General features: G+C 45.2%; 83 protein-coding genes and 1 tRNA gene (2 of these 84 only partly in view). 42 read left to right on the forward strand and 42 right to left on the reverse strand.

The genetic code is table 11. From position 1 onward, the window contains the following. From ABDV94_RS00975 to ABDV94_RS00990, 4 genes are all read right to left on the reverse strand, one after another. Window positions 1–1,057, reverse strand: partial view of a PKD domain-containing protein gene (locus ABDV94_RS00975; protein ID WP_343603992.1) — the start only. It extends 5,891 nt beyond the left edge of the window; the window shows 1,057 of its 6,948 coding nt (coding positions 1–1,057); its start codon is at window positions 1,055–1,057; the stop codon falls past the left edge of the window. A gap of 192 nt (window positions 1,058–1,249) precedes the next feature. Beyond that, complete coding sequence (locus ABDV94_RS00980) at window positions 1,250–2,263, reverse strand: T9SS type A sorting domain-containing protein (RefSeq protein WP_343603993.1); 1,014 nt, start codon at window positions 2,261–2,263, stop codon at window positions 1,250–1,252. A 140-nt stretch (window positions 2,264–2,403) separates the two neighbouring features. Further along, a complete protein-coding gene (locus ABDV94_RS00985) occupies window positions 2,404–3,273 on the reverse strand; it encodes a hypothetical protein (protein ID WP_343603994.1) in 870 nt (289 codons plus the stop codon). 6 nt (window positions 3,274–3,279) lie between these two features. Beyond that, window positions 3,280–5,490, reverse strand: a complete 2,211-nt coding sequence (locus ABDV94_RS00990; RefSeq protein ID WP_343603995.1) for a M48 family metalloprotease — start codon at window positions 5,488–5,490, stop codon at window positions 3,280–3,282. Between the two features lie 126 nt (window positions 5,491–5,616). On the opposite strand from ABDV94_RS00990, the gene ABDV94_RS00995 reads away from it, so the two are divergent. Next, entirely contained in the window at window positions 5,617–7,713 is a 2,097-nt protein-coding gene (locus ABDV94_RS00995; RefSeq protein ID WP_343603996.1) for an amino acid permease, read from the forward strand. A gap of 263 nt (window positions 7,714–7,976) precedes the next feature. Continuing rightward, window positions 7,977–9,074, forward strand: coding sequence for a hypothetical protein (locus tag ABDV94_RS01000; RefSeq protein ID WP_343603998.1), 1,098 nt, complete (start codon window positions 7,977–7,979; stop codon window positions 9,072–9,074). Window positions 9,075–9,137: 63 nt separating this feature from the next. Here ABDV94_RS01000 and ABDV94_RS01005 read toward each other — a convergent pair whose 3' ends face one another. Then, entirely contained in the window at window positions 9,138–11,351 is a 2,214-nt protein-coding gene (locus tag ABDV94_RS01005; RefSeq protein WP_343603999.1) for a DUF4838 domain-containing protein, read from the reverse strand. A gap of 177 nt (window positions 11,352–11,528) precedes the next feature. Between ABDV94_RS01005 and ffh the strand changes: the two genes are divergently transcribed. Both ffh and ABDV94_RS01015 read left to right on the forward strand, forming a co-directional pair. After that, window positions 11,529–12,878 (forward strand): signal recognition particle protein, encoded by a 1,350-nt coding sequence (gene ffh / locus ABDV94_RS01010; RefSeq protein ID WP_343604001.1) that lies wholly within the window; start codon window positions 11,529–11,531, stop codon window positions 12,876–12,878. 70 nt (window positions 12,879–12,948) lie between these two features. Beyond that, window positions 12,949–13,512: a hypothetical protein gene (locus ABDV94_RS01015; protein ID WP_343604003.1), complete on the forward strand. Its 564-nt coding sequence runs from the start codon at window positions 12,949–12,951 to the stop codon at window positions 13,510–13,512. A gap of 117 nt (window positions 13,513–13,629) precedes the next feature. On the opposite strand, the gene ABDV94_RS01020 is transcribed toward ABDV94_RS01015, so the two are convergent. Then, window positions 13,630–14,319 (reverse strand): rhodanese-like domain-containing protein, encoded by a 690-nt coding sequence (locus ABDV94_RS01020; RefSeq protein ID WP_343604004.1) that lies wholly within the window; start codon window positions 14,317–14,319, stop codon window positions 13,630–13,632. A gap of 201 nt (window positions 14,320–14,520) precedes the next feature. Here ABDV94_RS01020 and ABDV94_RS01025 point away from each other — a divergent pair, with 201 nt between their 5' ends. The 3 genes from ABDV94_RS01025 to ABDV94_RS01035 all read left to right on the forward strand — a co-directional run bounded on the left by ABDV94_RS01025 (window position 14,521) and on the right by ABDV94_RS01035 (window position 24,438). Continuing rightward, the gene (locus ABDV94_RS01025) at window positions 14,521–16,737 is read left to right on the forward strand and encodes a gliding motility-associated C-terminal domain-containing protein (protein WP_343604005.1); all 2,217 of its coding nucleotides are present in this window, start codon (window positions 14,521–14,523) and stop codon (window positions 16,735–16,737) included. After that, window positions 16,730–18,145, forward strand: coding sequence for a type IX secretion system membrane protein PorP/SprF (locus ABDV94_RS01030; protein WP_343604006.1), 1,416 nt, complete (start codon window positions 16,730–16,732; stop codon window positions 18,143–18,145). The genes ABDV94_RS01025 and ABDV94_RS01030 overlap by 8 nt, the downstream gene beginning before the upstream one ends. Window positions 18,146–18,207: 62 nt before the next feature. Beyond that, window positions 18,208–24,438 carry a PKD domain-containing protein gene (locus ABDV94_RS01035; RefSeq protein ID WP_343604007.1) on the forward strand — a complete coding sequence of 2,077 codons (6,231 nt, stop codon included), beginning with the start codon at window positions 18,208–18,210 and terminating at the stop codon, window positions 24,436–24,438. A 74-nt stretch (window positions 24,439–24,512) separates the two neighbouring features. Here the strand turns inward: ABDV94_RS01035 and ABDV94_RS01040 are convergent, their stop codons facing one another. The 3 genes from ABDV94_RS01040 to ABDV94_RS01050 all read right to left on the reverse strand — a co-directional run bounded on the left by ABDV94_RS01040 (window position 24,513) and on the right by ABDV94_RS01050 (window position 27,227). Further along, window positions 24,513–25,010 (reverse strand): DinB family protein, encoded by a 498-nt coding sequence (locus ABDV94_RS01040; protein WP_343604008.1) that lies wholly within the window; start codon window positions 25,008–25,010, stop codon window positions 24,513–24,515. Between the two features lie 127 nt (window positions 25,011–25,137). Then, window positions 25,138–25,821, reverse strand: a complete 684-nt coding sequence (locus ABDV94_RS01045) for a YafY family protein (protein ID WP_343604010.1) — start codon at window positions 25,819–25,821, stop codon at window positions 25,138–25,140. Continuing rightward, a complete protein-coding gene (locus ABDV94_RS01050; RefSeq protein WP_343604012.1) occupies window positions 25,818–27,227 on the reverse strand; it encodes an FAD-linked oxidase C-terminal domain-containing protein in 1,410 nt (469 codons plus the stop codon). Before ABDV94_RS01050 ends, ABDV94_RS01045 begins: the two co-directional genes overlap by 4 nt. Before the next feature lie 331 nt (window positions 27,228–27,558). On the opposite strand from ABDV94_RS01050, the gene ABDV94_RS01055 reads away from it, so the two are divergent. Then, complete coding sequence (locus ABDV94_RS01055; RefSeq protein WP_343604013.1) at window positions 27,559–27,798, forward strand: hypothetical protein; 240 nt, start codon at window positions 27,559–27,561, stop codon at window positions 27,796–27,798. Between the two features lie 367 nt (window positions 27,799–28,165). Here ABDV94_RS01055 and ABDV94_RS01060 read toward each other — a convergent pair whose 3' ends face one another. Then, a complete protein-coding gene (locus ABDV94_RS01060) occupies window positions 28,166–29,545 on the reverse strand; it encodes an MBL fold metallo-hydrolase (RefSeq protein WP_343604015.1) in 1,380 nt (459 codons plus the stop codon). Window positions 29,546–29,668: 123 nt separating this feature from the next. Here ABDV94_RS01060 and ABDV94_RS01065 point away from each other — a divergent pair, with 123 nt between their 5' ends. The 4 genes from ABDV94_RS01065 to ABDV94_RS01080 all read left to right on the forward strand — a co-directional run bounded on the left by ABDV94_RS01065 (window position 29,669) and on the right by ABDV94_RS01080 (window position 33,403). Next, window positions 29,669–30,934, forward strand: coding sequence for a DUF2130 domain-containing protein (locus ABDV94_RS01065; protein ID WP_343604016.1), 1,266 nt, complete (start codon window positions 29,669–29,671; stop codon window positions 30,932–30,934). A 165-nt stretch (window positions 30,935–31,099) separates the two neighbouring features. Beyond that, a complete protein-coding gene (locus ABDV94_RS01070) occupies window positions 31,100–31,492 on the forward strand; it encodes a VOC family protein (RefSeq protein ID WP_343604017.1) in 393 nt (130 codons plus the stop codon). 4 nt (window positions 31,493–31,496) lie between these two features. After that, window positions 31,497–31,946 (forward strand): GNAT family N-acetyltransferase, encoded by a 450-nt coding sequence (locus tag ABDV94_RS01075; protein ID WP_343604018.1) that lies wholly within the window; start codon window positions 31,497–31,499, stop codon window positions 31,944–31,946. Further along, window positions 31,943–33,403: a DUF2079 domain-containing protein gene (locus ABDV94_RS01080; protein WP_343604019.1), complete on the forward strand. Its 1,461-nt coding sequence runs from the start codon at window positions 31,943–31,945 to the stop codon at window positions 33,401–33,403. The genes ABDV94_RS01075 and ABDV94_RS01080 overlap by 4 nt, the downstream gene beginning before the upstream one ends. A 123-nt stretch (window positions 33,404–33,526) precedes the next feature. On the opposite strand, the gene ABDV94_RS01085 is transcribed toward ABDV94_RS01080, so the two are convergent. Beyond that, on the reverse strand, window positions 33,527–35,593 hold the full coding sequence (locus tag ABDV94_RS01085) for an OmpA family protein (protein WP_343604020.1): 2,067 nt from the start codon (window positions 35,591–35,593) through the stop codon (window positions 33,527–33,529). 11 nt (window positions 35,594–35,604) lie between these two features. Next, the gene (locus tag ABDV94_RS01090; RefSeq protein ID WP_343604021.1) at window positions 35,605–36,702 is read right to left on the reverse strand and encodes a tetratricopeptide repeat protein; all 1,098 of its coding nucleotides are present in this window, start codon (window positions 36,700–36,702) and stop codon (window positions 35,605–35,607) included. Window positions 36,703–36,865: 163 nt separating this feature from the next. Here ABDV94_RS01090 and pcaF point away from each other — a divergent pair, with 163 nt between their 5' ends. From pcaF to ABDV94_RS01115, 5 genes are read left to right on the forward strand one after another with little or no spacing between them, the layout of a single operon-like run. Continuing rightward, on the forward strand, window positions 36,866–38,077 hold the full coding sequence (gene pcaF / locus ABDV94_RS01095) for a 3-oxoadipyl-CoA thiolase (RefSeq protein WP_343604022.1): 1,212 nt from the start codon (window positions 36,866–36,868) through the stop codon (window positions 38,075–38,077). Window positions 38,078–38,115: 38 nt separating this feature from the next. Further along, window positions 38,116–39,690 (forward strand): hypothetical protein, encoded by a 1,575-nt coding sequence (locus ABDV94_RS01100; RefSeq protein ID WP_343604023.1) that lies wholly within the window; start codon window positions 38,116–38,118, stop codon window positions 39,688–39,690. Beyond that, entirely contained in the window at window positions 39,690–40,922 is a 1,233-nt protein-coding gene (locus ABDV94_RS01105; protein WP_343604024.1) for a hypothetical protein, read from the forward strand. Before ABDV94_RS01100 ends, ABDV94_RS01105 begins: the two co-directional genes overlap by 1 nt. Continuing rightward, window positions 40,910–42,376, forward strand: a complete 1,467-nt coding sequence (locus tag ABDV94_RS01110; RefSeq protein WP_343604025.1) for a T9SS type A sorting domain-containing protein — start codon at window positions 40,910–40,912, stop codon at window positions 42,374–42,376. Before ABDV94_RS01105 ends, ABDV94_RS01110 begins: the two co-directional genes overlap by 13 nt. A 19-nt stretch (window positions 42,377–42,395) precedes the next feature. Then, complete coding sequence (locus tag ABDV94_RS01115; protein WP_343604027.1) at window positions 42,396–42,923, forward strand: hypothetical protein; 528 nt, start codon at window positions 42,396–42,398, stop codon at window positions 42,921–42,923. Between the two features lie 26 nt (window positions 42,924–42,949). Here ABDV94_RS01115 and ABDV94_RS01120 read toward each other — a convergent pair whose 3' ends face one another. Further along, window positions 42,950–43,468, reverse strand: coding sequence for an HAD hydrolase family protein (locus ABDV94_RS01120; RefSeq protein ID WP_343604029.1), 519 nt, complete (start codon window positions 43,466–43,468; stop codon window positions 42,950–42,952). Between the two features lies 1 nt (window position 43,469). Next, entirely contained in the window at window positions 43,470–44,231 is a 762-nt protein-coding gene (locus tag ABDV94_RS01125; RefSeq protein WP_343604030.1) for a DUF2520 domain-containing protein, read from the reverse strand. A gap of 215 nt (window positions 44,232–44,446) precedes the next feature. On the opposite strand from ABDV94_RS01125, the gene ABDV94_RS01130 reads away from it, so the two are divergent. After that, the gene (locus tag ABDV94_RS01130) at window positions 44,447–45,994 is read left to right on the forward strand and encodes a T9SS type A sorting domain-containing protein (RefSeq protein WP_343604032.1); all 1,548 of its coding nucleotides are present in this window, start codon (window positions 44,447–44,449) and stop codon (window positions 45,992–45,994) included. Between the two features lie 73 nt (window positions 45,995–46,067). Here the strand turns inward: ABDV94_RS01130 and secA are convergent, their stop codons facing one another. Beyond that, complete coding sequence (secA, locus tag ABDV94_RS01135) at window positions 46,068–49,421, reverse strand: preprotein translocase subunit SecA (RefSeq protein ID WP_343604034.1); 3,354 nt, start codon at window positions 49,419–49,421, stop codon at window positions 46,068–46,070. Window positions 49,422–49,623: 202 nt separating this feature from the next. On the opposite strand from secA, the gene guaA reads away from it, so the two are divergent. The 4 genes from guaA (at window position 49,624) to ABDV94_RS01155 (ending at window position 57,042) form a co-directional block, all read left to right on the forward strand. Continuing rightward, window positions 49,624–51,156 (forward strand): glutamine-hydrolyzing GMP synthase, encoded by a 1,533-nt coding sequence (gene guaA, locus ABDV94_RS01140; protein ID WP_343604035.1) that lies wholly within the window; start codon window positions 49,624–49,626, stop codon window positions 51,154–51,156. 172 nt (window positions 51,157–51,328) lie between these two features. Next, window positions 51,329–53,101 (forward strand): LysM peptidoglycan-binding domain-containing protein, encoded by a 1,773-nt coding sequence (locus ABDV94_RS01145; protein ID WP_343604037.1) that lies wholly within the window; start codon window positions 51,329–51,331, stop codon window positions 53,099–53,101. Next, on the forward strand, window positions 53,098–53,988 hold the full coding sequence (hemF, locus tag ABDV94_RS01150; RefSeq protein WP_343604039.1) for an oxygen-dependent coproporphyrinogen oxidase: 891 nt from the start codon (window positions 53,098–53,100) through the stop codon (window positions 53,986–53,988). Before ABDV94_RS01145 ends, hemF begins: the two co-directional genes overlap by 4 nt. A 252-nt stretch (window positions 53,989–54,240) precedes the next feature. Next, complete coding sequence (locus ABDV94_RS01155) at window positions 54,241–57,042, forward strand: PKD domain-containing protein (protein WP_343604040.1); 2,802 nt, start codon at window positions 54,241–54,243, stop codon at window positions 57,040–57,042. A 74-nt stretch (window positions 57,043–57,116) separates the two neighbouring features. Here the strand turns inward: ABDV94_RS01155 and ABDV94_RS01160 are convergent, their stop codons facing one another. After that, window positions 57,117–58,292 carry a proline dehydrogenase family protein gene (locus ABDV94_RS01160; protein WP_343604042.1) on the reverse strand — a complete coding sequence of 392 codons (1,176 nt, stop codon included), beginning with the start codon at window positions 58,290–58,292 and terminating at the stop codon, window positions 57,117–57,119. 78 nt (window positions 58,293–58,370) lie between these two features. Here ABDV94_RS01160 and aroB point away from each other — a divergent pair, with 78 nt between their 5' ends. Continuing rightward, the gene (aroB, locus tag ABDV94_RS01165) at window positions 58,371–59,456 is read left to right on the forward strand and encodes a 3-dehydroquinate synthase (RefSeq protein WP_343604043.1); all 1,086 of its coding nucleotides are present in this window, start codon (window positions 58,371–58,373) and stop codon (window positions 59,454–59,456) included. 58 nt (window positions 59,457–59,514) lie between these two features. Here the strand turns inward: aroB and ABDV94_RS01170 are convergent, their stop codons facing one another. After that, window positions 59,515–59,856: a MerR family transcriptional regulator gene (locus ABDV94_RS01170; protein ID WP_343604045.1), complete on the reverse strand. Its 342-nt coding sequence runs from the start codon at window positions 59,854–59,856 to the stop codon at window positions 59,515–59,517. A gap of 57 nt (window positions 59,857–59,913) precedes the next feature. On the opposite strand from ABDV94_RS01170, the gene ABDV94_RS01175 reads away from it, so the two are divergent. Next, window positions 59,914–60,489 (forward strand): C40 family peptidase, encoded by a 576-nt coding sequence (locus ABDV94_RS01175; RefSeq protein WP_343604047.1) that lies wholly within the window; start codon window positions 59,914–59,916, stop codon window positions 60,487–60,489. On the opposite strand, the gene ABDV94_RS01180 is transcribed toward ABDV94_RS01175, so the two are convergent. Continuing rightward, complete coding sequence (locus ABDV94_RS01180; RefSeq protein ID WP_343604048.1) at window positions 60,490–61,650, reverse strand: MFS transporter; 1,161 nt, start codon at window positions 61,648–61,650, stop codon at window positions 60,490–60,492. Window positions 61,651–61,800: 150 nt separating this feature from the next. On the opposite strand from ABDV94_RS01180, the gene msrA reads away from it, so the two are divergent. Continuing rightward, the gene (msrA, locus tag ABDV94_RS01185; RefSeq protein WP_343604049.1) at window positions 61,801–62,331 is read left to right on the forward strand and encodes a peptide-methionine (S)-S-oxide reductase MsrA; all 531 of its coding nucleotides are present in this window, start codon (window positions 61,801–61,803) and stop codon (window positions 62,329–62,331) included. Between the two features lie 52 nt (window positions 62,332–62,383). Here msrA and ABDV94_RS01190 read toward each other — a convergent pair whose 3' ends face one another. Further along, window positions 62,384–62,851 (reverse strand): hypothetical protein, encoded by a 468-nt coding sequence (locus ABDV94_RS01190; RefSeq protein ID WP_343604051.1) that lies wholly within the window; start codon window positions 62,849–62,851, stop codon window positions 62,384–62,386. Window positions 62,852–63,064: 213 nt separating this feature from the next. On the opposite strand from ABDV94_RS01190, the gene ABDV94_RS01195 reads away from it, so the two are divergent. Further along, window positions 63,065–63,793 carry a leucine-rich repeat domain-containing protein gene (locus tag ABDV94_RS01195; RefSeq protein WP_343604053.1) on the forward strand — a complete coding sequence of 243 codons (729 nt, stop codon included), beginning with the start codon at window positions 63,065–63,067 and terminating at the stop codon, window positions 63,791–63,793. Here ABDV94_RS01195 and ABDV94_RS01200 read toward each other — a convergent pair. The 8 genes from ABDV94_RS01200 to ABDV94_RS01235 form a co-directional block, all read right to left on the reverse strand. Beyond that, complete coding sequence (locus tag ABDV94_RS01200; RefSeq protein ID WP_343604055.1) at window positions 63,790–64,326, reverse strand: CPBP family intramembrane glutamic endopeptidase; 537 nt, start codon at window positions 64,324–64,326, stop codon at window positions 63,790–63,792. The genes ABDV94_RS01195 and ABDV94_RS01200 overlap by 4 nt on opposite strands. A gap of 1 nt (window position 64,327) precedes the next feature. Continuing rightward, on the reverse strand, window positions 64,328–64,810 hold the full coding sequence (locus tag ABDV94_RS01205) for a cupin domain-containing protein (RefSeq protein WP_343604057.1): 483 nt from the start codon (window positions 64,808–64,810) through the stop codon (window positions 64,328–64,330). Window positions 64,811–64,873: 63 nt separating this feature from the next. Next, window positions 64,874–65,644 carry a hypothetical protein gene (locus tag ABDV94_RS01210; RefSeq protein ID WP_343604059.1) on the reverse strand — a complete coding sequence of 257 codons (771 nt, stop codon included), beginning with the start codon at window positions 65,642–65,644 and terminating at the stop codon, window positions 64,874–64,876. Between the two features lie 78 nt (window positions 65,645–65,722). Further along, window positions 65,723–66,307, reverse strand: a complete 585-nt coding sequence (locus tag ABDV94_RS01215; RefSeq protein WP_343604061.1) for a nitroreductase — start codon at window positions 66,305–66,307, stop codon at window positions 65,723–65,725. 53 nt (window positions 66,308–66,360) lie between these two features. Beyond that, window positions 66,361–67,797, reverse strand: a complete 1,437-nt coding sequence (locus ABDV94_RS01220) for a thioredoxin-like domain-containing protein (RefSeq protein ID WP_343604063.1) — start codon at window positions 67,795–67,797, stop codon at window positions 66,361–66,363. Between the two features lie 2 nt (window positions 67,798–67,799). Next, window positions 67,800–68,261, reverse strand: a complete 462-nt coding sequence (coaD, locus tag ABDV94_RS01225; protein WP_343604064.1) for a pantetheine-phosphate adenylyltransferase — start codon at window positions 68,259–68,261, stop codon at window positions 67,800–67,802. A 2-nt stretch (window positions 68,262–68,263) separates the two neighbouring features. Then, the gene (locus ABDV94_RS01230) at window positions 68,264–68,803 is read right to left on the reverse strand and encodes an RsmD family RNA methyltransferase (protein ID WP_343604066.1); all 540 of its coding nucleotides are present in this window, start codon (window positions 68,801–68,803) and stop codon (window positions 68,264–68,266) included. Next, window positions 68,794–69,543 (reverse strand): DUF3822 family protein, encoded by a 750-nt coding sequence (locus ABDV94_RS01235; protein WP_343604068.1) that lies wholly within the window; start codon window positions 69,541–69,543, stop codon window positions 68,794–68,796. Before ABDV94_RS01235 ends, ABDV94_RS01230 begins: the two co-directional genes overlap by 10 nt. A 219-nt stretch (window positions 69,544–69,762) precedes the next feature. Here ABDV94_RS01235 and ABDV94_RS01240 point away from each other — a divergent pair, with 219 nt between their 5' ends. Next, the gene (locus tag ABDV94_RS01240; protein ID WP_343604069.1) at window positions 69,763–71,196 is read left to right on the forward strand and encodes an AAA family ATPase; all 1,434 of its coding nucleotides are present in this window, start codon (window positions 69,763–69,765) and stop codon (window positions 71,194–71,196) included. A gap of 82 nt (window positions 71,197–71,278) precedes the next feature. On the opposite strand, the gene ABDV94_RS01245 is transcribed toward ABDV94_RS01240, so the two are convergent. From ABDV94_RS01245 to ABDV94_RS01255, 3 genes are all read right to left on the reverse strand, one after another. Then, window positions 71,279–72,613, reverse strand: coding sequence for a PrsW family glutamic-type intramembrane protease (locus ABDV94_RS01245; RefSeq protein ID WP_343604070.1), 1,335 nt, complete (start codon window positions 72,611–72,613; stop codon window positions 71,279–71,281). A 1-nt stretch (window position 72,614) separates the two neighbouring features. Then, window positions 72,615–74,915 (reverse strand): hypothetical protein, encoded by a 2,301-nt coding sequence (locus ABDV94_RS01250; RefSeq protein WP_343604072.1) that lies wholly within the window; start codon window positions 74,913–74,915, stop codon window positions 72,615–72,617. 175 nt (window positions 74,916–75,090) lie between these two features. Continuing rightward, window positions 75,091–88,356, reverse strand: a complete 13,266-nt coding sequence (locus ABDV94_RS01255; protein ID WP_343604073.1) for an FG-GAP-like repeat-containing protein — start codon at window positions 88,354–88,356, stop codon at window positions 75,091–75,093. A 253-nt stretch (window positions 88,357–88,609) separates the two neighbouring features. On the opposite strand from ABDV94_RS01255, the gene ABDV94_RS01260 reads away from it, so the two are divergent. After that, window positions 88,610–89,086 (forward strand): acyl-CoA thioesterase, encoded by a 477-nt coding sequence (locus ABDV94_RS01260; protein WP_343604075.1) that lies wholly within the window; start codon window positions 88,610–88,612, stop codon window positions 89,084–89,086. Window positions 89,087–89,181: 95 nt separating this feature from the next. Here ABDV94_RS01260 and ABDV94_RS01265 read toward each other — a convergent pair whose 3' ends face one another. Further along, the gene (locus tag ABDV94_RS01265; protein ID WP_343604077.1) at window positions 89,182–89,688 is read right to left on the reverse strand and encodes a hypothetical protein; all 507 of its coding nucleotides are present in this window, start codon (window positions 89,686–89,688) and stop codon (window positions 89,182–89,184) included. A 104-nt stretch (window positions 89,689–89,792) separates the two neighbouring features. Then, entirely contained in the window at window positions 89,793–90,245 is a 453-nt protein-coding gene (locus ABDV94_RS01270; protein ID WP_343604079.1) for a response regulator, read from the reverse strand. Window positions 90,246–90,795: 550 nt separating this feature from the next. Here ABDV94_RS01270 and ABDV94_RS01275 point away from each other — a divergent pair. The 7 genes from ABDV94_RS01275 to ABDV94_RS01305 all read left to right on the forward strand — a co-directional run bounded on the left by ABDV94_RS01275 (window position 90,796) and on the right by ABDV94_RS01305 (window position 97,333). After that, window positions 90,796–90,871, forward strand: a tRNA-Lys gene (locus ABDV94_RS01275). 446 nt (window positions 90,872–91,317) lie between these two features. After that, entirely contained in the window at window positions 91,318–92,457 is a 1,140-nt protein-coding gene (locus ABDV94_RS01280) for a hypothetical protein (protein ID WP_343604080.1), read from the forward strand. A 585-nt stretch (window positions 92,458–93,042) separates the two neighbouring features. Beyond that, entirely contained in the window at window positions 93,043–93,801 is a 759-nt protein-coding gene (locus tag ABDV94_RS01285; RefSeq protein ID WP_343604082.1) for an SDR family oxidoreductase, read from the forward strand. A gap of 27 nt (window positions 93,802–93,828) precedes the next feature. Further along, window positions 93,829–94,746, forward strand: a complete 918-nt coding sequence (locus tag ABDV94_RS01290) for a helix-turn-helix domain-containing protein (RefSeq protein ID WP_343604084.1) — start codon at window positions 93,829–93,831, stop codon at window positions 94,744–94,746. A 247-nt stretch (window positions 94,747–94,993) separates the two neighbouring features. Next, entirely contained in the window at window positions 94,994–95,887 is an 894-nt protein-coding gene (locus tag ABDV94_RS01295) for a WG repeat-containing protein (protein WP_343604086.1), read from the forward strand. 115 nt (window positions 95,888–96,002) lie between these two features. Beyond that, on the forward strand, window positions 96,003–96,767 hold the full coding sequence (locus ABDV94_RS01300; protein WP_343604088.1) for a helix-turn-helix domain-containing protein: 765 nt from the start codon (window positions 96,003–96,005) through the stop codon (window positions 96,765–96,767). A 71-nt stretch (window positions 96,768–96,838) separates the two neighbouring features. After that, window positions 96,839–97,333, forward strand: coding sequence for a DUF1398 family protein (locus ABDV94_RS01305; protein WP_343604089.1), 495 nt, complete (start codon window positions 96,839–96,841; stop codon window positions 97,331–97,333). Window positions 97,334–97,345: 12 nt separating this feature from the next. On the opposite strand, the gene ABDV94_RS01310 is transcribed toward ABDV94_RS01305, so the two are convergent. Beyond that, on the reverse strand, window positions 97,346–98,251 hold the full coding sequence (locus tag ABDV94_RS01310) for a hypothetical protein (protein ID WP_343604090.1): 906 nt from the start codon (window positions 98,249–98,251) through the stop codon (window positions 97,346–97,348). Window positions 98,252–98,463: 212 nt separating this feature from the next. On the opposite strand from ABDV94_RS01310, the gene ABDV94_RS01315 reads away from it, so the two are divergent. From ABDV94_RS01315 to ABDV94_RS01340, 6 genes are all read left to right on the forward strand, one after another. Beyond that, window positions 98,464–98,892, forward strand: a complete 429-nt coding sequence (locus ABDV94_RS01315) for a DUF1801 domain-containing protein (RefSeq protein WP_343604091.1) — start codon at window positions 98,464–98,466, stop codon at window positions 98,890–98,892. A gap of 83 nt (window positions 98,893–98,975) precedes the next feature. Next, the gene (locus ABDV94_RS01320; protein WP_343604093.1) at window positions 98,976–99,566 is read left to right on the forward strand and encodes a hypothetical protein; all 591 of its coding nucleotides are present in this window, start codon (window positions 98,976–98,978) and stop codon (window positions 99,564–99,566) included. 88 nt (window positions 99,567–99,654) lie between these two features. Continuing rightward, the gene (locus ABDV94_RS01325) at window positions 99,655–101,070 is read left to right on the forward strand and encodes an aldehyde dehydrogenase family protein (protein ID WP_343604095.1); all 1,416 of its coding nucleotides are present in this window, start codon (window positions 99,655–99,657) and stop codon (window positions 101,068–101,070) included. Window positions 101,071–101,266: 196 nt separating this feature from the next. Further along, window positions 101,267–102,073, forward strand: coding sequence for an AraC family transcriptional regulator (locus ABDV94_RS01330; RefSeq protein ID WP_343604097.1), 807 nt, complete (start codon window positions 101,267–101,269; stop codon window positions 102,071–102,073). Window positions 102,074–102,141: 68 nt separating this feature from the next. Further along, window positions 102,142–103,032, forward strand: coding sequence for a LysR substrate-binding domain-containing protein (locus tag ABDV94_RS01335; protein ID WP_343604099.1), 891 nt, complete (start codon window positions 102,142–102,144; stop codon window positions 103,030–103,032). Window positions 103,033–103,112: 80 nt separating this feature from the next. Further along, the gene (locus ABDV94_RS01340; RefSeq protein ID WP_343604101.1) at window positions 103,113–104,087 is read left to right on the forward strand and encodes a putative sulfate exporter family transporter; all 975 of its coding nucleotides are present in this window, start codon (window positions 103,113–103,115) and stop codon (window positions 104,085–104,087) included. Here ABDV94_RS01340 and ABDV94_RS01345 read toward each other — a convergent pair. The 9 genes from ABDV94_RS01345 to ABDV94_RS01385 form a co-directional block, all read right to left on the reverse strand. Further along, window positions 104,073–104,246: a hypothetical protein gene (locus tag ABDV94_RS01345; RefSeq protein ID WP_343604103.1), complete on the reverse strand. Its 174-nt coding sequence runs from the start codon at window positions 104,244–104,246 to the stop codon at window positions 104,073–104,075. The genes ABDV94_RS01340 and ABDV94_RS01345 overlap by 15 nt on opposite strands. 95 nt (window positions 104,247–104,341) lie before the next feature. Then, on the reverse strand, window positions 104,342–107,482 hold the full coding sequence (locus tag ABDV94_RS01350) for a CusA/CzcA family heavy metal efflux RND transporter (RefSeq protein ID WP_343604105.1): 3,141 nt from the start codon (window positions 107,480–107,482) through the stop codon (window positions 104,342–104,344). 3 nt (window positions 107,483–107,485) lie between these two features. Continuing rightward, the gene (locus ABDV94_RS01355) at window positions 107,486–107,785 is read right to left on the reverse strand and encodes a DUF190 domain-containing protein (protein ID WP_343604107.1); all 300 of its coding nucleotides are present in this window, start codon (window positions 107,783–107,785) and stop codon (window positions 107,486–107,488) included. A 97-nt stretch (window positions 107,786–107,882) separates the two neighbouring features. Beyond that, a complete protein-coding gene (locus tag ABDV94_RS01360) occupies window positions 107,883–108,857 on the reverse strand; it encodes an efflux RND transporter periplasmic adaptor subunit (protein WP_343604108.1) in 975 nt (324 codons plus the stop codon). Window positions 108,858–108,880: 23 nt separating this feature from the next. Then, window positions 108,881–110,140 carry a TolC family protein gene (locus tag ABDV94_RS01365; RefSeq protein WP_343604109.1) on the reverse strand — a complete coding sequence of 420 codons (1,260 nt, stop codon included), beginning with the start codon at window positions 110,138–110,140 and terminating at the stop codon, window positions 108,881–108,883. 330 nt (window positions 110,141–110,470) lie between these two features. Beyond that, entirely contained in the window at window positions 110,471–111,856 is a 1,386-nt protein-coding gene (locus ABDV94_RS01370; protein ID WP_343604111.1) for a HAMP domain-containing sensor histidine kinase, read from the reverse strand. Next, entirely contained in the window at window positions 111,853–112,536 is a 684-nt protein-coding gene (locus ABDV94_RS01375) for a response regulator transcription factor (protein WP_343604112.1), read from the reverse strand. Before ABDV94_RS01375 ends, ABDV94_RS01370 begins: the two co-directional genes overlap by 4 nt. 82 nt (window positions 112,537–112,618) lie before the next feature. Continuing rightward, window positions 112,619–113,794: a DUF2235 domain-containing protein gene (locus ABDV94_RS01380; protein WP_343604114.1), complete on the reverse strand. Its 1,176-nt coding sequence runs from the start codon at window positions 113,792–113,794 to the stop codon at window positions 112,619–112,621. Window positions 113,795–113,822: 28 nt separating this feature from the next. After that, on the reverse strand, window positions 113,823–114,623 hold the full coding sequence (locus ABDV94_RS01385; RefSeq protein ID WP_343604115.1) for a M15 family metallopeptidase: 801 nt from the start codon (window positions 114,621–114,623) through the stop codon (window positions 113,823–113,825). A gap of 415 nt (window positions 114,624–115,038) precedes the next feature. On the opposite strand from ABDV94_RS01385, the gene ABDV94_RS01390 reads away from it, so the two are divergent. Then, window positions 115,039–115,343, forward strand: the 5' end (the start) of a protein-coding gene (locus ABDV94_RS01390) for a hypothetical protein (RefSeq protein WP_343604116.1). The gene runs 1,441 nt beyond the window's last position; 305 of the gene's 1,746 nt are visible here — the first part of the coding sequence; it begins with the start codon at window positions 115,039–115,041; its stop codon lies off the right edge, out of view.

Genomic DNA, 115,343 nt, shown 5'->3' on the forward strand with positions numbered 1-115,343 from the left:
TTTGTCCGCAGGAAGAAGTATTATAGGTGTGACAGATCGTTGCCGGTGGCGGATGTTGCAAAGTGTCTTTCGGAGAACCGTCGCCATAATCCACAACATAAAAAGTGGTGCTGTGATTGGAAGCGTAGTTACTGAGAGGAAAACAAAGCGTAATCGGGCCACATCCGGTAGTAGCACCCGGGTTTGCCGCGCCGATTGCCGGGTTGGTAATATTGGCGATGTTGTATGAAGTAGTGTCGACGCAGCCATTGAGCCCGGTAAGAATGTAATTCAGCGTGAAAATCTCCGAAGTGGTATAAGTATGCGAAACCCCACCTCCCGGAAAGGTTGCCGAGTTGAAATCGGGCGAACCATCTCCCCATTGAATGACATAGGAAGAAACCTGGTTGGTGGAGGAAGCATCATAAACCGTCATGGCGAAATCAGACCCATCGCAATTGCGCATTTCAGCAACCGGATCCATTAAAGCCGGGTTGGGTAGTGCACTGATGGTAACCGTTTGGCTGAAGCTCGAAGTACAGCCTGAAGCATTGGTCACTGTGAGCGTTACGGTATAGTTTTGAGTTCCTGCTCCGCTGGCATGAAATAGATGCGAAGGGTTGGCCTGACTGCTGGTGTTTTGAGAACCGGAAGAAGCATCCCCGAAGTTCCAGGAGTAACTCAAACCACTTCCGGATGAGGTATTCGTGAACTGAATCGGGAGGTTGGAACAGCTGTTGTTCCCGGAAAAGCTGAAAGATGCAGTTGGAACGGGTGAAAGACCTACCGAAACAGTACTCACATCGGTGCATCCGGAGGAGGAACTGACAGTCAGTGTATAGACCTGGTTTGCCGACACCGTTGCGATGGGATTCGGGCAAGTGGTACAGGAAAGTCCGCTTGCAGGTGACCAGGAGTAACTGAGCGTTCCGGGGCCGCTTCCCGCAGGACTGCCACCCAGCTGAACGGTTGCTCCCGGACATACGAACGTGTCGGTACCTGCATCAGCAGTGCATTGAGCGAATGAAACAACGTTAGCTAAAAGGTTAGTAGTAATAAAAAGGATAAAATACCTCATGGTAGTGTGCGTGTGGGAGGTACCTGGCTCCGGATCAGATCCGGGTGTGGAAATACCTTATTTGTAGTAATTTGTTAATTGCAGATAGTGAGGCAATTTAAAGAAAAAAAACGAAAAAGAGAAGAGCGGTTCGTAGAAATGAAAAAGCCCTGACGAAATCGCCAGGGCTTTCAAAGTATGTGACTAACCTGATTAGTTGACAGTCAATTTTTTAGTTGTCTTCACACCGTTGGAAACAACTACTACGTTGTAGATTCCAGCCTGAAGATCAGCGATGTTCAAAGTTTGTGTAGCGTTTGAAGCTGTTGCAGTGTATACTGTTTTTCCAGCCAAATCAACGATAGAAATGTTTTCGTTTCCAGCCAATCCTGTCAATACTACAGCCTCATTTGCCGGGTTCGGGTACATTCCGAAAGTTGCTTTGTTGTTTTCAGAAATGCTCAGGTACTCGTCCGGAGCAACGCTGCTCATTACCAGGTGCTGTACCATTTGAGTTCCTGCCAGGTCAATGGTCAGTTCGCAGTGAACGAATACTGGCAATGATCCTGAGTTTGACAAATCGTAGTATTCGTATTGCACGCGAGTCATCACGATGTTTCCGAAAATGGTAGTTGCATTTGCCTGATCAGACAATTTGTAACGTGTGATGTTGTTCAAAGTAGTACCGGAATTCAGTTTCAATGTTCCTGTTCCGTCCACAGATGCAGTAATGCTTCCCGTTGTATTGAATGTTCCAACACTTGTTTCAGCTGTTCCGGAGAACGCATCTGTCAATGAACCTCCGTAAGCAAAAGGATAGTTCATCAACGTTTCAGGATCAGAACTCAAAATCACTTTCACAGTTCCTGCAGCAGCACCACCGTCAAAAGCAAACCCCTGAGAAGTACGTGCAGAAGCAGATGAAGTGAAGTAAGTTGTCATGAACCCAGGCATGTCAATTGCCTTCGTAGAGGTTGTATAACTTGAACCGTTCGCTGTGCTGGAAGGAGTAACTACCGCAACTGTTTTTGTTGAACCGTAGTATCCCGGAGTTGTGCTGTAATCCCAGGTAGCGCTTGCACCTGTCGCAGAAGCGTAATTTGTAGCGTTAGAATCAAGTACATACATTGTTGCAGTGGTTCCGATTGCAGGCTCATTCGCTTGCGTGAACTGGCCGAATGCCGCCCCTGTAATTAAGCTTGTAGCTAAGAGTAAATTTAATTTCATAGTTTATTTTTTTATCAAAGTTATTGATTTGGACGTAAAAATTGCTTGTTTTTTATACAAACGGTAAACTTTGTTTAGCCTTTAAATGAGATTATTCCCAAAAGGTTGGAAAATAATACCGTTTTATAACAAAATCGATTTTAAAGCATGATGACGATACCGGTTCTGACACTGAACAAGTTTTGGAAACGGTATTTGCCCAATTGATTTTTATGCTGCTGGTCGTAGGTTTGCTGGGATGAAGAATAGCTCGATGTACCAAACGGACCTTCATCAATCAGGAACTGAACCGGGATGTTCAAATGGGCATACCCACCGAAATTCCAGGCAATGTTTTTCGAAATCGGCAAACGGTATTCCAAACCGTAGAGAAACGTCAGGTTAAACACCTTTTCGTCGACCATCTGGATGTCCCTGTCTGAAATGGTTGATCCTAAACCACTGTCATATGCCGTGATAGCAGTGTAATTCCCGGATTTCAATTTCGACATTTCAACCCCGATTCCCAGGATATTTACCAATCCTACGGGCGCATTGGCTCCATTTGCAGCCAGCTCAATGCGCGGCATGATCCGGAAAGTGTTGTACTTAACCCGAGCATCATATCCATTGGTGTAATAGTAATACCCGTATGAATCGTAATACCCGACTCCGCCTACATTTTTCAGGAAAATATTCCCGAAATAGTAGTTAAAATCGAGGGATAATGTTGTTCTGGCTTTCAAAACAACTCCCAGGTTTCCGTAAACGCTGTAGTTGAACTGGTCGTTTGGAATACGTGATTTATAGCTGAGGTAAAACGAGTTGTTTCTCAACTGGCGTTCCGGGTAGCTCGCAAGCTTGAGCACGGAATTGTGGTGAAAACCGGCACCAAACTGCATCACAAAACGCTTTCCGTAGAAACCGACGTCCGAATTTTTTTTCTTAGCGGTCGTTGAACCTGTTTGTCCGAATGCAGTGGAAGAAGCAATCAGCGACAGGGCGAATACAAATGATATTGACTTGAACATGAGGTCTTAATTAGTTGATTTGAAAATTTCATAATACTTGGAGCCCAGCATTACTTTGGAAGGTCTTCCGTTAATCTGGTAAATTTTGGAGAAATCCGCATGACCGTTTTTCAGATCCACTCCGATAAAGTTGATCAGTGTTTTTTGAGCATCCAGTAATTTTCCGGTCATCAGGATCAACGCCATCGGCGGAACGTACCAGGTAGCCAGAACCGGTCTTGCAATTTCCATCGGGTCGCTCTTGCGGTTGTCTACATAGAAAATGTTCGGGATCATGATTACATCCGAATCGTATTTTTTCGCCAGATCCTGTAAAACAGCATAATCTACCGGGAAGAAATTCACCTTGGAGTACGCGTCGTTTTGTCTCAGTGCCGATTTGATATACATAAAGGTGTTGATTCCTTCGATACTCAGTTCCGACGGCGCGTTGTCCACACTCACGTTATACCCGTTTGCTTTGGCTTCGTCCAGAATGAGTTCGGTAGATTCCGCCTTGATCATGTCCGACATCCTGATGGTTTTCTTGGACGATTCCAGGATTTCGACATCCGGCTCTACCAATGCGATGCTTTTTGATTTCAGGTCGGGAATAGCCGGAATCAGGTTCATACTTTTCTCTTTTTCTGATTCGCTTTTGGTGCTGGCGGATTTGCTCTGATCTTCTTTGAACAGCTTCACGAAACTGCTGTCCGAAATAATATCTGACATTCCATACAGGTAAAAAGCGGTTGAGTCGAATACCTGCGCATTGATATTTCCGTCTGCCGAACGCTTTTTCTTGATCTTGTCGTATTTCGATCCGGTGTTTTTCTCCGGCTCAGGCTTGTTCAGACTGTCTGCAGGAATTTTTGCAATCGAATCATTGTACGCTTTGTTCAGGGCAAATGCCTGGTTGTAATTGTATTTGGAGAAAGCATCCAGCGAAAACTGCTTCGTGTTGGCAGCCGTTTCAACCATGCGGTCGTAGATGGCACGAATCTCCAAATCATTCGGGTTTTCTGCCCGGATATCATAAACATGTCTTAAGGCAATGGTGGAAACCTCCAGTTTGTCCATTTTCTTCAAAATAGCGTGCAAGGTTGCAATTTCACCTTCCTTGTGTGATTTGGATTCGAAGGGTTTTGACATGGATGCAGACTTTGTTTGAGCCAGCGCCAGCCACGTTTTTGCTTCCATTACTTTCAGGTAGTGAGAGTTCGGGAATTCTTTTTTCAGGACGAAAATCGAATACAGTGCATTCGTCAGATCTAGAGCAAGAATGGCATTTCGAACGGTCTCGAAGCGCGCAATATTGCGGATTTCATTGAAACGATCCGTTCCAAGCAAATCTGCTTTTCCATTCCAGCCATTTCCTTTTGCCAATACATCGATCACTTGTTTTTTCCGCTTGGAAATATTCGGGTGAGAACTCTTGCTGTCGTTGTAATTCTCTTCGGCTGTAATCGGGAATCCTTCTTTCGGGAATTTAAACGTCGGTACGTAAAACTCTTTGGAATTGAAGAAGGTTTCCGGAATTTTCACCTCGTCGAACGGCAGGTAAGAGTACATCAACACGTCGAAAGTAGGTTCGATCAATGATTCATCGTAACCCGCATTCTTGTAAATTTCGATGGCATCCGAATCTGCTTCCAGCTCACGATCCTTACTGTAGGTACTCAATTCATAGTAATTGGCATTTTTCAGAACCGTTTTCTGCTTGAAGCGCTCCAATACGTGTTTTCTTTTAAAATGGGCAATTTCGTGCGCCAGTACATAGGCAATCTGAGCCTCGGAACTTACCTGTGAAACCAATCCGGTTGTAACGAAAATAATTCCCTGGTCGGTAGAAAAAGCATTCGTTTCATTGGATTTCAAGGTGTAAAAACGCAGCATTTTGAACGTTTCCTTGTCATCTTTCAACAGGTTTTTGGCAATGTCGCGGACATAATCTGAAATCGGATCTCCGAACACGCACACTTCCGAATGAATGATTTCATCAATCGATGTGTGGATTCCGGTATAAAATTTTCTTCTGAGCGAAGCAGCCAATTCCGGACGGTCTGCCTTGATGTCGCGTTCAATTTTTTGATAAGTTGATAAGCTAAAATCTTCGGGTATACTTCCTCGTGAACTGAGTGTGGTATAGTGGTCGAAGTCGATTTTGGTTTGCGCAAATGCAGTGAAAAAACCTGAAATTGCTAGGGAGTAGGCTAGAATGAATGATTTCTTTAACATAACCAGTTTTTTAGGTAAGTGGGGGTAAAAGTAGTGAATCTGCCAAAATATTGCGAAAAATGAAGAATTATTATCGACTTGACATCCTTGTGATTATTGTTACATTTGCTTCCCTTGCAACATACTATGAAACAAAACTCGCTTTTTAGAAAGAAAACGGTTCAGGATATTTTGACAGCTGCCCAACAAGGTGGGGCTGACGGACATGAGGCTTTAGGGAAGCACTTGCGGGTGAGGGATTTAGCAGCATTCGGAATTGCAGCGATTATCGGGGCGGGAATCTTTTCCACGATTGGTGAAGCCAGTTCGAATGGAGGTCCGGCGGTGATTTTCCTATTTATTTTCACCGCAATTGCTTGTGGTTTTGCCGCTTTTGCCTATGCAGAGTTTGCTTCGATGGTTCCGGTTGCGGGTTCTGCTTATACTTATTCCTATGTTGCTTTCGGGGAAATCATTGCCTGGATTATCGGGTGGGCGCTCATCATGGAATACGCCATCGGGAATATCACCGTTGCGATCAGTTGGAGCGATTATTTCACCGGGATGCTCGACGGCCTGGGGGTTCACCTCCCACAATGGATTCAAACAGATTACCTCACTGCTCATAACGGTTACAACGAAGCGACTGCTTTGATGCAGGGTGGAAAACTCTTTGAGAATCTGGATCAAAGTCTGCAAGCGGCCCATACAGCCTGGGATACTGCCCCGAATTTATTTGGTCTGCACATCATTTTTGACCTTCCGGCGCTGTTTATCATTGTATTGATTACCTGGTTGGTTTACCGCGGAATGAAGGAAAGCCGGAATGCGAGCAACGCCATGGTGATCGTCAAACTGGCGATTATTTTGCTGGTCATTGCGGTCGGAATTTTCTATGTCGATACCTCCAACTGGAGTCCGTTTGCCCCAAATGGTGTTTCCGGAATCCTGAAGGGAGTTTCTGCCGTTTTCTTCGCCTACATTGGGTTTGATGCCATTTCCACAACTGCTGAAGAATGTGAAAATCCGCAGCGCGATCTTCCCCGTGGAATGATGTGGGCAATTATCATTTGTACCGTTTTATATGTCATTATTTCGTTAATCCTCACGGGATTGGTGAATTATAAAGTACTCGCTGTAGGAGACCCGCTCGCATTTGTTTTCCGCGAAATCGACCTGAAATGGATGTCGGGGATTATCGCCGTTTCTGCCGTGATTGCGATGGCTTCCGTATTGCTGGTGTTTCAGATGGGACAGCCACGTATCTGGATGTCGATGAGCCGCGACGGTCTTTTGCCGAAGAAATTCTCCAAAGTGCACCCGAGATACAAAACACCTTCGTTTGCAACCGTTGTGGTGGGATTTGTAGTAGCGGTTCCTGCTTTGTTCATGAACCTCACGATGGTGACGGACTTGTGTAGTATCGGAACGCTGTTTGCCTTTGTATTGGTGTGTGGAGGTGTGCTCATCCTTCAAAACAGAACAGATATTCCAAGAGGAAAATTCAGGACACCTTATGTGAATGGAAAATATGTATTGCCTGTTTTAGTAGCCGGGGGATTGGTGCTTGGCTTTACGCAATACAAAGAAGAATTGGTCGGATTCCTGACTAACCGTTCGGAATTGAAAGAAGCGAAAGACCTGATTGTGGATCTCAACGAACAGGAAACAGCACAATTGCGCGAAGCAGTTTCCAAACTGGATGAAACCGGTTTTGCCCGCGTGGGATCCGATTTGCTGGCTTATTTTGAGCAGGCTCCGAAGATCGATTTACCGTCTTCCCTGAAAGGAATCAAGAGTCACTCGAAAGATTCGCTGGTATCGCAGCTGGATTCGGCAACTACCAAAAAACTGGTTCATTTCCTGGAAGGCTACGATGAAAAAGGATTCAAACTGATGGACTCGAACCTGGAGAGCTACTACAATCAGGGGCCGAAAATGGCCATTGAAGATGCCTTGAAACCGATTGGGGTTTCGGGAAAACGCTTGTATAATTCCGGATTCACACATTTTGCACACAAGATCCCAACCTGGATTTTCATCCTCTTTACCTTCTTTATTACCATTGTAACGATCCGCAGAAACCTGTCGCTGATCCCGCTGCTTGGTCTGCTTTCCTGTTTGTACATGATGAGCCAGATTGAACTGAAAAACTGGATTGCATTCATGATCTGGCTGGTGGTCGGTTTGGTGATCTATTTCCTGTATAGCCGGAAAAACTCGAAGCTGGGGCTGAAAGGATAATTCCGAATTACGAGTTCCGAATCCGGAGTTCCGGGTCGTTGACTGTCTGTCTCGATACTTCCGCCGTGTCAGTTTGAGTATTCCTGACAGCAACGAAGTGAATCGTCAGGGATGTATCGAAAACACATGGCGGAAACTCGACAAGACATCCCGGTAATTTTCAATTCTCACTTTTAACTTCTCCATTTTCAATTCGTAATTAGGCATTCGTAATTCATAATTTATAATTTTTGAATATATTCGATTGGTTATAAAATCATTGTATGAAGATTCCAGTTTCAGTGATAGGATGTTTACTCTTATTTTGCAGTTCCTGTAAGAAAACTGAAGTAGATCCGGAGAATGACGGGAGCTCTTACGCTTCGATGGAAGTCTACAAAGAAAACGCGATGGGAGTGATCTATAACGAAACGACGAACAGTGTTGCCTATAACAAACCCGATGCAAACGGAACTTATAAAATCTACATTTCCAATTACGACGGAACGGGAGAAGTGCAGCTGACTTACTCCGGCTGGGCATCCGACCGCCACCAGTGGGCGGAAGAATGGGATCCGAGCGGACAGTACCTGTATTGCTATGTCGAGAAAACGGATTACGTTTCGGAAAGCGGGCATACCCGAACTCCGGAAGACGCAATTCCCGGTTATGGAGCTTACACCGATCTGTGGATCATCAAGCGGGATGGAAGCCAGGCCTGGAAGATGACCAATTTCCCGAATGATTACGACCACGGGATTATCCATGGAGCCATTTCGCACGACGGAACGCTGTTTGCCTGGACGGAGCGCATTCAGGCACCGGTATTGTTCGATTTGAATCTCGCTGCCGGAGCTTATGTGTTCAAAGTCGCAGATGTTTCCTGGAATCCGGGGCCGGTTTTTTCCAATATCCGTACCTACCAGCCGGGTGGACAACCTGCGGGTGGAGAAGTCGAAAGTATCAGTCCCGACAAAACGGATATCCTGGTCTACAGCACGTTTGAATCCCATAACCTCATTGCAACGCCGATTTACCGCATCAATCTTGCAAGCGGAAATACCACCAAACTCACAACCGAAAGTTTTGCCCAGTCGCCGACATACACGCCAAACGGACAACGGATTGTGTACATGACCGGGAAAGACTGCACGATTTTCCCCGGACAGCTCCAGGGCGCCGACTGGTGGATGATGAATGCAGACGGAAGCAGTAAAAAACGATTGACCTACATGAATTTCAAAAACCATCCGCAGAGCGTGAATAGTTACCGTTTGGCTGGATCGCTGTCATTCGTGAACGATTCTACGTTTATCGGCGGAGTGATGACACAGTCTTTGGGACTCACCGGCTACAGCGCGTTAGTCCGGTTTTCTAATTGAATGTAGATTTGACAATGTACAATTGATCATTGAAAAGGCTTTTCAATGCTACATTTTCAATTCTCAATTAGTAATCGTTATTTCATCGAGGAAAAACCAAGAATCTCCTCCGGCCGAAGGATGCCAGTTGAACAAGGTTTTGGTTCCCTGAACCGTTAATTTTACGTAGCGGAACGGTTGCTTACCTGTTTCAAAAGTGTAGGAGCGGATTGGTTCTTCTTGCTGCTGTTCCCCTTCATTCCGGAGTGTTCCGATTGAAACATAATGTTTCCCGTCGGCAGAAACACTGCAGGAAACCGATGCCGGGTGGAGAATCCAGCTTTTGGCATTCCAGAGGGAATGAATGGAAATCGTTTGTGCGGTAGTCGTGCTGTCGAGATCCAGGATCAGTTCCGTATCTGTTCCCGACCAGCCGAGCCAGTGGATGTTGTAATCGCTCGCACCGTTTACGCCGTTCGTCAGGTAGGAGAGGTCGCCGTTCAGGTACTTTTTATCCGGTGGAACCGAAGCACTCACTTTTTTACCGAAAGCCTTGTTTCCTTCAATGTTCACATCCATCATGCTGCGCATGGAGCGAATGTAATCCGAAGGAGCCAACTCTGCTTCGTTGACGGTTGGAACGGCATTCCGGAGACACGTTTGCTCAAACGCATCCAACGTTTCCCGGAGCTGCAGGTTCGGAATCGCTTTTCCTTCTTTCAGTTCGTACCAGCCCCGTTTTGAAAACATGTTGTTTGCCGCAATTTCCATCTCTGCATATTGGATCGGCAGACGAGCCAGTTGCACGTGGTTCAACGACACCGGATCATCTTTTACCGCTTGTTCAGCTTCGTCAAATAAATGTTTGTAGTGATTCATGCGTTCTTCGGAAAACAATCCGTTTTGGTGTACCACCGGGTGTTCGTAAATCCAGAGTTTGCTTCCGGTTTCTTTTAAAGCAGTTTCCAGCGAGAGGATGTATTCATTCATCTTCGGGCCTGCAGCTCCGTAGTAACTGTTCAGGAAAACCTGTTTTTCGCTTTCGATGTCGGCGTTTGGGTTCCACATCAGTCTGGAAAGCAAATAGGCCTTCAGCTCCGAAAATTCATAACCCGTGGTACTGTTTGATTGCTCAAACAAAGCATTGACGTGGTTTTTGGTGAAAAACTGGATATTCGGCTGGAGAATGTGAAGATTCGGGAAAGGGGAGATGCTATGGTTGAAATTGATCGTATAATCCCACAGGAAAATGTTGGAACAGATTTTACCCCAGTCCTCTACGTCCTTTTTGAAACTGACACATTCCGGATCGTTTTCAATCGGCAAGTGCCGGTGGAGTTCGATGGAACAGAGCATCACTTCCACATTTTGACGTGGTTTGATCTTTACCGGCGCTTTCCGGCTGTATTGGTAGGCCAATGTAGAAATAACCTTATCCGGAAACTGAGCGGCAACCTCGTTTACCAGGTGGATGATCGGCCCGGCTGGACTTTCTTCCGCTTCAATGAGGTCTCTGCAGGCGTCGCACTTGCAATACGAGAAATTGTCGTTCTGACTCACAGACCATTTTTGTTTCTGCGGCTGTTTAGCCATTTCTTCGCGCAGTTTCTCTATGATGAGCTTTCTGACTTCCGGGTTACTCGGGCACAGCTGATCAAAACTCCGTTTTCCGTTTACCAGCGCAAAATATTCGGGATGTGACTGAAAATACATTTCGCGGGGAACCAGCCGGTGGAAAGTGTGCACAAAATACCCGTCGGGATAAATCTCTTCGATGGTATTGAGACGAAGCCAGTCACGGTATTCGGGATTTTCAGGGAAATACAGGTTGATAATCCGGACATCGTTTGCAGGGGTGTCTTTGATAACCTGGCACGGAATACTGACGTGACTTTGATAGGGAACAATCTGGAAGTCCGGACTCAGGTACCGGCATCCAAGGTATTTTTCCAGTAAGTGAATCACGCCGTAAGTTACGCCTTTGTGTATTCCGCCTTCAATTGCCAGCCTGTTCTTTTGAACCGAAATCACGAATCCATCCGGATGGAGCTGTTTGTTTTCTTTCAGGTAAATGCGGGTATTTGATGTCAGTTTATCCGTTTTTTGCAGTTTAGATAAGACGATTTCATAGACATACTTTTCCAGGAGCTTCAACGCGTTGTTTACGTCTTCAGAATGAGTGCTTTCGGCATACGTGTGTACGATTTCTTTGGTGTGAATCACAAATGTTCCCTTTCCTGCAAAGGAATAGTTCAGGGAAAAGAAGCCGGAGAGGATGAAAAGCGCAAGAAACCGCATCGTTTGAATTTTAAACACCGAAAATAATTTTTTTCAAGCTGTTTTCCTTCAATCCGCACAGGATGAAAACGGGACAAACACATTTTCCGGGAAATCTTCTTGTAATTCCTTGTCCATTTTACCTTTTAGATGTTCAATTACTCTTATCTTTGTACTCCAAAAAAATCGCTCAATAGCATGTTTGATAATCTTACCGATAAGTTTGAACGCGCCTTTAAAGTTTTAAAAGGACAAGGACAAATTACTGAAATTAACGTAGCAGAGACATTGAAAGAGGTTCGCAGAGCCTTGCTGGATGCCGATGTGAATTTTAAAACAGCCAAGGATTTCACCGTTCGTGTGAAAGACAAGGCAATGGGACAGAATGTATTGACAGCGATTTCTCCAAGCCAGTTGATGGTGAAGATCTGCCACGAAGAGTTGGTAGAACTGATGGGAGGAAACGAAAGCGAAATCCAGATCCAGGGAAATCCGGGAATCGTATTGATGTCGGGTCTTCAGGGATCGGGAAAAACGACATTCTCCGGGAAACTGGCGAATTACCTGAAAACAAAGAAAAACAAGAAGCCTCTATTGGTTGCCTGTGACGTGTATCGTCCGGCGGCGATCGACCAGCTCCACGTGTTGGGAGAGCAACTGGGAATCGAGGTTTTCTCCAATAAAGAAGAAAAAGATCCGGTGAAGATCGCTACCGAAGCAGTAAACTATGCGAAAAGCAAAGGTTTCAATGTAGTGATTGTCGATACGGCTGGTCGTTTGGCGGTAGATGAGGCGATGATGGACGAGATTGAGCGTGTGAAAAAAGCGCTGAATCCGACTGAGACCTTGTTTGTGGTTGACTCCATGACCGGACAAGATGCTGTAAATACCGCAAAAGCCTTCAATGACCGCATCAATTTTGATGGAGTTGTATTGACCAAATTGGATGGTGATACACGCGGTGGAGCTGCTTTGTCGATCAAAACAGTGGTAGACAAGCCGATCAAATTCGTCGGAACGGGTGAGAAGATGGACGCATTGGATGTGTTCTATCCGAAGCGTATGGCTGACCGTATTTTGGGAATGGGTGACGTGGTTTCCCTCGTGGAGCGCGCCCAGGAGCAATTCAACGAAGAAGAAGCCCGCAAATTACAGCGCAAAATCCAGAAAGACCAGTTCGATTTCAACGACTTCTTAGGACAAATCCAGCAGATTAAAAAGATGGGTAACGTCAAAGATTTGATGGGAATGATCCCGGGAATGGGGAAAGCGGTGAAAGACGTCGATATCCAGGATGATGCCTTCAAGCACATCGAAGCAATTATCTTCTCCATGACTCCGAAAGAACGTTCAAATCCATCCCTGATCAACGGGCAGCGTAAAAACCGCATTGCACAAGGTTCCGGAACAAACATCCAGGAAGTGAACAAATTGCTCAAGCAGTTTGAGGATACGAAGAAAATGATGAAAATGATGAGTAATCCGAAAAACATGATGAGCATGATGAAGCAAATGAAGGGAATGCGCGGCGGAATGCCGGGTATGTAATGACGAATTTACGAATGCCGAATTACGAGTAAAAGTCATTCGGAACTCGTCATTAAGAATTCGGAATTATATGATAGATTTTCAACTCTCGTCCGATCAAGTTTATTCTACACGTTTTCGTGAAGCTGGCATAAATTCATTTCAAGATGCCTGCCATTTCATTGCACAACTTCCATATGGTCGCAATGCAAACCGGGAAGACTTCAGCTTGGTGTTTTCAGAAGGAAAGGGGACGTGTTCTTCCAAGCATGCACTTCTGGCTGAATTGGCACTGGAAAACGCCCATCCTGAAGTGGAACTGATTGCCGGTATTTTCCTGATGAGCGGCGAAACGCATGCAAAACTCACCGGTTTTTTCGAGGGGAAATCGTACGCTTCCTTACCGGAATGCCACTGCTACCTCCGTATAAAAGGCGAACGCTTTGATTTTTCCGATACGTCGAACACCCTGGAGCTGATTGCTCCCAAATTGGTGCGCGAACAGCGCATCGACCCGAACCAGGTGAGCGACTGGAAAATCATGATCCACAAAGATTATCTTCAGCGCTGGCTGAACCGCAATCCGGCAATCGGAATGACGCTTGATGAGGTGTGGAAAGAGCGGGAAGAAGCCATTGTACTTTTGAGCCAATAACTACAATCTGTTTGTGCTTCGAATGGTTTGTGAGAGCCGTTTTTGAACAGTTATTTCTCCTTTTTAGCAGATAAAATTCAGTACTTCTTAATGATTTCGAAAACTGGAATAAAAACGTTATTCCAGTGCTTTTTTTAAGTCTTCTTTGGTGCATAAACCGGTAATCCGCTTGCTTTCCACCCCATTTTTGAAGACAATAAATGTCGGTAGCTTTTCAACCTTCAACTCCTTTGTTAGTTGAGTCTGTGAACCGGCATCAATCTTTAAAATGGCATAACCTTCCGTTTCTAATTCGTTCATAATTGGAGTCATTTTCCTGCACGGCGGACACCATTCTGCACCGAAATCGACCAATACCGTTTCCCGATCCTTCGGAATCGAATTCAGAAAATCGGTCAAACTGATCTGGGGAACTTTTTGAGCACTTTCAACCGGTAGATCTTCGAGGTTCCACGCATTGATTCCGCCGCGTAAGTTAACAACCTTTTTGAAGCCTTCCTGGAGCATCCATTTTTGAGCAGCTGCACTCCTGGAACCCGCTAAACAATAGATGTATACGGGTTTTTGCTTGTCGAGAGAAGCGACCCGTTCGCGAAACTGATCCGGGTTGTTCCAGTCTGCCTGAAGCGCTCCCGTCAGATGCCCCTGTTCGTATTCACCGGAGGTACGCACATCCAGCAGCTGAATTCCCGTTTGCCGGATCGAGTCGGAAAATGCTTGCGGATCCAGTTCCCGTTTTTGAGAATAAGCAAAACTGAAAATTGTTGAAAAAAAGATTAATGCAAATTGCTTTGTGAAATATTTCATACATCTATTTGATTTTGAAAGTCATCTTAGACGTCCGGAACAACGATTTAGTGCGCTATTTCGGCGTTTAGGAATCCAAAACACACTCTTAACCGTAAATGTAGAAAATGTTCATTTGGAATAATTGTAAAAAACTGTTAATTTCGATTTAGATAATGTTTAAAATCTCAAAATACAAAAGCTTATCAACACTTATACTCTATGTTTAGCCGATACTTGTTTTTGTTGATCATCTTTACCACATGCATATTCACAACAAGGGCACAGGACGTATGGTTGCAAAACCATTTCTCTCCGGTTTCCGGTTGTAGTCTATCCAATGCGGAAACGGTTACTGTTTTGGTAAACAATAACTCGGCAGTTGTGATGCCGTCCAATACCATTCAGGTAAGTTATACCGTTGATGGAGGAAGTTTGACAAACCAGCTTTTGTCTTCCAACCTTACCCCGGGTGCTTCCTGGAATTTCAGTTTCTCCGTAAAAGCAAACGTGTCTGCCTGTGGTGCACATATTCTAAAAGTGTGGGTAACCCGCGCCGGAGATTCGAACCATTTGAACGATACGGTTCAGTGGACGGTTCAGAATGACTGTCCGGTTGTGCCGGGAACGGTGACATCCGATATCACAGTCTGCCAGGGAGCCAATGCAGGAACACTGTCTTTGTCCGGATGGTCATACGGAGCGATTACTTCGTGGGAATCTTCCACGGACAACGGAGCAACCTGGACACCGATTGCCAATACTGCACCGTCTTATGCGTACAACAACGTTTCTCAGAATACACGTTACCATGTTCAGATCGACGGCGGATTTTGTCCGGATGCCACCTCAGGTTATGCGACCATTACCGCCCAGGCTCCACCGGTAGCCGGAACACTTTCGGGAGCAGATTCCCTGTGTGCCAATGCCGCTTCGGGAGCCCTTAATCTCACCGGAAACACGCAGCCACCTGTTCAATGGGAATATTCAGTGAACAACGGCGTAAGCTGGACAACGGTTGCCAATACCACTACGACGTATAACTATACATCTCTGACAACATCTACGTTATACCGTGTTTTGGTCGACGGGGGGGCTTGTGCGGATGTGTATACGGACACAGCGCTGATCTATGTTGATCCGGTTTATCCGCAAACGGTTCTGAACGGAAGTGATTCCTTGTGTATTTCCAACGCATCCGGAATGGTGAATGCAACCGGAACTTTCGGAAGTGTTTTGGGATGGGAATCTTCCATCGACAATGGTGCAAGCTGGACGGCGATTTCAAATACGGCTGCTACACAGAATTATGTCAATCTCACTCAGACAACCTTCTACCGGATGATTACCGAAGGAGGCCAGTGTCCTGATGTGATTTCAGATACGGCAATTATTTATGTTCAGACACTTCCGGTTTCACCGTCTTTAGGTGCTTCAGACACGCTGTGTATCAATGCAGTGAACGGTGTGTTGAATTTGACCGGTGCCACTACGCCGATTATGGATTGGGAATCATCTACGGATAATGGTGCTTCCTGGACACCGATTTCGAATACGACTACTTCGTATACGTATAACGGTCAGCAGCAGACGACAATTTACCGTGTGATGCTTAACGGACTCTTCTGTCCGGATTATTATTCCGACACGGCAATGATCCAGGTAGATACCATTCCGGTAGCCGGTTTATTGGGACAGAGCGGCACTATTTGTGAAGGAGCTTCAAAAGTACTAAACCTCACAGGTTCGATTGCAGATTCGTTATACTGGGAGTTCTCAATTGATAACGGAGTGACCTGGCAGACCATTGTAAACTCAGATACAACAGATTATACAACCCCTCCGGTAACAACCAATGTGATGTTCCAGGTGGTAGCGTCAAGTGGTGTTTGTCCTCCGGATATCTCCAATTCAGTCGTTTTGGTGATGCTGCCTGCGCCAACAGCCAATGCAGGGACTGATACCTCGATTTATCTTGGAGAATCTGTGATGCTGAACGGATCGGGCGGAGTAACCGGAATCTGGATGCCGGGAGCAACACTTTCCGATTCGACAATCACGAACCCGGTTGCAACGCCGGTTGTTTCCATCGAATATGTTTATTATGTGATCGATGCACAGGGATGCATCGGAAGTGATTCTGTACTGATCAAAGTCCTGGATCCGATCGAATTCAATATCCGCAATGTCATTACTGCAAACAATGACAACATCAACGATACCTGGAACATTACCGGGGTCGAGTTCTTCCCGATGACTGAAGTGAAAGTATTCAACCAGTACGGAAAATTGCTTTATGAAAACGGCGATTATAAGAACGAATGGAAAGGAGACTATAAAGGAACGCGGTTACCGAACGGAACATACTATTACGTCGTCTTGAAAGGAGGAACCGAAGAAGAGTATAAAGGAACACTTACACTATTAGGGAATGAGTAAACGATTACTACTTTTTATTATTGTTTGTTTGTGCGGAGGGAGTCTATTTGGACAACAAGTTCCTTTTTACAATCACTATCTGATCAACCCGTTTGTTTACAATCCGGCTGCTACGGGAGCAAGCGATTATGTGAACGCGAGTTTTGTTCGGAATCAGCGTTATTCTTCCTTCGGATCGACGGCGGTCAATAATTACCTCACGGTTGAAGGCCCGATTTCGAAAGGAAATATGGGCCTGGGATTGATTGTAGCGCACCAAACCCAGGGAATTCAGCAGCAGCTGATGTCGAGTCTGAGCTACAGCTACCGCCTGAAAATCAACGACGATCACAACATCCGTTTCGGGCTTTCTGCGGGTGTGCTCGACAACCGGATTGACTACAACCAGATCAATGCTCAGGAAGCCAATGACCCATACCTGACCGGATTGCGCCCGACTGCACCTGTTTTCGATATGAACGTGGGATTGCTGTACAACTGGAAAGACCTGAAAATTGGAATTTCGGTGCCGCAGCTCATCGGGAGTAAAGTTAAATATGCCAAAGAGCGGAGCAGGGGATATTACCAGTTGGAAAGACACTACATGATGTCGCTGGAATACGATTTCCATGCAGGAGAAAAGGTCATTATCCGCCCGAATGCCGTGATGCGATATATGCCCGATGTGCCGTTTCAATACGACGTGACTTTGATGGGTATCTACAACAACATGTTGTGGGCGTCTGCAACATATAAATCCGATTATGCCGTTCAATTCAACGCGGGAGTACGTGTATTGGACTTCCTGCGGGTGGGGTATAGCTACGAACTGCTGACCGGTTCCATGAAGGCATACAATACAGGAACGAATCATGAAATTTTCTTAGGGTTCTCCTTCAAAGGAAAACGGGAAAAAGAAATCGAAATTCAAAAAATAGAGGTAAAAGTTCCGGATGACTTAGCTTTGAAACAACGCGATTCTATTCAGAAACTGAAAGACGAGTTGGAGAATAAGTTGAAGAAAATGCTGGAAGACCAGGCGCAGCGGGATCGTCTGCAGCGGGAAAAAGATTCGCTTGCCAACCTGGCGAAAGTGACTCCTGCCGACACCGTCAAACCGAAAAAAGAGGCTCCTGAAGAAATTCCGGTTGCCAAAGGGTATCACTTTGTAAACCTTGATAAAAGTGAATCACCTGACGGCTTCTATGTGATTACGGGAGTATTCTCCAACAGGCAGAATGCAGATCATGTATTGGCAAAAAGTTTGGGTGAATACCCGGATACATACCTGGTCATCAATGAAGCCAATAGTTATTTTTATGTTGTAATCCTGTATACATTGGATCAGGAACTTGCCACTACAACATTCAAAGACTATAAAACAAAGAAAAAACAGAAGGTCTGGATTTTAAATTATAAGAAAAGTTAAATTTTCAAGGCAACCATTTAAAAAAAAACAAGTCAATAAAATTGAACTAGAACTCTATGACTATGAAAAAAACTACTGCTTTCAGATTATTCTGCAACATTGTCTTGCCGTTTGTCTCTGTTTTGGGTTTTTCAACGATCTCGTTGGCTCAGTTTCCCGGTTGTCCCAATATCGACGCAGGTCCGGATCAGGTCTTACCCTGTTCTACACCCTGTACGAATTTGACGGCAACTCCTTTTGCTACCGGGGCAACGAATACATATACGGTTAGTTCTATTCCACATACACCTCCGATTGCGTATACTGCTGCAGGAGGTACTGCGGTTTCGGTTGGAACGGATGACGTTTGGAGTCCGATTATCAACTTGCCGTTTAACTTTTGTTTTTACGGAGTCAATTACAATACCTGTAAGGTAGGATCAAACGGTGCGATTCAATTCGGGCCTGCAAGTGGTGCAGGCACGCATCCATGGTCTTTCAGTGCAAGTTGTCCTTCCACGGCATTAACTGCTGCAGGACATATTTTTGGAGTGTATCACGATATGGATCCGACGATCGGTTCCCCTACCGGAACGGTAAAATGGTACCTCACAGGAACAGCACCCTGCCGCATCTTTGTGGTCATCTACAATGACATGCGCCAATACAACAATACGTACTGTCCGACGGTGAGATCAACCAGCATGATGGTCTTGTATGAAACGACCAACGTAATTGACGTTTATGTTCAGTCTAAACCGTTATGTACGGGGTGGAACAGCGGGAATGCCATTATTGGAATTCAAAACCCGGCTGGTACAGTGGGACTTGCTGCTCCCGGAAGAAATACCTCTCCTACGTGGTCCGTTTCGACTCCTGAAGCATGGCGTTTTACACCAACCGGTACGGCAAATTATTCAGTAGCGTGGTTTCAGGGGGCAACCCAAATCGGAACAGGAAATACGATCAACGTTTGTCCTTCGGGCACTACCACTTATACTTCAGTCATTACCTATAACAGATGTGACGGGACAACGGTAACGGCGAATGACCAGGTTCAGGTGAGTTTTTCCAATCTTGCCGCACCAACAGTGACACCAACAGCCGAATCCTGTGCGAATTACAATAACGGATCAGTCATTATTGATAACCCGGCAGGAGCAGGGCCTTATACCGTCAATATCTCAGGGCCTGCGTCCGGATCTGTCGTCGAGGCCAACACGGCCGGAGCCACGGCCAGTTTCACGAATTTACCGGATGGTAACTATACTTATACCGTCACCGGGGCTAATGGCTGTACCACGAGCGGAACCTTCACGATTGCTGCGGGGCCCGTGTGTTGTAGTGTAACTGCTACCGGAACAAACGTACTTTGTAACAGTGCAACAACTGGAACAGCTACGGCAACACCGGTTGGTTTAGCGCCATATACGTATTCCTGGACGGGTGGACAGACCTCTCAAACTGCTTCCGGACTGGGAGCAGGATCCTATACCGTAACATTGACAGACAACTCAGGTTGTGTGGCTACAGCTAACGTAACGATTACACAACCAACCGCATTAACGGGAACACTTACACCGGTTAACGTGAGTTGTAACGGAGCATGTAACGGAACAATTACCGTTGCTGCTTCCGGAGGAACACCGCCTTATCAATACAGTATCAACGGAGGTGCATTCCAGGCATCCAACTCTTTCACAGCGTTGTGTAACGGAACGTATGCCGTAACAATCAGAGATGCGAACAACTGTACGGTTGTATTGAACCAGAACATCACACAGCCTGCAATTCTGAACTTAACCCAGGCATCCAATACACCGGCAACCTGTGGTTCAAACAATGGTTCGGTAACGGTTACACCTTCAGGAGGAACGGCTGCTTACACCTATACCATTGACGGTGGAGCGAGCCAGGCAAGCGCTACTTTCAACGGATTGGCTGCCGGGACACATACGGTTGTCGTAACAGATTCCAAAGGGTGTACGAAATCACTTACCATTACGATTACAGCTACCAATGCTCCGATCGCATCGATCCAGAGCCAGACAAACGTAAGCTGTTTCGGTGGGGTGAACGGATCTGTGATCATCGGAGTAGCAGGAGGATCTTCTCCTTTTACCTACTCTCTTGGCGGACCTACACAAGCTTCAAATACATTTACGAACCTGACAGCAGGTTCTTATACAGCAACAGTAACGGATGTGAACGGATGTACAGCTACTGTTCCGGTGGTCATCACAACTCCTCCGCAGCTGACGTTCACTTCTACGCCTACAGCGGCTTCTTGTAATGCTGTTTGTGACGGACAAATTCAGGTGAATGCTTCAGGAGGTACTTCACCATACCAGTATTCTTCGAACAACGGAGTTACTTACGGATTGGCAAACCCACTGACCGGGTTGTGTGCGGGAGTTGTCCATGTGGTTGTGAAAGATGCGAACGGATGTTTGACAAACGCTGACGTAACGATTACACAGCCAACACCTGTTAGTGCAACATTTGTAAAAACAAACCCGATCTGTAACGGATCTTGTGACGGAACTATTTCTGTAACAGCTTCCGGAGGAACACCAACATACCAGTATTCATTGAACGGCGGAGCTTTGCAATCCGGAACAACGATTACCGGTGCATGTGGCGGTAACAACACGATTTTGGTTCAGGATGCACACGGATGTCAGTTCTCATCGGTTCAGACACTGGTTGATCCTCCGGGATTCGGTATCGACACAACAACCGTTATTTCTTCCAACTGTGGATTCAACAACGGATCGATTACAGTAGCTGCGAACGGAACAAACGGACCGTTCCAGTATTCAATGAATGGCGGACCGCTGCAAACTTCCGGAACCTGGACAAACTTGTTTGCGGGAGCATACGAAATTACTGCGGTAGACCAATTGGGTTGTTCCGAGTCTGTATTCTTCGGGATCAATGACGTTGAAATGGAAGGGATCACGCTTTACCAGACAGATGCAAACTGTTACGGTGTTGCGGACGGAACCATTGAGGTTCAAAACGTGAGTGGTGCTGCGCCGATTACATACGAGTTAGATAACTCCGGAGTAACGCAATCAAGCGGTTTCTTCCCAAGCTTGCCTTTCGGATCGCATATCGTAACGATTTACGATGGTGGATTCTGTGTCTTCACAATCCCGTTCACGGTAGAAGAACCTACAGAAATCCAGTTTGACACCGATGTAACCAATATCAGCTGTAATGCAGGAAATACGGGAGAAATTGACTTCATCAACGTTTCAGGAGGTACGGGATCACACCAGTTCAGTATTGACGGTGGGAATACGTTCCAAACGGGAACAAACTTTACAGGCCTTGCAGCAGGAACGTATGATCTGGCTGTCATGGATGACAACGGATGTATGGTGACCGGTTCGGTTACTTTGACACAGGCTCCGCCGCTGGTTATGAGTGCAACTATTTTTGACCTGACTTGTTTCAACAACAGTACCGGAGCAATCCAGATCGGAACAACCGGAGGAACAGGAGCATACCAGTACAGTATTGATAACGGAGCAACATTCTCTCCGGTTGAATCATTCTTCAGCTTGCCTGCAGGAACGTACAATATCGTGACTCAGGATGCGATGGGATGTGAAGTAACGGGTACAGCAGTTGTAAATCAGCCAACGCAGCTTGCTGCAACATATACGCCTACAAATGCACTTTGTAACGGTGCCTGCAACGGACAGATTGCGGTAACTGCAAGTGGAGGAACAGCTCCATACCTGTACAGCCCGGATAACGGATTGAACTATTATGTTGCTTCTACTTTAACCGGATTGTGTGCCGGAAACGTAGACATCCAGGTGAAAGATGACAAAGGTTGTTTCATTACTGCGGTTCAGACAATCGGACAGCCAACCGCTGTTACAATTACTGCAACTCCTACCGATGAAACGTGTGCTGCAGCCAACGGACAGATTGCTGTTTCGGGTTCCGGAGGAACGGGAGCTTACCAATACAGTATTGATAACGGAACAACCTACGCTCCGGTAACCGCTTACACCGGATTGAGTGCAGGAAACTATACGATCTACATTCAAGATGCAAATAACTGTTCTGCAAATACCACTGTTTCCGTTTCGAACCAGGCTTCTCCGATCATTATCGGTGCGGCAGTTCAGAATGTGAGCTGTAATGCAGCTTGTGACGGACAATTACAGGTAACGGTTTCAGGTGGAACAGGAGCGATCTCTTATTCTATCGGAACACCACAGGCTGCTTCGTTAATCACGAACATTTGTGCAGGAAACTATACGCTGACGATTACGGATCAGAACGGATGTACGGACACTGAGCCGGTAGTGGTTACAGAGCCAACACCATTGACAGCAACGGTTACGCCAACTGCGCTGACTTGTTTTAACAACAATACCGGTCAGATTACCTTCAGTGCTTCAGGCGGAACAACACCGTATCAATACAGTATCAACAACGGAACATCGTTCTCCAACCAGACTACGGTACAATTCCTGAGTGCGGGATCATACAACACCATTGTGCGTGATGCTCATGGATGTGAGGTAAACACGACTGTGGTCATAACGGAGCCGGCTTTGCTGACAATTCAGAACATTGCGGTGAACAATGCAAGCTGCCACGGTGTGTGTGATGGTGATGCGACTGCCACTGTAACAGGAGGAACGGTTGCTTACAGCTACACCTGGTCGAACGGAGCTACAGGATCGAATACAACGAATGCGCTTTGTGCAGCTTCCTATACCCTGATGGTACAGGATGCCAACGGTTGTTCAACGACCCAGGGATTCAACATCACAGAACCGCCATTATTGGTAATCACGAGTACAAGTGCTACGGATGCGTTGTGTAATGGCGACTGTAATGGTGAAATTTCAATCAACTCTGCGTTGGCAACAGGATACAGTATCGATAACGGTGCAACGTTCCAGCCGTCGAATGTCTTCACAGGACTTTGTGCGAATACGTACCCGATCGTTGTTCAGGACGCTGCAGGATGTACGCAGTCAGGAAGTATTGTGGTAGGACAGCCGCAGGTGTTGGTTCAGGGAGCAATTCCTGAAAATGGTTTGCTGATCTGTTATGATGGTTACGGAACATTGTCCGGTAATGCAACGGGTGGAACTGCTCCATACTTGTTTGTATGGAACACGGGAGATACAACACAGTATCTGAATGTGAACCTGACAGCGCCAGCAACATTTACCTGTACGGTATATGATCAGAACGGATGTGTTTCAAACGTTCAATCGGCCAATGTAACGGTAAGACCTCCGTTTGTTGCTTCGGTAACAACGCCGGTAATGGCTTGTCCGGGATTCCCTGTTACGATGACAGGATCAGGTACGGACGGATTGCCTGGATATTCGTACCAATGGTTGACTCCGACAAACCACGATACTTTGTCTACGGGTGTATCTTATAGCTATACTCCGGGAATGTCTGAAACGGTATTGATGGTTGCAAACGACCAGTGTTACCGATACGATACAATTCCTGTAACGGTGCAAATTTACAATTTGCCAAGTCCTCAGTTTACGGTAGATCCTGCATCCGGGTGTTCTCCTTTGTCGGTGAACTTTGATTTCCCTCAAGGTGTTCCCGGAACACTTGCAAGTGCAAGCTGGAACTTCGGAGACGGTTCAACAGGAACAGGAGTTTCAACTACCCATGTGTTTACAGAAGTTGGATGTTACGATGTGTATGTGGAGATTACAACGAATGAAGGATGTATCACCGATACAACATTACAGAACGTGGTATGCGTGGTTCCGGATCCGATTGCAAACTTCACGTGGAGTCCGGTACCACCGTCAACAGTGAACTCTACGGTTACCTTCAATGACAATTCTGTAAATGCGATTGCTTATAGTTGGGATTTTGGAGCATTCGGAACTTCTACCCTGGAAAACCCGATGGTGAATTACGGAGATATTGAGCCGGGAAGCTACCAGGTTTGTTTGACGGTAACTTCTCCGGAAGGCTGTCAGAACCAAATCTGTAAACCGATTACGTTTATCGAAGAATTCCTGATTTGGATTCCGAATACCTTTACACCGGACGGGGATGAGTTCAACAATATCTTCAGACCGGTTATCCCTGTAGGAATGGCACTGGATGATTATACCTTTATGATCTATGACCGCTGGGGAGAAGTTTTGTTCGAATCTCACGACGTAGCTGTAGGTTGGGATGGAACCTACCACGGTGAAACAGTAAAAGAAGGGGTGTATACCTGGACAATTGTTGCCCGCGGAGGTGGAGATAAGAAACCTCGCAAGCTTGAAGGGCACGTGAATATGTTAAAATAATAAGCTAAATAATCAAACAAAACGGGGCGTTTACTGTGAAGTAAACGCCCCGTTTTAATTCCTGACAGGACCGGTTAAAAATCCGTATAGTCTGCTGTTGGTCCGTAGCTCGGCGGAACCGGAATTCCCAGTAAGCGGTAGTTTACCCCCAATTGCGCGCGGTGATGTACCGTTTGGTTGTGAGCCATTCTGATGATTTCTTCTTTGGTGCGTTGGGAATGAATTTTATCTCCGGATCGCAAGGTCCAGATTTCATCCAGGGTAGCATCATTTACCTGGTTCAAAGCCGACATCCCTTTGGCAAGACATTCCTCAAAGTACGTTGTAGCCTCTTCCAGTGAGTTTAGCTGTTTGGGGGTGTAAGGCGTTTTTTCAAAATCCAGCTCATCTGTCATAACAGCCATTTCAGCCCAAACCGGAAGTTCGAGTACGTGCTGAAAGATATCGCTGAGTTTCATACTTTTCTCGTGCACCTTGTAATCCATTTTGTCGAATGGAAACGCCTCGATGAATCTTCTGGTGGTTGCCGCTTCTTCGGCCAATTGTGCCTGTAATTGCTCTTTTCTTGTCATGATTTCTAATTTTTATACAAAGAAAAAGCGGGACACTGACAACCCTATGGCAGTCTGATTTTTTTACAAATAGAAAAGTTAACTGAGCGGAGTCGAAGTAACTTTTCAATTCTCCATTCTAAATTGGTTAGTAGTTCACCGGAAGTTTGTATTCACTGAGAGAAAGGTGTTTTTCTACTTGAAAGGGATTCATGGTTTTTCGAAGCTGTTGAATCCGGTCAATCTTAAAATCGCGGTAATCTTTCCGGAGCTGGCAATACCCGATCAGGTGCCACGAAAAAGCGTAAAATACCAGCCCTATTGGTTCTACCACTCGTTCCAGTTGTTCGTCTTTCAAACTACAATACGTGATTTTTACTTGTTTTTGTTCGGTAATGGCCTGCTGGATTTCTGCTAAGTAGTCGAATTCATTGTTCAGGCGCAGGGGGAGTTGCAATTTGATGCTTTGATCCAGCAAGTCGATTTTTTCCTTGTCGACCTGTTTCAAGACGGCTTTGATTTTGGTCAGAGCACTGTTGAAGTTATTCTGAACCGAACGGTCTCCAAAACCACCGACCAATGATTGCGATAAGAGCAATGCATTTGCTTCATCAAGTGTGAAAGAAACCGGAGGAGTAAAATATCCCGGAACAATGAAGTAGCCCCGGTTCGGTTCGAAACTGACCGGAATTCCGGCTTCTCCGATTGCTTTGATGTCGCGGTAAACCGTTCGGACGCTGATTTCGAATTTTTCCGAAATGTGCTCGGCGCTCACATATTTGCGCGATTGCAGCAGGGTAACGATCCCGAATAAACGATCTACGCGGTTCATGATTGCTGTTGAGGTAAAACTTTTCCCGGATTCAACAGGTTCTTCGGATCAAAGACCTGTTTGATGGAACGCATAAGATCCAATCCTGTTTCGCTGAAGGCCAAATCTATGTACGGAGTTTGAACCAGCCCGATTCCGTGTTCTCCTGAAATAGTTCCTCCCAGGCGCACCACTTCGGTAAATAATTCCCGGATGGCTTCCGGAAGTTGGTTGTTCCAGGCATCTTCGCTCAGTTGATCCCGGATAATGTTGACATGCAGGTTTCCATCGCCGGCATGACCATAGCATACTGATTTAAACCCGTATTTCCGTTCCAGCTCTTTGACCTTCTTCAGCAATTGAGGGAGTTCGTAACGCGGAACAACGGTATCTTCTTCTTTATAAGTGGAGTGTGTTTTAACACATTCCCCGATTTTTCGCCGCAAACGCCACAAGCTTTCCTTTTGTGCTTCCGTTTCGGCAAACAAAATCTCATCAATATCGAATTGTTCTGCCAATTCCATGATTTTTTCGCTTTCCTGCATCAGGATGTCCATATTGAACCCATCGAGTTCGATCAGCAAATGCGCATCGTGGTCGTCTTTGAGTAAATCCGGAGCATCGTCGACATAAGGAGTGGTAAAAATGATCGCATCCCGGTCCATGTATTCCAGTCCGCTGGGAATAATTCCCGCCATGAAAATCTTTCCGACCGCTTCACACGCTTCCACGCCATTTCTGAATGGAATCAGGAGCAACACGGTGTGTACCGGGTGAGGAATCAGGCGAAGTACAATTTTCGTAACTACGGCCAGCGTTCCTTCACTTCCGATGATTAACTGCGTCAGGTTATAGCCCGTAGCATTTTTGATGACGTTAGCGCCTGTCCATAGCACTTCTCCGTTTGGTAGTACCACTTCCAGGTTGAGTACCCAATCTTTGGTTACACCGTATTTTACGGCTTTCGGACCGCCGGAGTTTTCAGCAATATTTCCACCGATGAAACAGGAACCTTTGGAAGCCGGATCAGGAGGGTAGAACAATCCGACAGCTTTTACGGCATTCTGAAGTTCTTCCGTGACTACTCCCGGTTCGGTAATTACCTGGTGGTTCAGTTCGTCAATCCGGATGATTTTATTCATGCGTTCCAAACTCAGAAGCACGCCCCCATGATTGGCCAAAGCCCCGCCGCTTAACCCGGTTCTCGCTCCTGATGGAGTTACTATCAGGTCGTTTTCATAGCAATAACGCATGATGGAGGAAACCTCAGCAGTTGTTTCAGGTTTTACGACCACAGCAGGGTAAAACACAAAGTCTTCGGTGTGATCGGAAGCATAATGTGCGTCAATTGCTGTTCCTGCCTGTACGCGATCATTCAGTAAATGCTTGAAAAAATGAAGATGTTTCTCTTCAATAATGGCTGTCATTGTGCGGATTTTCAGTAAAAATAACGAATTTGAATCGAGTGTAAACGAATACCAACTTTTTATGGGCAGATTTCAGGATGAATAAATTGGCATATACACTTTGTTTATTTTTGAATAAAAACAAAGCATGTTACTACGCGACAAGGATTACGTATTTTACTTGGATTCAGGGGTAATGAATTCAAAACAACCAATGAAAATTGTGAATGCAGTTGTTGTTGGGACTAAGAATTATGTGTTCTTAATTCCTACCAAAACAGTGGGGTTGTTTCTAATTTTGGACACCATTAAAAATCACGCTTATTTTCAAGGGGTAGGTATTCCAGAGGGTGTGAAAAAGTTGATTGATCATTCGAATTCCGTGGAAGAACTGGAAGAATCATTGAAAGCTTTGCTGGAGGAAGACGAGAAGTACGTTCATTTTATTCCTGAATGGCCTTCGTTTAAGTTTAAGGGATTTCTCGGGAAACATACGCTCCGTCTTGGAAAAGGAGGAACCGGTGCCTGGAGTTCTGTGACTGTCAATGGAAAAGGAAATAGCAAGCAATTCAGAACTTATTATGGACAATAATGTGGTCTGTTAAATACAAAATGGTTTCTGTCATTACAGAAACCTTGACGACGGAATGCAAGGTTTGTAAGGATCAAAATAAAAAAGCGATAGTATCTGAGAAAAGGCTTTTAACCTTTTTGCGCGTGATTCCGATTCGACTTGCAACCGAACGTGTAGAGATTTGCCCAACGTGTAATGCGCGTATGAAAGTAAAAGAATCGAGCCGGTTGGTTGATTCTAAAATCTGAATGAATACCTTATCCGGAACTTCCCACACATTTTTATAATTTGATAAAATTGTGTGGGAAGTCCATTTTCAGCGGCTTCGGGACAGTCGCAGCTTTGAAAGATGACTGCTGTTCCAACTGTACGACAACTACCGGTTCTATTCAAGTAAAACGGATTCCATCATTTTCGGAACGAACACTTCCAGTTTTAACTCATGCTGGATACGAACTCTCAACGCATCAGTTTGATGGGGTTCCCCGTGATTCAGAATGATTTGTTGGGGTTTGTTTTTGAAACCTTTCAGCCATTGAATCATTTCAGAATAATCAGCATGTGCAGAAAGTGAGTCGATGTGCCGGATTTCGCATTTCACTTTGCGGTACTCGCCAAAGAATTTAATTTCCGTTGAACCGCTCAAGATAGCACGTCCGCGGGTTCCTTCTCCCTGGTATCCAACAAAAAGCAGGGTATTGTCCGGATTGTCGATATGTGCATTCAGGTAATGCAGAATTCTCCCTCCTTCAATCATACCGCTTCCGGCAAGAACGACCTTGGGTTTCTGATCTGCAACCTGCAGCCTGGATTGTTCCGCGTCCTGGATCAGGTAAATATCTTCGAACATGCGATCAAGTTCATAATTGGAAATTTTTTGCCAGTCCGGGTAGCGTTTATAGGTGTTGGAAGCATCGATTCCCATCGGAGAATCGAGAAAAATCTTGCATTTCGGCAAAAGTTCTTCTTCCCGCAATTGATAAATCAGGTAGAGTATTTCCTGCGTTCGTTCCACAGCAAAACTCGGAATCATTAAAATACCGCCCCGGTGAATGGTTTGCTCAATAACTTCCCGGAGTTTTGATTTGACGTTTTCCTGCAGGTGTAAACGATCTCCGTAGGTTGATTCCAGGATCACATAATCGGCCTCTCTGACATGTTTTGGAGGATAGAGCAGCATGGGATCCAAACGGCCTATATCGCCTGAAAAGAGCACTTTTTTTCCGTTAGCCAAGGCGTTTACAAATGCTCCACCAAGGATATGGCCACTATTCAGAAATTCAAATTTGAAGTATTCATGAATGATGACCCATTCATGGAGATTGTGTCCTACAAACAAGGGGAGGCTGTTCATAACATCTTTTAAGGTGTACAGAGGTTCTGCATGCTCGTGCCTGGTGTACTGGTGTTTATTGGCGCGTTCGGCGTCTTCTTCCTGGATTTTGGCACTGTCTTTCAATATAATTTCAGTTAGTTCCAGCGTAGGGTACGTACAATGAATGGGACCTTTAAATCCTTTTTTTACCAATAATGGAATATACCCGCAGTGATCCAGGTGAGCATGTGTTAATACGATTGCGTCAATGGTTTTGGGATCTACCGGAAAGTCATCCCAGTTCAGTAAACGAAGTTCCTTTAATCCCTGAAATAATCCGCAATCGATTAATATCCGTTTTCCGTTGATTTCAACCAGGGTTTTTGATCCTGTGACTGTCCCGGCTCCACCAAGGAAAGTAAGTTTAACAGCTTTGTCTGCATCTATCATATAACAAATGAATTGTGGGTTGAATGATAAAAGTAAGTGATTGAAGTCTGGAAAAAAATGATTTAGATGGGTGAAAATGAAGTTTTGCGCTTATTTTGTAATTTAGAATCAAATAACGCACTCATGAATCAAATTTCTTGTCCTAATTGCGGTACTCCGATTGATGTGAATGATATTCTTGCACATCAGCTGGAAGAGCAGATTCAGCGCAAATACCAGCTTCAGTTAAACGAAGCCCGTGATGAATTTGCCCAGAAACAGGACATCCTGCAACGTGAGAAAGAAGCCTTTGAAGAGAAAAAACGCCGGGAAAATGAGCTTTTCCAGGAACGCTTCGAGCAAAAACTGAAAGAAGAGCGAAAATCCCTGGAAGAAAAATTGAAAATCAAACTGTCGCAGGAACAGGATGAGCAATTTGCGCTTTTGCAGAAGGAACTAAATGAGAAATCAGAGCAAATCAAAGAATTGAACCGGAGCAAGGCCGAAATTGAAAAACTCAAGCGCGAAAAAGACGAACTCAGGGAACAGGTTGAAGCAGAAGCCCAGAAAAAACTGAATCTCCAGTTACAGGAAGAAAAAGAAAAAATCAGGAGATCAGAGGAAGAACGCAATGAACTCCGGATGAAAGAGCTGCTCAAACAACTGGAAGATCAGAAAAAGCTCACCGAGGAAATGAAGCGCAAGCAGGAGCAGGGCTCCATGCAGTTGCAGGGAGAAGTGCAGGAGTTGGCGATCGAAGAGTGGCTGATGGCCCAATTCCCCTTAGATACGATTGAAGAAATCAAGAAAGGAGCGAGGGGAGGAGACTGCATTCAGACCGTGCACACACGTACGCAGCAGAACTGCGGAACGATTTATTACGAATCGAAACGCACCAAGGAATTCCAGCCTTCCTGGATTGAAAAATTCAAGGCCGATATTCGTGACAAAGGAAGTGATATCGGCGTGTTGGTAACGGAAGTGATGCCTTCGGATATGGAACGGATGGGGCTGAAAGACGGCATCTGGATTTGTACCTATGAAGAATTCAAAGGACTCTGTTCTGTGTTGCGGGAAACCATTATCCGGATCAGCAGTACGCTGGTTTCGCAAGAAAATAAGGGTGACAAAATGCACTTGCTCTACGATTTCCTCACCAGTTCTACCTTCCGCATGCAGGTCGAAGCCATTGTGGAAGGATTCACGCAAATGAAAGCAGATTTGGAAAGTGAGAAACGCTCCATGCAGCGAATCTGGAAACAACGCGAAAAACAAATTGAAAAAGTCATCGTTAACACCATCGATATGTATGGTTCGGTGAAAGGAATTGCCGGAAATGCCGTACAGGAAGTGAAATCACTTGAACTTCCGGGAAGTAGTGACACCGATGATGACGATGAAGAAGACTAACAAATAGAAGCCGGTCATGAAAACAGGGGATGATGACTGTTGTTTGCCACGACTGAAGAATAAACCCGTCGCAATTCTTCAAAAAGTTGAACAGATTCGGTTTCTTTACAAACAAGAAAAATTCAAACCCCGGAATTCTCTATACAATACATAAAGTAACATACTATGATTCAATTCGCTTACACGATTTTGTACGTTTCCGATGTCAGAAAATCGGTTGAGTTTTATTCCAGGGCCTTTGGTTTTGACGTGAAGTTTATTGCTCCCGGAGACGATTACGCGGAGTTACTGACAGGAAATACCACCTTGTCATTCGCGTCTCACTCACTTGCAAATTCAAATCTGAAAGACGGTTTCCAGGAAAGCACTCCCGGAGCAAAACCATTCGGAATTGAATTGGGATTTGCCACCCGGGACGTAGAAGCAGCCGTAAACAAAGCATTTGCAGAAGGAGCGTCACTGGTTGAAAAACCGAAAGAAAAACCCTGGGGACAAGTGGTTGCATACGTACGTGACCCGGAAGGTTTTCTGATTGAACTATGTACCCCGATGAATTAATCGCATGAATCACATACGTCCATACCACCAACAGGATCAAGAATCCGTACTGCATTTGTTCGATGCCAATTGTCCTGCATACTTTGCTCCCGAAGAAAGAGTCGATTTGGAAAACTACCTGGATTCCGAACTGGAAGACTATTTCGTGATCGAGTCTGACGGGAAAATCGTTGCCAGCGGAGGAATTAACCTGCGTAAAGAGGAAAACAAGGGGGTGCTGAGCTGGGGAATCATTCACCCGGACTATCACGGAAAAGGAATCGGAAGAGTATTGGTGTCTCACCGGGTGAATCACCTGAAAACGGTTCATCAGGTAGAACGTATCGGAGTACGAACTACTCAGTTGGTGCATGGATTTTATGCCAAATGTGGATTTGAGCTGAAAAAAGTAGTGAAAGACTACTGGGCTCCGGGATATGATTTATACGACATGGATTACAAGGAAAAAGCATGAACAGCATCCGAAATTTTTACGCGGCAGTGAAACAGGTTCCCGAAAAGTACCTCATCGTTTTGATCTTTGCCATCATCTACATCCTGATTTCATGGGTGAATCATTATTTATTCCGAACCTATGCACTGGATCTCGGTTTGTATTCCAATGCATTGTACGATTATTCGCATTTTCAGTGGAATGACAGCACAACTTTTAAAGCAAACCCGGAAAACCTGATGGGGGATCATTTTGATTTTTACCTGATGCTGTATTCACCGTTTGTTTGGATTTTCGGATCGTATACCTTGCTGGTTGTACAGGTTACAGCACTGCTTTTCGGGGGATTGGGAGTTTACAGGTATTTCCGTACAAACCGCTTCCTGGCAGCGTCAGCCATGATTTTCTTCTATTCCTTTTTCGGTGTTTTCTCTGCCTTATCGTATGATTTTCACGACAGTGTCGTTGTTGCAAGTTTGGTTCCGTGGTTATTTGTCTTTACAAAAGAGCGGAAACTCAAATCCTGTATCTTGATGATTGTCATTTTGTGGATGGGAAAAGAAAACAGTCCGTTGTGGATCGCATTCATTTGTTTCGGTCTTTCACTTCAATTGTGGAAAGAATCCAACTGGCGTAATTTCTACCTGCTCGCTGGTTTTTGTTCGATGGTATACTTCCTGATCGTCCTGAAACTGATTATGCCGAACCTGGCCGGAGACGGTGTTTATCCGCATTTTGATTACAGCATTTTGGGAGGATCAATGGCAGGGGCAGTCAAACACCTGATTCTGCATCCAATCGATTCATTCCAACTGATGATTTCGAACTTTAACGGCGATCCGATGGCCGACAATACCAAAACCGTGTTGTTCCGCTATTTGTTCTATTCCGGTATTATTTTGCTTCTCTTCCGCCCGTCGTATCTCGTAATGCTGATCCCGGTTTTCTTCCAGAAACTCTTTCACGACTCGCCGGTTATCTGGGGTGTAGGATTTCACTACTGCATTGAATTCACACCGATCCTGGCCATCGGAGTATTTGAAGTTGTTGATAAACTCAAAAAGAATTCATTCAAAAGGATCGGCGCATCAATGGTCCTTGTTTCTGCAATGGTCATCACGCACAAACGAATGGTTGAGCCGTATTTTTACACTCCGGAAACCACTATCAACTTCCTGGCGAAAGTGCATTATCAAAAAGAGTACAACGTGAAGCCGGTATACGAAGCGTTCAAACTGATTCCTGACAATGCGGTTGTTTCGAGCCAGTCAAACTTGCTGCCTCATTTGGCAAACCGTAATTACTGCTACATGTACCCGACGGTTAAAAACGCCGAATACATTATCCTGGCTAAGAAAGACACGCCGTATCCGCTAAATGACTCGATCTTTCAGGTGGAGATCAAAAAGTATCAGGATTCCCCGGAATGGATCAAACTCGTGGATCGGGAAGAAGTGTTATTGCTGAAAAAACGCTAATGGTATTCATTTCGTTGAAATGATCTCCTGACTGAAATCTGTACTCGCTAAAGGCACGTCTGCGGATCACTAAAACAAAAAAGGAGGACCTGAATCCTCCTTTCGTTTGATCGCATATTCCGATCAGTTTCCTTTGATCTCGAATTCCGTTCGGCGGTTTTGCTGCTTCCCGTCTTCCGAGTTATTGGATGCAATCGGTTTGGAAGAACCATATCCTTTTGCGGTCATACGGCTTGCAGAAACCCCTTTTTGAGTCAGGTAGCTGACTACTGCTTCAGCGCGTTGTTGCGACAAGGTTTCATTCAAAGTTGCAGAACCGGTATTATCCGTGTGCCCTGAAATCTCGATTTTCAGACTTGGGACATCTTTCATCAACTGAACCAAACGCTCCAATTCGGCATTGGATTCCGGGCGCAGTGTTGCTTTGTTCACATCAAAGAAGATGTTTCGCAGCGCAATTTTCGACCCGATAGCAATGTTCTTCAGCTCGATGACCTTGTTTACCAGGTTGTCATCCGCTCCGGCAGGAATGTCGAAGTTCTCAGAATGGAACAGGTAGCCCGAAGCTTTCACTGCAATCCCGTAATTCTTTCCGGAGTTCAGCGTAATGATGAATTTTCCGGTTGCGGAGTTGGTCGTGAATGTTTCGATTACTTTCCCGGTTGCGTTGTCCGTGATTTCAATTTGTGCTTCCACCGGCTTTCTGGAGATCGCATCGATGGTAATTCCTTTGAAAACGGTCAAACTCTTTTTCTTCACTTCCACGGATTTCTCAATGGTGTGGTCTTTAACGGGCATCACCACACTTGCAAGCAGGTAATCTTCCGTTTCAGAAATCGGTTTTTTCTCCTGCCCCCAGAAAGTGACTTTGTAGATATCAAAACCACCCTTTCCTCCGGCTCTGTTGGAAGAAATATAGGCGAATTTACCGTTTGCGGTAGAAGCAAAGAAGAAATCGTCATACGGCGTATTGATCGGGTAGCCCATGTTTACCGGAGTGGTCCACTGACCCTGTACTTTTTTGGAAATGAAAATATCGTATCCTCCCATTGATTCATGTCCCTGGGAAGCAATGTACATGCTTTCACCATCAATGTGGATATAGATCGGTCCGTCGTTGAATTTGGAGTTAACTCCCGTCAGCATGGTTGCAATCATGAAATCCTGTTTCATTTTATTCTGCATCCCGGAGAACATGATCTCGGAACCAGTTTCGCGGATTCCGTTGTCGCGGCTGAAATAAATCTTCCAGCCGTCTTCGCTGTAGGAAGCATAACGCTCGTTGTTTTTGTCCGAACTGATGAAAATGCTTAGCCTGGTAGGATCAGACCATTCGTTTCCTTTTAGTTTTGATTCGAAGATATCGGTCTGACCTCCCGTTTCGCGGTGCAACAGCATCTTGGTTCCGTCGTAGGAAAGACAGTTCGAAATATCGTCGTTTTTGGAGTTGATCGGACCTGCAAGGCGGGTTGGAGTAGACCATCCGTTGTCCAGCAGGGTCGATGAATAGATCTCGTAATCGTAAATTCCCAGAGCATCCGGTTCGTGGCTGTTGGCTCTGTTGGAACTCAGGATCATTTCAGAACCATCGGTCGAAATAGACGGAGCAATATCGTCTTCTTTGGAATTCAGTGACGGCACGTTATCGACCCAGCAACGCACCGGTGAAGCTTCAAACTTTTTGGAAGTCACACACTGTTTTTTGCGCAGGTTCACGAATTTCATGAAATCATCTGCCTTTTTATATTCTGTTTCAAAAGCAGTATAATACTTGGATGCCTCGTCGTATTTTCCCTGAATCTGGTTCACATATCCCAGGTAGTAATTCAGGAAAGGATCGCAGGCAGGATCCAGTTTTTGTGCTTTTTTGATGTAGTCAACGCATAGGATCGGATCGGTGGAATTGGCGTAGCAAACCCCGATCTTGTAATTCAGCAGCGCATTGTTCGAATTGAACTTCTGTGCTGTTTCGAAGTGTTTCAAGGCACTTTTGAAATTGGTACCGAAATCCTGAACCGCAAAAACGGCAGTCATTCCGACTTTGTAGAACTCATCACCCTTTTCAATTTCTGCCAGTGCACTTTTCAGGCCTTCTTTATCGTCTTTGAAATTCGCCGATTTGAAATCGACATTTTGTGCAAAGCTATTCGCCGTTAAACCAATAACGACTAGTGTTAGTAATTTTTTCATCGTGTTTGGTATTAATTGCTGCAGTTTCCTGAATGACATGTTTTTCCTTCCGTTGAGCCGAGGTCACTGGCTTTTTTCCAGTCAGCACAGGCATCGTCCATGTTGCGGAGCATTTCACGTGCCATTCCTCTGTTCACATATGCTGAAGCATAATTCGGATCGGCATTGATGGCTTTGGTAGCCAGTTCTTCCGCCTTTTTGAAATCTTTCCGTTTGAAGTAAATCCCGGAAAGGTTGGAAGCTGCGGGAGCGTATTTGGGATTGATCGACAATGCCTTTTCAAAATCTTTGATCGCATCGTCGAGGTTTCCTTTTTCGAGGAGTGTTACCCCGCGGTTATTGTAAGCCAGGAAGAAATTGGCATCTACCGAAATAGCGCGGTTAAACGCTGCCAGTGCGCCGGTATAATCCTTCATTTTCTTTTTGGTTGTTCCCACATTGTTCAATACAAAAGCCAGGTTCGGATTTTTACGCAGTGCCGCCTCGTAATCCTCAATCGCTTTCGGGTAGTTTTCCAGCATGCGGTAACAGCTTCCGCGGTCGTTGTAAGCCATTGGACTTGCCGGATCCAATTCGATGCTTTTGCTGAAGTATTTGATTGCAGTGTTGTAATCCTGTTGCAAGAATTTCAAGGTTCCGTAGTTGTAGTATGCTTTCGGATTGTTTGGGTCTAGCTTGATGGATTCTTCGTAATCTTTCTCTGATTTCAGGTAATCAGCCAGGCCCTGGTATGCTCTTCCGCGCTGGAAATACGCTTTCGAGTAAGCAGCCTGTTTCTTGATCAGGGTGTTGAAAGTCGAAATGGCATCATCATACAATTCCGCTTCGTTTTCTGCTACTCCCTTGTTGTAATACGCAGCCGTGAAATTCGGGTCGGAAGCAATCGATTTGTTGAAAGAAGCAATGGCCTCTTTGAAGTTTTTTTGGTTGAAAAGTTCGATTCCTTTGTTGTAGGCCTCCTGGCTGGCTGCGATTGCTGCGTTACTTTGATTCAATTTTGTAATGGAATCGCGATACCTGACTTCTGCTGCGGTCATATTCTCGGCCTGAGAATACGATAACGCAGTGAAAAATAGCATTCCAGCCATCAATGGGACGGATTTTTTCATAGCTTGTAATTTGGTTTAGGGTGTTGAATTTAATAAAATATATGCCGGGAGACGGTCAATACTTATCAACAGGATGGGGAAGCTTTTAACAGAATCCGAATCACACGGAATATTCCTTATTTTCGTAAAAATTAAACAAACGAACGGTTAAACGAAAGATTTAATGGCAGCAAAGGACGCATACATAGTGGCTGGTGTAAGAACCGCAATTGGAAATTTTGGAGGAACGCTTTCCCCGGTAAGAGCAGATGATTTGGCAGCACATGTTTTGGATGCGTTGTTGAAAAAAGTTCCGGAACTCGATCCGGCGGCGATTGAAGATGTCATCCTCGGATGTGCCAACCAGGCAGGGGAAGACAACCGCAATATTGCCCGGATGGCTTTGCTGCTTGCTGGATATCCGATCACTGTGGGAGGAGAAACGGTGAACCGTTTGTGCGCATCCGGAATGTCGGCAGCTGTGAATGCTGCGCGTGCACTCCAGGCTGGAGCAGGAGACCTCTATGTTGCCGGTGGAGTGGAACACATGACACGCGGACCGTGGGTGTTGTCTAAGTCATCAGCACCTTTCGGAAGAGATCAGCAATTGTTCGATTCTTCTTTCGGATGGCGCTTCATCAACCCGAAAATGGAAGCATTATACGGAACGGATGCCATGGGAATGACTGCTGAAAACCTGGCTGAACTGCACCACATTTCCCGGGAAGACCAGGATCGTTTTGCAGCCTGGTCGCAGGAAAAAGCCGTAAAAGCGCAGGAAAACGGCATTCTTGCACAGGAAATAGCCGGCATTTCCATTCCGCGTAAAAAACAAGACCCTTTGTTCTTTGACCAGGATGAATTTATGAGACCGGGAACAACCCTGGAAAGCCTGGGCGGATTGAAGCCTGCTTTCAAAAAAGACGGTTCCGTAACAGCTGGAAATGCTTCGGGACTGAATGACGGAGCCGCTGCGCTGTTACTAGCGTCAGATCAGGGATTGAAAGACCACCACCTGAAGCCTCTGGCTCGTGTGGTATCTGCCGCAGTTTCCGGAGTGGAGCCACGTATTATGGGAATCGGGCCGGTTGAGGCTTCCCGTAAAGCACTGGAAAGAGCCGGTCTCACATTGGATCAAATGGATGTATTGGAATTGAACGAAGCATTTGCAGCCCAGGTGTTGGCTTGTACCAGAACCATGGGATTGGATGACCGGGATTCCCGGATCAACCCGAACGGAGGTGCAATCGCATTGGGACACCCGCTTGGAATGTCCGGATCACGGATTCTGCTCGCGGCGGCAAACCACTTGCAGCGCACCGGAGGAAAGTATGCATTGGTAACGATGTGTATCGGTGTGGGACAGGGATATGCGACCGTCATCGAACGCGTTTGATTCCAACCTATTTCAAAAAAATGTATCACTAACGTACCATGAAGAAACTCGTTTATTTGCTCTGTATCGGCCTGGTTTTCGCTTCCTGTAAGAAGCGGGAAAAAGCCATTTGGGACACGGATTGGAAAGCTCCGCTGGTTCAGGACAGCCTGACCTTGTCGGACCTGGTTGCAGACTCACTGCTGACGGTGGTTTCCGGGAATTATGTACTGGATGTCAATGCTTCCCTGTTCGAATTCAAATTGAGCGACTTCGTGAACCTGCCGGATACCAGTGTTGAAAGTACTTTTCACGTATCCATTAACATTCCGGCAAGCCCCGGAGTGTCATTCGTTAACAAGGTCGAAGACCACGTGATTGAAATGGGGGATGCGCAGCTGAAGAAAGTGCGCGTAAAACAGGGGGGAGTTCACCTGAAAGTGTTCAACCCGATCGGAACAAAGACCTTCTTTACCATTTCACTTCCCGGTGTCACTAGAAACGGGACTGTTTTGGCCCAGGAATTCGTAGCGCCGGCAGGAACTCAAAGCAATCCGGGAATTGCCAGCGGATTTGTGGATCTGAGCGGCTACGAACTGGATTTGACCGGAGCAGACGGAACGTCCTACAACCGCATCCAATCCAGCATGCAGGTGAAATCCGATCCGAACGGGCCTTCAGTGATTGTGCAAACAACGGATATCATCAAATTCCAGTTTTCCATGACCGATGTACAGCTCGACTACGCAAGAGGTTATTTCGGGAGCGAACTGGTTTCCGATACCGTTTATGCGTATATCGATGCCCTGAATAATATTGCAGATGGAATCCTGGATGTGGATCCGATGACCTTTGACCTGACGATTGAAAACGGACTGAAAGTGAATGGGAAATTCAAGATCAATTCCCTGAAAAATATCAATGCGGCCGGAAATTCCGTTGCTTTGGTACACCCGAATATCGGAACCTGGAACACGATCAATGCCGCAACAGGCTCGAACGGAAATATTACTGCAAGCAACACAACACTGAGCTTTACGCCTGGAAACAGCAACTTTGAACAATACGTTGAAAATCACGGGGCGAAAAACGAGTTGAGTTTTCAGCTTCAGATGAATCCGTGGGGAAATGTCTCCGGAGGATGGGACGAAATTTACGATGCGCATCCGCTGCGGGTAAAACTGAACGGCATGTTCCCGCTGCATGTGGGAATGAGCGATTTGATTTTCCAGGACACCTTCGATCTGAGTTTGGTGAACGATGCCAGTAAAACACACGTGAAATCCGGGCAGTTGTGGGTAAATGCCATGAATGCATTCCCGTTTGAAGGAACACTCGAATTGTATCTGCTGGATGAAAACTTCCAGACCGTTGGAATTGTTTCCGGGAGCAGCGCGGTTGAATCCAGTGTGTTCGGATCGGTTGTAAACGGAATCATGCAGAAGAAAAGCGTGGTGTATTTCCCGGTTTCGGAAACTATCTGTAATGAAATCGGTTCGGTGAAACACTGCATGATCAAGCTGAAATTGAACACCTACAATGCAAACGGACAAAACGTACAGGTTTCGATTCCGGCAGGAGCCTTTTTCAAATTCAAACTCGGTGCCGACCTAACTCTTGAAAATCACTTGTAATGAATAAGTTCATTCTCACGATAAGCTCACTTTTCCTGGTTGTTTCGTCTGTATTTGGGCAATCAACCTTTCCTCTTTTCAGAGACAGTTCATTACAGGCAAACCGGCTCACCGTTTCGGGAAACATGGATTTGACCGGAACTTCGATGCGGAAAGAGTTTGTCAATACCTTGTTGTTCGGCGGAACAATCGATTCTGAAATGAAAGACCGCACGCTGAAATCGCATCGTGCAAACAACCGGCTGGGAATTTTCGCCAGCGGAGACATCAGTTATGTAGCCGGAGCATCGAGCCTGTTCAAATCGGGAAAATATTCCTGGTTGGTCAAAGGCGGTTACTATGTAACCGGGAACATCAATTACACGAAAGATGCGTTCAAACTGACATTCTACGGAAACAGCTACCTGGGAGCGGCAGATACGGCGAATCTCACAGGAACCCGGATTTCCGGGATGCAATTTCAAAAAGTAGGTTTCGGATTCTATCATAAAAAAACGGGAAGCTCGCTCACGTTGAACCTGGTGAATGTCCAGAATCAGTACGGAGGCTATATTCGAAACGGGAAATGGTACCAGGGAGCGGATGCCGATACCATTAACCTGCGACTCAACGGCGATATGACGTATTCGACCGGGAATAATTTCAGCAAAGGAATTGGTTTTGCAGTCGATTTTGACTTTTACCTGAAAGTTCCGTGGTTGAAAGATTCGGCTACTTTCCAGTTCACGGTTCAAAACCTGGGAGCAGCTTACATGTTCAAATCCCAGACCAGCTATTTTGCCGATTCAACCTATCGCTACAGCGGGTTCACCCTGGATCAGATCAAAAACAGCGGAAACCTGTTCGGAGACAATTTCTCCCTGCTGGATTCCCTGAATGTGGAGAAAAAAGAGGTAAAACGCTGGGTCATGGTTCCGGCGTTCATCCAGATTTCGAAACTGGTGGACATCCAATCGGCTAAAAAACTGCAAAGTTTCTTCGGAATCCGCTTTTACCCGACAATCGGGATTGTTCCAACCGGTTTTGCCGGGTTGTTTTACCGGTTTGTTCCGCGCGTTTCTGCTTCGGCAAACATCGCATTCGGTGGTTCTTCCATCGTGCGCGGAGGTTTGATGTTCGGTTATCACGGAAAACAACTGGGGATTCAACTGGGAACAGATGATATTTATGGTTTGATCTCTAAAAGAGGATTCGGCCAGTCAGCATTAATTCGTTTATCATGGCTACTCTAAGAACTATTCTCGCCATTTTGCTGTTGTTTTGCGCTTTTGAAGGCAAGGCACAGATTTCATTTTACCGGGTGTTCGGAGGAAAAGGCTATGATCGCGGGGAAGGAATTGTTCAGTTGCCCGACAGCTCCTACATGATCACGGGTTCGTCTTCGAGTTTTGAAGATGCGCCTTCCCAGGCATTTTTGCTGAAACTGGATAAATACGGATTCCACACATGGTCGAAAGAATACGGCGGTTCGGAATTTGAAGAGGGAAGAAGAGTCATCTTTGTTCCGAATTACGGCTATTACATCGTCGGGACATCCTCCAGCGGCGTCAGCGGAAGTTTTGATGGTTATGTGGTTTTTACGGATTTGTCCGGGAACCAGCAGTGGGAAAAATGGTACGACAAAGGTGGCTGGGAACGCTTCCACGATGCCATCCTGATGCCGGATACCAGTCTCGTTCTCTTCGGAGAAACCAACGCAAACCCGGAAGAAACGGAAGATCAATATGCCGTCCGGATTGATAAAGACGGTGAAATCATCTGGCAGCAGCAGCAGGGTGGAGTCGGAGTAGACTACTTCAATAAAGGAGTGAAGATCACAGACACCACATACGCTGTAGTGGGAACCGCTTATTCTGTAGATTCCTTAAAGTCGAAGGCATCTGTTGCTTATTACCACATCGACGGATCGCTTTTGTGGGACACCCTTACGGGAAGCAACGGCGAATACCTGCTCAATGACGTTCAGTTTGTTTCTAACCGGATTATGTGTGTAGGAGAAAAGATCCGCACCGGGAAAACCGATAAGGATAACTACCAGATTTTCCTCACGGTCGACGGGGATTTCATTTCGGACGAAGACTCATACAATTCCAATGAAAACCGGTATGTGGGCTTTGTGAACTATACGGCTTCTCTGGGCGACAAATATTTCCTGGTTACTCAGGGGTATGATCCGCAGTATTCCTACCCCGGTGGCGAAGATTGCGTGATTAACCGCTTCAGTTCTTCCTTTTACTGGGATGGCTATGGTTTGGGATATAACGGTTTGGGCCAGGATCAGATCAACCAGATTATTCAAACGAATGACGGGTATGCCGTTACGATCGGGTATCACAGCGATCCGGGGTATACCACCGGAGGAACTTCTCTGTTTATCGTGAAACTGGCAAATGACAACAATTTTCCTTCAAACGCAGCCCCAACGGTTTACAGTATTTTAAGTGTAGACCAGCTCGAAAGCGCTCCGGATTTTGCTTTTTATCCGAACCCGGTAAACGGATTGCTCTACCTGGATGCTCAAAGTTCCTTTGACCGGATCGAAGTCACTGATCTGACCGGAAAACAAGTCTTTTCGGGAGCATACCCGCTTGCTTCAATCGAAACGTCTTCGTGGAATTCCGGAACTTATTTGCTGCGTTTTTCCGTGAATGGAAACTGGTATTCAAGGAAAGTGGTGAAGTGGTAAGCTGGTGTAAACTTGTGATATGTATTGGAAAAAATATCTTTTAATAACACTGTTTTTCTTGAACGCCTCAAATTTTGTGTTTTCTCAAAATTGTGATGTTTTTGCCAGTAATGGGATGGATGGCCAGATTACGGATTACAATACAGATAGTATATTTAGTCAAAATCCGAATGTTAAAGCTCAATTCTTGTTTTATAAAAGATCTCAAGGTAAAACAATCGTGTTGTTCCATTATTTTGAAAAAGATGGAATAGCGTATTATAGAAATGTTTTGGGGTCTAAACATCTCGAATTAAGTAATCATGTTCGTTTTAATTCGGGATCGGATTCTGTGGAAACCGGCAATTTTTATGTTAACTGTCCAGGCAGTTATTCTTGTGAAGGAAACAATGGGATTGTTGCTTGTTTTAACAATAATACAATTGTGAAACTTACGTCCTTTGATTGTAATCTCAAAGAGTTATTAATGTCTAATCAACAGTTTGTTTTAAGTAACAAAAAGTTTTGGGAGTTGTTTTTCGAAAATATTCGAAAAATGCTCGGTTAAAATATGTTAGTGCCTTTATTTCCATCCTACCACACAAACGCTTCTTCATGAAACCAGTTGTCCTGAACGCGTAATACTTGTTCAATCACATCCCGTGCACAGCCTTTGCCACCATAGTAAGGCGATTGGTAATGTGAAACATGCTTGATTTCAATCACAGCATCTTGCGGACAAGCAGCCATGCCCACCATGCGCATCACCTGGTAATCCGGGAGATCGTCGCCCATGTAGAGCACTTCGTTGTCCTGAAGCTGGTAATTTTCTTTGATCTGTTTGTAAACCGCTACTTTGTCAGATGAGCGCAGGTGAACTTCCGAAACTCCCAGGTGCAGCAAACTGCTTTTTACAGGCTCTGAGTTCCCTCCGGTGATAATAAACACCTTGTAGCCCTTCTTTACGGCATATTGAATGGCGTAGCCGTCTTTGGAATTCAATCCGCGGAGTAAATCTCCTTCATACGGGAAAACAGTTCCATCGGTTAAAACGCCGTCGATATCGAAAATGAAAGTGGAAATGTCGTTCAAACGCTCTTTGTAGCTGATCATCTTATTTGTGGTGTTTGATAATACTGTTCGTCAATGTCTGGTAAATGTTCTTCTGGTCTGGATCGAGCAATTGTAAGTGCTTTTGAATGGTGCTTTGATCGTTGCGTACCGCAGGTCCTGTCAGAATCTCGTGCGGATCGTTGGTCTGAATCTTTTCAATCGTTTGATTGATCAACGGTTTCAGCCAGTCAAATTCGATGTCATGTTCCTTGCAATAATGCGATGCCAGGTCGATGATGTGATTGGTGAAATTGTTTGCAAACACCGCTGCAACGTGCAGGTACTGGCGTTTTTCTTCCGAAAGCTCAATGGCATTTCCACTGAATTCAGTGGCAAGAGAAACCAGGAAAGACTTGAATGCAGTGTCTTCTGCTTCAATGAAAATCGGGAGTTTTTCCCAGTGGATCACCTGGTCTGCCTTGAAACTTTGAAGCGGGTAGAAGGTTCCAACCGCGTGTTTCGTCTTCAAATGATTGAGATTCACCGTTCCGGAAACGGAAACCACCGGAGCGTAATTCGACACCAGGCGCACCATTTCAACCATGTTGTTGTCATTCACAGCGCAAAAAACCAGGTCAAAATCAATAAACTCCTTGAAATCGTTGGTGAATTGAACCTCTTTGGGAGCGGTCAGATTCGGAATGGTGTTTCCCGACCGGGAATACACGGTTAATTGGTTATGTCCTAATTCAATCAATCGCTGCAGGAAGTGGATTCCCACATTTCCCATTCCAACGATCCCGATTTTCAATTGTTGATTCATGATTCAAAGTTAAAATTTAATTGTAAATGCCCGATCCCGGAGCCCGTCATTTCGATAAGATATAGGCTGAGACTCGTTCAATTGGACACTAACCGGGAGCGGAAATAGTTTTCTAAAAAATTGATTAGCAAGCTATTTTGTTTTATATATGCAAAACACAACATCAACTGCGTGTTGTGTAACACACGATTTTCTAACAACTAATAACTGAATTTATGAAACGAATGAAACTTCGGCATGCTTTATTATTAAGCATTTTTTTTCTCTTTGGCTTTCAGCAGAGCCTGGCTCAGGTGAGCGCGAGTTGTTTTGCTCCTTCCGGAACCGCTTGTCAATACGATAAGGCTTCCGGTACGGTCACATTAAGTTGGAGTCCGGTGATCGGAGCAACGGGATACACGGTGTATTTATATGTGGGAGATCCGAAATGCTGCCCGAACTATGGCGGTCTGTCTTCCAGCGTGTTGCTTTCGACAACGTCTACTTTTATGACCATTTCGTTGTCGGCCTATCCGTGTTTTTCCTGGAGTGTCCGGACCGAATGCAGCAAAAACAATTACAGTGAGTATACCAAACAGCAATGTATGTGTGCGAGTGGAGCGCCATGTACCACGTTCGATGGCAGTTCCCCGGCTGGAAACTGGGTGGCTTATGGTGTAACGACCGATTATACTGCTACTAATCCCCTGGATGGTACCAATTGTCTGACGATCGGAGACCTTTCCGGTAGTTCAGGGTATACCAACACGACTGACTATACCAACCTCGGACAAAGTTACCTCGGTCAGTGCCTTTGTTTTGATTTTGCTTTGCTTGAGGCGGAAGCTGCAGGTGGCGGCCTTCCATTTAATCCGAGAATCTATCTTTCAGATGGTACGAATACCATTATGTTTGTAGCTAATGCCAGTTTGAACCCAGGTTCAGGATGGGTAACCGTTTGTGCGCCGATTGCGCATTGTGCAGGAGGTGTTCCTCCGGGGAATGCAGATGGTAACTGGGTATTTGCAACCCCGGGGATGACCTGTGCTGATTTTGATAATGTGATCGATAACACCACTGCGATTAGCATAACGCCGGAAGTGAACAGCTATCCTTCGGAAGTGGAACAGTATGACAATATTTGTGTCAGAGATTGCCGCACCACCGGATGTAACAGTAACTTTACGTTGAATACGTCAATCAGTTCTTCTTCCGGAGCAATCAATGCTTCTGTTGTATTAGACGTTACGAATCCGACTTCGACTTATATCGTTGATTGGGGAGATGGTACTCTTCCGGGTGCTATCGGTTTTGGTGTACATAATTACAGTTCTTCCGGCTATTACAACGTATGTGTTACGGAGATTACAGCACAGAAAGAAGAATGCCGTACTTGTATCCGATTCTGCGTGGAGATGGATCGTGTGAGTACCGACCCGAACCCGCAAACGAAATCTGCAAAACCTTCAGGCGGCACAATGGGTGACATTCACCGGATCGCGGAAGAAGAGTTGAAAAGGACTTCCATGAAAGAGGGATACTCCGTTTTGCCGAATCCTGCGAAAGATTATGTGATCGTGCAGACAGAATTGGCTAAAGAGGAAACCATTTCGCTGGAGTTGATCGATATGGGAGGTAAAGTGGTTGCTAACAAATCAGGCATTTATGAGCGCGGAGGACAAAAAATCGAATTGGATACAAAACGCGTATCGAACGGAATGTATATCCTCAAAGTAAGAATCGGGGATGTAGAAAGATCTTCCCAGGTATCTATTGTGAAATAACAGATCATTGTATCAATCAATCATCCATTAACGGATAAAAAAAGGCGGTTCATTTGAACCGCCTTTCTCGTTATTATTTTCCGTGACATTGTTTGTATTTCTTACCACTTCCGCAAGGACAAGGATCGTTACGTCCGATCTTTGGCTCCGAAGAAACAATCGGTTGTTGTTTCTGTTGTGGCATCGAGTTGCGCATAGCTTCATCATATCCTTCGCTTCCGTTGAAACGAGGTGCATCTGCTTCAGCAGAAGCTGCTGATTCAACCTGTGCTTTCTCGTAATTATTCTGAGTGGTGTCTCTGTTGGTTGTTTTGATATCATCCAGCTGGTCGCGCGGAACATCTGCTTTTACCAGGAATTCAACCGTTTCATTACTCAAACGGGCATTCATAGCTTTGAACAACTCGAAAGACTCCAGTTTGTAGATCAGCAAAGGATCTTTCTGCTCGTAAACAGCTTGCTGAACCGAAGAACGCAGGTCGTCCATTTCACGCAGGTGTTCTTTCCATTCGTTGTCGATCATTCCCAGCACGATGTTACGCTCCAAAGCATTCGGAACAGAAGCCCCGTTGGATTCGTATGCTTCTTTCAGGCTTACTACCAACGGCATGGTTTTCACACCGTCTGTAATCAGGAACTGAATGTTTTGGTATTGGTGAGATAAATTCTCATATACATGCTTGATTTGAGGCATTGCAATCTCTGCCAAACGCTGGTTTTTCGCATTGTAATACTCCATAACCCCATCGTACAGGTCATTCACCAGGTCATCGTATTTAGCTGTTTTGAACTGCTCTTCCGAAATCGGAGAATCCATTCCGATGATGCGGATCATATCCACGTTAAACTCGTTGAAAGAACCACCCTGGTGTCTGCTTACCAATCCTTCGATCACATCGTAGAACATATTGGATACATCCACTCCCAAACGGTCACCGAACAAGGCATTGTGGCGTTTTTTGTAGATTGCCTTACGCTGCGCGTTCATCACGTCATCGTATTCCAGCAAACGCTTACGGATTCCGAAGTTGTTTTCTTCTACTTTTTTCTGAGCACGTTCAATGGATTTGGAAACCATACTGTGCTGGATCACTTCACCTTCTTTCAATCCGAGGCGGTCCATGATTCGCGCAATACGCTCCGAACCGAATTTACGCATCAAATCATCTTCCAGTGAAACGAAGAAGGTAGAAGACCCCGGATCTCCCTGACGACCGGAACGACCACGCAGCTGGCGGTCAACGCGTCGGGAATCGTGTCTTTCCGTACCGATAATTGCTAAACCTCCGGCTTCTTTCACACCTTCACCCAGTTTGATATCCGTACCACGACCAGCCATGTTGGTTGCAATCGTCACAGCTCCGGCTTTACCAGCCAATGCAACGATCTCCGCTTCCTTCTGGTGGTATTTCGCGTTCAATACCTGGTGAGGAATGTTGCGCATTTTCAACATACGGCTCAGCAATTCCGAAATCTCAACGGTTGTAGTACCAACCAATACCGGACGTCCTGCTTCAACCAGTTTATTTACTTCTTCGATCACCGCAGCGTATTTTTCACGTGCTGTTTTGAATACCAGGTCGTTATCATCTTTACGGGAAATCGGACGGTTCGTTGGAATCACCACGACATCCAATTTGTAAATATCCCAGAATTCTTTCGCTTCTGTTTCCGCCGTACCGGTCATACCTGCCAGTTTGTGGTACATACGGAAGTAGTTTTGAAGTGTAACCGTTGCGTAAGTCTGAGTAGCAGCTTCAACAGTTACATTCTCTTTTGCTTCGATCGCCTGGTGGAGTCCGTCGGAATAACGGCGGCCTTCCATGATACGACCTGTAGATTCGTCAACGATCTTGATTTTTCCATCCATGATCACATATTCCACTTCTTTTTCGAAAAGTGCATAAGCTTTCAACAATTGGGAAACGGAGTGAATACGCTCTGATTTCACCGTATAGTCGCGGATCAGGACCTCTTTTTTATCGTTAAATTCTTCTTTCGGAAGACTTTGTTTCTGCAGTTGTGCAATTTCCGAAGAAATATCCGGCATCACAAAGAAGTTGCGGTCTTCGTTTCCGGAGATCAGGTCGATCCCTTTTTCGGTCAATTCAACCGTGTTTTGCTTTTCGTCGATTACGAAGAACAGCTCCACATCAATCTTCTTCATTTGTTTTCCCTGCTCAGCCATGTACTGGTTCTCTACCTTTTGCAGGTGAGACTTGATTCCCGGCTCGGAAAGGAATTTGTGTAATGCTTTGTTTTTAGGCAAACCTCTGTGGGCACGAAGCAAGGCAATTCCTCCTTGTTCCAAAGCCGTTTTCTGATCCATTCCATCAACAGTACCACCGTTGATAACCGTCAGCATGCGTTTTGCATCAGCCAAAGCCTGGTTGACATATTTGCGTTGTGCTTCCACGATCAGTTCCACACGTGGTTTCAATTCATAGAACTCGTGCTGGTCACCTCTCGGAGTTGGTCCGGAAATGATCAACGGCGTACGTGCATCATCAATCAACACGGAGTCAACCTCATCGACAATAGCAAAGTGGTGCTTGCGCTGTACCAAATCTTCCGGTGCACTTGCCATGTTATCGCGCAGGTAGTCGAAACCGAATTCGTTGTTCGTTCCGAATGTAATATCTGCCAGGTATGCTTCTCTGCGTGATTCGGAGTTCGGTTGGTGCTTGTCGATACAATCTACCGTCAAACCGTGGAATTGGTACAAAGGTCCCATCCACTCGGAGTCACGTTTTGCCAGGTAGTCGTTCACCGTTACTACGTGAACACCTTTTCCTGATAATGCATTCAAATAAACCGGAAGGGTTGCAACCAATGTTTTCCCTTCCCCGGTCTGCATCTCAGCGATGTTTCCGCGGTGCAATACAGCTCCACCCATCAACTGAACGTCGTAATGAACCATTACCCATTCAACAGCAGCACCCGCAGCAGTCCATTTGTTGCTCCAGATCGCTTTGTCACCGTCGATGGTAATTCCGTCTTTTCGTGTAGCCAATGTTTTATCCAGTTCTGTTGCAGTTACCGTCAACTGTCCGTTGGTTGCCCAGCGTCTTGCGGTTTCTTTCACAACAGCAAAAGCTTCCGGAAGAATTTCTTCCAGTACTTTTTCAATAATGGTATTAACCTCTTTTGCTTTTACATCGATGGTTTCGTAGATTGCCTCTTTCTGGTGCAGAGGCATATTCGGTGTATTTGCTTTTTCAGTCAGTTCAGCAATCTCAGTTTCCAGTCCGGCAATCGCATCCTGAACCTGTTTTCTGAATTTGGTAGTTCTACCACGTAGAGCGTCGTCAGACTCGTTTTGTAGTGTGTTAAATATGTCATTCACCTGTTGAATGACCGGTTGATATTTTTTTTGATCAGTAGCTGACTTATCGCCTAAGATTTTTTTTAAAATTCCTCCTAACATGGTGTTTATTATAAATCGAAGCCAAAAATAATGAAATTCCCGATGCTTCTTTGATTAATTGACAGCTCCCTGTCATAAATTATTCCAAAAGCTGTTAAACTGACAGATTGTCGGATTTAGGTTCTAATTGTCAGTTGGTTTGTTCGAAACAAAATCAAAGTGTCGGTATTTCATGTCGTGAATATGCCTTATCTTTGCACGCATGCAAGAAATGATCCTTATCCTTGATTTCGGTTCGCAATACACCCAGCTGATTGCGCGCCGCGTACGCGAATTGAATGTTTACTGTGAGATCCACCCGTGGAATAAAGTACCGGAACTGGGAGCACATATTAAAGGTGTAATCCTGTCGGGAAGTCCTTTTTCCACCAGAGACCCGGAGTCTCCGAAACCGGATTTGAGTGCGGTCAAAGGAAAATTCCCCCTGCTGGGAGTGTGCTTCGGAGCACAGTACCTTGCGCAGAACTTCGGTGGGGAAGTGCTTCCGTCAACCATTCGTGAGTATGGACGCGCAAACTTGTCTTTTGTGGATAATGCAAACGAACTCGTGACAGGAATGTCTATGGGATCGCAGGTTTGGATGAGCCACGGAGATACGATCAAGCAAGTTCCGGATTCATACAAAATCATCGCTTCTACGAAAGACGTAAAAGTGGCAGGATATGCAATCGCAGGAGAAGCAACCTACGGAATTCAGTTTCACCCGGAAGTTTACCACTCCCTGGAAGGAGCAATTTTGCTGAAAAACTTCGTCGTAGGAATCTGTGACTGTTCTCAGAACTGGACGCCGGATTCTTTCGTGGAAAGTACGGTTGCCGAGCTTCGCGCTAAATTGGGGGACGATAAAGTAATCCTGGGCTTGTCAGGAGGAGTAGACTCTTCCGTGGCGGCTATGTTATTGCACAAAGCCATCGGAGACCGTCTGCACTGTATTTTCGTAGATAACGGACTCTTGCGCAAAAATGAATACACTTCCGTATTGGAAAGTTATAAAGGACTTGGACTGAATGTGAAGGGAGTAGATGCTTCTGCTGATTTCTACGCTGCCCTGGCAGGAGTTACAGATCCGGAATTGAAACGAAAAGCAATCGGTAAAATCTTCGTGGATGTATTTGATGCGGAATCGAAACTGGTAACCGATGCGCGCTGGTTGGGTCAGGGTACAATCTACCCGGATGTGATCGAGTCGGTTTCCGTAAACGGAGGACCTTCTCAAACAATCAAGTCGCACCATAACGTAGGTGGTTTACCGGATTACATGAAATTGCAGGTAGTAGAACCGCTGAGATTGTTGTTTAAGGACGAAGTAAGAAGAGTCGGGAGATCATTGGATTTACCTGAAAACATCCTGAACAGACACCCGTTCCCGGGACCAGGTTTGGGAATCCGCATTTTGGGAGAAGTAACGGCTGAAAAAGTGCGTATTCTCCAGGAAGTGGATGCCATCTTCATCGACGGATTGAAAGAGCACGGTTTGTACAACGATGTATGGCAGGCCGGAGCGATTTTCTTGCCGATCCAATCGGTTGGAGTAATGGGAGACGAAAGAACGTATGAAAACGCCGTTGCTTTGCGGGCAGTAAGTTCGACGGATGGTATGACGGCTGACTGGTGCCATTTGCCGTATGAGTTTTTGGCATTGATCTCCAATAAAATCATCAACCAGGTGAAAGGGATCAACCGCGTGACATATGATATCAGTTCGAAGCCGCCGGCAACCATTGAGTGGGAATAATTCTGGCATAACTCTTGGTTTGGAAAGCAGGTTTAAAAGTTCAAAATGTTCAAATGGATCAATCAAACATTTAAATACTTGAACTTTTACAACCGTTTGAACAGACGTGATTCCTTGAAACAGGAAAGGGAAAATTCAAATCACCGGGATACCGGGAAAAAATATATTTTCTATGAAATACTTCTTTTTAGCTTGTTTACTGGCTTTTTCAAATGGTTTGTTCGCCCAGACCGATACCAAAGACTGGGTATATGAATACACCAACGGGAAAAAGTATGCCGTACACATTGCACAGGCGGGAAATACCCTGTGGGGATTGCATACAACGTATAATGTTCCGGTAGACGACATCGTGGCTGCCAATCCCGGAATTGAAAAAGGAGTCAAAGAGGGATACCGCTACCTCATTCCGCTCGGAGGAGCAGATATGAAAGTGATCAGTGGAACGACCATGCGCGAACACACGGTGGAAAAAGGTGAAACGGCGTTTTCCATTGCTAAAAAATACAATTCTTCCGTAGACGACCTGTTGAAGTACAATCCGGGAATTGACAAAGGATTGAAAGTAGGACAGGTGTTGAAAATCGTAATTGCTCCGACTTCTGAAGCAGCTACGCCACCGAAACAGACCGAAAAACCGGCTGTGAGCGCGCCTTCCGTTACTTTTACGGATACCGTTTTGGTGTATGAAGTGAAAAACAGCGAAACCCTGTACACGATTTCAAAACGCTTCATGGTTCCGGTAGCGGACCTGCAGAAATTCAACAACCTGAAGTCGACCAATATCAAGTCGGGGGACGTGTTGAAAATTCCGTTGAAGAAAGAAAATATCAAGCAGGTTCCAGTGCGCGAAGTACAACCGAAAGAAGAAGTCCGCAAAGTAGATGAAACCCTGATTTTTAAATCGAAAACCAAGTACAATATTGCTGTTTTGCTGAGTTTCGGTCTGAACGACAGTAAGGCGAATACGAGTTTGAAGAACCTGGCGACGGAATTTTACATGGGAGTGGAGCTGGCTGCCGATTCATTGGAAAAACTGGGCTTCGATGCGACCGTTAAAGTGATCGACTTGCCAATGGATTCTGTCGGAATCATGAAAGTGCTGAACACAGCAGAAATGAAAGACATGGATCTGATCTTCGGGCCATTGGTTCCACAAAGTGCAGACATCGTTGGAAGATGGTGCGGAAAGCAGAAAATCCGTATGGTGTGCCCGTCTGCCTGCAACAGTGCTTTGTTGAAAAACAATCCGTACATCTATGCATCGGTGACTTCGGATATGACGCAGCAGGAAATCCTGGCGAAATACACGATTGAGAAATTCAAAACAGCTCAAATCATCCTCATCAACCCGGGAATTGCAAAAGACCAGGAGTTGTTTGATGCCTACAGAAAACGCTTCATCGAATTGTCCAAGAAAAATGGAAATGTGAAGCTGATCGAAGCAAAATTGTCGGATTACACCACTTTCATCCGCAAAAGCGGCGAGTCAGTGATTGTGCTTCCGACCCGTGATAAAGGAACGGTTCTGAGCTTCATTAACTCATTGCATAAGGCGATCGGAAAATCTCCGGGAGCGGATGTGACCGTAATGGGGGTGAAAGAGTGGGGAGGTTTTGACGACATTACCGGTTATTACAAAACAAGATACAAAATGACCTGGGCTTCTTCCAGCGATTTGAACTACTCGTTGCCGGATACACAGACTTTACTCAGGTTGTACCGCAAAAAATACCGTGCGGATATGAACAAAGCCGGAGCACACGGATTTGATGTCGTATACTACTTCGTGAAAACGCTTTTGATGAAAGAAGAGGTTCCGAGTGAAGTTGTGAATGCATTCGATCCGAAGGTTGCAGTTCCGGGAGGCGGATACGAAAACCAGTCGTGCTTCATTCTGACGCACCAGGATTACGAACTAATTCGAGTGGGAGTATTTTTATGAATAAGGAAACAATCGGGCAGGAATTCCGGGCATTGCAGTTATTTATTTGCAACGAACTGGAACGCGTAGATGGAAAAGCGACATTTTCGGAAGATCCGTGGGAACGTGCTGAAGGTGGAGGTGGTAAAACACGTACCATCCGTCACGGAGCCCTGATTGAAAAGGGTGGAGTTGCTTTTTCAGAAGTATACGGCCCCGTTTCCGAAGAAATGAAAGCCCAGCTGAAACTCGATGGACACCAGTTTTACGCTACGGGAGTTTCCATCGTGTTGCATCCCAACAACCCGTATGTTCCGATCATCCACATGAATGTACGGTATTTCGAGCTGGATAACGGCATTCACTGGTTCGGTGGAGGAATTGATCTGACACCGCATTACGTGAATCACGAACATGCAGTGGTGTTTCATCAAAAACTGAAAGGCATCTGCAACAAATACGACGAATCATTCTACGGAAAGTTCAAGGATTGGGCCGACGAGTATTTTTACCTCCCGCACCGCAAGGAAACCCGGGGAATAGGAGGAATTTTCTTCGATCACCTGAACAATCATTTCCAGCTGAACAAAGAACAATTGTTCCGTTTCTGTCTGGATTTGGGAGAAAGTTTTCCGTTTTTATACGAAGAACAGGCTGCTTTTGGCCGTGATAAAACATTCACAGAAGCCGAAAAACAGTGGATGCACTACCGTCGTGGACGTTATACGGAATTCAACCTGGCTTTCGACAGAGGAACCAAATTCGGTTTGTACTCCGGTGGAAGAACAGAATCCATTTTGATGAGTCTTCCCCCGATGGCCGAATGGGAGTATAATTATACACCTGAAGCAGGTACTCCGGAGAGAACAACCCTCGATTACCTGAGAGAAAAACACAGTTACATCTAATTGATACTTCGACTCTGCTCAGTATTGTAAAGTGAAAGGTTAAAAAGGAATGGATTCGGATCGGGTGAAAAGACCTTCCGGAGTAGCTCATTTGCAGTTTCAATTTTTAACACTAGTTACATTCTTGTGTAAATATCTTTAAGATTCCTTCAATAGCTGTTATTTTTAACAGAAAGAATTTTACTTTAAAGCAACCATCGCTTCATTCTTCCGTAACTTTGATGTATCAATGAATAATTGAATTAAATGATTGTGAAGAGAAGTTATATCAGGCTGATCCTTATCAGTTTGATAACAGTTGCCACAGGCCGGGTTTCCGCTCAGGTTCAGGCAGCTTGCCCCAATGCGAATTTTGCTCAAGGTGGATTCAATAACTGGGCAGCATTTACCGGAGATTATAACAATCCTTTTGCAACTCCAGGTGTTGTAACAGGAAGACATACCCTCATCAGTACTCCAGGAACCGATCCTTACACCTGTGGTGGATTACCTTACCTGCCTACGGGATCTTTCGTAGTAGCACGTTTGGGAAATAACATCACTAACGCAGAAGGGGAAGCACTGCGCTATTCGATGAATGTTACAATCGACAATGCACTCTTGATTTATAAATACGCAGCTGTTTTGGAAGATGCGGGGCATGCTCCGAACGAACAGCCGAAACTGACCCTGAAAGTATTGGATCAGGCCGGCAACCAGATCGGCGGACCGTGTGGTACATACGACGTATATGCCGGACAGCCGGGACAAAACTTCCAGACCTGCAACGGTGTTGCATGGCTTCCATGGTCAACTGCGGCCCTGGATTTATCCGCATTTATCGGGCAAACAATTCAGGTCGAATTTGCAACCAGAGACTGTAGTCTTTCGGGACATTTCGGTTATGCATACGTAACGATGAGCTGTCAGCCGTTGAAGTTGACTGTTCAATACTGCCAGGGATCGAATGCAGCAACGCTGACTGCACCAACCGGGTTCAGCAGTTATTTGTGGAGTAACGGGGCAACCACTCCGTCTATTACCATTCCAAGCCCTACGACAGGAACAACTTACTCCGTTCAGCTCACAACAGTTACCAACACCGGATCATGTTCCGTAACGGTAGATGTCGAAGTAGAGCCTACGGTCATTGTGCCGGAGTTCACCTACGCCCAAAACTGTGGTCAGCTGAATGTGCAGTTTACCAACGGATCGACTGTCAATAACAACGCCATTGTGGCCAATGTGTGGAATTTCGGTGACGGATCGGCTCAGTCGACTCAAGCGAGTCCGAATCACACCTACACCACGCCGGGAGTCTACGATGTCCGTTTGATTTCCTATGAAACAACGGGATGTAAAGATACGATCATCAAACAAGTCACGGTGAAATCCATACCAACTGCTGACTTTACAGTGAACAATGCCTGTGTGAATACCCCGACTACGATGACCAATACATCTACGGATTTGATTAATCAGCCGATGACGTACTCCTGGGATTTCGGTGACGGAACGCCATTGGAAACGGGAACAAACCCAACACATACTTACCAAACTGCAGGAACGTATACGATTACATTGGTTGCAACGAACCAGGACGGATGTACGCATACCCGAACACGTAACATCACCGTTTTCGGTTTGCCGACAGTTGAAGCGGGAGCAGATCAGCAGTTGTGTCCGTATACACCATTAACACTGAACGGTTCGGGCGCGCAGACATACACCTGGAACAACGGCGGAGTTAACGGAACACCATTTATCCCGACTGTGGATGGAAAATACATTGTGACCGGAACGGATGCGAACGGGTGTAAGAACAAAGATTCATTGACAATTACATTCCTGCCGGCTCCGGTAGTTTCTGCAGGACCGGATATTACGGTTTGTGAAAATACACCGGTAACATTGACAGGAACAGGTGCAGATACCTATGTTTGGTCAAACGGAGTAACGAACTCACAAGGATATACACCGGCAGTAGGAACCTATACGATCGTCATGCTCGGTTATGATGCTACCAACTGTTTTGGTATCGATACGTTAATCCTGACGGTGAATCCGCTTCCGCTTGTGAATGCGGGTGCAGATCAGATTATTTGTACAGGAGCTTCCACTACGCTGGCGGCGTCGGGAGCAAATACCTACGATTGGGATAACGGAATTACGGATAATACGCCATTTTCTCCGACAACGACTTTGACGTATACGGTTACCGGAACTTCTGCTGCCGGATGTGAAAACACAGACCAGGTAGTGGTAACGATTGAAGAACCGGTTCATTTTGTCATCACAACTAATTCGGAAACAGGTTGTGAACCACAGGTAGCTTTGTTGTTCAATCAATCTACCGGAACACCGAGTGTCAATACAAACTGGGTATTCGGAGACGGAAATACGCAATCAAGCTTAAACGATACGGTATCGAATCTCTACGAAAACCAGGGATGTTATGACGTAACGATCACTTCCACAACTGCTTTGGGCTGTGTGTGGACAGAAACGTACCCGGATTTCATTTGTGTATACCCGAACCCGATTGCGAACTTTACGCCGAGTCCGGGAGTTGTTTCGGTGATTGCACCGGAGTCGCACCTGATCAATTCTTCTTCGGGAGCAGTTCAGTATATCTGGAATTTCGGAGACGGATCGGAAATTTCCAATGACTTCAGTCCGAACCACACGTTTATCGTGGAGCCGGAACAAAATTTCAATGTCACTTTGATTGCTATTTCGGAACATGGTTGTGTAGATTCTGTTACAAAGACCATTTTAATGGAAAAAGGCGTAATTTTGTACGTACCGAATACATTCACACCGGATGGAAACCAGTATAACCCTGTTTTCCTGCCGATTGTTACGGCCGGAATAGATAAAAACCAGTACCAGCTGGAGATTTACAACCGCTGGGGAGAGTTGATCTTCCAAAGTAAAAATACGGAAGAAGGCTGGGATGGAACCTACAAGGGGATTGCTTGTCCGGAAGGAATGTACAATTGGAAGATCAAGTACAAGACTTCTTCAAGCGACGAGAAAAAGATACATTTAGGACATGTTAATTTGATTCGCTAATCCGCTTCGCTGCTACACTTGACAAATTCGATTTGTTATTAATAAAATTCAAACCCAACAAGAAAGGGAGTCCATCAGGCTCCCTTTCTTCTTTTGATCTCTTCTTTGATTAACTTCAGCTCCCTTCCCGTTTGACCTTTTACCGAAGTGTTTTCATCCGCCCGTCTGAACAGGTAGGGGATCACTTCTTTCACCGGGCCGTATGGAACGTATTTGGCAACGTTATATCCCTGTGAAGCCAGCGTATATGAAATATGGTCACTCATTCCCAAAAGCTGGGCAAAATAAATGCGTTGATCTGTTTTATCGATTCCTTTTTTCTCAATCAATTCTGCCAGGTAAGCAGAAGAATGCTCGTTGTGAGATCCGGCACACAACGCCATTTGCACGCGGTTTTCCGGTTCCAGCAGAAACTCCAGTGCGTGGTCGTAATCAGCGTCACACGTTGCTTTATCAGGCTGAATAGGGGATGGATATCCTTTTTCCGTGGCGCGGTTGCGCTCTTTTTCCATATAGGCTCCGCGAACCAGTTTTACGCCATATTGAACTCCTTCCGCTTTTGCCCAGGCAATGCTGTTTTTCAAAAATGCCAGGCGGTCGTGGCGGTACATCTGAACAGTGTTGAATACAATCGCTTGTTCTTTGTTGTATTTCAGCATCATTTCGTGGCATACACGGTCAATCACATCCTGGATCCAGGTTTCTTCCGCGTCGATGAAAACCGGAACAGAAGCTTCAAATGCCTCTTTGCAGATACGGTCCACGCGTTCTACTGTGTCATGATATTCTTTTAAATCTGCTTCCGAAATTCCGTCCAGGCCAGAGTTGGTCATTTCCAGTAAGTCGAAACGTGCAATTCCCGTTACTTTGAACACCGCGAAAGGAATCGCCGGGTTGCCTTTTGCTTTGTGGATCGTTGCAATGATTTCTTTGGTTGTTGCTTCAAAATCCTCCGCACTTGTTTTTCCCTCTACCGAATAATCCAGGATGGTTCCTACATGGTGTTTCCACATGGTTTCAATCGTGTGGGAACACTCTTCAATGGTTTCACCACCGCAGAACTGCTCAAAAATAGTGGCTTTAATCATTCCCTTGATGGGGAGACCGATATTGAGCCCGAAGCGGGTAAGGCCTTTTCCTGATTTTACCAAAAACGGGCTGGCCATGACGGAGAAAAGAAAATGCGCACGTTTCAAATCCTTATTTGATTTGTGTTTGAACGCAATCTCTGTGTTATTAAAAGATATCATGGGGCAAAATTAATCTCTTTCCAGTATTTTTGCACACCTTTAAACTGAATATTTGTTCCATTCATTGAAATAAATGCTTTGAAAAAATTTGATTGTAATTCGTGTACCGTAGAAGTTGGTAACCTGGAACTTTCTTCCTTTCCGCAGTTGTTGACGGAAACCTATAAAGATGTCCGGAAAGTAGTGGTGGTGGATGAGAATACACATGATTTTTGTTTGGAATACCTGCTCACAGCATTTCCGACCCTCGAAGAAGCTGAAGTGATCCTGCTTCCGTCAGGAGAAGAGAATAAAGTGATGGAAGTCTGTTTCCAGGTGTTGGAAGCCTTATCCGAATATGGAATCGTGCGCTCCGACCTGGTGATCACACTCGGAGGAGGCGTGGTGAGCGATATGGGAGGATTCATCGCTTCGATTTACAAAAGAGGACTGGACTGTATTCATATTCCTACTTCGCTTTTGGGAATGGTTGATGCGGCTCTGGGAGGAAAAACCGGGATTGACCTGGGAAGCTACAAGAACCAGATTGGCACATTCCACAATCCGAAAGCTGTTTTTGTGGATCAGCGCTTTTTGCAAACCTTGCCGGAAGAAGAGTGGAAAAGCGGATTTGCCGAAGTGCTCAAACATGCGTTGGTTGCCGATAAAGCAGAATGGGATCGCTTGATTGCAACGAAACAAAATGAGTTGTTTTCGGAAAAGAACCTGGAAACAATCCTCGAAAAGAGCATTGAAATCAAATCAATGGTTGTCAGCGAAGACCCACAGGAAAAAGGCAAACGCAAAGTCTTGAATTTCGGTCACACGATCGGTCATGCTATCGAAGGATATTACCTCGAACTAAACCCGCTTTCACATGGTAACTGCATTGCACTCGGAATGATTGCAGAGGCTTTTCTATCCAATCAGAAGGGAACCTTGAATAACGACGAATTGAATGAAGTGGTGCAGGTGATGCGCGCTTTGTATCCGTGTCCGGAAGATTTGCTTACCGGCGTTTCGGTGATGATCGAACTGATGAGAAACGACAAGAAAAATGATCAGCAGGGTGTACGTACTTGTTTCCTGGATCGAATCGGGGAGTGCTCCTGGAATCATTTGATCGACGATAACGACATCAAGATGGCATTGAATTACCTCTACCAGGCGTATTACAAGAATTAATTACGAATTCCTAATGCCGAATTCCGAGTTTTTTATTTAGATAATTCGTAATTCGTAATTATTTTTTCAGTGCTAAAAGCTGGGCTTTGATTTGTTCCAGTTTTTGGATCAGAATTTCATTCGGATTCCCTTCGGAAGTGGCTTTTCCGCTCGATTTCACTGCTTTTTTAGCTCCTTCGAGTGTGTAGCCCTGCTCTTTGACAAGTTGGTAAATCTTGTTAAAATGTTCAATGTCTTTTACCGTAAACAACCGGTTTCCTTTTTTGTTTTTTTTCGGTTGAATCACTGCAAATTCTTTCTCCCAAAACCGTATCAATGAAGTGTTTACGTCAAATATGGCGGCTACCTCTCCGATGGAGTAGTACAACTTCGTTAATGTCACGTCATCTAATTTGCTCAAGACCAATTATTTTGATTCTGTGAAAATAATGATAATTTTGCACCGTCTGAAATATTTATGTCTTTAAAAACTTACATATTTTCGATAGCTGTGTTTCTTACGGGAAATGCTTTACAAGCCCAGACAGCTACAGGATCTTTCACTGAAAAGAGTCCGGCTTCTTCGGGTACATCTGCTTCGGCTCCGGTAACTGCAAACGATTCCGCTCCGAAAATCAACAAACAAGTAGAAGAAATCATTCAATTTGCCAAGAAATTCCTGGGAACTCCGTATCACTACGCCGGTTCCACGCCTTCCGGTTTTGATTGCAGCGGATTTATCTATTACGTTATGGGGAACTTCGGAATGCGTTTATCCCGTTCCAGTCCCGGATTGGCCGAGTTTGGAAAAACAGTGAAACTTTCCGAGTTACAACCCGGCGATTTGATGTTCTTCAAAGGGAGAAGTACCCGTACTTCCGGTGTAGGACACGTTGCGATGGTAGTTGAAGTAAAAGAAGGGGTGATCAAGTTTATTCACAGTTCCACTTCAAGAGGGGTGATCATCGACACCTTCAACAACAGCGGTTATTACGTGCCACGTTACCTGAAATCCAAAAGATTGGATTACGGAGGTATCGCTCCGAAAAACTAATTAGTGTTTCGAAGGAACGGTTTTGATGTGCCAGATAAGGTACACCACGGATAAAAATGCCATGGCCGCTCCGAACAAAAATACATGCCAGATGGATTCCAGTGTGTTTTGATACCACCAGTTCGTCATCAATGAGCCGCTTAAGATTCCGAATTCCAGTGCAATAAACATCGTTCCGGTTCCGCGTCCCTTGCGGTCGGGAGGAGAAAGATCTGCTGTCCACGCAAAAATAGTCGGTGAACACACCCCGGTTGCAATACCGAACACAATCGAAGAAACATAATACCAGGTGCTACTTTCCGACATCCCAATCAGAATCATGGAAATACACAGCAGGATCATCCCCACAACAAGCGTTTGCCGTCTTCCGTACGTATCCGAAACTTTCCCGGTAAATAGGCGAACCAGGATTGTTGCCAACACATAAAAAATGAAGAAAGCCCCCTTGTTTCCGATATTCAGGAATTCTGAAATGTCAGGAGAAAGCACCAGGATGATTCCCGAACACATGGATGAAAGGAACATGATAATGGCAACCGGGATCACATGGGGTTCCAGGATTTCATCTTTCTGAATGCGTAAATAACTCCATTTGAAAGGCTGCGTCTTTTCCAGTGTTTCGTTGACATTGAAATACAAGAGATAAGCGAGAGCTGTAAACAATGCAGCGGTAAAGAACAACGCATCCCGGTTCCCGATTTCTACGATAAGTGAAGACAAGCCTTGACCGGTTCCCATCCCGATGGCAATAAAAGTTCCCCAGAGCCCCATTCCGAAGCCGCGTTTGTCTTCCGGGAGAATGTCCGTGATCAGGGCAGTAGAACCGGTGGGGAAGAACCCGGCGCTGAAACCATGCAGAAAACGCAGGGAAAGCAGGAACCAGCTGGCAAATGCGAAGGAATAAAGCCCGCAGACTACAAAGCAAACGGCCAAACCGATAAGCATGACCTTTTTCCGTCCGATGATATCGGATAATTTACCGGAAAACGGTCTGGAAAGTCCTGCTGAAATCGTAAATAAGCCGATGATGAGCCCTTTCAGGTGCGGCGCTCCCAAATCCGTTAGAAATGCATTCATTTCAGGAATTACAGAGTTGTAACTCGTTGTAAAAAGAAGCATGGCGAAGCTCAGCTTCCAGAAATTGGGACCGTATGTTTTCAAGATGCGGCAAAATTAATCAAACTCTTTCGTTGATGCCGCAATCCGGATTTAAAAAACGGTCGTTTCTCCTAAATTATTTCCGCACGAACGTTTGTCATAATTTAGTCTTCAAAAGCTGTGCTTTTTCTTATTTTTGATAAAAACAAAAAAATGATCAAAGAAGCCACATTGGGTGCCGGATGTTTCTGGTGTATTGAGGCCTGCTATAAAGAACTGAAAGGAGTTGTTTCGGTAGTCTCAGGTTATGCCGGAGGACATGTTGACAACCCGACTTACAAACAAGTGTGCGACGGAACTACCGGCCATGCGGAAGTAGCGCGGGTAGTGTATGACGACGCGGTAATCTCATTTGATGAGTTGCTGGAAATATTCTGGTTTGTGCACGATCCCACACAGCTCAACAGACAGGGAAATGATGTTGGTACGCAGTACCGTTCGGTGATTTTCTACCACGACCAGGAACAGAAGGAGAAGGCGCTGGCCTACAAAGATAAGCTCACTCAGGAGCATGTTTGGGAAAAACCGATCGTGACGGAAATTTCTCCCATCTCGAATTATTATCCTGCCGAGGATTATCACCAGAATTACCTGGAATTGAACCCCGGGAATGCATACTGTCAGGCGGTCGTGAGACCGAAGTACGAGAAGTTCAAAAAGATTTTTGCAGATCGATTGAAATAAAAAAGATAGGCTCGCAATGCATTGCGAGCCTATCTTTTATCTGAAGTCTTTTTTACAATTCCTCTTCCGGTTCACCTGTAGAAGGAGCCGTTTTTGTTTTGGTTCCGCTTGCAGCTTTGCCTCCGCGCTGACCCTGACCTTGTCTTTCAGCACGTTTTGCCTCCATTTTTTCTTTTTTCTCTTTTTCCCACGCTTCGTATTTTGCGTACTGATCGGTAGTCAAAATCGTTTTATACTGTGCATCGCGCGCATCGTGATTTTGTTTCATCTGGGCCATTTTCTGCTCTCTGGTCAACGACGTGTTTTCACGGATTGCATCATTCTTTTTCGCAATTCCAAGGTTTACTTCCTGGATTTTTGCCTTTTGAGAATCATCCAATCCAAGCTGGGTTGTCATTTTCTCCGTCACACCGGTCGCTCTTTCCTCAGCAGTTTTGTGCTCTCTTTTTCCCTGACCTTGTTGTTGCGCCATTGCAGTTCCACCAACTAAAACGGCTAATGCTAAAATGAATGTCTTCATGTTACTTGTTTTTTTATGGTTATTATCCCTAAGACACAAATTGTGCCAATTGGTTTAATGGATTCACTTTTTGTATGTTTTGAACTCGCTGTTTATTCTGACAAGTTTAAAGAGTTGAAGCGTTTAAAGGGGTTAAAATGTGCTATTGAACTTTTTGAACCGGTTACATTTTTTTTGCTTTCGCATAGCACTTTTTAGTACTTTCGGGCTACGATGAATTGGAAGCATGTTTCCTGGATAATGATCATGAGCCTGCTGGCTTCCTGTTCGGTTATAACTGCAACCCGTACGGACGGCAGAGAGATAATGATGAACCACAGGCACCTGCAGGATATTCCTTTCGACTTGTTTCTCGATACGACGATCACCAAAATGTCTTTTTTCGGAAATAAGATCACAGAGATCGACGGGGAAATTTCCAACTTACAGAACCTCGAAGTGCTCTATCTCGGTAGAAACAAAATGACTTCCTTCCCGAAAGCGATCTGTGAATTGAAGAACCTCAAAGTACTGAGTTTGGCTTTCAACGATATTGATTCTATCCCGGACTGTATCTGCCGATTGAAAAACCTGGAACGCCTGTTTATTTCCAACAACAAACTGGTCTATGTTTCAGATTCGCTGGGAAGTCTCCGGAAACTTGAGCAATTGGACCTGAACCGCAATGCGATCCGGAAACTTCCGGAAGACCTTGGTTTTCTTTCCGGGATGCAGTTTATGGATTTAAGCTACAACAACCTGCAAAAACTACCTGATTCGATGCAGTATATGAGCGGATTGCGGGAATTGAACCTGCAATACTCCGGAGCAATGCTGCAAGTGCCTGAATCGGCATGTACTTTGCGGATGCTGGAAAAAATCAAAGCAGACCCTTCGGTAGTGTTCCCGATTTGTTTTCTGAGCCAGCAGACAAACCGCCTGGTGATTTACATTGAGCCTTAGTTTCTTCCCCAGAAATGGAAAAGCACAAAGTCGTAGCTGGCGTGTGCCGCAATACAGAACCACAAGCCCTGTTCTCCTGAAACGGCATAACTCAGAACCGTAATAAATAAACAAACCAGGATTCCGTATTTGGTCGTGTCCCAATCATTGGGAAGAATGTAGCCATGGATAGCTACAAAAGCGATGGATGCTAAAATGGGGTGGAGCCATTGCTGAACGGCTATCCGAAACAGGATTTCTTCCCCGAACCCGGCGGATAGCGATAAAAACAAGATGTCAATCACATGCAACCGGAGTGATTTGATGAGCTGGTGTTGTACGGAAAAACTCTTCCGTGCCGTTTCCGTATTGGTGAGAATCAGCATCAGGATTCCGGTGAAAATACCGAATTCAACCCCGATAGCAGTCCAGGTGCTCCAGATTCGTTCCGGTTGCAGGAAGTTCCAAACCGGAGGCATGCCGCACAAGAGCCATCCTAAGGGAGCCATGAGCAGCGTGGCAAATCCCATGAGGTAAACCCGCCATTTTGCCATCTCAGGTCAGCTTTTCGATGATTGCCGGATGCTGCGGATAGTCTTTCAGAAGTTCTTCCGCAGTATATAACTCGAAATCTTCAAAATCGAAGCCCGGTGCTACTGCGCAGGAGACAAAAGCGTAACCTTCGTTGTTTTTGAGGTGCGAACCGAAAATGGTACGGGCAGGAACCACGTGGAAAGGCACTTCTCCCTGTTCCAGGTTTAAGCCCAGTTCCGTAATTTCATGTGATCCGTCGGGAAGAAGGCTGTGAACCTGTAAAGGCGATCCTTCGTGAAAATACCAGCATTCATCGGATTGAATCCGGTGAAAACGGGAACAGCTGTCTCCTGTAATGAGAAAATAGATGCTTGTTAAAAGCTGGCGGTTCTTCCCGGGAAGTGTGTCGGAAGAACGGTACGTTTCGTAATAAAAGCCGCCTTCCGGGTGACTTTTCAGATCAAATGCCCGGATAATTTCCTGAGCTCTTTGTGGAATGTTCATGTATGCTGTGTTTGAAAAGTTCAAAAGGTATAAAACAACCCGGAACCTGTTCACCTTTTAAAACTATTCGATCAAACTTTTATTTCCGGGATCCTTCTTCTTTTTCGGTGTCGGGATGAAGTATCTGAAATCAATGGTGAAATAACCGGCTGTAATGGGCTGGTATGCGAAAAGTTCTGTTCCGCTTCCGCTCTGGCGCAGAATCGCCACACCGAACAGCGGCGGTTTGAACGGAACTTTTGCCCCGGCTCCAAGAAAGAAAATCCCGGCTTTTTCGGTGCGGTACTCAAACCCGATCCCTGCGTTCATGGCAAAATACGTACTAGCTGTTCTGCGTCCCTGGATAAATACCGACTTCTTGGAAGTTGGCTGCATGGAATCCTGGACATCGGAAGGGTAGTGCGTGATTGAAACACCCAGCGATGCATCCATGTACCAACTGTCTGTCAGTTTCACATAAAATAAAGCGTTCACCGGAATATCGTAGTTGATGAAAGCCAGTTTCTTTTGCGTATACAAGTTCGAATCAGGAATAGAAATCCCTACATTGTACACACGTCTCACCTGGGAAATTCCCGTTTCGATGCTGATAGATTTGGATAAACCGATCCGGATGGTTCCGCCGAATGTGTAACCCCATTTATTGTGAAAGTCAGCTGTCATGGATTTTTTTTCATCCTGCATTTCGGTGTGTACGGCCCCGATAAAGTTATTCGGAATCACCGGAGAGGCAACAATTCCGAAGTAAGACGGGAAGCGCTCCTTTTTCAACTTTTGTCCATAAGAAAGACCTGCAAAAGCACAAATAAATAAGAATAAGATCGGTTTTTGCATTGTTTTCGGTTTTCTTTCTTTTTTCATGAACGCACAATGAGTCTGTTTCGTTGGAACTTTAACGTATTTAGTTTGGGCTTATTGCTTCCACTCAGTGACATACTCGATTGGCTTGCGTTGTCCTTTCGGCCATTCGATAGATGGATACCCGAGGTAAAATAAGCCGATGCAGCGTTGTCCTTTTTCCAATCCGAGGAATTCGCTGAATGAATCGAACTTGATTACACCCGGAGTTGCCCAAAAAGCACCGATTCCCTGGGCGGTTGCTGTCAAGTGCATGTTTTGTACTGCACAGGCAACAGCAGCGAAATCATCTTCCTCGCTGATGCGTGTTCCTTCTTCGCGGTTCAAAACGATAGCGATCACGGCACTTGCCATTTTCGGGCGACTCATGAGTTTGCCCAGTTTGCTGTCGACCTGTTTTTCTTTCGGAATTTCGGTTAAATAGATTTTTCCGAGGCTTTCTGACAACTCAACGAGTGCATTGTCCTGGAAAACGATGAATTTCCACGGCTGGGTCATCCCGTGTGTAGGTGCCCAGGTTGCGTTGTTCAATAATAGTTCGATTTGTTCTTTGTGAATCTTTCTTGTGCTGTATTGCTCCGGATAAATTGTTCTGCGATCGCGAATAATCGCTGTTACTTCGCTTAAATTGTAACGCATTCTGTCATTTTTTTGTAAAAATAACTCGAATTCGCGAATTACGTACCGACAATTTACCGATCTGTTCCGTTTCCTTCTTTAAGTGCTTTTTGGATCATGAAAAAGGTCCGGTCGATCGTTTCGTAAACCCCGTTCGGAACAGGCCCCAAAGCAGGAGCGCCTACCACATAACCGTAAGGATCAACCAGTACGTAGTACGGATAATTCACTACGTTATAGTTCTTGAAAATGGAATTACTTTCCTGGGTGGGAATCACTTTCCACGGGTATTCGTTTTTCAGTTTCTCCGCGTCGACCGGGTTTTCCGGTTTGTCTTTATAGACCATAACGAAGTGAATGATGTCTTTGTAACGTTCGTAAATCGGCTTCAGCAGGTTCATTTGTTTGGTGTTTTCCAAACTTGTCGGATCCACAAAGAATAGGTATAAGTATTTCTTCCCGAAGCTTCGCAGGGTGAGCTCTTTCGGACCTTCTTTCAAAAGGAAATCAGGAGCTTTTGCACCGGCTGATAACTCTGTCAATCGAAAATAAATGTTTTGTGCCACATTCCTGTTTTCCGGGAACAGTCCGAATTTGGAGACGCTGTCCAGGACGGTCAGGATATTCGTCTGCGGGTAATCTTTTTCGTAAAAACATTCTGAAAGGGTCTTCAGCATGATCAGCTCGCGCAGTTTGTAGTTGTGCTGCAAGGTGTACTCCTTCGACATGGCGTTATAAATGGCCGTCGGGCTCGACTTCAGAATTCCCAGGTAAATGCGGTTATTGATTTCCGAATGGATACGCGGAAGCAGCTTTTCGTAATAATGATTGATGTACTGGCAGTAGGCCTCGTTCTGGTAATAGACCGGGGTAGAGCGGATGTAAAAATCGTATTTCTCATACTGATTCCGGCTTCCCACGAAGCGCAAATCATCCAGTTTTGCAATGGTAAATTTGCGGTGATACGCAAAATACTTGTCCAGCGTATCGGCACGGTAATAGCGCTCCACGGCTGTTTTGAAGGTATCCAGGCGTGCTACGAAGTACTTGGAATCCGCGTTGTTTTTGGTGTAATACCGCGCAATGAACTCATCGTTCCAGCGGTTGAATTCGAGAATCTTATAGTTGATGTCGCTTTTGTCCAGGTTGAAAAACGACAGTTCCACGAAGTTCCCGGATGGGTTGTAGACGTCGTATTTGTTCTTTTCCGGAAAGAAAACCTCGTATTTTGCGCCGGGATTGGCGAAGATTGCTCCTCTGTTGTTGTCCGATTTCAGCATCAGCTTGCGTGTTTCATCGAGGTTAAATACCAGGCTGAAGGTGCTGTCTGGTTTTACCGTTGCCGAAGCGATGCGTTCTTCCCGCAGGGTAATGAAATCCGAAATCTGGAAAAGTTCCACTTCCTTACCGACGTATGCCGGAGCATATCCGGTAATTTCGGTCAGTGATTGCGCACGGATTCCGGAAAATGCGGAGAGAATCAGGAGGACAAGAAGAGCGTATTTGTTCATGTCTAATTAACGAGGTGTTCGAAATTCGTTACATACTTATCAATTTTCCCGCCATTTTTGTAAATCTCCCGGATGATCGTGGCATTGATCGCAAACAGGGAAGTATCGGGAATTAAGAAAACGGTTTCGATTTCGCTCATGGAGCGGTTCATCAGGGCAATCGGTACTTCATAATTGAAGTCTTTCACGTCTCTTAAACCACGGAGAATGTAGTTGCATCCTTCTTCCAGGCACATATCAACGGTTAATTTCTGGTACGTAATCACGCGGATTTTCGGTTCGTTCTCAAAACAGCTTTGAATGTGTCTCAAGCGATTTTCAAGCGGGAACAGGTAATTCTTACTTGAATTCACGCCAACCGCAATCACGATTTCGTCAAACAGGTTCAATCCTTTGCGGATAATATCTTCATGACCTTTGGTAAACGGATCAAAGGATCCGGGAAAGCAGGCAATTTTTTTCATAATCAGTCAAATTGAAAGAAACTAAAGTAAACATTTCCAAAGTTTCGTGTTTCTACGTATCCGTCTTCCTGGCTCAAATCGGTTTGTTTTCCGTGTTCGATCAGGCAGATTCCTCCCGGGTTGAGCAGTTTTCGCTCACGGATAAGATGTACCAGGGTCTGGTGGAACGTCAGATCATATGGCGGATCGGCAAAGATCAGGTCAAAACTGTCGGTACACTGTTCCAGGTAATTTCTTACTTCATTCTTCGTGATGAGCCATTCGTCTTCAATGCCCAGTTCGTTTTTGAGTTTGTACATGAATTTGACGCACACCGGGTGCTTGTCTACGGAGGTCACATTTCCGGCTTCCCGCGACAAAAATTCCAGCGAAATATTTCCTGTGCCGGCACATAAATCGAGAATGTTGAGGTTCAACAGGCTGTACCTGTTTTCCAGAATGTTGAAAATTCCTTCTTTGGCAAAATCGGTTGTCGGTCTCGATGGAAAACTTTTTGGGGGACTAAATCTTCTGGCTTTATAAATACCTCTTACTATACGCACAATGACTGAAATTGAAGGTGATTGGATGTTTGTATTTCGATTTTCGACGGTTCAAATACCTGGATTCGTTTGAGTTGCATTTCCAGTTTTTTCTGCGTGTTCTCTACTGCTTCACCGGTTCCGTGAATGAATAATTCGTTTTTCCCGTTGATCTGAAGCTGGGTGAATACCATCGCGAGGTGATAGACAATGTCATCTTCATTTTGGTATTCCTGGATACTGGCATGAACAATATTCCCGTCTTTTCTTACAATCAGGGAAAACTGCTCTTCGTGCATTACCAGATGAGCGCGTAAGGGAATGAGTGAACCGGTTGTGAGGTAGCGCAATACATGGGTCAACTCATGCTGGATCACGATTCTAGGGGCTTTGAGGATCAATACGGATTTTACCCACATAGGGAGTTGATAAACGATCACCGAAGTCCATTCCGGCAGACGATTGTAGTCTACATCGCTTTTGGAAATGGATTTGTGTACGGAATAGTGTAATAAAGTCTCCGGATCTGACGCTGCAAAGAGCGAATTTGGTACCAGACAGAATTCCTGACCGAAATACGAGCAGGAGAAATGCTCAAACCGGTCGAGATTTCCTACTTTTTCAATCACCTGGCTGAGTACTTCTTTATATCCGGCATCGGTTTTTTTGACGCACAAAGCCTTATCAAGAAGCTGTATGTCGTTCCCGTTCAATTGGAATGCCGCGATGCTTTGCTGCGTAATTTCGAGTATTAACTGCACAAACTGGTTTTGTACAAATATAGCAAAACTCTTCTGAGCCGGGCGTTCTATTTATTCCCTGCGGGTTTGGGATCATCTATTCGATCTGCTATGTGTTCTACGTCCCTATGTGGTTCATTTTTGCATGCAGATTTACACAGATAATGTTTCACGAAACGCCAGGAAGAAAAAGCAAATCTTTTGTATGAAAAGTATGAGAGATACTCGTAATTTTATCCAATGAACGCAGAATCCCTCGAACAAGAATGCTACCGGCTCATCTTGTCTTTTTTCGGACACCAGCCGAATGAGGAACAGGAACTATTGATCCGCCATCTGGCACATTTTACGTTCGACCGGGAAAATCCTTCCTGCTTTATTCTGAAAGGCTATGCCGGAACGGGAAAAACCAGTATTCTGGGTGCGTATATCCAGGCGCTGAATGTGTTGAAACGACGCACGGTACTGATGGCTCCTACAGGACGGGCAGCCAAAGTACTGTCTTTGAGATCGAAAATGCCGGCTACAACGATTCACAAACGGATTTATTTCACTGCAAGCGGACCGGATGGAGGCGTAAAACTGCAGCTGGCACCGAATAAATCGAAGAATGTGGTGTTCATTATCGATGAAGCTTCTATGATTGGGGATTATTCCCTGCAATCAGACGGAAGCGTATCGCGAAACCTGCTTGAGGATGTTTTTCAATATACCTTAAGCGGAGAAAACTGCAAGTTGATTCTATTGGGGGATGAAGGACAGCTCCCGCCGGTCGGAGCGGATGAAAGTCCGGCATTGAGTACCGCTTACCTCAATCAGCATTTTCCGTTGGTGCATTTTACGGTTTACGGGCTGACTTCGGTTGTGAGGCAACGACAAGACTCCGGAATCCTGGAAAACGCTACACGCATTCGCCAGGCTCAGATTGAAGGAACACTTCCGAAACTCGACCTGCATTCCTTTTCGGATGTGAAAGCTGTTCCGGGGGATGAACTCATTGAAAAGATCGAATCTTCCTACAGCAATTGCGGAACAGATGAGGTAATGATCGTTACGCGATCGAACAAACGGGCTAACCTCTATAATCAGCATATTCGCAACCGTATTTTGATGATGGAAGAAGAATTGTGCGGAGGAGATTTACTGATGGTCGTCAAGAACAATTATTTCTGGCTGGATCCACTGAGTTCGGCAGGATTTATTGCCAACGGGGAATTACTGAAGGTGCACCGCATCCGGAAAATTGAAACACTCTACGATGTCCGTTTTGCACACCTGGAAGTTTCGATGATCGATTACCCGGATCTGGATCGTTTTGAAGCCATTGCATTTATGGAAACGCTTTCGATTGAACAGCCGAACCTGGATCGCAATTTTATGAAGCAGCTTTTCTTCGAAATTGAAAAGGATTATATGCACGAGCGGAATAAGCAGAAACGCTACCAGGAAATCATGAAATCTCCTTATTTCAATGCGTTGCAGATCAAGTTTGCCTATGCGGTGACGTGTCACAAATCGCAGGGTGGGCAATGGGCATCTGTTTTTGTCGATCACGGCTACCTGGAACCCGAACAGCTGGATTTTTCCTTTCTACGCTGGTTGTACACGGCGGTTACGCGGGCAAGCGAGCAGTTGTATACTGTGAATTTGCTGGAGGAGTTGGTTGAGGATTGAGTCAGGAGATAAGACTTTCAGAGTCAGGATTGGTTTATATTAATAATCGCTTGTCTTGACTCCAAATATCCTGCCTCCAATTTCAACTCATCGGTAACAAAACAGCATATTCCTTAAACGAATACTTTTTGATCGACTTCGCTTCTGATGTTGCTTCCGGATTTTCGACTTTTAATACGCCGGCAATCGGGTAGGTGTCTTTGACCATATTGGGATACGTCAGTTTTGCACGCAGCAGGTGAACAGTATACGGACTGGATTGATCGCTTTCGTATAAACGGATAATGTAGAATACTTCGTTCTTTTTCGAAACCACCTTGTGTTCCATATAAGCCAGTTTTTTGCTCTGCAGGTAACGCGACTGCCGGGAAATCGGGTTCAGGTAAAAATAGCTCTCCATAAACGGGTTGATGTGTGCTTCGTTGAAATTTTCACCCTTGATGGCAAACCTGCTTCCGATAGGAGTGGAAGTACCACCTACAAATTTGAATGGGAATTCGAGTTTGATCTTTTCCCAGCGTCCGCGAATGAGGTTAAAGCGGCTCAAACGACCGATGGTCAAAATGATGATTGTGCCGGTGTAAATGACAGATGACACGATGGACTGAATACTCCATTCCAGGTTGTGATCAAGCAGTGTCAATAGAAACTGGATGACAAAAATAATTCCGTAATAGATGAGTAGCCTCCTGAAAACAAATGAGGAATCGATGATTTCCTTATAGCTGAAAAAGGGGGAATTGTTGATTGAGTTGTTGAGGATGACCGAGAAGACGGAAATGGTCACCAGGAAATAAAGAATAGTGAAAATCCAGCCGATTTGCTCCAACGGTGGGTACATCAGGAAAAAGTCGTAAATCCCGTGGGCGAATGAGGCCAGCAGGAAGGAAACCAAAACCGTCAGGAACGAATTTTTCTCCCGTTTGAAACGAAATAAAATCAAACCGTAAGCGATGATTGATGTATCGAACATGTGGCCCACCGTTGCAAGAATAGCCCGTCCGTTAATGATCTCCGGGCCGTTTTCATGAAAGTAGAGTACATGTTCTACTGCTGAAAACCCCAGTGCACAGGTCGAAACGTACATCAAATAATCGATGGGTTCCTTCAATTCTTTTTTGAACAGCAGGAAGAAGGCTAAAAAGGCACAGAACTTGGAAAATTCTTCCAGCATTCCGATCTGTAGAATTGCATAGGCCAGGTCATTGAAGATGTTTCCGTTGATTTCCAGTTGACAACCGTTCAGAAGGTATTCATGTACCCCGAAAACCAGAAACACGGAACTCCCGCCCAGTAAAAACGCAATCACCGCATGGAGCAGACTGTTTTTCTGATGAATATCGATCAGGCGGAAATAATCTACCCAAATCCAGGCGATGAATAGCGAAATCAGTGAATAAACGAGGATCAGGGACATGCTAGCGGATGTTTAAAAGCTCCTGCCATTTGAATGAAGTAGGCCCGCAACTTACTTTCACACCGTCCAGTTGTTTGTTCAACCGGTCAATGATCATTTTCGCTTCTTCCCGCGTCATATAGGTTCCTGCCAGTACGTTCAGTTCGGTTTTCAGTTTTTGAATCACAGATGCCGTTCTAAGTGCAGAAAGGTAATCGTTACCGGTTAGGTGATACTTGTTCAGCTCGTTCTGAATCGATTCGTCATTGGCTTTTAAATTCGTTTTCACCGGATCAGTAAAGGTGTTTACTTCCAATTTGATTCCCCGGTTGAGGAAAATGTTGACTTCCGTAGCGCGTAATCTCACGTTGGAAGAATCCATTTTGGATTTCAAACGCTCTTGATCCGTTCCTCCCTGATACGCGTTCCACTCTGTGCGGTCGCTGGCTCTCACCACGTTGGAACCGTTCCATTTTCCAACACCTTGTCCGCGTGCAATTACCTCAAAATGCAGTTTCTTATCGAGAAGTGCCTCAAAGAACTGTCTCACGGAAACGCTGTCGGAAAGATTCAACAAGGACTGACTCAAATCCCATTTGTTGGATTCGAACTGGTCTACCAGGTTCAATTGAACGCGTGCATCGAATCCGGGTTTTGAATCCACCAGGTTTACGTGGAGCATCACTTCGTCTGCATTGTCGGAAAGCGGTCCGTCCGGCACAGCAATCAGCCTCACTTCGAACGGCGTTTTCAAGGTATCTGCCGGGAAAGTGAATTCCTGCGTATATAAGTCAAACGTTGCTGAATCGGAGAAGGTATAAAAGCCGTCTTTTTCCGTATATTCTACCCAATGGTAGCCCATGGCGGTTCTGTATGAATCCAGTCTGCGCTGATAAATAGCCATCAAGTCAATTGCCGCCTGTTTTTCTTTTTCAAGCTCTTCAATCATGCGTTTGTAGCGGTCGTATTCCCCATAGAGGTACACGATTCCTGTTTGCTTTTTTCTGCGCGTTTTCTTGTCAGAATAGGTTTTCGGCTGTGCATTGAACTCCCCGTTCGCATTCTTTTTGTAGGCCTTTTTTCGGGCACGTTTCACTGAACCCGGAACCTTTGAACTCGTTGTGATTGTTCCCTGCGTAATATCCGAATAACTGTGTTCTTTTTCGTTGATTTTCTTTTCGGTTTCGTCTTTGCGCTTTTTGGCCGTCTCAATTTCGTAATCGTAACCGCGTTTTCCGTAAATCTTATCCCACAACTTGGCAATTTTATCCTTCTCCAGTTCATTGATTACCGCCTGGAACGTTTTTCCGTCGCTATAGGTTGAATCAGGGGAGAGGAAACGCGTGTCATTTGCACCGAAGAGGTGGTAGGACTTTCCGTTTCGTTCAATCACCACCGTGGTTTGTTTTTTGGCGTTGTAGCCCCAAACATCGAAGTGGAGTTGTGTGAGGCGGTTTTCTCCGACTGTTTCAAAGTCAAGAGCCGGCATGCGAACCGGTTCCAGTGCCGTTTTATTTCGTTTGGATGCTTCGATGATCTTCGCTTCATAAGGGAATAGACCAACCGCTTTCGGCAAACCTTTGTTCCAGCGTCCGTTTTCGTCTTTTTCCCGTTCGTTAAGCAAACCGGAGGTTTCCGAACCATCTCCGGCCGCGATCAGCACATTTTTGAAGTTTTCGGCTGTTCCTCCCAGTTGCAGGAAAATAGCGTAAGACCGGTTTTCGACATAGGCATTGATCGCATAATTCATTGCTTCAATGGTCATCAACTGATCTTCTGCCGACAGGAAGTGGAAGGTTGCAAGCATTGCCGCTTTGTCGTCGAAACTCAGACTCGGATTCAAAACAGGAAGGATTTTTTTGTGAACCCCGAGAACTCCATTTTCCGTTTTCAGAGCTGAAGCAGGAAGTTTGGAAATCAGCATTCCTTCAAACTGGTTGTATTGTGTGCGGTATTTTTCCAAATCGTTTTCAGATTGCCTGGAAGCAAGCAGTACCTTGTTCAATTCCCACAAGGCCATTTTGTTTGCTGCTTCCGCAATGATTCCCTTGGGTGATTTTTCAATTTCTCCCGTGCGGATGAACAGCGAATTCGGGTTGTTGATGATATAACTTTCAATCGAATCGTAGTTCAGTTCCTTATTCATCAGGCGCACCATCGGACCGGAATACTCAAAATAACGTCCGATGCTGTTATCCAGAATCGGGCTTTTTTTCACGATGTGAAAGAGGTATGCACGATCTTCCGGTGTTAAATTAGTTGTTCCCTGGCCGAAAGCACAGTAGCTGCAGATGGAGAGTAAAAGGGTATAAACGTATTTCATTCGCTCTGATATGGAATCCAAATATCTGAATAATTGCATCTGCTAAAATTAGTAACAGAAATAGTTGTTAACAAGAACCTGCTCACCAATTTTGCATTTCCCGGATCATGCAAAGAGATGATTTTCTGTGTGTATAAAACGAAAACCCCCGGCAAAAAGCCAGGGGTTCTGAAAATTAATGATTGATCACAAGCGGAATCCGTTCGTTGATTTCCTGGTCGGATCGAATTTCGATATAGTAAACTCCGTTGGAGTAATCGCTCAGGTTAAATTCAAGTGCGAAAACACCGGAGTATGATTCGTTGAAGACCATTTTCCCCTGCGCATCGTAAATGATGATCAGGTCCATCGGGTTTCCATTGGATGTAATTTTAAACTGGCCGTTGTTCGGGTTCGGGAAGATTGCGAACGAAGCTTGCTCGTATTCTTTGATTCCGGCACAGTCATTCACGTCGATAATCGTTTGTGCAGTATTCGAACATCCGTTTCCATCTACATACGTATACGTTATGATTGAAGAACCAACTCCGGCAGAAGCAGGGTAGAAGACGTTGTTTGTGATGCCGTTTCCGGAGTAGTTTCCACCTGCAGGAGAGCCATTTGCCGGTGCAAACGGAGCAGCATAAGTACACAAAGCTTCAAACGGATCGATTGATACAACCGGGTTCGGATTCACCATTACATGCACTGTTGCCGAAGAAGAAGAACATCCATAAGCGTTTTGCACCGTAACCCAGTAATTACCTGAAGTGGTTACTGACAATACCTGTCCTACGTAACCGGTCGACCACGTGTTGGTTCCCGTACCGGAAGTGAAGAGGAATAATTCGTCACCCTGGCAGATAGTTGTTGAACCGCTCGGAGTCACCAATGGAACAGCCGGAACCGGGTTCACGGTTACCATCACCGGCGCAGAAGGCTGGGACGGACATCCGGTTTGGTTACCCACTACGGAATATCCTCCGGAAGTTGTTACCGTAATGGTTTGTGTTGTTGCTCCTGTAGACCAGGTACTGTTCGGATCTGAGGAAGTCAGCGTAATGCTGGAACCGTCACAAATTGTTGTTGATCCGGAAGACGAGATTGTCGGGATAGCAGAAACCGGAATTACGGTAATTGTAATCGGGTTGCTGGTTGTTGAACAACCGTTTGCATTCGTATACGTTACGGTATAGTTTCCACTGATCGTTGCATTGATGTTTGGTGTCATTCCTCCTGTCGACCAGATATTTCCGGAAGGATAAGAAGAAGTCAGCGTCACATAAGATCCCTGGCAGATGGTCGTTGCACCGCTTGCCGTAATGGTTGGTGCTGCCGGATTAGCAAGAACTGTTACAGTAATCGGAGCTGATGCCGGAGAAGAACAACCGTTTGCGTCGGTGTAGATGACCGTGTACGTACCGCTTGCCGTTACAACGATATCTTCTGTCGACTCAGCTGTTGACCAGGAGTTGCCACTAGTTGCGGAAGAACTCAGGGTTACTGATCCACCGGCACAGAAAGTGGTAGGGCCGCCAGCTGTGATAACCGGAGCGGCAGGGATCGGATTCACGGTTACTGTTACCGGAGCCGAAGCCGGAGAAACACATCCGTTTGCGTCAGTATGTGTTACTGTAAAGATTCCGCTGTTGCTCACCGTGATGGAATTCGAAGTTGCACCACCGGACCACAAGTTGCCTGAACCGTAAGACGAAGTCAGGGTTACCGAACCACCAGCGCAGAAAGTGATTGGTCCGCTCAGACTCACAACCGGAGCTGTAGGAAGCGGGTTCACACTGATGGTTATTGGCGCTGAGGTAGCAGATGTACATCCGTTTCCGTCAGTAACCGAAACCGTATAATTTCCGGAAATGGAAGCGGTAATCGATTGTGTGATTTCACCTGTCGACCAAATATTTCCAGATGTTGCGGAAGAAGTTAGTATCACGGAAGTTCCCGCGCAGATAGATGTTGAAGATGCAGCCGTAATCACCGGAGTTGCAGGTAACGAATTCACCGTAACAGTTGTTGAAGCAGAGCTTCCGGAAGTACATCCGTTTGTGATCACTTCAACCTGGAATGTTCCGGATGCATTTACCGTGATGGACTGTGTTGTTGCCCCGTTTGACCAAACGTTATTGGTTGGTGAAGACGAAGTCAACGTCACGGAACCACCTGCACAGAATGTGGTCACTCCGCTTGCCGTAATAGTTGGTACGGAAGGAAGTGGATTCACGACTACACTAACCGGAGTGGAAGAGGTAGAAGTACATCCTAGAACGGTTTGCGAAACGCTGTACGAACCACTCGTGCTTACAGTGATAGATGGCGTCATTTCCCCAGTCGACCAGAAATTTCCGGAAGATGCAGAAGACGTCAATGTTACGGAACCACCGTCACAGAATGTAGTTGCACTACTTGCTGTAACCACCGGAGCTGCCGGAATCGGATTCACTGTGATTGTTTCAGAAGCATTTGCGCTGGTACAGCCCAAAGCCGTTACATTCAAGGTATATACACCGCTGGTTGTTACGGTAATTGATGTGCTTGTTGCTCCTGTTGACCAGGTATTTCCTGTTGGAGAAGATGAGGTCAATGTAACCGAACCACCGTCACAGAACGTCGTTGCTCCGTCTGCAGTAATGAACGGTGTTGCCGGAATCGGATTCACTGTTACATTGATGCTGTTTGAAACTGCCGATGTACAAGGCCCGTCAACCACATTTACAAAGTATGTTCCGGATGTGGAAACCGTAATGGATTGTGTGGTTTCTCCTGTTGACCACACGTTTCCTGTTGCGGAAGACGAGGTCAGAACAATTGAACTTCCGTCACAGAACGTTGTTGCGCCACTTGCAGTCACAGTTGGTGTAGCCGGAGTAGGGTTTACCAGTACATCTGTTGAAGCAGAAGCCCCGGAAGAACATCCGAGCAGGATTTGTTCTACCGTATATGATCCGGTTGTTGTCACCGTGATGGATTGCGTTGTTTCACCTGTCGACCACACATTTCCTGTTGAAGCAGAAGAAGTCAGTACAACAGAACCACCAGCCGAACAGAATGTTGTTGGCCCACTTGCTGTAATGGTCGGAACTGCCGGGATCGGGTTCACCGTTACGTTAATTGCTGAAATCGCTGAGGACAAACACCCGAAGGCATTTGTCACTTCCAGTGAATAGGAACCGGAAGTAGTTACTGTAATGGATTGCGCTGTTTCTCCGGTCGACCAGATGTTTCCTGCTGTTGAAGACGAAGTCAATGTTACGGAACCACCGTCACAGAATGTCGTTGGCCCGCTGGTCGTAATGGTCGGAGTAGCAGGAAGCGGGTTCGCTGTCACGACAATCTCGTCCGAAGGGCCGGATGTACAGCCAAGTACGATATGTTCTACGGTATACGATCCGCTGGTTGTAACGATGATGGACTGTGTTGTTTCACCTGTTGACCAAACATTGCCGCTTGAAATGGAAGAAGTCAGTGTAACCGAACCACCGTCACAGAATGTTGTCAAACTACCCGCAGTAACAACCGGAACAATCGGAATTGGATTCACAGTAATGCTGATGCTGTTTGAAACTGCGGAAGTACACGGCCCGTCAACTACTTTCACAGAATATGTTCCTGCAGTTGTTACCGTAATGGATTGCGTTGTTTCTCCGGTCGACCATACATTTCCGGTTGCAGCGGAAGAAGTCAGGATCACGGAATCTCCGTCGCAGAAAGTAGTTGCACCGCCAGCTGTAATCGTTGGCGTAGCCGGAGTAGGGTTCACCAGTACATCTGTTGAAGCAGAAGCCCCGGAAGAACATCCGAGCAGGATTTGCTCCACAGTGTAAGATCCGGTCGTTGTCACCGTGATCGATTGTGTTGTTTCACCTGTCGACCACAAGTTTCCTGTTGAAGCAGAAGAAGTCAATACCACAGAACCGCCGGCAGAACAGAAAGTCGTCGGTCCGCTTGCGGTAATTGTTGGCAAAGCCGGAATTGGATTCACGGTAATGCTGATGCTGTTTGAAACTGCGGAAGTACACGGTCCGTCAACTACGTTCACAGAATATGTTCCTGCAGTCGTTACAGTAATAGATTGCGTTGTTTCACCTGTCGACCATACATTTCCGGTTGCAGCGGAAGAAGTCAGGATCACGGAATCTCCGTCGCAGAAAGTGGTTGCACCACCAGCTGTAATCGTTGGCGTAGCCGGAGTAGGGTTTACCAGTACATCTGTTGAAGCAGAAGCCCCGGAAGAACATCCGAGCAGGATTTGCTCCACAGTGTACGATCCGGTCGTTGTCACTGTGATCGATTGTGTTGTTTCACCTGTCGACCACAAGTTTCCTGTTACAGCCGAAGAGGTCAATACCACAGAACCGCCGGCAGAACAGAAGGTCGTCGGTCCGCTTGCGGTAATCGTTGGCAAAGCCGGAATTGGATTCACAGTAATGCTGATGCTGTTTGAAACTGCGGAAGTACACGGCCCGTCAACTACATTCACAGAATATGTTCCTGCAGTTGTTACAGTAATAGATTGCGTTGTTTCACCTGTTGACCACACATTTCCGGTTGCAGCGGAAGAAGTCAGGATCACGGAATCCCCGTCGCAGAAAGTGGTTGCACCACCAGCTGTAATCGTTGGCGTAGCCGGAGTAGGGTTCACCAATACGTCTGTTGAAGCAGAAGCCCCGGAAGAACATCCGAGCAGGATTTGCTCCACAGTGTACGATCCGGTCGTTGTCACCGTGATCGATTGTGTTGTTTCACCTGTCGACCACAAGTTTCCTGTTGAAGCAGAAGAAGTCAATACCACAGAACCGCCGGCAGAACAGAAGGTCGTCGGTCCGCTTGCGGTAATTGTTGGCAAAGCCGGAATTGGATTCACGGTAATGCTGATGCTGTTTGAAACTGCGGAAGTACACGGCCCGTCAACTACGTTCACGGAATATGTTCCTGCAGTCGTTACAGTAATAGATTGCGTTGTTTCTCCTGTTGACCATACATTTCCGGTTGCAGCGGAAGAAGTCAGGATCACTGAATCTCCGTCGCAGAAAGTAGTTGCACCGCCAGCTGTAATCGTTGGCGTAGCCGGAGTAGGGTTCACCAATACGTCTGTTGAAGCCGAAGCTCCGGAAGAACATCCGAGCAGGATTTGCTCTACAGTATACGATCCGGTCGTTGTCACTGTGATCGATTGCGTTGTTTCACCTGTCGACCACAAGTTTCCTGTTGAAGCAGAAGAAGTCAATACGACAGAACCTCCAGCCGAACAGAAAGTAGTCGGTCCGCTTGCTGTGATTGTTGGAACAGCAGGAATCGGATTCACCGTTACCGCTGTAGATGCCGCCACTGAAGTGGAACATCCGAATGTGTTAGTCACCTGAACGGAATAGGACCCGGAAGTGGTCACATTAATGGATGATGTTGTTGCGCCAGTTGACCACAAATAAGCGTTTTCAGGACTGGAAGTCAACGTTACAGAACCGCCGTCGCAGAAAGTTGTTGCTCCGCCTGCTGTAATAGTCGGAACCGCAGGGTTTGGATTGACCGTAACGGTAGATGCTGTCGTATTAGAACACCCGAATCCGTTAGTTACCTGAACGGAATAAGATCCGGAAGTCGTTACGGTAATCGACTGCGTTGTTTCCCCGGTTGACCACAAATATGCGTTTTCAATGCTGGAAGTTAATGTGACGGAACCTCCGTCACAGAAAGTCGTTGGTCCGCTTGCTGTAATGGTCGGCGTATTCGGATTTGGATTTACTGTAACGACAGTAGCGGCACTTGCCGGACTTTGACAGCCGTTTCCATCCGTTATTTGTACAGTATAAGAACCGCTGTTTGTCACAGTAATGGAAGAAGTGGTTGCCCCGTTTGACCACAAATAAGAGGTTCCTGCACTGGAAGTCAGTGTCACAGAGCCACCTGCACAGAAGGTTGTTGGGCCTCCTGCAGTGATTGTCGGAGCTGTCGGCAACGGATTAACGGTTACGGTAACCGGAGCACTCGGATTACTTTGACATCCCAAACCGTTCACACGTTGTACCGTGAAGGTTCCGGAAGAATCAACTGTAATGGATTGTGTCGTTTGACCGGTTGACCACAGGAAGTAGAATCCGGTAGTACACGTCAGGGTCACCGAACCTCCGTCACAGAAAGTAGTTGGTCCGCTTGCGGAGATAGACGGCGTTGCAACAGTTACATTGACGTTGACAGTTCTCGGAGCACTCGGATTACTTAAACAGCCGAATGCATTCCCAACTTGTACGGTATACGTACCTGCTGTACCAACTGTGATGGATTGTGTTGTTGCCCCGGTCGACCACAAATAAGACGTTCCTGAACTGGATGTCAGGGTAACCGTTTGTCCGAGACAGATAGTGGTTGAGCCGCCTGCTGTAATAGTAGGCGTTGCAGGTTTCGGATTGACGGTGACAGTCGTTGTTGCACTGGAAGTACTCTGACATCCGGAGGCGTTGGTAACTTGCACCGTGTATGTTCCGGAAGCAGTTACGTTAATGGATTGCGTTGTTGCGCCATTCGACCACAAGTAAGAGGTTCCTGTACTGGCAGTTAAAGTCACCGAACTTCCTGAACAGAAAGTTGTTGGGCCGCCTGCTGTAATAGTTGGTGTTGCCGGTAAAGCGTTTACAGTAACGGTAGTAGCCGTACTCGATGCACTTTGACACCCGGAAGCATTTGTAACCTGGACAGTATATGATCCTGCTGTAGTGACAGTGATTGATTGCGTTGTAGCACCATTCGACCACAGGTAAGCAGTTCCGGTGCTGGAAGTTAGCGTCACTGATCCACCTGCACAGAATGTCGTTGCACCACTTGCCGTGATTGTTGGAGTGGAAGGAAGTGCATTAACGACAACTGTTGTCGCTGCACTTGCAGCACTTTGACATCCCGAAGCATTTGTAACCTGGACAGTATATGATCCTGCCGTAGTGACAGTGATTGATTGAGTCGTTTCTCCGGTCGACCATAAGTAAGCAGTTCCGGTGCTGGAAGTTAGCGTCACTGATCCACCTGCACAGAAAGTAGTCGAACCACTTGCAGTGATTGTAGGTGTTACCGGAAGAGCATTAACGACAACAGTTGTTGCTGTACTTGCCGCACTTTGACATCCGGAAGCATTTGTAATCTGGACAGTATATGATCCCGCTGTTGTAACGGTGATGGATTGCGTTGTAGCACCATTCGACCACAAGTAAGCGGTTCCGGTGCTGGAAGTTAGCGTCACTGATCCACCTGCACAGAATGTCGTTGAACCACTTGCCGTGATTGTTGGAGTGGAAGGAAGTGCATTAACGACAACTGTTGTAGCCGCACTTGCAGCACTTTGACATCCCGAAGCGTTTGTAACCTGAACGGTATATGATCCAGCTGTAGTGACAGTGATTGATTGTGTTGTAGCACCATTCGACCACAAGTATGCAGTTCCGGTGCTGGAAGTTAGCGTCACTGATCCACCTGCACAGAATGTCGTTGAACCACTTGCCGTGATTGTTGGAGTGGAAGGAAGTGCATTAACGACAACTGTTGTAGCCGCACTTGCCGCACTTTGACATCCCGAAGCGTTTGTAACCTGGACAGTATATGATCCTGCCGTAGTGACAGTGATTGATTGCGTTGTAGCACCATTCGACCACAAGTAAGCGGTTCCGGTGCTGGAAGTTAGCGTCACTGATCCGCCTGCACAGAAAGTAGTCGAACCACTTGCCGTGATTGTAGGCGTTGCCGGAAGAGCATTAACGACAACAGTTGTCGCCGTACTTGCTGCACTTTGACATCCCGAAGCGTTTGTAACCTGAACGGTATAAGAACCGGCTGTCGTTACGGAGATTGACTGAGTCGTTTCTCCGGTCGACCACAAGTATGCAGTTCCCGTGCTGGAAGTCAGTGTTACTGCCCCACTTGTACAGAAAGTAGTAGCGCCACTTGCAGTGATTGTTGGAGTTGCAGGAGCCGCGTTTACATTTACAGTTGTTGCAAGACTTGCCGCACTTTGACATCCTGAAGCATTTGTAACCTGGACAGTATATGATCCCGCTGTTGTAACGATGATGGATTGCGTCGTAGCACCATTCGACCATAAATAAGACGTTCCCGTGCTGGATGTCAGTGTAACCGAACCGCCTGCACAGAATGTCGTTGAACCACTCGCGGTGATTGTTGGAGTTGCCGGAAGCGAATTAACTGTAACAGTTGTCGCTGTACTCGCTGCACTTTGACATCCTGAAGCATTTGTAACCTGAACGGTATAGGTTCCGGAAGCTGTTACGTTAATGGATTGCGTTGTTGCACCTGTTGACCACAAATAAGCAGTTCCGGTGCTGGAAGTCAGTGTAACCGAACCACCGGTACAGAATGTGGTTGAACCGCCTGCTGTAATAGTTGGAGTGGAAGGAGCAGCATTGACTGTCACAACAACTGCCGCACTTGCTGCACTTTGACACCCCGAAGCATTCGCTACCTGAACGGTGTATGAACCGGAAGTTGTTACGTTAATGGATTGAGTTGTTGCACCTGTTGACCACAAATAAGCAGTTCCGGCGCTGGAAGTTAATGTTACTGATCCACCCGTACAGAATGTTGTTGCTCCACCAGCCGTGATGGATGGCGTGCTCGGAGGTGTTGTTACGGTAACAGTTGTTGGAGTACTTGCCGCGCTCTGACATCCGGAGGCGTTGGTAACTTGCACAGTGTATGTTCCGGAAGCAGTTACGTTAATGGATTGCGTTGTCGCACCGTTTGACCATAAGTATGCCGTTCCTGCGCTGGAAGTCAAGGTAACGGAACCGCCGGTACAGAATGAGGTCGCGCCACTGGCTGTAATTGTTGGAGCTGAAGGAGCTGAATTAACAGTAACAGTCGTGGCAATACTTGCCGCACTCTGGCATCCGGAAGCGTTCGTTACTTGTACGGTATACGATCCTGCTGTTGTAGCGGTAATGGATTGCGTAGTCGCTCCGTTCGACCATAAATAAGACGTTCCGGTGCTGGAAGTCAGTGTAACCGAACCACCGGTACAGAAAGACGTTGGTCCGCCAGCTGTAATGGTCGGAGTGGAAGGAGCTGCGTTTACAGTAACAGTTGCTGCTGCACTGGAAGCACTTTGGCATCCCGAAGCGTTGGTAACTTGTACGGTATACGATCCCGCTGTTGTTGCAGTGATGGATTGCGTTGTCGCGCCATTTGACCACAAATAAGCAGTTCCGGTGCTGGAAGTCAATGTCACTGATCCGCCTGCACAGAATGTCGTTGAACCACCGGCTGTAATGGTTGGAGTTGTCGGCAAGGCGTTCACAGTAACTGTTGTTGCCGCACTTACCGCACTTTGACATCCTGAAGCGTTTGTAACCTGAACCGTATAAGAACCGGCAGTTGTCACCGTAATGGATTGCGTGGTAGCTCCGGTCGACCACAAATAAGCATTCCCGGTGCTGGAAGTCAATGTCACCGAACCTCCCGTACAGAAAGTTGTTGATCCGCTTGCAGTGATTGTTGGGGTTGCAGGAGCCGCATTGACTGTAACCGTCGTTGCAGTACTGGCTGCACTCTGACATCCGGAAGCATTGGTAACTTGTACGGTATACGATCCCGCTGTTGTCGCAGTAATGGATTGTGTTGTCGCACCGTTTGACCACAGGTAAGCAGTTCCTGCGCTGGAAGTCAATGTAACTGATCCGCCCGAACAGAATGATGTTGTCCCGCCTGCGGTAATGGTCGGAGTTGCAGGAGCTGTGTTCACAGTAACAGTTGTAGCTGCACTAGCCACACTCTGACATCCGGAAGCATTCGTTACCTGAACAGAATAGGTTCCCGCTGTAGTCACAGTAATGGATTGAGTTGTTGCGCCGTTTGACCACAAGTATGAGTTCCCGGTGCTGGAAGTCAGTGTCACCGAACCTCCGGTACAGAATGTCGTTGTCCCGCCTGCGGTAATGGTCGGAGTTGCAGGAGCTGTGTTCACAGTAACAGTTGTTGCAAGACTTGCCGCACTTTGACATCCCGCTGCGTTTGTCACCTGAACGGTATAAGAACCGGCAGTCGTCACGGTAATAGATTGTGTTGTCGCACCGTTTGACCATAAATAAGACGTTCCCGTGCTGGAAGTCAGTACAACCGAACCTCCGGTACAGAAAGACGTTGGTCCGCCAGCTGTAATCGTCGGAGTGGAAGGAGCAGCGCTCACAGTAACAGTTGTGGCTACGCTTGCCGGACTCTGACATCCCGCTGCGTTTGTCACCTGAACCGTATACGATCCCGAATTGGTCACGGTAATGGATTGTGTCGTAGCACCATTCGACCACAAATAAGCAGTTCCTGTGCTGGAAGTCAGCGTTACAGAACCACCCGTACAGAACGTTGTTGCTCCGCTTGCCGTGATAGTCGGTGCAGATGGTGCTGCAGATGTGGTCACCGTTACCGGTGATGAGTTGGAAGAGGTACATGAACCGTTATCCAAGTGTACATAGTATGACCCTGCGGTACTTACTGTAATGGATTGGGTGGTTGCTCCTGTAGACCAGATATTGTTTGCTGTTGAAGACGATGTTAATGTAACGGTATTTCCCGCACATAAATTGACAGGTCCTGCAGGTGAAATAGTCGGTGTTGACAAAGTCGACCCGACTGTCACCACAATGGAATTTGAAACCAGCGGAGTACAAGCCCCGACAGTGTTCGTAACCGTATACGTTCCAGGTGTTGACACCGTAATAGAAGGAGTGGTAGCTCCGTTCGACCAGGTAATGTTTGTGGTAACGCTGGAAGTCAGAGTCACTGATCCGCCTGAACAGAATGTCGTAGGGCCGCCAGCCGTAATCATAGGTGTTTGGCTCACTGTAACAGTAATCCCAGTTGATGGAGCAGAGGTACATCCTGTCGACGTATATGTTACGGTATAAATTCCGGAGGAAGTTGCTGTATAGGTTGTTCCGGTAGCTCCCGGAATAGCATATCCATCCTTGTACCACTGATTTCCGGTAGCTTGAGAAGAAGTCAGAACGACAGAACCACCTGCACAAAGTGTAGTAGAACCACCCGCGGTAACAGTTGGTGCAGAAGGGCCTGCCGTTACAGAAACAACCAGTGAGTTGGAACTGCTTGAACACCACTCACTCCAGGAAGAAGAAGTGGTTGTGTAGTATGTTCCCGCAGTTGTTGCGCTGATTGATTGTGTGGTTTCCGAATTGGGGCTCCAGTTGTACCAAAGTGCAGAGGTCGAGTTCAGCGCTACGGAGTTTCCGTTACAGAAAGACAAGGCCCCTCCGGCAGTGATTTTCGGAGTGGTGTTGAATAAGATGTTGACGCTTTTGTTGAATGAGTTCGTAATAGCGGCATCGATTCGGGTATCGTTATTGAAATCTCCTACAACCAGTGCTTTTGGTAAAACTTCAGACGTAAAGCGTTTGATGCTGGTTGGATATGTACTATAATTGAAAGCTGCGTTACTGGAAGTATTTCCCATTAAGACAATCGCATTTCCGCTTGTTCCGGAAGCTTCGCTGTATAAGGTCATAACATCCAGTTTCCCATCGCTGTTTGCATCCAGGAGTTTGATGTCTAAAGGTCCGGATGGAGTGGGAGAAGGAATGGAGTAGGTGGTATTGGTCAAAGTTCCGGAAGCATTAAAGAGTCTGCCGACACCTCCAGAACCCAATACAACTACATCAATATCGCCGTCCCCGTCAAAATCTCCTGCATCGATTGCCACCGGCCCGGTGACTGTTGTCGTTACACCGGTAGAAGTGAAGGTCCCCGTACCGTCATTTGTTAAACGGCTGATATTGTTGGAACCTTTATTTGCAACCACGATATCCTGGTCTCCGTCAGCGTCGCGGTCAAAAATAACCAGCCCGACAGGTGTGGTGCCGACCGTAATGGATGTTGCTGCTCCGAAACTGCTCCCACTGCTTGAAAACAGGGTAGATATGGCATTGGAACTTTGGTTTGCAACAGCAATATCCAGAAATGCATCGCCGTTCAATAATCCGAGTTTAACCGCAACAGGGCCTGCACCGGCAGGGTAAGCAACACCGGCAGAAAAACCTCCCGTTCCATTTCCGTAAAAAACAGAAACCTGGTTCGAAGTACTGTCTGCTGTAACAACGTCCATTTTTCCGTCGTTGTTCAAATCCCCTGAAATGATCGAAACCGGATTGGTTCCGGTTGCATATGTTGCTCCTAAAGTAAATCCGCCGCTTCCGTTACCGAGTAAAATACCGAAAGAGTTCGCGGCCGGATTGGTGAAGACGAGGTCTTTGTTTCCGTCGTTGTTGAAATCGTTGGTGTGAATGCTCCGGGCATTCGTCCCGACGGTGTGGAGATCGGGGAGCACGTAGTTGTTTGCCGCATTCCCGATATAAGAGTTGACATACGTTCCGGTATAGTTACAGGAGACAATGTCTTCGTGTGAATCTGATTTGAAATTCCCGGTGATGACATTGTAGGGAGATCCGGGACATTGGCTGGTTTGGTTCAGTGTGAGTGTTCCGGATGCGCTTCCGTAGAAAATTTGCATCGAGGAAGAAGCCTGGTTGACAATGATGATGTCCTTGTGGGAATCGCCATTGATATCGTAGCTCGTAATTCCCGTGGGGCCGGTATCTGTATTGTAAGCTGTGGCGGTACTCAATACACCGGAACCATTGTTGAGAAAGACGGTGATGGTATTTGCATCTTTATTGGTGTTGACAACGTCCATATCTCCATCGTTGTCGAGATCTGTCACCGTTAAGCTGAAGGGATTGGTTCCTGCCGTATAATTGGTTCCGTTGAGGAAGTTTCCCAATGATGCTGCGTTGTTCAGACAAACACCGATTCCGTTACTTCCGGAAGTGACTACATCCAGGTGACCGTCTCCGTTCATGTCTGCAAGCCGCAGGTTGGAGAGTGTTCCGGCGATATTGTAGTTGGTTGATACGAGCGTAAACGTTTCCGGAGCACCTGTATTTGCGAGCAATACGCGGACAAAACTTCCGGTTGAGGTAACAATATCCTTGAGTCCGTCCTCATTCACGTCGCCCACGGCAATCATTTTCGGGTAACTGAGTACGTAGCTCGTCAAACTATCGAAAACCCCGTTTCCCTGCCCCAGGTAAATGGTAATTCCCGTTTGATGGGCAGTTGCCAAATCCAGATTTCCGTCACCGTCAAAATCGGCATTTTCGAGGTAATTCGTATTTCGCCCGCCGCTGTTGCTGATTGGAGCCGCGAATTTTCCATTCCCCAATCCTTTCAGAAAGGCAATCTTGTTGGTGTATCCTGCGGTGGCACTGGTGGTAACAATATCCAGTTGTCCATCGTTGTCAAAATCGCCCTTCGTAATACCCCAGGAGAGATTGTGTCCTTTGTTGAAAGAAACGTCATTACCGGAACTAAAGCAGGCGCTTGGAGTTTGCGACCATGCAGAAAGAGCTATCATGGAGAATGATAGGAAATAAAGTAGTTTTTTCATATCCGTCGAGTCAAGGTAACAGGAAGTGTGTGTATCAGTTTCTAGTTTTTCAAACCGAAGATAGTTCTTTTTTTAACAAATTATAACGCACATTTGCGTTTCGGTAAAAAATGCTAAATCGAATTATTCTCAGCCTTTCAGTTTCAACACTTTTGGGACGAAAAAAAAATCAACAGGTTGCAATTTTGTTAAGAATCGAACAGGAAATGAAAATAATCGAATTAAAACAAACTATGTTAGTACATTCGTCGCTATGCAAGATAAAATTACATTTCAGTTCGTCAGTGAGCCGACGGATGTGAATTTTGGAGGAAAAGTCCACGGAGGATCGGTTATGAAATGGATCGATCAGGCGGCCTATTCCTGTGCTTCCACGTGGTCGGAAGGATATTGTGTAACGGTTTATGTTGGAGGCATCCGCTTTTTTAAACCGATTCACATCGGGAGTTTGGTGAAAATCCAGGCGCGCGTGATCTACACCGGGAAAACCAGCATCCACATTGCGGTTGATGTGTTCTCCCGCAAAATGAGCGAACATAAATTCGAAAAGACAACCCATTGTGTGATCGTCTTTGTTTCTGTGGATGAAAAAGGAAATCCTAAGCCGACCAACCAGTGGGTTCCGGACACGGAGCGGGAAAGACAGTTGCAGCAATACGCGATCCGTTTGATGGAACTACGGAAGGACATTGAAGTCGAAATGGGACCTCATCTGAAGGATTTGTTTTAACGTTCGGGCGCTGACAGGTTTAAAGCGTTGAATCGTTCAAAAGGTTCAACGCTTTAAATCGCATGTTTTGAACCTTTTGAACGTTGTAATCATCATCAGGATTGTTGCAAAAACGTTTTATATTTCTTCCCGTTCCAATAAATCACCAGGCTGTTGGTTTCACTTCGGATGAGTTGAATTCCCGGGTATTTCAGCGTGATTTTCTTTTTGTTTCCGTCGTTCATGATATACCTGTTGCGGTACACAAACCAGCGTTTGGTCCAGGAAAGATTCGTACCCATATCCGTTGCAGTTCCGCATCCGATTACGTAAACCAGGTTTTTGACGTTGTTAATGATCATGATCCCTTTAGTCTTATCGATCTTGTTTTCCACGAAGAAGGCAATATCCACCTGGTTATCCCCGGTGAAATCTGCTTCGAAATAGAAGGGATTGAAATCGGTGAGAATCTGGTGTTTTTGTGCCATTTCCGATTTTTCCAAAACGGGTTTTACCCAATTGGGAATGTTGTTTTGAATGAGAAGAGAATCGACCTGGCCGATGCTGAAGTTTAAAATTCCGCTGATCCAAAGAAAAGCTGTACTTAGTATGATTGTTTTCATAAACTGAAGATTAGAGTTTTACTAAATCTACCAGTTTACGGAGTACTTTTCCCGTCAAAAACCTGAATGGTCTGAGCTATTTATTCAAGGGGGGCTCAAGCACTTTAATTGTTTTTGGGAATATTCAATTGATAGGGAAAATCCGGGTTGTTCAGCGTCTGCTGGATGACCATCAATGAAAGCTCCATCAATTCGTTGTTTTTAAAGATGATTCCATCGGCACCGGCATCCAGGCAGGAGCGGAGGATAAACGAATTGTTTTCGTCCGTCACTATATAGACTTTCGCCAGCGACGTTTGTCTTTTGATTTTATCCATTACGTCGAGCCCGGTGAGGTTCGAACCCAGGTTGTAATCCAGGAACGAAATGGAGTGGATAGCTGGCAGGTCAGAAAGGAATGCTTTCGAATCAGTATAGGTACTGATTTTGAAATGATTTTGATGCAGGGAGTATGCGGTGAGCAATTCTCTCTCCAGTTGCAGCTTATACAGCGTGGTATAAAATGGGTTGTCATCCAGTACCTGGATACGCAAACCGAAAAACGGGAGCTTTTCCATGACTTTACTTTTTTATGTGTTAACATTCGGTGCGACGAATCGCATGCTAAACTTGCCTGATCCGCATTCGTACCAGTATAAATCAAGTTGCAGTTTGTTCTATTCTACTTAACTCATATCAAAAGCTAAGTTTTTACCCGTGCTGAGTGATCTATAACAATTATGATTTCCTCACGGTTGTCTGTTTTCACAGATCAACGCTCTCCCCATTCCGAAATTCGTACCGAAGAAAGTCAACAAATGTTAAAGCCTTTTTCCAGTAAGCGTTTCAGGGGAGAAGTGTTTTTTGGCCAAAACGGCAGATTGCTCCGATTTGAAAGAAGCATTTTCATTTTGAAAAAAAATCGTGAGTATTACTATTGGGGGATATTTCGGGAGGATCGATCAAAAAAGTGAAAAAAAGATTGCGAATTTTGAGGCTTAAATTCAGGGGGTTAGAAAAAATCATGAAAAAAACTTTCATTTTTTTCGCCAAAGCGCTTGCATAAACACAAAAGATACCTATCTTTGCACCCGCAATCACGAACGAGTGAGGCCAACGAAAAAATAAGATTCCGTAGCTCAGCTGGTAGAGCAATACACTTTTAATGTATGGGTCCTGGGTTCGAATCCCAGCGGGATCACCACAAAAAGAAAAGCCTTGACGATTTATCGTTGAGGCTTTTCTTTTTGTACATCATTCTCGTTCTCAGTCCCATTCTGTCTGGCTTTTCTTTTTGCAGAGCGAGAGCGGAGAGTGAGAATGAGGAAGAGAATCTGTGTTCGAAACTGAGATTCTGTTTTCCTGCCTTGCGAGGAGGGTGGCGAAGCAAAATCTCCTGAAAAACCTTGATTTTAGTGTGTTTTCCTATCGAATCGAAGTCGTTCGAATCCCATTGGGTTTTAGGAATAATTTCTTTCCGGAATTTTTTAAACAGTGAGTTGATTTTCAGAATTATTGTTTAGTATTGAAGCAATAACGTAACGAAGGCTATTCGCAAAACATCTGAAATTCAGGATAAAATCCGATTTTAATTGCTTTTAAGTAGTTTGGGTTGCGCATAGATAATAAGTTATGTAAAATTTTAAACTTATGACTAAAGAAATTGCTTTTGGAATTGGATGCTTTAACTTCAAACCGGCTAAACAAATACCTTTTGAGTTTAAGACAAATGTGTATCTCGAAAAATTGAAAGCTTGTTTAGCTCAAATACCCAATCTTAACAATTTTATATATTCATTTGATGATGAAACTCTTTCTGAAACACTTAAAGTAAATGAGGAGTTACCAAACATTACTTTGGATGGGGATTATTTCCCTTATTTGTCTTTTTCTGAAATTGAATTTGAACTTTACATTCCAGAAAGAGTTCAAGTAGATATTACTGGATATGAAGCCAAACATTTAAGAACTTATTCGGAAACGTTTAAAGTTTCAGTCCATTATAACTATCATTTTCCAGTATCCATCGTTCAAATATTAAATCCTTCAAAAGAGCCAGACCCATCATTGGCAGTTCGGATAGTAAGAGAATTTTTAAGAAACGAAATTGCTAAGATTAAAAATTCTGAAATAGAATTTGAATCACTTGGACCAAGCCCATTTCATGTTGATTGTTATCTAAAACCTGAAATTGATGTGCATGAAGATGATTGGCTTTTCGATGTTCGTGAATTAACACAAAAAGGGTTTGATAAAGTCACAATTAATTATAATTCAAAAGAATTTTCTGATGCCAATGAAGCGCTTGATTTACTCAAAGAGGATATTGTGGATGAATTTGGATATTGTTATAAATTTATATCAATTCAAAATCAAAAACGACAATTTTGGTCGGAAATACATGAATTAGTTGATGAATTGATTATTATTCAAAAAGCAAAAGGGATAAAAGGATTTTTTCAAAGACTTTTTAGAAGATCTTCAAAAATTAATACTTTATTCACTGAAATTGCAGATTTTGAAGGTTTACAAATTGCGACTAATGGTCTAAAGCAGTATGAATACAACGAGATTTACAGAGCCAATGATCAAACATTTTTTCAAAAATATATTGATGAAAATCTTGAAGAAAAATATGGATATCCGGTCAAAGAAATGTCTGAACTTATTTCTTTTTTTGAAAGCAGAAGAGTTAAAAGCATTGAATTAATAATAGCAATTGTAGCATCCATTATTGGTGGGGTTATCGGTGCAGTAGCGACAATGATGCTTTCTGGAAAATCTATATAACACCAAATAAATAAAAGTACCTAATGAAATTAGCTTTACTGAGTCGGCTTTTCAAAAGCTAAATCACTTTTTATATTTGAGAAGGTGGCTTTGTCTATCTGTAAAACGTTCGCGTTTAAAAAACACTTTGCTTACTCTTAGGACAAAGTCTAGTGAGATGGCAAATAAAAAACAGCATGAGTATTTAAAGTACTAGATCTAAAGTAAACTTTTCAAATCTTTCAGTAAACAGTTCGAACTATCTCTCATCAGGATCACCACAAAAAGAAAAGCCTTGATAATTTATTTATCGAGGCTTTCTTTTTGTACATCATTCTCGTTCTGCTTCTCATTCTGCCTGGCTTTTCTTTTTCAGAGTGAGAGCGGAGAGTGAGAATGAGGAAGAGATTTGTGTTCGAGGTTTCGATTGAACTTCCTTCTCTACTTTTTTAATTCAAACCGCTTCTGATTTAACTGGCTTTCAGACAAAATTTCTTTTCAACCAATTATTAATTTGACGATTTTGATACAAAATTCCCCAATTGGGTTACATCTGGTAATTGATGTGTAATGACCTTTGAACGTCAAATTTAAAAGAGAATAAAAATGAAAAAGGCCTTAATTACAGGAGCCAACAAAGGAATTGGTTTAGAAGTAGCGAGACAACTTTTACAAAAAGGATATTATGTTTACTTGGGTAGTCGTAATTTAAAAAACGGCGAAATAGCAGTAGAGAGCTTAAAAGGGGAAGGACTTACAAATGCAGAAGCTGTTGAATTGGATGTAACAAGTCAAAATTCCGTAAATTCTGCTCGTATTGAAATTGAAAAAAAAACAGATGTGTTAGATGTACTGATCAATAATGCAGGAATTAACGGAGTAAAGTTTGACGGAAATACACCTATAATGCACACGGCCACAGATACGAGTGTCGCGGTATTTAAAGAAGTTTACGAGGTAAATGTCTATGGCGTAATCAGAACGACACAAGCATTTTTAGACTTACTAAAGAAATCGTCGGCACCCCGTATTGTGATGGTGAGTTCAAGTCAAGGTTCACTTGCATTGCACAGCGATCCAACCTTTATTCATTACAAATTCAAAGGGGCTGTTTATCAATCTTCAAAATCAGCATTGAATATGTACACCATTGTTTTGGCATACGAACTGCGGGATTTTCCTTTTAAAGTCAATGCGGTTAGTCCGGGTTCTACAAAAACAGATTTTAATCATCATCTTGGAGCTGGATCAGTAGAAGTTGCAGGAAACCGGATTGTAAAATATGCCCTTATAGGTAAAGATGGGCCAACTGGTAAGTTTTTCTCTGAAGATATGCAAACCGAAACGGGAGAAATTCCTTGGTAGGATCAGACATTTTGGATAATTTACGCCATGAAAAAGAATGAAAATGCACCCTATAATTACGATTCTTTAACTGAATTACATCGTAAGCTCGGGCTTCCACAACCCTTGCATCCTTTGATCAGTTTATTCAACAATGTCCATCAAAAGATAGATTATAGCAATCTACCCGATTTGCATACTTCTACTTTTTATAAAATCTCGTTAAAAACAACTATTCGGGGACAATTGAAATATGGACAAAGTTATTACGACTTTCAAGAAGGAGGGTTAATTTTCGTTTCACCGAATCAACTGACTGCAAATGACGAAAACAATGGAGATCATTCGGGATATACATTAATCTTTCATCCTGACTTTTTATTGACTTATCCGCTGGCTAAGAAAATTAAACAATATGGATTCTTTTCCTATTCAACGAACGAAGCCTTGCACCTTTCAGATAAAGAAAAGGAAACTATTATTTCCATATTTAAAAATATTGAGGAAGAGTTACAAAATAGGATTGATGATTTTAGCCAGGATATAATTATTTCACAAATTGAATCATTACTAAATTATAGCAACCGTTTTTACAAGCGACAATTTATCACTAGAAAAGCTGTAAATAATGACTTGCTGCAAAAGACAGAAGAATTATTGGACCATTATTTCAATGATGAAAATTTAATAAGTCAAGGAATACCTACTGTTCAGTATCTTTCCGAACAGCTGCATTTGTCACCTGGTTATTTAAGTGATATGTTACGTTCTTTAATTGGACAAAATGCACAACAACTCATACAGGATAAGCTTATTGAAAAAGCGAAAGAGCGGTTATCAACAACCAACTTGTCGGTTTCAGAAATTGCATATGAATTAGGTTTTGAGTATTCGCAATCGTTTAGCCGATTATTCAAGACTAAAACAAATCTTTCGCCATTAAAATTCAGAAGAACATTTAATTAAAGGAATAAAATTGTTTATTGGAATCTCATCAAATCCCCCACCAAACAGTTCGAAATAGCTCTCATTAGGTTCGCAAAAAAAGGGTATTATGGCAGTAGTTCGCTTTTTCTTTTTACCTTCAATGTTCTATCTTCTTGCGACTTTCCTGGAAATGCTTTTCTTTCCGGTTGAAGCGTGAGAGTTGAGATTGGTGGTTTGCCCGACAACGATTTGAATGGATCACTTAATCACAAATAATAGAAACTGTATGAAAAATATCTCCCTGGTAATAGCAACGCTCTTCATCTCCGGATTGAGTTTCGGACAAAAATTAGTAGTATATAGAGAAAAGTTCAAAATAGGATTTCAAGATAGTTCAGGGAATGTTATTGTTCCTGCAAAATATAGCTTTGTGGAGAGGTTTTCAGAAGGATTAGCAGCAGTGTGCTTAAAAGACAAATGGGGATTTGTTAATCAAGCCGGGAAGGAAATAATACCCCTTAAGTATGACAATGTATGGAGTTTTTCAGATGGGTTAGCTCGTGTAGGCAAAAAAGGTCGTTACGGTTTTATTGATGTTACAGGTAAAACAATTATCCCATTAAAATATAGTAATGCATTGCGTTTTTCGAATGGATTTACTCAAGTGGAACGAAACGGAAAATGGGGTATTATTAACCTTGCGGGAAAAGTGGTTGCTCCTTTAAAATACGATAACATAGGTGTCAGTGGATTTTATAATGGATTTGCTCTTGTTGAGAAAAATGGCAAGTGGGGATGTATTGACACAACGGGAAAAGAAGTCATTCCTGTACGCTATAATGACATTGCCTATTTTGAAGAAGGTTTTGCTGCTGTAAAAATCGGTGAGAAATGGGGATTTATAGATCAAACCGGAAAGGTGGTCATTGCCCCAAAGTACGATGAAGCTTTTTTCTTTGACAATGGACTCGCACTGGTGAAACTAGGGAAAGATTCATCCTCCGATGTAAGATATGGATTTATTGATAAAACGGGAGCGGTGGTTGTTCCGATAATTTATGATGAGGCAAAAGTCATTAGCATCAATGTAAACGGTTTGTATCCGGAAGGGGCGTGTGCCTGGCTGCGACTGGGGAATAAAAAAATATTCATTGATAAAAACGGAACGGAAATTAAGTAATAGTTTCCCAAGAAAATTGTGATAAAGACCCCCTCTAAATTCTGGTACAAGACCTGAAAATTTAAACTCACTATTTTGATTGCGCATCCAATGTTGATTTATTCTATATTTTAAAATGAAATTTGAGAAACATTTTCCGACGGAAAGATTAAAGCCCTACATCAAATATTTGGTAGTGTCGGAGAATGAATTGCAACGTGAATACAACGTATTTCCGTCCTCGGGGCTGGTAATTGGTTTCCAATACAAAGGACAGCTTGCAACGTTCAAAAATGGCAAGGAAGATAAACTGGAATCGGCAGGTATTACAGGTATTTCAGACAGTTACAAAACCTTTAAAAATTCGGTAGGCATCGGAACCATTCTGGTTTACTTTTCCGAAATCGGCTTTAGCCATTTTACTGCACATCCCGCCAATGAACTTTTTAATTTGAGCCTTTCGCTGGATGCTATTTTTAGCAAGGACAAAGTTGCGCAAGTAGAGGATGAATTGGCCATAGCCACTACCGACAGCAAGCGCATAAAAATAGTTGAACAATTCCTGATTTCGCAACTGAGGGACATTGAATCCGATAAACTGATTGTGGAAGCCGTAAAACTCATTTACCAGAGCAAGGGAACTATCCGTATCAAAGAGCTGAACGAAAAATTGTTTATCAGCCAAAGCCCGTTTGAAAAGAGATTCAGGAAAGTGGTCGGGACAACCGCCAAAAAATTCGCTTCCATTGTCCGTTTCAATGCGGTGCTAGACAATTTGGACAAGACCAAAACGCTGACTGAAATCTGTTACGAAAACAATTTCTTTGACCAGGCCCATTTCATCAAAGACTTTAAACAATTTACAGGCGATACGCCGGATAGCTTTAAACGGTTTTTGTAGAAAAACGATTTTTTACAATCAGGGGTATTTCCGTAATATCATCTTTGTACTGCAATCATAAAGCAAAAGCAATGAAGGTACAGGGAGTAAAATCTACGATCATCTTAACGGGGCTTAGCATCGTGGTTGCATGTCATACAACCAATCGTTTAACAATTAAAAAACAGGAAAAAATGTTTACAGCAGAACAAATCAAGGCAGCACACAGCAACGTAAAATCTGGTGCAGACTTCCCGGCTTATGTCAAAGAAATCAAGGCGATGGGAGTGACCTATTATGAAGCCTATGTGACAGACGGTCATATCGATTACCATGGAGCCAACGGTCATAGAACAAAAGTGCCTGCAAAATATGAGGCGATACCAATTGCCGATACCGCAAAGAGTGAAGCGTTTAAGACAGAGCTGATCGCTCATCAACAGGGCAAGACCGACTTCCTGACTTTCATTAAAATTTGTGCTGATTTTGGTATTGAAAAATGGGTAGTCTGTATGGCGAAAATGACCTGTACTTATTACGATAAGGCAGGAAACGAAATCCTGGCAGAACAAATTCCCACTAATTAATCTAAAAAACTCCTACAATCGGTTGATAGCCGCAAGAAGACTGCGCAAATCCTGCTGCACCGTTCGGACGCTTGCCTGAAGTTCGTTGTTCATATCCGATAAATGCTGAATACCTTCTTCCGAAAAGTTGCCTCCAGATCCGAAATAAAGCTGTTCATCCGACACATTGACCTGGTTGTTAAAGACGAAAATCAACCATCTTTTCCTGAGGGTTTGTATTAGGGAAAGTTCACCGTCATTACTAAACGACTTCTCGTTCATCACACGCCACAATGCAGGAGGAAATGCGGTATTGTCGTTGTTTTCCCACCAGACGTTCTTGAGAAGGCTGCGATTGATTTCCAGGGCTATTTTTTTACCCCTGGGTTTAAGCAGTAGAAAACCAAGTCCGGCGCCTGTAATACCGCCTCCGATACTAATTGCCGTATTGGCATCATTGTTTTTGATAAATGCCGTAGACAAAGTAATAGCAGCTCCGATAGCGATAGAAGCAACGGTTAGCCTGTTGTTTATTTTGTCGTTGCGGTCGCCGAGGAATTTTCCCAATTGATCAAACCGTTCCCCATTGCAGTCCAGTTCTGCTGCAACGGCATTTATTTCCGTTTGAAAGAGTAGAATCTTGTCGGTCATTTTTTGTTTCGCTTCCAATCTTTCTAAGGGAGTAGCATCAACACGTGAAAATTGAGAAATCAGTGACACCAAACCGATATGAGTAGCCAGAATATAATCGTGTTCGGATAAGCTGGAGGAAACCACCGTATCTGGAGTACCCGTTTCTACCTTCTCATCCAGATAGGGAATGTTCGGAGCACAATAGTTGTTGCTGAGAGCCGTTGTTTTGGAAGTATGTATCACTGGTGAACAAGACAGGAGCATCCCTGCCGTTATAACTGTCATTAGATATCCGATCCACTTCATCTGCTTTATTTAATCCCTTACTTTTAGTGAGATCAATAATAGGATTTTCCTTCAATAAATATCCGGTTTTAGGGCGATTTTTACAAAGTCAGCTTTAAATCCGGTTATGCAAATTGCTTTTACAAAGTAATTGCCAGGGAATAGCAGGCAGATACACGTCATTTCACAATTAATCCGTACTATTGAACCAATCCCCGTAATTCCCTATTTGTATGAGTGTAGAAGAACAAATCAAAGAACACCTTGCCGGACTGGAAGAATCGAAGCGCAGTGAAATAGAGGAAATCCAGCGGATAGCCCTGCGGGTGTCACCGGGATGCCAGGTGTGGTTCGACAACGGAAAAGACAGTGAGGGGAAAACGGTCGCCAATCCGACAATCGGGTATGGGTTCTTTACAATCCGGTATGCAAACGGAACAACCAAGGATTTCTTTCAAATCGGTTTGAGTGCAAATGCCACCGGAATTTCGGTTTACATCCTTGGTCTCAAAGACAAAACCTACCTGGCCCGGACTTTTGGAGAACAATTGGGGAAAGCGAAGGTGACCGGCTACTGCATCCGTTTCAAAAAGCTCAAAGACATTGACCTGGAAGTACTCGAAGCCGCTATCAAATTTGGGTTTGAGAACCCGGATGTTTGAGTTAAAAGATCGTTTACAGACGTGGTGTCCTTTACATTTTATAAAGCATGATTTTTAGTACAAAGCGTTGTAAATTTGATTCGATGAATTTAAACACACCCCATATCAAAGCATTCCTGGACGGCGTGGACCTGGTTTTGAACAGCAACACCTTTTTACTGGAATTGAAAGCCGATTTTACTGATGCAGAAAAAGCGACCGAAGAAGTTTCCGAATTTATCCGGTCGGGAGCATTCAAAAATCAGATCCTGAAACAGGATTTGGAACGGGGCTGGGAAAACTATCATTACCTGGGAGTTCCCGATGTGGAAGGTGATTTGTTTAAGCCAAATTTCCGGATTGAGTTGAAAGAACTGTCCAATGAAGCCTCAATCGACTATCTGCGGAATATGCTGACCATCGAGCAGAAGGAATCGGATTTTTACAGCCCTTACAGAAATCAAATGGAGAAAAACAAGGCGCAACAACTGGTGGTCAATTTTCTCCATGAATTGCTCTTACAGATGAACTGGAAACTGTTTCAGCTAAATACCGACTTTTCTTATACCCGCGAAGAAATCAGAAACGAAAATGAGATGGCTTATTTTGAAGGTGATTACGGTTCCGATAGTGCCACGTTGTTGGTCCGGGAAGATGGACGTGCATTCATCCTGCTCACCAATGGATTGGACTGATCTTTTTCTGACTGTTTCAACAAAGTGAACTTGACCGTTTCAGCAAAGTTGGTTGGAGCAAAACCGCGCAACTTTGCAGAAAAAAGAAATGAAACAAATCCATCAAATTTACGTGGACGGAGAATTTGTTACTCCGCACGGAACAGAAACATTCGATCTGATCAGCCCCTTGACAAACCTGAAAACAGGAGAAGTGGTATTGGGCGACGAAACAGATACACGCAGGGCTATCGCGGCTGCAAAAGAAGCATTCAAAACCTTTCGCAAGACAACTGTTGATGAACGAATTGCTTATCTCGGGAAATTACACGCGGCAGTCAGCAAACGGGAAGAGGAACTGGTGAAAACTATGGTCGAAGAATATGGCGGCACGCTGCAGTTCAGCAAAGCAAGTGCGCGAAATGCCATTGAATCCTTCACAAACATGATTCAGGTCTTGCAAACCTTCGAATTTCAGAAAACGGTTGGGCAGTCTCTTGTGCGCCTGGAATCGCTGGGAGTTGTCGGGATCATTACTCCCTGGAATGCCAGCAACAGCTTCATCTGTAACAAATTTGCCACAGCAGTTGCGGCAGGTTGTACGGTAGTTGTGAAACCGAGCGAACTGAGTGCAGCCCAAACACAGCTCATTGTAGAATGCTTTCACGAAGCAGGTCTTCCCAAAGGCGTGTTCAATCTGGTTAATGGTCTGGGAACAGTAGTCGGAGCTGAAATTACCAGCAACCCGGACATCGCAAAAATCTCCTTTACGGGTTCTACTTTTACCGGGAAAATCATTGCAAAAGGCGCAGTAGATACGATGAAACGCGTCACATTGGAACTTGGAGGAAAATCTCCGAACCTGATTTTGGATGATGCCGACCTGCAAACAGCAATTCCAGCAGCCGTTTTCGGTGCATATATGAACAACGGACAGGCGTGTATTGCACCAACGCGTTTATTGGTTCCGGAAAACAAACTGGATGAGGTCAACGCGCTGGCAAAAGCTGCGGTGCGGCAAGTTCAGGTCGGAAACCCGATGGATGAACAAACACACGTGGGACCGCTGGTCAGTGTCAAACAATTTGAACGGGTACAACAGTACATCCGGACAGGATTGGAAGAAGGAGCCGTTTTACTGGCTGGGGGAGGAGGAAAGCCAGAAGGGTTGGAAGCCGGCAACTTTGTTCGGGCAACGATTTTCACCAACGTCCGGAATGATATGCGCATTGCACAGGAAGAGATTTTCGGCCCGGTTCTGTCCATCATTCCATACCAAACAGAAGAAGAAGCCATTGCGATTGCAAATGACACCAATTATGGCCTGGCAGCCTACATCAGCTCCTCGGATAGAGAACGTGCAAACCGCGTAGCAGCACAAATTGACGCCGGAAGGGTGGTAATAAACGGTTTCAAACACGATCCGCAAACGCCGTTCGGTGGTTTCAAGCAATCAGGAATCGGGAGAGAATATGGAGTTTATGGCCTGGAAACATACCTGGAACCCAAAGCCGTTTTGGCGTAGTTAATGAAGGGGAATCAAGTGATCCGGATAATCCTTTTTATTTTCGCTACTTTGTAGAAAAGATAAAATGCAGGTCATTTTAGTCAGACTGATTTTGATTAAAATGATCTGCGAAATCCGCGTGATCGTTCGGCCAAGCTCACGACGAAGTCTGCGGGAAAAAATGAAAACATTTCAGGAACTAAAATTCAATCCAATGAATAACGAAGCAGCCATACTTCCGATCAATTATTCCTGCCACCTGGCAGCCTTTCGTGAAGGCGAGCAGTTTGTGCAAAGTCATTCGTTGGGAATGGTGCTTGCGGGAACCATGGAGCTGAATGATGGAGATACCAAAGAAGTCATCCGGGAAGGGGAGTTGTACTGTGTCAGGAAAAATAACCTGCTTAAGTTTGTGAAATTCCCTCCTCCGGGTGGAGAGTTCAAATCATTGAGTCTCCGTTTCGATGAACAGTTGTTACGCGATTTTAGCCGGGAATACGGATATCAGGCAGAAAACGAACCGGGGGCCGTATTCCTCAAATTAGAGGAAAACAAAACCCTGATCGCCTTCATGCAGTCCTTACTGGAACACCAGGATTTAACTGCCGATGAACAGATGCTGAAGCTGAAACAAAAAGAAGCCCTGCTTTTAGTGTTGAAGATTCATCCGGCTTTAAAAAACGGGCTGTTCGATTTTTCAGAACCGCATAAAATAGACCTGGAGAAATTCATGCAGAAAAACTATCATTTTAATGTGCAGTTGGAAAGGTTTGCCTTTCTTACGGGAAGAAGTCTTTCGACCTTTCAGCGCGATTTTGTGAAGATTTTCCACCAAACGCCCAGTCGCTGGCTGTTGCAGAAACGATTGAAAGAAGCGTATTACCTGATCCGGGAAAAAGGGAAGAAATCCTCGGATATTTACCTCGATTTGGGTTTCGAAGACCTATCCCATTTTTCATTTGTCTTCAAAAAGCAATTCGGGATTACAGCAACGGAACTCGCCAATCAAAAAGAACACTGAACGGTCAATACCGCCGGATCAGATCAAACAATTCCGTATTTTAGCGGGGACGATAATTTCCCGACCAAATGTTTGATTTCCGGTTAAAAGTGTTTCATGTGGTGGCAAAACGGCTCAATTTTACAAGAGCAGCCGAAGAATTGTTCATCACCCAGCCGGCTGTGAGTAAACACATCCACGAGATCGAAGCGTACTACCGGACCAAGCTGTTCGAACGGAACGGTACGAGGATCAAGCTGACTCCGGCGGGAAAAGTGCTGATGAAGTATACCGAACAACTGCAAAACATTTACCGGAACATCGACCTGGAACTCGGAGCGCTGTCGAAAGACGTACGTGGAGAACTGCGGATCGGGGCGAGCACGACGGTTGCAAACTACTTTCTGCCGGGCTATCTGGCCTCTTTCCGGCAAAAATACCCGGATGTAAACGTGCAGCTGACTGCTCAGAATACGGAACACATCGAAAACCTGTTGTCAGAAGGACGAATCGATGCGGGAATTGTTGAAGGGCAGTCCAAACGGCAGCACATCAAATACACGGCCCTGGTCAAAGATGAAATCGTGCTGTGTACGCGAACCAATAATCCGGCGATCCGGAAAGCGCAGATTGCCTTGTCCGAACTGGAAAAATTACCGCTTGTGGTTCGTGAACCCGGTTCAGGATCATTGGAAGTGATCATATCTGCCCTGAAAAACGCAGGTGTGAATTTCAACAGCCTGAAGATCGAAATGGAGTTGGAAAATACGGAGAGCATCAAGCAGTATCTGCTTCATTCAAATGCCTTTGCATTTCTGTCGGTGCATGCTGTTTTTGACCGCTTGAAGAGTGGTGAATTGAAAATTATGGATCTGAAAGGTCTTGAAATAGAACGCTGTTTTTACCTGATCACGCCGCAGGGAGATAATAATCCGTTACTGGAATTTTTTCACAGACACTTGTCTTCTGATAACTTGTAGTTATTGGAAATAGCCAATAGTGATTTCTTTAAACCACTGTTTCTCCTGAATTTTGCCGGAATCAAAACGATTGCATCAAGATGAACAGTAAATCAGGAATAGGTAAGAAAAATGCTTACTGGTTAAATCAAAAAGTAACAATCCGGGAAATTCTCTTTGCGGGATTGGTCGTTATCTGCCTCATGCCTTTTGTTTCTCCACCCCTGGCATTGTTACTGGGAGTGCTTACGGCACAATTGATCGGGAATCCGTTTCCGGCGCTCAATGGAAAAGCCACGCATTTGCTATTGCAGTTTTCCGTTGTGGGGCTCGGATTCGGAATGGATGCAAACCAGGCGTTTTCAGCCGGGAAGGAGGGATTTCTGTTCACGGTTGCCTCTATCTTCGGAGTGCTTTTGCTTGGATATTTGCTCGGAAAAGTCTTCCGGATCGACCCGAAAACATCCTTCCTGATTTCTTCAGGAACGGCTATCTGCGGCGGAAGTGCCATTGCAGCCGTTTCACCTGTAATCGGGGCAGAGGAGAAGCAGATCAGCGTGGCGCTCGGAACCATTTTTATCCTCAATTCGATCGCTTTGTTCCTGTTTCCCGCTATCGGGCAGATGCTGGAGTTGTCGCAGTCTCAATTCGGGATTTGGAGTGCCGTTGCGATTCAGGACACCAGTTCCGTAGTAGGTGCAGCAAGCAAATACGGGAAAGACGCTTTACAGATCGCAACGACGGTCAAACTCACCCGCGCCTTGTGGATTATCCCGGTTGCCTTGTTCAGTGCACGAATCTTCAAATCCGGAAATGCAAAGGTTCAGATTCCGTATTTCATCGGGTATTTCGTGCTGGCAATCATATTAAATACCTATGTTCCGTTTGTTCATTTGGCTGGAGACTGGATAGTTGCTCTTTCCAAAACCGGGCTCACACTCACCTTGTTCCTCATTGGTTCGGGCTTGTCGAAAGAACTGCTGAAATCCGTTGGACTGAAACCCGTTTTGCAGGGAGTACTGCTTTGGATCGCGATTTCTGCCGGAGCATTGTGGGCCGTATTAAGGTTGGTTTGATGCATCAGTCAATAAACTGCTTGCAATCTCATACCGGATGATTCGTTTTAGGGCGTTCATCTGAACAAACACCACACGATGTACCACAACGGACAGACTGGTACGTTGAACCAGGTTGTCAACCAGCGCTTCAACTTCGGATTGCAGGCGTAATTTCAAAAATGGTCACTATTCGCAAGCACCATAAACAAAGACAGACGCACGGGGAGCAACTGGTGCTTTCGTGCGTCTGATTCCTGGTCGTAAATAAAGGATTATTCTTCTTTTTTCTCCTGTTTTTTGATGCGCTTTTCATTCTTGTTAGCCCACCAGTAAAGTGGTGGAATCAGAACAGGAGCAAAGAGTAGGGTGCTCGTAAGTCCTCCGATAATTACGGTTGCCAAAGGGCGTTGTACATCCGAACCGATTCCTTTTGAAATCGCTGCCGGAATAAGTCCGAGGATTGCCAGAACCAGGATCGACAACAAGGCCCGGAGTTGTTCTTTTGCCGTATCTCCGACCATTTTCTGGCTGATTCCATTGGCGAACATGGCACGTTTCAGAGCAGAAACCAATAGTACGCCGGCCATTACGGAGATTCCGAAAATAGATACGAAACCAACACCTCCGGATACGTTGAAGTAATACCCGCGGATCAGCAGGGCAATGATTCCTCCTGCAAGGGCGAATAAGACACAACTTGCCGTAATGAGCGTGTGGCGGAAATTCTTGTAGAGCATGAACAGGAACGTAATCACCACGACCAATGTGAGTGGAATCGTCAAAGCCAATTGTTTTCCGGCACGTTCCAGGTTTTCATACTGACCACCGTAAACCAATTCATAGCTTTTCGGAATTTTGATCTGCGTTTTGATTTTCTTCTGAAGCTCTTTCACAAAACCACCCTGGTCGCGTCCGCGGATATTCGTTCTGACCGTGATCATGCGCTTGTTGTTGTAGCGGTAAATATTCGTTTGACCTTCTACAAAATTGACATCCGCCAGCTGTTCCATCGGGATCAGTGCGCCATTTACAGAAGGCACCAGCAATTTCTTAATCTCGTCAATGTTGTTCCGGAACTGAGGCAGGTAACGAATCACGATGTCGTAACGCTTGGTTCCGTCATACAAGACCGAAATCTGTTTTCCACCGATTGCCGCTTCGATCATGTTCTGGATATCGGACACATTGATTCCGTATCGGGCTGCATTTTCACGGTTTATTTTGATAGCAAGCTGTTCCTGCGTTCCTTCCTGTTCGATATTCACACCCTCGCTTCCGCTCATACCCCGTACGATGTCGGCAATACTGTCTGCTTTTTGGCGCATCATCACAAGGTCGTCGCCTACGATAGACACTGCCAGGTCGGCAGCACTTCCCGTCACGATTTCCATAACCTGGTCGATGATCGGCTGCCCGGAAGTAAATTTCACACCTGGCAATTCGCTTTCCAGGTCAGAGCGGATTAGCTTCACGAGTTCTTTTTTCGAAATGGTATCGCTCCACAAGCTGTATTCTTTTAGCCCGACAAGGATTTCATTCCGGTTGGAAGGGAACGGGTCGGTTCCGTCATCATTGCGTCCGGTTTGGGTAATTGCAAAGGCAATTTGAGGATAGCGGGTAATGATTTTTCGGATTTTCGGAGCGTATTTCGCATTTTCCTGGATGGTGATTCCAGCCGGGAAATTCCCGCGCAGGAAAATTGAACCCTCATCCAGTTCCGGCAAAAACTCCGAACCCAGTTTCATCCCGAACCCAATGAGTACCAGTACGACTCCAAACCCGATGAGTACCGTTTTTTTGTAGTGTTTCAACAACTTGTCGAGGGTTTTTGAATAACTCTTCTCCAGGAAAGAAAGCACGATGTTTTTGTGTTCTTTGAAGGATTTATCCGGACTTGAAATGGCTTTGTTGTAGACAAACGAAACCAATACCGGGATAAAAGTCAGCGCAGCAAGCATGGAACCGATCACCGCAAAAGCAAGTGTAAGTGCCATCGGGGAGAACAATTTTCCTTCCACGCGGGTCATGAGCAGGATCGGCATGTAAGCCAGGATGATGATCGTTACCGAAAAGAAGATTTCACGTCCCACTTCCTGTGCTGCGAGCAACGTAATGTGCACGATGCCGTTTTTCTTTTCTTCTATGGTAGCTGTCCGGTATTTCCGGATGAGGTGTTCCGTCATGACGACGGCTCCGTCCACGATAATTCCGAAATCGATAGCTCCCAGGGAAAGTAAGTTGGCAGGAATGCCCACGAAGCGCATGATGATAAACGCGAAAAGCAAAGAGAATGGAATGGTGAGCGCTACCACCAAGGCGCTTCGGGCACTTCCCAGGAAGAAAATAAGAATGATAATGACGATGCTGACACCTTCAAAGAGTGTTTTTCCAACCGTGTGTAACGAGTGATCGATCAGGAAGCTGCGGTCATAAAGCGGACGGAGTTTGACACCTTCCGGAAGTTCGTGCGCCTGCAAATCTGCCATGCGTTGCTTGAGTTCTTTCAATACCTCGCTTGGGTTTTCATAACGGCGCAAAAGCACAATTCCTTCCACTCCGTTATTAACATTTACGTGATCGTCCGTTACGGTATATCCCAATACCCCGCTTGGCGGCGGCGGCGTGATTTCAATGCTCGCCACATCGCGTACAAAAACCGGGATTCCGTTTTCGGATTTCAACACAATGTTTTCAATGTCTTTTTCGTTTTTGATTGCTCCAAGCCCGCGAACCGTAAATCCTTGTCCGCCGCGTTCAATGGAGTTTCCACCAGAGTTTTGGTTGTTGGTCACAATCGCGTTTTCCACTTCTGCCAGTGTGAGGTTATACCGGCGCAGTTTGTTCGGATACGTCAGGATGTGGAACTGTTTGAGTGGTCCGCCGAAAGTCACGATATCCGCAATTCCGTCGGTTTGCAAGAGGTATGGCTTGATAGTCCAGTCCTGCAAATCCCGTAATTGGGTAGGAGAGTAGGTCGGAGGAGCTTCCACCACATAGCGGAAAATCTCACCGACTGCTGTCGACATTGGAGCGAGTTCAGGTGAAACACCGTCCGGCAATTGAGCCGCTGCCAGGCGTTCCATAATCTGCTGACGCGCAAAATAATCGTCCGTTCCGTCTTTAAAGGTCAGCTGCACAACGCTCAACCCGAAAATCGTCCGGCTTCTGCGGTCGAGTACGTTCGGTGTATTTTGCAAAGCGCGTTCAATCGGAACGGTTACCTGTTGTTCCACTTCCTCAGCGGCGCGCCCCTGGTATTGTGCAACAATGATCACGTTTGTATCGGCAATGTCCGGATATGCTTCAATTTTCAACTGGGTGAAGCAGTAATAACCGGCTGCCATCAGTACAAAACTTATCGCGACTACCAGCCAGCGATTTTTGAGTGAAAATATGAGGAGGTTCTTAATCATAATCTACCACAGTTCTACTTCGTGGGTGACAATAAATCCGCCACGGTAATGTTTTCTTAATTCGGTTAATGCTTCTTTGACTTTTTTCGCTTCGTCGATAAATACGATAACCATCGGTGTTTCGTCAAATGAAAATTGCTGCGTGGGTTGCTTCAGGCGGTGATGTCTCCCGAATCCCGAATGGCCGGTAAATGCCGTTGCGCCCGCAATTCCGTGTTCGATCAGTAATTGCATAACAAACTGGTGCAGCGGATGGATTCCTCTGAGTTCATCCTGGTCAATGTAGATTTGTGCCTGTAACATACTCAACGGTTTTTATGGTTTTTGTATCAGAGTCAAGAGTCAGGACTTCCGGAGTCGAGACCTTGAGCTTTTAAACGTTTGAACTTTTTCAGTCTTTCTAATATCCGAATGACAATCCTTTCAGCTGCATCACGCCTTCCACGGCAATATTTTCGTTTGGATTCAGTCCGCCGAATACCAAAACCCGGTTTCCGATTTGCTGTCCAACCTGGATTTCCCGGCGTTCAAACGTATTGTCTGATTTCTTCACGAACACATACGATTTCCCCTGTACGGTAATCAGTGAAGCGTTGCTGATGTTGATGAAATGATCTTCGCTCAAACCGAAGGAAACGCTTGCAAACATCCCCGATTTCAACCTGTTGGTCGGGTTTTTAATGGAAATCCGCACTTTGATCATCCGGGTAATGTTGTCTACCATATCTGCAACCGCGTCAATTTTTCCCACGAAGTTTTCGTCCGGGAAGGCGGTAAATACGATATTACACGGCTGTCCTTCCTTGATTCTGCTGATCTGGTTCTCCGGAATGTCGCATACCAGGTAAGCTGTTCCCGCTTTTGCATGCTGCAGTACTTCCGGTTCAAAACCCGCCGCAATCAGTTTCGCTTCGTGCTCTACCAATGCCGCTTTTTCGTTTGCCAGGTTCGTTTGTTCCATCGACAAAGCCGTTTGTGCATTCAGCAAATCTTGTCCCGTTGCAGCTCCGTGTGCCTGTAATTCTTTCGTTCGGGATAATTCCAGCTGTCGTTGTTTGATGTTGATGTTGTTGATCTGGCTGATGTTGATGCGGTGCTGCATCAGCAGGGTGTAACTTCCCGCCAGTTCCGGGTTTTCAAACAATACAATTGCTCCTTCTCCGGAAGAAATGACCGTTGCCGAAATTTTAGCCGGAGCCGTGAACTCGGCCGTGAGGTTGTTGTTACTCACTTGTTCTGTTTTGAAAAAGGACAAGCTTCCCGGATCGGGGAACGAAATGGTTTGTCCGTTATCCGTCACAACGGGCGTGGGATCTTTTTCCTGAACCTTTTTTTCGTTGCTTCCACAAGCAGAAAGCAGTAGGAAAAGTGCCATCGTATAAGTCAGATTCTTCATTGTTATTGTGCTAATTGATTGATTAAACCTGTTGCATAAAGCAATTGAATGTAGCTTTCACGGTATTGCTGTAAAGCGTTGTAATACTGCTGTTGTGTTTCCAGCCAGCTGCGTTGTGCTTCCAGGAAATCGATGATTGTTGTTCCGCCTTTCAGGTACGCGTATTTGACGTTGTCCAGAATGGTTTCGGATTGTGATAATACGGTTTTGAAATTCTCAATATTTTTTCGCTGCAGATCGTAGCTTGCGAATGCAGTGGAGATTTCTGTCTGTAACTGCGTTTGAATGGTTGTAATGTTCTGTTCGGCCTGTTTTTCCAGTAAGTACGACTTTTTGATCTCGCCCTGGTTCCGGTTAAAGAACGGCAGATCAATCGTTGCGTAAATCCCGAAATACTGAATCGTATTCTGCGGGTTGTAGATCACACCCAACTCAGGCTGAGGAACCGCCAAACTTTTTTGCAGTTTGATATTGCTTTCGGAAACATCCAGCAGGGATTTGGCTGCCTGAATATCGCTGCGGTTTTGCAGCGATTGGCTCAGCAAACTGTCCAAATCTGTTGGAATGGCGAATAAAAATGCATCGTCCGGATCAATACTCACACTGTCCTGGGTTCCAAGCAGGAATTTCAATTCTTTTTGTCTGTTGATGAGTTCCTGTCTGGACGTTTTGTATTGAATGCCGTATTGTTTTGCCAGCAGTTCGGTGCGGAACAAATCGGTTTCGGTGATCACCTGGTTCTTGAAACGAAGCTTGTTGGTAATCACCAGGCTGTCGATGTTGTCTTTCGCCGTTTGAAGAATGTCGAGTTGTTTCTGTGCAGTCCACACTTCCATCCATTTGGCAGCAACCTGGGAGAACAGCTCACGTTCCGTTTCCGCATATTTCCGTTGAGCAAATGCCACATTTTTGTTGGCAACTTCTACTTTGTATTTGCGTTGTCCGGCAACCTGGAAAGGTTTGGTTAACTGCCACCAAATCTGCTGATTCTTCCCGTTGTACCAGTTCGAATTAGCTGGAAAATGGGAAGGTTGCCCCAATTGGAGTAACTGGTTGTTCAGGTTCAGATTCGGTCGAAGCTTGGCGCTGATGACGTCCGTTTGCGCAATTTCAACGTTGTATTGCTCCGTTTTTAAAACCGGATTGTTGTTTTTGGCAGTTTGCAATGCCTTCTGCAGGGTGTAGCTGGTTTGTGCATGCGACTGAAAGCACACCGCAAACGCGATAAACACAGGAAAAGCAGTTGTTAAATGGAGTTTCATTGCACTGATTGAATAAGTCTTTATCAGTTACAAAGTTCTGCCGGAATCATTAAAAAGACTGTTAGAGATCTGCTAGAAAAAAATTAGAATTTTATTAGAAGGGGAGGAGGTTTAGAGACAAGGCTTTTGGAGTCATGAAACAAGACCTGAAAAAGGGGGATTCGACCACCATGTTACAAATGTATAAAATGGTGTGAAAAGTCCGTTTTTACTGGGTTGTATTGTAGATATGTTCACCAAAAATTCACCAAATAAACTGACAGAATAATGGTTTCTAATTATTCAAAATAAGCTGAAAAAGCTGACTGAGCGGAGTCGAAGGCATCTTTTTCAATCCCAACCAAGCTGCGGCAGTTCCAGTGAAAAAGTCGTTCCTGCTCCCTGTTTGGAAGTAACGGAAATCGTTCCGTGGTGCAGCAAAACAATTTTCTCCGTCAATGAAAGCCCGATTCCGTTTCCTTCCGCGAACTTCTTGTTGTCGCCCCGGTAGAAAGGAAGGAAGATGTTTTTCAGATCGTCTTCCGAAATCCCGATTCCGTTGTCGGAAAACTGGAGCAGGATTTTCTCTTCCCGGAAAGAGATTGAAACAACCGACTGCTTATCGGCGGAGAACTTACACCCGTTCTCAAACAGGTTCACAAAAGCAACCTTCAATAGGTATTCGTTTCCTTTAACAGAAACCAGATCGTCGTCTTCCGCTTTCAGGAACTCAGCATCGAAATGGATGTCAATTTTATAATCCGGGTTTCCCTGCTGCACCTGCTGGCGGGCATCCAATAAAATTTCATCGATGCGGATCGTTTTAAAGGCAATTTCGGAAGGATCGTAGCTTGCTTTGGCCAAATCGAGCAGGCTGTTGGAAAGACGAACCAGTCTTTTGGCATCATTCAGCGCATTTTCGATCGCCGTCTTGTATTCCTCGGTAGTACGATCCTTATGTGTAGACAATTCCAGCTCTGTGATAATCGCTGCAAGCGGAGTACGCAGTTCATGCGAAATATTGGAAACGAAGTGCTTCTGTGCATCAAAGGAATTTTCCAGTCGCACGAGCATCTCATTGAAGGTACTGGCTAATCCGGATAATTCGTCTTTGCTTCCGTTTACCGCCAGGCGCAGATCGAGGTTGGTAGCCGAAATCAGTTTGGCGCGCTCCGTCATTTCTTTCACCGGTTCGAAGGCCTTTTTGGAAAAGAACCTGCCTGCAATGTAAATGAACAAAACGGAAATAATGAAGACAATGACGATTGTTCGGAATAAACTGTGGAGCTTTTTGTAGCCGTAATGATCCACGGAAGTGGCCGTGAGAATATAGTCTTTTCCGTTGAAAACATAACGCAATCCCACAACCTGCCAGTCGTCCTGGTAAAACCCGATTTTCCCTTTGTGGTAAATCTCCCGGATCATTTTAGGAGTTTCCTTCACGAAGTCAATATCCGCTGCATCGTGATAGAGCAGGTTGAAGTGACTGTCGTAAATGGCAACTTCCACTTCGTTCATAATCTGCCTGTTGCTCCGGTAAATGTCCTGCAAGGTTTGATTTTTAATATCGGCATTGAAAAACAGGTTTGCCTTGGTCAATGCTTCCTTTTTAAGCAGGGAATAGAATTCCCGTTCGCGGTTTTTTTTCGCGGAATAGTAAATAATGTAGGCAAAAGCCAGCAGGATTGTCGCTGTAATGATCGTAAACAGCAGGGTTAATCGTGTTCTTATTTTCATTCCGTTTTCAAAATAAATCCCATTCCCGATTTGGTGTGGATGAGTTTCTTCTCAAAATTCTTCTCGATCTTCTTTCTCAGGTAATTGATATACACATCGATGAAATTGGTTCCGGTGTCGAAATGCGTATCCCATACCTTTTCGGCAATTTCTACCCGTGAGAGTACGCGCTCGGGGTTTTGCATCATATACATCAACAAGTTGAATTCTTTGGGGGTGAGGCTGATTTCCAGTCCGCTTCGTTTAACGATTTTAGTGTGCAGGTTCATTTCCAAATCGTCATACTTCAGGATGTTTCCGGTTGTATTGGCGCTTGTTTTGGAATGGCGTTTGAGCAAAGCACGAATCCGGGCAAGTAATTCCCGCATTTCGAATGGCTTCACCAGATAATCGTCTGCACCGGCATCAAATCCTTCTATTTTGTCGTCAGTTGTTCCCAAAGCGGTGAGCATAATAATCGGGGTGTCCGGTTTGCTTTGCCGGATTTCCTTGCAGACATCCAGTCCGTCTATTTTGGGAAGAATGATATCTGTAATGATCAGGTCGTAGTCGTTTTGCAATGCGAGTTTCTTCCCGGAAAGTCCGTCATAGGCCAAAGCAAGTTCAAACCCCTGTTCCTGGAGCCCGCGCTGGATGAGTTCAGCCACCCGCAAATCGTCTTCGATGATCAAAATATGCATGATCACAAAGGTATCAATTCACGGTTCACTTCGTCGAAAGAAACAAAAAAATGCACCCGAACGAATTCAGGATCAGACCGGATTACCCGGTCTGGTGGAGTTGCTGATCGGAAATAGTACCGGAATAACTCATTACAGGCATGATCCGGATCACGTGATCCAAATTCCGCAAGCGTGGAAAATCTGCCAGGTTTTTGTCTCCGTAGCGGTCAATGACCGACTGGTGAAGGAATTCCCGGGTGTGCAAATCGCCGCTGGTTTCCGGAATTTTATAGAACAGATTAAACAAGATGCGCTTCCAGAAAGGAACAGCCGTTTTCCGGTTGTCGATGATCCGGTAATACTTCGGAAAGAGTTTGTACATACCGGTTCTGGACTCATTTTTGAGGCTTTTGGCATAGACTGATAATTCGTCCGGAGTGACCTGGTGGTCAACGATTAATCCATGTTCTCTGGCCCTGGTGATCAGGTAGTTCAGCGGAATATGGAAAAGGTCTCCTGTGTGGTAACCGCCGCCGACATCGCTGTGAACGCCGCAAAACCACACCTGTTCCAGTTTTTGGTCTTTAAACTTGTCCGAAGTTTCCTGCTGCCAGAGCGTAGGGGCAAAAAACACTCTTTTTTCATCGATTGCCAGTGCGTGATAGGCGTTTTGAATAATGGCGCTCAGTTTTACATCGTGGAAACGGTGACTTTTGGTACCGAAACGACCAATTTTAAACGGAATCCCGAGCGATCCAACAGTATCCCAAACGCCGATAAACTTGATGGGAGTCTGCTCCAGCGGAAAGGAAAAATGATTCCGGAAAAACTTTGATTCCCCGCTTTCCGGGTGGTGTTTCCGGTTCCGGCTCCGGTAGATGAAAAAAGCGCGTTCTGCTTTGGAAATGAAATCGCTTTTCAGGATCCCACAATTGCGGATTAGCCCCGCAAGACTCCGGACAGTATATGCGCCTCTGCTGAACCCGAACAGGAAAATCTCCGTCCCCGGTGTATACCGTTCGATGATGAATTTGTAGAGTTCCAGGATGTTGTCGTCGATCCCTTTCCCGGTAAAGCCTCCGAGGAATTTGTCTTTGCTGTCGCCTGTACCGACTCCTTCGTGATAATAAACGGATTGAACATCGCCATTCGGGCAGTTTTCTTTGACTGTATGGACAAAACTCTTGAAAACATTAGTCTGAGCGAGATGCACTCCGTCTTTGTTTGCCGATGAATTCCAGGTTCCATCGGCAAAAATGACGATTCGTTTTTGCATGTGATTGATTTTGGTGGTTTAGTGGATGTTATTTTCGGATGATTTTAGCTGCTTCGAAGTGCATTCCGTCCGGCCTGCTGAAATGTCCGCCCCAGTAGAAGCCCCATTTGTTGGCAATCGGAACAAGTTCCCGCACCGAACCGGTTTGCCCCACCTGAGCTGGCGTTCTTCCCAGTCCGTTCCAAGGCACATTGATGTCGAATGCTGTTCCGTAGGAATGATTGGAAAGCACCGTTTTACTTCCTCTCACGAAACGCGGTACATATGACCCCGCATAGGATTTTACCAGGTGGAGCAGGCCTTTTTGTTCGATTTCGATGAAAAATTGCTGCAGTTGGTATGCGCAGTCTTTGTGAAAACGCATGCTGCCGTACTTCCCGTTTGTTGCTGTTGCAAGTTGTGGAATAGGTACGGAAATGATGTGGTCTTTCTCAAACGAATTGGTGATGACGATTCCTTCCGGGTTACTGGCTGTTGGTTTGGCTTTGAAGGTTATTTTTCCAAACACAGCTTCCCGCTGGGCGTTTGAGACCAATGGCGGAAAAGCCGGTTTTTCGGGGAAATTGAACGATACCGCAACGGGAACGGAGTCATCTGAAATTTGAAGGTCAAAACCCAGTGAAACGGCCTTGGCCCATGTCGTTGGCCCGACGATTCCATCCGTTTGTAATTTGTACTTCAGCTGAAAGTTTTTGGTTGCATGGAGTGTTTTGGTTCCGAAATCGTCATCAATGGTACTTTGATACAATTTCAGACCTCTTAAAAATGTCTGCCAGTCTCCGACCAGCTCATTTTTCAACCCTTTTCTAAGGACGATTAATTTTTTCATTGTTTGCAGGTGATTATAAAATGATATTATTGGGGCCAAACGGCACGAAACAACTCATTCTGATTTAAGGTCATAACGAAAAAAACGATGAATCATTTTGGATGGAGTTGTGTTTTTGACGGTGGTGATTTCAAAAATGATTCATCCGGACATGAAATTCAGCGATAGTGATGTTTCGCAACTCTAAGATACGAAAAAGAATGATTGGTTGTATCTTCTTATGCGTAAAAAGACATCAGTTAGTGATTAAAAACAGGTCAATAATTGATTTGTCGTGTATTTTCAAGGGGTGTAGGAATATCTGTGTTAAGGAATTCTGAAAGATGAATTTATTTAAAAATAAAAACGGGCATTTTAACAAATTTTCACTTTCTTTGCTTCATCAGACTATAACTATTTTAAATCGGAACAACCCTTGGCCACAAGAATCCTGTTTATTTTCACCTTATTCTCTCATGTACTGTTTGCTCAGGATGTGGAGAAGCTGGCTTCGGATGCCAAAAATCTGTTGAAGCAGGATCCATTGCTGATCAGCGGAGGTTTGAATGCATCGATGGTATTTTACGATGCGAAGGGGATGCAGATGAACCGTGATCCGTTCTACTGGTCGTTGAACGGGAATATGAACCTGAGCCTTTATGGAAAAATTTCGTGCCCGCTTTCTTTTACATTAACGCAACAAGATAAACAGTTCTCAAACGGATTGGATCGCTTTAACCA

The organism is Fluviicola sp. (assembly GCF_039596355.1).
Lineage (GTDB): Bacteria > Bacteroidota > Bacteroidia > Flavobacteriales_D > Crocinitomicaceae > Fluviicola.

Bases quoted from the DNA above. Each gene is read 5' to 3' on its own strand.
- ABDV94_RS01020 (WP_343604004.1), bottom strand. From the start codon at position 14,319: ATGAAATATTTCACAAAGCAATTTGCATTAATCTTTTTTTCAACAATT.
- ABDV94_RS01045 (WP_343604010.1), bottom strand. From the start codon at position 25,821: ATGAACCGCGTAGATCGTTTATTCGGGATCGTTACCCTGCTGCAATCG.
- ABDV94_RS01305 (WP_343604089.1), top strand. From the start codon at position 96,839: ATGAAGGTACAGGGAGTAAAATCTACGATCATCTTAACGGGGCTTAGC.
- ABDV94_RS01195 (WP_343604053.1), top strand. From the start codon at position 63,065: ATGAATTGGAAGCATGTTTCCTGGATAATGATCATGAGCCTGCTGGCT.
- ABDV94_RS01310 (WP_343604090.1), bottom strand. From the start codon at position 98,251: ATGAAGTGGATCGGATATCTAATGACAGTTATAACGGCAGGGATGCTC.
- ABDV94_RS01250 (WP_343604072.1), bottom strand. From the start codon at position 74,915: ATGAAATACGTTTATACCCTTTTACTCTCCATCTGCAGCTACTGTGCT.
- ABDV94_RS01120 (WP_343604029.1), bottom strand. From the start codon at position 43,468: ATGATCAGCTACAAAGAGCGTTTGAACGACATTTCCACTTTCATTTTC.
- ABDV94_RS01070 (WP_343604017.1), top strand. From the start codon at position 31,100: ATGATTCAATTCGCTTACACGATTTTGTACGTTTCCGATGTCAGAAAA.
- ABDV94_RS01245 (WP_343604070.1), bottom strand. From the start codon at position 72,613: ATGTCCCTGATCCTCGTTTATTCACTGATTTCGCTATTCATCGCCTGG.
- ABDV94_RS01000 (WP_343603998.1), top strand. From the start codon at position 7,977: ATGAAGATTCCAGTTTCAGTGATAGGATGTTTACTCTTATTTTGCAGT.
- ABDV94_RS01125 (WP_343604030.1), bottom strand. From the start codon at position 44,231: ATGAATCAACAATTGAAAATCGGGATCGTTGGAATGGGAAATGTGGGA.
- ABDV94_RS01040 (WP_343604008.1), bottom strand. From the start codon at position 25,010: ATGACAAGAAAAGAGCAATTACAGGCACAATTGGCCGAAGAAGCGGCA.
- ABDV94_RS00990 (WP_343603995.1), bottom strand. From the start codon at position 5,490: ATGTTAAAGAAATCATTCATTCTAGCCTACTCCCTAGCAATTTCAGGT.
- ABDV94_RS01025 (WP_343604005.1), top strand. From the start codon at position 14,521: ATGTTTAGCCGATACTTGTTTTTGTTGATCATCTTTACCACATGCATA.
- ABDV94_RS00980 (WP_343603993.1), bottom strand. From the start codon at position 2,263: ATGAAATTAAATTTACTCTTAGCTACAAGCTTAATTACAGGGGCGGCA.
- ABDV94_RS01290 (WP_343604084.1), top strand. From the start codon at position 93,829: ATGAAAAAGAATGAAAATGCACCCTATAATTACGATTCTTTAACTGAA.
- ABDV94_RS01050 (WP_343604012.1), bottom strand. From the start codon at position 27,227: ATGACAGCCATTATTGAAGAGAAACATCTTCATTTTTTCAAGCATTTA.
- ABDV94_RS01255 (WP_343604073.1), bottom strand. From the start codon at position 88,356: ATGAAAAAACTACTTTATTTCCTATCATTCTCCATGATAGCTCTTTCT.
- ABDV94_RS01075 (WP_343604018.1), top strand. From the start codon at position 31,497: ATGAATCACATACGTCCATACCACCAACAGGATCAAGAATCCGTACTG.
- ABDV94_RS01200 (WP_343604055.1), bottom strand. From the start codon at position 64,326: ATGGCAAAATGGCGGGTTTACCTCATGGGATTTGCCACGCTGCTCATG.
- ABDV94_RS01325 (WP_343604095.1), top strand. From the start codon at position 99,655: ATGAAACAAATCCATCAAATTTACGTGGACGGAGAATTTGTTACTCCG.
- ABDV94_RS01355 (WP_343604107.1), bottom strand. From the start codon at position 107,785: ATGTTACAGGCACAAATCTACATTGACCAGGATGAACTCAGAGGAATC.
- ABDV94_RS01380 (WP_343604114.1), bottom strand. From the start codon at position 113,794: ATGCAAAAACGAATCGTCATTTTTGCCGATGGAACCTGGAATTCATCG.
- ABDV94_RS01340 (WP_343604101.1), top strand. From the start codon at position 103,113: ATGAACAGTAAATCAGGAATAGGTAAGAAAAATGCTTACTGGTTAAAT.
- ABDV94_RS01105 (WP_343604024.1), top strand. From the start codon at position 39,690: ATGAATAAGTTCATTCTCACGATAAGCTCACTTTTCCTGGTTGTTTCG.
- msrA (WP_343604049.1), top strand. From the start codon at position 61,801: ATGATCAAAGAAGCCACATTGGGTGCCGGATGTTTCTGGTGTATTGAG.
- ABDV94_RS01265 (WP_343604077.1), bottom strand. From the start codon at position 89,688: ATGAAAACAATCATACTAAGTACAGCTTTTCTTTGGATCAGCGGAATT.
- ABDV94_RS01060 (WP_343604015.1), bottom strand. From the start codon at position 29,545: ATGATAGATGCAGACAAAGCTGTTAAACTTACTTTCCTTGGTGGAGCC.
- ABDV94_RS01260 (WP_343604075.1), top strand. From the start codon at position 88,610: ATGCAAGATAAAATTACATTTCAGTTCGTCAGTGAGCCGACGGATGTG.
- ABDV94_RS01085 (WP_343604020.1), bottom strand. From the start codon at position 35,593: ATGAAAAAATTACTAACACTAGTCGTTATTGGTTTAACGGCGAATAGC.
- ABDV94_RS01015 (WP_343604003.1), top strand. From the start codon at position 12,949: ATGATAGATTTTCAACTCTCGTCCGATCAAGTTTATTCTACACGTTTT.
- ABDV94_RS01215 (WP_343604061.1), bottom strand. From the start codon at position 66,307: ATGCGTTACAATTTAAGCGAAGTAACAGCGATTATTCGCGATCGCAGA.
- ABDV94_RS01315 (WP_343604091.1), top strand. From the start codon at position 98,464: ATGAGTGTAGAAGAACAAATCAAAGAACACCTTGCCGGACTGGAAGAA.
- ABDV94_RS01270 (WP_343604079.1), bottom strand. From the start codon at position 90,245: ATGGAAAAGCTCCCGTTTTTCGGTTTGCGTATCCAGGTACTGGATGAC.
- ABDV94_RS01100 (WP_343604023.1), top strand. From the start codon at position 38,116: ATGAAGAAACTCGTTTATTTGCTCTGTATCGGCCTGGTTTTCGCTTCC.
- pcaF (WP_343604022.1), top strand. From the start codon at position 36,866: ATGGCAGCAAAGGACGCATACATAGTGGCTGGTGTAAGAACCGCAATT.
- ABDV94_RS01145 (WP_343604037.1), top strand. From the start codon at position 51,329: ATGAAATACTTCTTTTTAGCTTGTTTACTGGCTTTTTCAAATGGTTTG.
- ABDV94_RS01205 (WP_343604057.1), bottom strand. From the start codon at position 64,810: ATGAACATTCCACAAAGAGCTCAGGAAATTATCCGGGCATTTGATCTG.
- ABDV94_RS01035 (WP_343604007.1), top strand. From the start codon at position 18,208: ATGAAAAAAACTACTGCTTTCAGATTATTCTGCAACATTGTCTTGCCG.
- ffh (WP_343604001.1), top strand. From the start codon at position 11,529: ATGTTTGATAATCTTACCGATAAGTTTGAACGCGCCTTTAAAGTTTTA.
- ABDV94_RS01280 (WP_343604080.1), top strand. From the start codon at position 91,318: ATGACTAAAGAAATTGCTTTTGGAATTGGATGCTTTAACTTCAAACCG.
- ABDV94_RS01065 (WP_343604016.1), top strand. From the start codon at position 29,669: ATGAATCAAATTTCTTGTCCTAATTGCGGTACTCCGATTGATGTGAAT.
- ABDV94_RS01385 (WP_343604115.1), bottom strand. From the start codon at position 114,623: ATGAAAAAATTAATCGTCCTTAGAAAAGGGTTGAAAAATGAGCTGGTC.
- ABDV94_RS01370 (WP_343604111.1), bottom strand. From the start codon at position 111,856: ATGAAAATAAGAACACGATTAACCCTGCTGTTTACGATCATTACAGCG.
- ABDV94_RS01005 (WP_343603999.1), bottom strand. From the start codon at position 11,351: ATGCGGTTTCTTGCGCTTTTCATCCTCTCCGGCTTCTTTTCCCTGAAC.
- ABDV94_RS01240 (WP_343604069.1), top strand. From the start codon at position 69,763: ATGAACGCAGAATCCCTCGAACAAGAATGCTACCGGCTCATCTTGTCT.
- ABDV94_RS01210 (WP_343604059.1), bottom strand. From the start codon at position 65,644: ATGCAAAAACCGATCTTATTCTTATTTATTTGTGCTTTTGCAGGTCTT.
- ABDV94_RS01295 (WP_343604086.1), top strand. From the start codon at position 94,994: ATGAAAAATATCTCCCTGGTAATAGCAACGCTCTTCATCTCCGGATTG.
- ABDV94_RS01160 (WP_343604042.1), bottom strand. From the start codon at position 58,292: ATGATATCTTTTAATAACACAGAGATTGCGTTCAAACACAAATCAAAT.
- ABDV94_RS01330 (WP_343604097.1), top strand. From the start codon at position 101,267: ATGAATAACGAAGCAGCCATACTTCCGATCAATTATTCCTGCCACCTG.
- coaD (WP_343604064.1), bottom strand. From the start codon at position 68,261: ATGAAAAAAATTGCCTGCTTTCCCGGATCCTTTGATCCGTTTACCAAA.
- ABDV94_RS01375 (WP_343604112.1), bottom strand. From the start codon at position 112,536: ATGCATATTTTGATCATCGAAGACGATTTGCGGGTGGCTGAACTCATC.
- secA (WP_343604034.1), bottom strand. From the start codon at position 49,421: ATGTTAGGAGGAATTTTAAAAAAAATCTTAGGCGATAAGTCAGCTACT.
- ABDV94_RS01175 (WP_343604047.1), top strand. From the start codon at position 59,914: ATGTCTTTAAAAACTTACATATTTTCGATAGCTGTGTTTCTTACGGGA.
- ABDV94_RS01130 (WP_343604032.1), top strand. From the start codon at position 44,447: ATGAAACGAATGAAACTTCGGCATGCTTTATTATTAAGCATTTTTTTT.
- ABDV94_RS01110 (WP_343604025.1), top strand. From the start codon at position 40,910: ATGGCTACTCTAAGAACTATTCTCGCCATTTTGCTGTTGTTTTGCGCT.
- ABDV94_RS01360 (WP_343604108.1), bottom strand. From the start codon at position 108,857: ATGGCACTTTTCCTACTGCTTTCTGCTTGTGGAAGCAACGAAAAAAAG.
- ABDV94_RS01115 (WP_343604027.1), top strand. From the start codon at position 42,396: ATGTATTGGAAAAAATATCTTTTAATAACACTGTTTTTCTTGAACGCC.
- ABDV94_RS01030 (WP_343604006.1), top strand. From the start codon at position 16,730: ATGAGTAAACGATTACTACTTTTTATTATTGTTTGTTTGTGCGGAGGG.
- ABDV94_RS01335 (WP_343604099.1), top strand. From the start codon at position 102,142: ATGTTTGATTTCCGGTTAAAAGTGTTTCATGTGGTGGCAAAACGGCTC.
- ABDV94_RS01285 (WP_343604082.1), top strand. From the start codon at position 93,043: ATGAAAAAGGCCTTAATTACAGGAGCCAACAAAGGAATTGGTTTAGAA.
- ABDV94_RS01300 (WP_343604088.1), top strand. From the start codon at position 96,003: ATGAAATTTGAGAAACATTTTCCGACGGAAAGATTAAAGCCCTACATC.
- ABDV94_RS00995 (WP_343603996.1), top strand. From the start codon at position 5,617: ATGAAACAAAACTCGCTTTTTAGAAAGAAAACGGTTCAGGATATTTTG.
- ABDV94_RS01190 (WP_343604051.1), bottom strand. From the start codon at position 62,851: ATGAAGACATTCATTTTAGCATTAGCCGTTTTAGTTGGTGGAACTGCA.
- ABDV94_RS00985 (WP_343603994.1), bottom strand. From the start codon at position 3,273: ATGTTCAAGTCAATATCATTTGTATTCGCCCTGTCGCTGATTGCTTCT.
- ABDV94_RS01220 (WP_343604063.1), bottom strand. From the start codon at position 67,797: ATGAACAAATACGCTCTTCTTGTCCTCCTGATTCTCTCCGCATTTTCC.
- guaA (WP_343604035.1), top strand. From the start codon at position 49,624: ATGCAAGAAATGATCCTTATCCTTGATTTCGGTTCGCAATACACCCAG.
- ABDV94_RS01080 (WP_343604019.1), top strand. From the start codon at position 31,943: ATGAACAGCATCCGAAATTTTTACGCGGCAGTGAAACAGGTTCCCGAA.
- ABDV94_RS01320 (WP_343604093.1), top strand. From the start codon at position 98,976: ATGAATTTAAACACACCCCATATCAAAGCATTCCTGGACGGCGTGGAC.
- ABDV94_RS01090 (WP_343604021.1), bottom strand. From the start codon at position 36,702: ATGAAAAAATCCGTCCCATTGATGGCTGGAATGCTATTTTTCACTGCG.
- ABDV94_RS01365 (WP_343604109.1), bottom strand. From the start codon at position 110,140: ATGAAACTCCATTTAACAACTGCTTTTCCTGTGTTTATCGCGTTTGCG.
- ABDV94_RS01350 (WP_343604105.1), bottom strand. From the start codon at position 107,482: ATGATTAAGAACCTCCTCATATTTTCACTCAAAAATCGCTGGCTGGTA.
- hemF (WP_343604039.1), top strand. From the start codon at position 53,098: ATGAATAAGGAAACAATCGGGCAGGAATTCCGGGCATTGCAGTTATTT.